The 84,490-nt window shown below is 38.8% G+C and carries 52 protein-coding genes and 1 riboswitch; of the genes, 39 read left to right on the plus strand and 13 right to left on the minus strand.

Features of this window, described 5'->3' with window-relative positions; all coding sequences use genetic code 11:
* Positions 1 to 616: 616 nt before the first annotated feature.
* The gene (locus tag AC13EX_RS04190; protein ID WP_482891674.1) at positions 617 to 1,570 is read right to left on the minus strand and encodes an amidohydrolase family protein; all 954 of its coding nucleotides are present in this window, start codon (positions 1,568 to 1,570) and stop codon (positions 617 to 619) included.
* A gap of 653 nt (positions 1,571 to 2,223) precedes the next feature.
* Between AC13EX_RS04190 and AC13EX_RS04195 the strand changes: the two genes are divergently transcribed.
* On the plus strand, positions 2,224 to 4,989 hold the full coding sequence (locus AC13EX_RS04195; protein WP_482891675.1) for an outer membrane beta-barrel protein: 2,766 nt from the start codon (positions 2,224 to 2,226) through the stop codon (positions 4,987 to 4,989).
* A gap of 98 nt (positions 4,990 to 5,087) precedes the next feature.
* On the opposite strand, the gene AC13EX_RS04200 is transcribed toward AC13EX_RS04195, so the two are convergent.
* Positions 5,088 to 6,236 (minus strand): DUF4221 family protein, encoded by a 1,149-nt coding sequence (locus AC13EX_RS04200; RefSeq protein ID WP_482891676.1) that lies wholly within the window; start codon positions 6,234 to 6,236, stop codon positions 5,088 to 5,090.
* Between the two features lie 533 nt (positions 6,237 to 6,769).
* Between AC13EX_RS04200 and AC13EX_RS04205 the strand changes: the two genes are divergently transcribed.
* Positions 6,770 to 7,480 carry a 3-keto-disaccharide hydrolase gene (locus tag AC13EX_RS04205; RefSeq protein ID WP_482891677.1) on the plus strand — a complete coding sequence of 237 codons (711 nt, stop codon included), beginning with the start codon at positions 6,770 to 6,772 and terminating at the stop codon, positions 7,478 to 7,480.
* A gap of 190 nt (positions 7,481 to 7,670) precedes the next feature.
* Here AC13EX_RS04205 and AC13EX_RS04210 read toward each other — a convergent pair whose 3' ends face one another.
* On the minus strand, positions 7,671 to 8,711 hold the full coding sequence (locus AC13EX_RS04210) for a carbon-nitrogen hydrolase family protein (RefSeq protein WP_048643235.1): 1,041 nt from the start codon (positions 8,709 to 8,711) through the stop codon (positions 7,671 to 7,673).
* A gap of 599 nt (positions 8,712 to 9,310) precedes the next feature.
* Here AC13EX_RS04210 and AC13EX_RS04215 point away from each other — a divergent pair.
* The 17 genes from AC13EX_RS04215 to AC13EX_RS04295 all read left to right on the plus strand — a co-directional run bounded on the left by AC13EX_RS04215 (position 9,311) and on the right by AC13EX_RS04295 (position 34,873).
* Entirely contained in the window at positions 9,311 to 10,327 is a 1,017-nt protein-coding gene (locus AC13EX_RS04215) for a hypothetical protein (protein ID WP_482891678.1), read from the plus strand.
* 11 nt (positions 10,328 to 10,338) lie between these two features.
* Positions 10,339 to 12,723, plus strand: coding sequence for a T9SS type A sorting domain-containing protein (locus AC13EX_RS04220; RefSeq protein ID WP_482891679.1), 2,385 nt, complete (start codon positions 10,339 to 10,341; stop codon positions 12,721 to 12,723).
* 6 nt (positions 12,724 to 12,729) lie between these two features.
* Complete coding sequence (locus AC13EX_RS04225) at positions 12,730 to 13,134, plus strand: hypothetical protein (RefSeq protein WP_339717864.1); 405 nt, start codon at positions 12,730 to 12,732, stop codon at positions 13,132 to 13,134.
* 1,025 nt (positions 13,135 to 14,159) lie between these two features.
* Positions 14,160 to 16,340 (plus strand): penicillin acylase family protein, encoded by a 2,181-nt coding sequence (locus AC13EX_RS04230; protein WP_482891680.1) that lies wholly within the window; start codon positions 14,160 to 14,162, stop codon positions 16,338 to 16,340.
* A 225-nt stretch (positions 16,341 to 16,565) separates the two neighbouring features.
* Positions 16,566 to 16,994, plus strand: a complete 429-nt coding sequence (locus AC13EX_RS04235; protein ID WP_482891681.1) for a hypothetical protein — start codon at positions 16,566 to 16,568, stop codon at positions 16,992 to 16,994.
* Entirely contained in the window at positions 16,982 to 18,259 is a 1,278-nt protein-coding gene (locus AC13EX_RS04240) for an N-acyl-D-amino-acid deacylase family protein (RefSeq protein WP_482891682.1), read from the plus strand. Before AC13EX_RS04235 ends, AC13EX_RS04240 begins: the two co-directional genes overlap by 13 nt.
* An 875-nt stretch (positions 18,260 to 19,134) precedes the next feature.
* Positions 19,135 to 22,389, plus strand: coding sequence for a SusC/RagA family TonB-linked outer membrane protein (locus AC13EX_RS04245; protein ID WP_482891683.1), 3,255 nt, complete (start codon positions 19,135 to 19,137; stop codon positions 22,387 to 22,389).
* A gap of 10 nt (positions 22,390 to 22,399) precedes the next feature.
* Positions 22,400 to 23,836, plus strand: coding sequence for a SusD/RagB family nutrient-binding outer membrane lipoprotein (locus AC13EX_RS04250; RefSeq protein WP_482891684.1), 1,437 nt, complete (start codon positions 22,400 to 22,402; stop codon positions 23,834 to 23,836).
* Positions 23,837 to 24,184: 348 nt separating this feature from the next.
* On the plus strand, positions 24,185 to 25,720 hold the full coding sequence (locus tag AC13EX_RS04255; RefSeq protein ID WP_482891685.1) for a sulfatase: 1,536 nt from the start codon (positions 24,185 to 24,187) through the stop codon (positions 25,718 to 25,720).
* A 45-nt stretch (positions 25,721 to 25,765) separates the two neighbouring features.
* Positions 25,766 to 26,683, plus strand: coding sequence for a hypothetical protein (locus AC13EX_RS04260; RefSeq protein ID WP_482891686.1), 918 nt, complete (start codon positions 25,766 to 25,768; stop codon positions 26,681 to 26,683).
* Positions 26,684 to 27,195: 512 nt separating this feature from the next.
* Positions 27,196 to 27,774 (plus strand): YceI family protein, encoded by a 579-nt coding sequence (locus AC13EX_RS04265; RefSeq protein ID WP_482891687.1) that lies wholly within the window; start codon positions 27,196 to 27,198, stop codon positions 27,772 to 27,774.
* A 19-nt stretch (positions 27,775 to 27,793) separates the two neighbouring features.
* A complete protein-coding gene (locus AC13EX_RS04270; protein ID WP_482891688.1) occupies positions 27,794 to 29,080 on the plus strand; it encodes a hypothetical protein in 1,287 nt (428 codons plus the stop codon).
* An 18-nt stretch (positions 29,081 to 29,098) separates the two neighbouring features.
* Positions 29,099 to 29,635, plus strand: a complete 537-nt coding sequence (locus AC13EX_RS04275; RefSeq protein WP_482891689.1) for a hypothetical protein — start codon at positions 29,099 to 29,101, stop codon at positions 29,633 to 29,635.
* A gap of 313 nt (positions 29,636 to 29,948) precedes the next feature.
* Positions 29,949 to 30,689, plus strand: a complete 741-nt coding sequence (locus tag AC13EX_RS04280) for a rhamnogalacturonan acetylesterase (RefSeq protein ID WP_482891690.1) — start codon at positions 29,949 to 29,951, stop codon at positions 30,687 to 30,689.
* Between the two features lie 93 nt (positions 30,690 to 30,782).
* The gene (locus tag AC13EX_RS04285; RefSeq protein ID WP_048643247.1) at positions 30,783 to 31,118 is read left to right on the plus strand and encodes a tRNA-binding protein; all 336 of its coding nucleotides are present in this window, start codon (positions 30,783 to 30,785) and stop codon (positions 31,116 to 31,118) included.
* 100 nt (positions 31,119 to 31,218) lie between these two features.
* On the plus strand, positions 31,219 to 32,280 hold the full coding sequence (locus tag AC13EX_RS04290; protein ID WP_482891691.1) for a glycoside hydrolase family protein: 1,062 nt from the start codon (positions 31,219 to 31,221) through the stop codon (positions 32,278 to 32,280).
* A 238-nt stretch (positions 32,281 to 32,518) separates the two neighbouring features.
* On the plus strand, positions 32,519 to 34,873 hold the full coding sequence (locus AC13EX_RS04295; protein ID WP_482891692.1) for a TonB-dependent receptor: 2,355 nt from the start codon (positions 32,519 to 32,521) through the stop codon (positions 34,871 to 34,873).
* Positions 34,874 to 34,984: 111 nt separating this feature from the next.
* On the opposite strand, the gene AC13EX_RS04300 is transcribed toward AC13EX_RS04295, so the two are convergent.
* Positions 34,985 to 36,181: a DUF6807 domain-containing protein gene (locus tag AC13EX_RS04300; protein WP_482891693.1), complete on the minus strand. Its 1,197-nt coding sequence runs from the start codon at positions 36,179 to 36,181 to the stop codon at positions 34,985 to 34,987.
* A gap of 271 nt (positions 36,182 to 36,452) precedes the next feature.
* Here AC13EX_RS04300 and AC13EX_RS04305 point away from each other — a divergent pair, with 271 nt between their 5' ends.
* The gene (locus AC13EX_RS04305) at positions 36,453 to 39,266 is read left to right on the plus strand and encodes a M16 family metallopeptidase (RefSeq protein WP_482891694.1); all 2,814 of its coding nucleotides are present in this window, start codon (positions 36,453 to 36,455) and stop codon (positions 39,264 to 39,266) included.
* A gap of 69 nt (positions 39,267 to 39,335) precedes the next feature.
* Positions 39,336 to 40,493 carry a sialidase family protein gene (locus AC13EX_RS04310; RefSeq protein WP_482891695.1) on the plus strand — a complete coding sequence of 386 codons (1,158 nt, stop codon included), beginning with the start codon at positions 39,336 to 39,338 and terminating at the stop codon, positions 40,491 to 40,493.
* A 153-nt stretch (positions 40,494 to 40,646) separates the two neighbouring features.
* Here AC13EX_RS04310 and AC13EX_RS04315 read toward each other — a convergent pair whose 3' ends face one another.
* Positions 40,647 to 41,732, minus strand: coding sequence for a lactonase family protein (locus AC13EX_RS04315; RefSeq protein ID WP_482891696.1), 1,086 nt, complete (start codon positions 41,730 to 41,732; stop codon positions 40,647 to 40,649).
* A 155-nt stretch (positions 41,733 to 41,887) separates the two neighbouring features.
* Positions 41,888 to 43,720, minus strand: a complete 1,833-nt coding sequence (locus tag AC13EX_RS04320; protein ID WP_482891697.1) for an alkaline phosphatase — start codon at positions 43,718 to 43,720, stop codon at positions 41,888 to 41,890.
* 264 nt (positions 43,721 to 43,984) lie between these two features.
* On the opposite strand from AC13EX_RS04320, the gene AC13EX_RS04325 reads away from it, so the two are divergent.
* The 5 genes from AC13EX_RS04325 to AC13EX_RS04345 all read left to right on the plus strand — a co-directional run bounded on the left by AC13EX_RS04325 (position 43,985) and on the right by AC13EX_RS04345 (position 49,401).
* On the plus strand, positions 43,985 to 44,263 hold the full coding sequence (locus tag AC13EX_RS04325; RefSeq protein WP_048643252.1) for a YtxH domain-containing protein: 279 nt from the start codon (positions 43,985 to 43,987) through the stop codon (positions 44,261 to 44,263).
* Between the two features lie 67 nt (positions 44,264 to 44,330).
* The gene (locus tag AC13EX_RS04330; RefSeq protein WP_048643253.1) at positions 44,331 to 45,053 is read left to right on the plus strand and encodes an SDR family oxidoreductase; all 723 of its coding nucleotides are present in this window, start codon (positions 44,331 to 44,333) and stop codon (positions 45,051 to 45,053) included.
* 401 nt (positions 45,054 to 45,454) lie between these two features.
* Positions 45,455 to 46,495 carry a Gfo/Idh/MocA family protein gene (locus AC13EX_RS04335; RefSeq protein WP_048643254.1) on the plus strand — a complete coding sequence of 347 codons (1,041 nt, stop codon included), beginning with the start codon at positions 45,455 to 45,457 and terminating at the stop codon, positions 46,493 to 46,495.
* Between the two features lie 16 nt (positions 46,496 to 46,511).
* Positions 46,512 to 47,855 (plus strand): Gfo/Idh/MocA family protein, encoded by a 1,344-nt coding sequence (locus AC13EX_RS04340; RefSeq protein ID WP_482891698.1) that lies wholly within the window; start codon positions 46,512 to 46,514, stop codon positions 47,853 to 47,855.
* A 79-nt stretch (positions 47,856 to 47,934) separates the two neighbouring features.
* Entirely contained in the window at positions 47,935 to 49,401 is a 1,467-nt protein-coding gene (locus AC13EX_RS04345; RefSeq protein WP_482891699.1) for a sodium:solute symporter family protein, read from the plus strand.
* Positions 49,402 to 49,532: 131 nt separating this feature from the next.
* Here the strand turns inward: AC13EX_RS04345 and AC13EX_RS04350 are convergent, their stop codons facing one another.
* Positions 49,533 to 50,372, minus strand: coding sequence for a sugar phosphate isomerase/epimerase family protein (locus AC13EX_RS04350; protein ID WP_482891700.1), 840 nt, complete (start codon positions 50,370 to 50,372; stop codon positions 49,533 to 49,535).
* A 205-nt stretch (positions 50,373 to 50,577) separates the two neighbouring features.
* On the opposite strand from AC13EX_RS04350, the gene AC13EX_RS04355 reads away from it, so the two are divergent.
* On the plus strand, positions 50,578 to 51,369 hold the full coding sequence (locus tag AC13EX_RS04355) for a glycerophosphodiester phosphodiesterase family protein (RefSeq protein WP_482891701.1): 792 nt from the start codon (positions 50,578 to 50,580) through the stop codon (positions 51,367 to 51,369).
* Here AC13EX_RS04355 and AC13EX_RS04360 read toward each other — a convergent pair.
* The 3 genes from AC13EX_RS04360 to AC13EX_RS04370 all read right to left on the minus strand — a co-directional run bounded on the left by AC13EX_RS04360 (position 51,366) and on the right by AC13EX_RS04370 (position 56,511).
* Positions 51,366 to 52,784 (minus strand): sulfatase, encoded by a 1,419-nt coding sequence (locus AC13EX_RS04360; RefSeq protein WP_482891702.1) that lies wholly within the window; start codon positions 52,782 to 52,784, stop codon positions 51,366 to 51,368. The genes AC13EX_RS04355 and AC13EX_RS04360 overlap by 4 nt on opposite strands.
* A gap of 803 nt (positions 52,785 to 53,587) precedes the next feature.
* Positions 53,588 to 54,814: an IS4 family transposase gene (locus AC13EX_RS04365; RefSeq protein WP_482891703.1), complete on the minus strand. Its 1,227-nt coding sequence runs from the start codon at positions 54,812 to 54,814 to the stop codon at positions 53,588 to 53,590.
* Between the two features lie 683 nt (positions 54,815 to 55,497).
* A complete protein-coding gene (locus AC13EX_RS04370) occupies positions 55,498 to 56,511 on the minus strand; it encodes a LacI family DNA-binding transcriptional regulator (RefSeq protein WP_339717258.1) in 1,014 nt (337 codons plus the stop codon).
* Positions 56,512 to 56,787: 276 nt separating this feature from the next.
* Between AC13EX_RS04370 and AC13EX_RS04375 the strand changes: the two genes are divergently transcribed.
* The 11 genes from AC13EX_RS04375 (at position 56,788) to AC13EX_RS04425 (ending at position 78,215) form a co-directional block, all read left to right on the plus strand.
* The gene (locus tag AC13EX_RS04375) at positions 56,788 to 59,838 is read left to right on the plus strand and encodes a SusC/RagA family TonB-linked outer membrane protein (RefSeq protein ID WP_482891704.1); all 3,051 of its coding nucleotides are present in this window, start codon (positions 56,788 to 56,790) and stop codon (positions 59,836 to 59,838) included.
* A 12-nt stretch (positions 59,839 to 59,850) separates the two neighbouring features.
* Positions 59,851 to 61,539 (plus strand): RagB/SusD family nutrient uptake outer membrane protein, encoded by a 1,689-nt coding sequence (locus AC13EX_RS04380; protein ID WP_482891705.1) that lies wholly within the window; start codon positions 59,851 to 59,853, stop codon positions 61,537 to 61,539.
* A 123-nt stretch (positions 61,540 to 61,662) separates the two neighbouring features.
* Positions 61,663 to 63,057, plus strand: coding sequence for a sulfatase family protein (locus tag AC13EX_RS04385; protein WP_482891706.1), 1,395 nt, complete (start codon positions 61,663 to 61,665; stop codon positions 63,055 to 63,057).
* Positions 63,058 to 63,083: 26 nt separating this feature from the next.
* On the plus strand, positions 63,084 to 65,573 hold the full coding sequence (locus tag AC13EX_RS04390) for a hypothetical protein (protein WP_482891707.1): 2,490 nt from the start codon (positions 63,084 to 63,086) through the stop codon (positions 65,571 to 65,573).
* A gap of 115 nt (positions 65,574 to 65,688) precedes the next feature.
* Positions 65,689 to 66,783: a hypothetical protein gene (locus AC13EX_RS04395; protein WP_482891708.1), complete on the plus strand. Its 1,095-nt coding sequence runs from the start codon at positions 65,689 to 65,691 to the stop codon at positions 66,781 to 66,783.
* A 31-nt stretch (positions 66,784 to 66,814) separates the two neighbouring features.
* A complete protein-coding gene (locus AC13EX_RS04400; RefSeq protein WP_482891709.1) occupies positions 66,815 to 68,644 on the plus strand; it encodes an FAD-dependent oxidoreductase in 1,830 nt (609 codons plus the stop codon).
* A gap of 14 nt (positions 68,645 to 68,658) precedes the next feature.
* Positions 68,659 to 70,095 (plus strand): sulfatase family protein, encoded by a 1,437-nt coding sequence (locus tag AC13EX_RS04405; protein WP_482891710.1) that lies wholly within the window; start codon positions 68,659 to 68,661, stop codon positions 70,093 to 70,095.
* Between the two features lie 76 nt (positions 70,096 to 70,171).
* The gene (locus AC13EX_RS04410) at positions 70,172 to 71,851 is read left to right on the plus strand and encodes a sodium:solute symporter family protein (protein ID WP_482891711.1); all 1,680 of its coding nucleotides are present in this window, start codon (positions 70,172 to 70,174) and stop codon (positions 71,849 to 71,851) included.
* Positions 71,852 to 71,873: 22 nt separating this feature from the next.
* Positions 71,874 to 74,153, plus strand: a complete 2,280-nt coding sequence (locus AC13EX_RS04415) for an FAD-dependent oxidoreductase (protein ID WP_482891712.1) — start codon at positions 71,874 to 71,876, stop codon at positions 74,151 to 74,153.
* A 5-nt stretch (positions 74,154 to 74,158) separates the two neighbouring features.
* Positions 74,159 to 76,474, plus strand: coding sequence for a discoidin domain-containing protein (locus AC13EX_RS04420; RefSeq protein WP_482891713.1), 2,316 nt, complete (start codon positions 74,159 to 74,161; stop codon positions 76,472 to 76,474).
* 508 nt (positions 76,475 to 76,982) lie between these two features.
* A complete protein-coding gene (locus AC13EX_RS04425; protein WP_482891714.1) occupies positions 76,983 to 78,215 on the plus strand; it encodes an alginate lyase family protein in 1,233 nt (410 codons plus the stop codon).
* 159 nt (positions 78,216 to 78,374) lie between these two features.
* Here the strand turns inward: AC13EX_RS04425 and AC13EX_RS04430 are convergent, their stop codons facing one another.
* From AC13EX_RS04430 to AC13EX_RS04440, 3 genes are read right to left on the minus strand one after another with little or no spacing between them, the layout of a single operon-like run.
* Positions 78,375 to 79,922 (minus strand): hypothetical protein, encoded by a 1,548-nt coding sequence (locus AC13EX_RS04430; RefSeq protein ID WP_482891715.1) that lies wholly within the window; start codon positions 79,920 to 79,922, stop codon positions 78,375 to 78,377.
* A 22-nt stretch (positions 79,923 to 79,944) separates the two neighbouring features.
* Entirely contained in the window at positions 79,945 to 81,099 is a 1,155-nt protein-coding gene (locus AC13EX_RS04435; RefSeq protein WP_482891716.1) for a DUF5074 domain-containing protein, read from the minus strand.
* 3 nt (positions 81,100 to 81,102) lie between these two features.
* The gene (locus tag AC13EX_RS04440; protein ID WP_482891717.1) at positions 81,103 to 83,151 is read right to left on the minus strand and encodes a TonB-dependent receptor; all 2,049 of its coding nucleotides are present in this window, start codon (positions 83,149 to 83,151) and stop codon (positions 81,103 to 81,105) included.
* A gap of 107 nt (positions 83,152 to 83,258) precedes the next feature.
* A riboswitch (cobalamin riboswitch) is annotated at positions 83,259 to 83,460 on the minus strand.
* A gap of 434 nt (positions 83,461 to 83,894) precedes the next feature.
* Between AC13EX_RS04440 and AC13EX_RS04445 the strand changes: the two genes are divergently transcribed.
* On the plus strand, positions 83,895 to 84,413 hold the full coding sequence (locus AC13EX_RS04445) for a hypothetical protein (protein WP_482891718.1): 519 nt from the start codon (positions 83,895 to 83,897) through the stop codon (positions 84,411 to 84,413).
* The last annotated feature ends 77 nt before the right edge of the window (positions 84,414 to 84,490 follow it).

Consider the following 84,490-nt stretch of genomic DNA (forward strand, 5'->3'; position numbering starts at 1 on the left):
ACTATTCCTTGGCAAGTTGCTCCTCAGCAGAGCTTGCCTCCGCTTTATCGTGGTACTGTAAGTTAAATGAAACTTCTTAGAAATTAAAACACTTACTATATTTGAAAAACAAAAGTGTCAACCATTTTCAGGACGAGACAATCAAGTTGTTTGGATATTTTAGCATAGCACCGCTATGGTGAAATTGAAAACAGCAACGAAGTGGCTGATTTTGAAGCGATTTCAGCACGTAATAGATTGTCTATTGCGTATATCGGGTTTAATTTATTGGCAATAATTAATAACTGCAATTACGGAGGGTTTTACCCTAATCTAGGCGTAATTCGCAATTACACCTTTCTATCATTTGGAATTCCATTACAAAAAGTAAATTATTCATATCGGTGGACTAGGGCATTGATTCTACTGACTTAAGCTCGGGTCAGTCACTGGTTGAAAGATGAGAGCTTATAAGCAAGGTTGGCACAGGCCGCTAAAATCACTTAGTGTTTAGAATACAAGAAGTTTCCCAAATGAAGAAGTAAATCAAGCATCATACCGCTGCCAGAAAATCCGGTTTAATCTGAAACCAGAAAGATTGAAGGACATTAAGTGTATACTATCGCTTTGAGTTGCATCAAGCCTTATTTGGGAATTTCCAGATTTTAAGTGCATTTTTTCCCATTAATAAGTCTTTGTCATGTTCCGTATAAAATAAGCAGTATTTGTCTACAAATTCCAATTCCTGGTCCATAGGCAATTCCCAACGTGGAAAGGGATAGCCTGTGCCCCAAATAAGTTGCTCTGGACCGAATCCTTCATAGATGGCCTTGTAAAAGGGTAAGGTATCCTTATAAGGGTACTTTTTGATTTCAGACATTTCATAGGGTTCAGAATTACTTATCCAAACCTGAGGGAAACGTTTCAATGCGAACATCTTCCTAAACTCTTCCCAACAGTTCGCAGCTTTCAAGTCTGGTTTTCCAGCATGATCAACTACGATTTTTACCCCAGGAAATCTTTCCGCCATGTCTTCCAACATTGGCATTTGATGGGGGAGAATGTAATAATTGAACACCACACCCAACTTTTCTGCTTCTTTCCATAATGGATAATGTTCAGGTGAATTCAGCCATGTTGATTTTGGGTCATAAATGGGACTAAACCGCATTCCCTGAAACCCATGTTCCTTTACCCAATATTTTAAATTTTCTACAATTTTAGGATCTTCGGGATTAAGTAAACCATGCGCTACAAAATGGTTTGGATAGGTTTTTAGGCAGTTGGCCATATAGGAATTGTCCCATCCATAGTAACGTGGATTGATCAATACACCATAGCGAAGCCCGAAGTCCGCCATTTGTTTGATCTGATTTTCTATAGGTGCCTCTATAGATACTTTTAAGTTGGGATTTTCAGGATGCTTAAAGGGGAATCGCTCATCAAAATTCCAGGTTTCTACGTGGGTATCGATGATTAAACGATTTTTTTGAGCTTTATTCAGATTTGGAGGCAATTGTGTTTCCTTAAATCCCAGGTTTCCCATTAATGGCAAAAGCGCTAGCTTTTTAATCAAATCCCTTCTTTGCATAGATGCTGGTGTCAATGTAAATCAATATGGAATTAAAGGACAATTTTACATAAATACAAAGAAATTGAAATAACACGTTTGTTTTTGTGCTGGTATTTATGAGGTAATTGTATATACAGTGTTTTTTTGTTGTTAAATTATCCTTTCCTCTTGTTTGGTTCCCTTTCTGAAAGCGAAAGTCCTTTACTTGAGATAAATTGTAATTCAATATTTATAGTTAATCAATCAGCATATGGAAACTAAGGCTTCGACTCCACTCAGCCACCGTTTCTTTTTTTCATCGGTTCCGATCTCCGATTAGGCATCGTTACTTTACTGCTAATGTTTCCAATCTCCTTTTAGGTGTGTTTTGCAATTACATGTTTTATCCAATGGAATTTGCAATTCTATTTCCGATTGATAAACGATAATTATTCTGAAACTAGGGTTTAATTCCGCTTCATTTAAACGATGGTTTGGAATGGTGTGTTCTTTAAAATTCAAAATTAACTATTGATATTAAGGGAAATTTTAACCTTAAAAGGATCATTTTCCGTTTAATCAATTACAATTTCATTTATATAAAATTAACTAAAAATTTTGTTGATTTTTATATATTTGTATACTAGCCTTTAGATTTAAATTTAGATTATTACAACTAATTCTAAGTTATTATGAATAAAATTGTATTATTTATTTTTATTCTTTTCTTCGTACATGGGAATTTAAAATCACAAAGTATCCTTAGGGGGATAGTGGAGAATAAAGAGACGAGTGAAACATTACCTGGTGCTTATGTTTTCGTGAAAAATTCAGCAGGGGACACTTTAGCCAATACTTTCACTGATGAAAAAGGCCAATTTCAATTTGCCAAACCTAAGTTACCATCCTTTATATTGACTATCAGCTTTATTGGATTTGAAGCTTTTGAAAAGGAAATAGCTACTCCGTCAGGTAGTGATTTAGGGACATTTGAGATGGTTGAAGAAGGTAGTTTATTGGAGACTTATGAGGTAGAAGCAGCTACCATGACTGGTGAGATGAAAGGGGATACCTTGTCCCTTAACGCTAGTGCATTTAAGACCAGGTCACAGGCAAGTGCCGGTGAATTGATTCGTAAAATGCCTGGTGTGGTCATGCGAGGAAACACCATAGAGGTGCAGGGAGAAACGGTAGGCCAAGTTTTGGTGGATGGTGAACCTTTCTTCGGAGATGACCCTGCCATGGCCATGCAAAACCTACCTGTAGAAATAATAGATAGAATCGAGTTTTTAGATCAAATTAGCGTTCAGGCACAATTAACAGGCTTTGACGACGGAGAAACAATCAAAACCATCAATATTATCACCAAGAAAGAAAAACGAGGCGGCGAATTCGGAAGGATGTTTGCCGGATATGGAACGGATGACAATTATTTGGTTGGTGGTAGTGTTAATTTCTTTAATGGGGCACAGCGACTTACCTTTTTGGGACTAAGCAATAATATCAATCAGCAAAACTTTTCTGCGGACGATCTTACAGGTGCTTTCGGAAGTGGAGAACAAAGAGGTGGAGGGCGTAGGAGAGGCGAAAGTAATCCTTTAACGACAGGTGAAAGACCTGGTGTTACCAATACCAATGCGATAGGAATTAATTTTACTGATAAATTTGATGAAGGGAAGGCGAAATTAACAGGGAGTTACTTTTTTAATGAGAGCACTAATTATTTAAACCGAAATTCCTCTCGGGAATATATTTTATCCAGCGATAGTCTCCAATTATACGATGAAGGAAGAAATGATGAAAACTATAATCAAAACCACCGGTTAGACCTAAGGCTGGATTATGATATATCAGAAAAGCACGCCATCATTTGGCGGCCTAGGTTAAGGTATGAAAAAGGGACATCTATAAGTAGGTTAAGTGCTGAAAACCTATTCAATTCAAACACTCCAATTAATGAGACACAAAACAATACCAATTCTAAAAATGAATCTTTTAGTTTTTTAAGTGATTTTATTTATCGTTATAAATTCAATAAAAAAGGGAGAACTTTATCGGCTCAATTTGATACTCGGTTAAATGAATCTCAAAGTGACGCTAGATTGGTTTCTGTAAATCGTGATTTTCAAACTTCTAATACAGATAGTCTTATACAGAACTCTTTAAATAATGCCAATTCATTTAACTATGAGTTTGAAATTGAATACACGGAACCAATAGGTGAGAATTCCCAACTTAGGTTGGAATACGAACTAGGAAATGACCTTGGTACAACCAATCGGGAGGTATCCCAAAGAGAAATGGAATCCCAGTTATTTGAGGTAGATTCCACCTTGACCAATAAATTCGAAAACTCCTATTTACAACATGAAGTAGGTTTAGGATACAGTTACAACAAGGATAAAATCAGAATCTATTCATCGTTTGACTATCAAGTTTCAATATTAGATAGTGATCGCCTGTTTCCGGGATTCCAAAACACCAATCGCACCTTTAAGAATTTTGTCCCTAGAATGGTCTTTATGTATGATTTGAATGAAAATACGAATATAAGACTGTATTATAGGGGAGACACCGATGCACCATCTGTAAGCCAATTGCAAGATGTAATCGACAACAGTAACCCTATTCAAATATCAATTGGAAATCCTGATTTGGAGCAAGAATATGAACATAGATTGTATACCAGGATTAGAAATGTTGACCCTGAAACTTCTAAATCCTTCTTTATGTATATGGGCGGGTCAGTGCGTTCAAACTATTTGGGAAATGCAACTTATATCGCATCACAAGATACACTCATTCAAGGGGATGTTTTGCTGAGGCAAGGTGGCCAATTAAGTAGACCCGAAAATTTAGATAAATACTGGGACTTAAGGAGTTATTTTTCCTTCGGATTTCCACTCAATTTTATGAAAAGTAACCTCGAGCTGAGCGGTAGGGTAAACTATAGCAACCAACCTGGTTTGATTAATGGACAAACCAATTACAATAAAAACCTAGGGATAGGTCCCGGGGTTGGAATAAGTAGCAATCTGGGGGAAGATATAGATTTCAATATTTCAACAAGAGGGAATTACAATATTGTTAGAAGTAGTTTGCAAGAAAACCAGAACAATAATTACTATACCCAAAGTACACGACTGGATTTATATTGGAATTTTGCTTGGGGGTTTTTTGTAAGTACCAATGTCAATAATCAATGGTATACCGGATTGGGTGAGGAATTTGACCAATCCGTTTGGTTGATGAATGCGGATTTAGGGTATAGGTTTCCACCTAATCAAAAGTTTGAATTGAAGGTAACGGTATTTGACCTACTCAATCAAAATACAAGCATTAATAGAAATGTTACAGATGTCTATATTGAGAATGAGCGAACTCAAGTCCTTCAACAGTTTTTTATGCTGTCATTAACTTATAATTTAAGAAGTTTTGGACAAGGAACAATGCCGTAGGTCCTGATTATTTTAATTTGCAATACCATCCCCCATGACCAACTTAATCCGCTGAACTCGACTCCGATCAGTCAATTTCTGTATCATGCGTTAGGCTTCTACTCTATGGTTAACTGAACAAAGGCCATTTCATCATCTATGTTTTCAAATATCCAGATCTTTCCATCTTTGACAAAGTGCTTTTTTGGTGGAGCATCCAGTTGAGGTACCAAGGATTCGGCCAGTATATTCATGTTTTCATCAAAAATATTCAGGTAAACATCCGTTCCGGTGGCAATGTATTGGCCATATTCGTCCTTATCTTCACCGAATTGTTGCTTAATGGAGAATCGATAAAATCGATTTTGGGCTTCATCCCAAACCAAATTTCCATAATTAAATTCCTTCATTGACTCTCTAACTACTTCTTCTCTTTGACCCGAAGAATATTCGACCTGTTTCGGAGGGGTATAATTTTTTCTACTTCCTAAAAGTGGAGTATCCCAGCTTTTTACATAGGTACTGTCTTTGTTTGTATCATAAATTACCGCCTCATTAAAAGAATTGTTCGTAAGTATTATATTACCATTTTTAGCTATGGTATGTACGGCCACTCCATAGCTTCCCATGGCCTGCCCATCCATTACAATATCTGTATTGTATTCCTGAAGTTTATCCATCTCCGGCAAGTCAGTTTTTTTAAATTTCTTGCCATTCAGATCAAAGTCTAAAATAAAATAGGTCCTGTCTTTCCATGATATAAACACACCCAATAGCCTACCAGGTTGCTTAAGATCCTCAAACAACATACTTGGATAGAAATCTGAACCAGCCAGATAATCTGCAGCTATTTTTTCAAGTTCAAGGTCTTTTACTTTTTTAGCATTTTGATCAAAAATAGAATAAAATTGATACGACCATATCAGTAACTGTTCCTCATGGTTTAGGCTGAACCTTGAAAAATAAGCAGGCGTGTCGTTTGGTCCTTCCTTTTCAAAGGGGATCAACTTTTCAAGTTTTAATTCATCTAGGTTGATACGTTCTGCTATTACATCTTTACGGTTAAAATTGATGAGGTAACTCTTGTCTGCAGAAAGGTCCGAAAGGAACAGCTTGTCTTGTAAATAAAGAATTTCATCTCCGGGATCTACATAAACGGTATCTAGGAAAAAGCTAAGCTGATCTGAGAATTCAATTTCTTTTTCGGTATTCTTACTGCAAGAGCTGAAGAAAAAGGCAAAGGCAATTCCAATACATAACAATCGCATAGTGAAAGGTTTTTGGTGGATGGGGTACGAAGATAAATAAATCAACCCAAACCGTCTAATTTAGTTGTGATTAGTTTTCGTTCGGAATGCCTAATAAATTATTGTGTAAAATAGTGTCTATAAGTTTATCTATTAATATTTATCCATAATCACAGAATAATTGTTTTTCATGGCTTTTCTAAAAGATGGTCTTGCTATTGTTGCTTTTTGTTGACCTAGCCAATATTGTATTCGTTTTGAAAATGCTAAAATTGTTTTTTTGGTCAGGCTTATCAGATTTTATTTTACCCTTCCCAAAAATGGATAGTAGCTATATTTGGGGATTATACCTTAATTAGACTTTTATGGTCATTTTTATTGATCCACGGAATTTAAAATTGACTTTGGTTACGTTTGGTAGCCAATTGACAGTATTTTGGTGATTTTAATGTATCTTCAGATTGAAAATCTCATCTTTTACGATGATAGCCTACTTTTAGAAGTATGGGCTGGCTTTTCATTCAGGAAAAAATGCGTTTAACTAATTAATAATTATGATAAAATTTTCCCTACAATACATTGGACTAATAGTATTTGTGTTTAGTTTGTTTTTATTGAGTGCTTGTAGCCAAAAAAGCCCACAGGAGGAAGTTATCTTATTCAATGGACAAGACCTTAACAATTGGAGTTCAGCAGATATGAGTTATTGGTCAGTATCAGATGGGGCTATTGTTGGCGGAGAAGGTAAAGATTCAATTATACACAATCAATTCATTTGGCACAAAGAAAAAGTAAAGGATTTTTATTTGAAAGTTCAGGTGAAAATGGTGCCAAATACCACCAATGCCGGCATTCAATTTCGGTCTCAAAAAATGGGAGAAGAAGCTTTAGGCTATCAGGCTGATATAGGTGAAGGCGTGTGGGGAAGGTTATACCATGAAAGTGGTAGGCAAAAATTACATTGGGAAGGAAAAGGTGAAGAAGCTGTTAAAAAGAACGATTGGAATACTTATGAAATTCTGGCCGTTGGTAATAATATCTGGACTGCCATCAATGGTACCCTATCTGTCGCTTACCAGGAACCCGATGGAGAACTAGAAGGATTTATAGCCTTACAAGTACATGCTGGCCCATCACAGCTTGTTAAATACAAATCTATAAAACTAATACACAATCCAGAGCTTAGAATAGGTGATTACAGCAAATCAGAACTAATGGAGGCCCTAGTAAAATCTAATGGTAGTCCTTATATGGGAGATAATTAACAGATCAGTGTATGGGAAGGTTAGATTTTAATCTCGATACCTGAATTTGGCTCCGGTATTCAGGCTTGACTTGAATATTAATGATAATTTTAGAATATTCCATATATTTATACTCAGAGTTAAATAATGAAAGAATAGGTTTTTAATAGCCCTTATCCCGCTATTTAGATTTGTTAACCTTCATTTATTTCTATGAATTCCGGGCTTTTATTTGGGCCATTTCAGCATCCAGTCTATGTTGATCATAGGTTTTTAGATCAAATTCTTTCAGGATATCCGCAACGACGATTTCTGGGGAAAGACTCTCAATTACCGACCACTCTTCTTCATGAAAATTGGTTATCCGAATTTTTCTTCCGTACTTTTTCTTGATTTGGTCAAAATGGCGCACAAAAGGCCATGTATGTAAAAATGCTTTTTCTAAATTCACAGGGGCGCAATACCAGTTTTTTTCCCAGAATCCTGTCTGTGCCAATTCATTGCCAGTGATGTCCCAAAGTTTGGCGCTACCTTTTCTTGTGCTTGTGGCAAGGATATACCGGTGTTGTAAGGCTTTTGCCTGAAGGCTTTGACCACCTCCATAGGCGGATGGCCAAAAAACCAATTCAGCTTCCTTGTCTTTCAGTCTTTGCCAACCATCTTCCCACATCACATCAAAGCAGATTTGTATGCCTACTTTCCCGAAATCCGTTTGGAATACCGGAGGATTAAGCGGCCCTGGAGTAAGCCCGTTATTAATTTCATTTTCAGTCAAGTGAATCTTTCGGTACTCTCCAACTCGAGAACCCTCTCTGTCCAATAAAACGGCTGAATTGTATACCTTTCCGCTCTCCTCTGTGTTAACTGCAACGACCACGTAGCAATTGTTCTTTTTGGCAAAAGAAGCCATATTATTTACAATGGCATTGGATAGGGCCAATTTCTCTGAGAGGCTATAATTTTTGGCAACATTTCCAGTGTGAAAAACCTCTGGTAGGCAAATAATATCGGGTTGGTACACTAATACTTTCTCCATCAATGCAAATATCCGATCAACCATCTCTTCTGCTGTATCTACAAATATTCCTTCCTGAGAAATTCCCGAAACCCATACCTCTCTAGGAAGTTTATTTTGTTCATTTGAAACCTGAAGAGGTTTGCTATTTACAGCCACTGCACCCAAGGATGAAAAACCAGAAGTCAATGCGGCTGTCTTGATAAATTTTCGGCGGGAATTGGTGTTTTTATCCATGGGAGTGGTGAAATGATTAAGTATAGAATCTCTGAATTTAGATTTTATTTATGAAATAGTAATTTACCAAACCTTTCCAAATCTTTATAAAAATGGTGGAAATTTTTTCTTTGATTTTCAAGCTTACCTTATTTTTTATTCAGGTGTATGTAAAGATTTTATACTGTTTTCGGTCCAAATTAACAAATAAGTAAGACTATGGCTTATTTGTTAATAGGCCTTTTAAAAGTTTTTTATGGATAAACGAATTAATGCCATAACACAATAGAAATTCTTATTTAGATTATGCAATAATGTGTTCCTGTAAAATTATGGAGAAGTAAATTTTGTAGGTAATAGAAACATTATAGTATGTTGTTTGTCTAAAGTTTAGTTTTTCTTTTTTGTAGAGTCGATTTGGTGAAGTCTTAAAAATACCCAATGTTTAATTACTCTGATATAGCTTTTATTTAAATGTTTTTAAATTCTTTTTTAAAAAAAGAGTTAAAATTCCAGTATAAAAATTATGTTTAAGAAAATTTATTTGTAAATCTAAATTTATTAATATAGATTTATGAATGTATTAATTTGTATTTCAGATACTATTAAACCATCTTCCTATGAAACGAAATATATTACTACTGATTTTGTTGATTGGTTTCCAGTCTTTTTCTTATTCTAAAATTATTCGTGTTAATAATATGGAAGAATCCATTCCGGGAGAGAATCTATATCCAAATTTGGAAGACGCGTATAAAAATTCTGTTTCTGGGGATACGATATATATAGAAGGATCTAATATTCCCTATGGAGATTTGAACATTGAGAAGAGACTAACTCTAATAGGTCAAGGATATTTTACGAATGAAAATTTAGGGATCTCTTCAAACAAGTTTGATACTACAGTAGGGAGGATAACTTTATCAAATGGATCTTCGGGTTCAAAAATTTATGGTTTAAAATTTAATCAAACTTCTTCATCTGGTGTTATTATTAACGTTAAGAATATAGAAATAGGAAATTGCTTTTTTCGTCGGGCGATAGAAGTTTATGAAAATAATATTGAAAACATAGTAATAACAAGAAATTATTTTAGTATAGATGGAGGTTTTCTGTATGTTGGAAAGGTTGACCCACCGCAAAATTTTATTTTTTCAAACAATATTGTAGTTGGTAATTTCTCTATTTTAGATAAAAGCTCAGGAACCATTACAAATAATGTGTTTAAGGGATCGATTTTTACCGTTGGAGAAAATGCCAACCTACAGATCCATAACAATGTATTTTTAGGTACGAAATTATCCGATTATTTGATGCCTGAAGAAGGGAGTAATATCAGTCATAACATTTCCGCAATTGCTCCATTTAGCGATGGTAATAATAACCAAATCAATGTAGTAGAAGCAGATGTTTTTATTACAGGAGACCATTCCTCTGATGGTAAATTCCAAATAAGAGAAGGAGGGCCGGCTGACGGCAAGGGGAAAGATGGCATTGATATAGGCCCATTTGGGGGTCCCAAGCCCTACAAATTATCCGGGCTTCCGGATATTCCAACCATTTATGATTTCAGTACTTCTGGCTTTGGGAATGCTGACGGCAAGTTGCCAATTACCATTAAGGTAAGAGCCAACTAAAAAATTAAATCATGAAGCTTCGCATCTATTTTACGATTATTTGCAGTTGGTTGGTTGTATTTAGCCTTCATTCTCAACAGGTCAGTCAGGGAGAATACTTTTTCAATGACTATGTTGATTTTGGTAAGGGAAAAAATTTCACCTTAAATCAAGGAGAAGCCAGTCTGGAAATTGATATTTCTGAACTTCCTGATGGGCTTAATGTGCTTTTTTCCAGAGTGAAGAGTAAGCAGGGTGTTTGGTCTCAGTTGACACGTTCTGTTTTTTATAAACATATAACTCCTGTGGTGAAGGAGATGGTAGCTTTGGAATATTTTATTGATGTATATAAAGATTTTGATAAAGGGACAATAATCAATCTGAATTCAGGGGAAGAAGAATATCTTTTAGATGTTGGAAGCTTGAATTCCGGTTTACATGTGCTTTTTGTAAGGGCGAAGGATAATTATGGAAATTGGACTCCCGTTAAAAAGAATGCGTTTTACATTGCTAACAATGAGATAGTTAATATTTTAGCTTTAAAATACCAATTTATTGGGGAGGAATTTAAAAGTGATACCTATACTTTTGATGATTTTGAACCTTCACCAGAGGTTCAGCTAGAGTCGAATGAGTTTCTGGCAAATGCTACAGGCTTAGAAGAAGGTAAAAGCTATAAAATTTTGGTTACAGCAATCAATGACAAAGGCCAAAGTAGCATGCGCTATACGGAGGAATTTGTTTTTGAGAAAGGGGTAGGCCTTACCCTCAGTGAAGTAAAAACTACGGAGACATCATGCTTTGGTGGGGATAATGGTACTGTATCTGTTACTGCATCTACCCAAAATGGAGATTTGGAATACAGTATAGATGGTGAAAATTTCCAATCTGAGAATATATTTGAAAACCTGGCTGCTGGTGAGTATACTTTGTTTATTAGAAGTACGGAAAATATATCAAATGTACTGGAAGAGACTTTTTCTATCACCTCTCCGGATGCCTTGTCTGCAAATATTGAGAACCTTTCACAACCCTCATGTACAGGGCTATCAGAAGGAAGCTTTTCAGTCTTGGTATCTGGAGGAACTGCTCCAATGGAGTACAAGTTATCCACTCAGAATGATTATAAGACGGGGAATGATTTCTCAGGCATTCTTCCAGGTAAATACATCGTCAATATTAGAGATGCAAATGGCTGTGAAATTAATACCGATGTAACATTGGTGGCTCAGGCGGAAAAACCGGAAATTCCAGTTATTGTAAAATCCAGTACTTCAGATGGGTTGTTTCTAAACTCCAGTAGTGAAGAAAACAACCAGTGGTTGAAAGATGGCATAGAGATTTCAGGTGCAACAGCGCAAAAACTAAAAATAGTAGAGTCTGGGTCTTATCAAGTGAGGGTAGGCGAAACAGGCTCATGTAGTTCTATTTCAGAAGCTTTTAAGGCAAACCCTATTCAGATTAATAAAATTGAAACCAAGCCAGTGAGTTGCTATGGAGGGAATGATGGACAAGTAGAGGTAGATGTAATATTTGAAGGAAGTGAATTGGAATACAGTATTGATAACGGGGACTTTGTAAATGAAAGTCTTTTAACCGGCCTTGCTGCTGGAGACTATTCACTATCCGTGAGGGCTACATCAGATCTAGATTATGTGGTCAAGCAATCCTTTACAATTGGTTCTCCCTCTGAAATGACTGCCAATATCAAAGAGGTCGTTCACCTGGTATGTGCAGGGGATGCTACAGGAAAGTTGAGCTTAGAAGTTTCAGGTGGTACTGCTCCATACTTATATAAACTTTCCGCTCAGGAGGGATACCAGGATGCGGCTATTTTTGAAAACTTGGAAGAAGGAGAATATTCCATAGCCATAAAAGATGCCAATGGTTGTGAAGTCTCACTTGTGGGCAATATAATTGCTCAAGGTGATCAACCAGAAATACCTACCATTACCATTGATGGGACAGATGGGATCTCTACCCAATTATTTCTTCAATCAAGTAGCAATGAAAATAATCAATGGCTTAAAAATGGTGAATGGATAGAAGGGGCAACTGATCCTACATTAGAGATCACTGCACCCGGGGCCTACGAAGTGATGGTAACTGGAGGCTCTGGCTGTACGGCCATTTCAGAAAGCCTCGTTATAACGTCTTCACCAGAGCTTCGAAACACCCAAATACGCTTTTACCCTAATCCTGTACAAAATATTGGACAGCTTGATTTTGCAAGAACAATTCAATTGGATCGGATTACAATCTTTAATGCAAACGGAGTAATAATTAAAACTATCTCCAGGCCAATTGGTCCTTCAAGTAATTATTATATTGACTTTAGTCAAATACCGAGAGGAGTTTATGTCGTTCAATTGGAAGCATTAGGGTTGTTCGAAAGGATTAGGATATATAAAAAATAAGTTTTTATGAAGATATATAGAACTTTGCTACTCACTTCTTTCTTATTTCTCATAGTATCCTGTGGAGGAGATGATGGAGAAGAGACTAAACCACCCAAGGTAGAACCATCAAAAGAAGAATTATTGGTGAAAAATTGGGAAGTTGTATCCGTTACTTCCAATGATATAGCTATTGAGCATTCTGGTTTTACAATTTCGTTCAAATCTGATGGGAAGTTTAGCTTTAATACACCTGGAATCTCAGGATTACCCCAATCTGGTACATGGGTTTTCAGTACTACTACTATTATAAAGCTTAATGGTACTGTTGAGATTCATGTTGGAGAATTAAAAACCAACAAATTTGTTTTTACATATAATAGCACTAATCATAAGGGTACAAATGTAGAAACTCGGTTTACAATGGAATAGAATTTTGTTTTATTTCCCTGGTTTTATATTAGTATAATCGATGCCCCATATAAGTTACTAATAATAAGAACATGTATACTGAATTCGGTTTATAATAAACCATTAATTCAAAAGGAAAAAAATAATGTTTTAATAATGAGTAATACAATAGGTATTCATATTTAAAATAAGATTGAAATGAGAAGAATTATCGCAGAACTAAATTTAAAGTAGTTTCAGAGTCAATTTTCATACTTTTCCTTATTTTCAGAATAAATATGACCACCATCGTCAATCTATTTAAAATTGATAAGTTTCACCTAAATACAGTTGATTGAAATAATGATTTCTATTGGAGGAATATACAAGTAAGAAGGAGTAAATAGTTCGTTAAGCGTGTAATTTGAAATGAGATTTTGTTATGCTAGTTAGCCTTTGGCTCAGCTCCACAACCAATAGAAAAACATTAAACCCGTATTATGTAATAGGATTTGTGATAGCCTGTCCCGTGTTTACGGGAAGTGTTGCAATCGAAAGAAAATCAGACTGTTTGGATATTTTAGCATAGCACCGCTATGGTGAAATTGAAAACAGCAACGAAGTGGCTGATTTTAAAGCGATTTCAGCACGTAATAGAATGTCTATTGCATATTTGGGGTTTAATTAGAATTTAAGTATAACTATTTTTTCAAAACTACCTTAAATTAGCTTTAAAGATTATTTTTGTACTGTCTCGATTTGTGTTTATGTGTGGTAGGTTTTCCTCTATTTACTTCAATGTTTCTTTTATTTTCATAGCATTTAAGCTTATCAGGGTTATACCTGCTTTGAGCATTGATAAGGCATTCTTTAATTTTTAGGTAATTATAAATGGTTTATATTGAGCCAGTCAACAAATCAAATCCGTTCAGCTTATGGTTAAAACTTTTGTATCAAAGCGCAATTTTGATTAATATTAAGTATACATGCAATGCCTATCGAGTAGCCATATTTTATAAGTCAAGTATGAGCTACCTGAGATTTTCTTCACAAACAAACCACCAAGCATGAAAAACCATTATTTAATTCCTTTTATGTTACTTTTTGTTTGGGCATGTAAGGATCCAGTAAACAATGAGTTGCGCCGCTGGGAAAAACGTGCAGAACAAGTGATCCTAATCAGGGATGATTATGGGATCCCCCATATTTATGCCAAAACAGATGCGGATGCGGTTTTCGGGATGCTTTATGCCCAGTGCGAAGATGATTTTCGACGGGTGGAAAGGAACTATATATGGGCAACAGGGCGGCTTGCTGAATTGGATGGTGAGGAGGCCTTGTACAGCGATCTTAGAGCGAACTTGTACATGACTGAAGCAGAAGCAAAGGCTGCTTATGAGGCAGCTCCACGTTGGTTGCAATTGCTATGTGACGGATTTGCAGATGGGGTTAACTATTATTTATACAGCCACCCGGAAGTAAAACCCAAAGTATTGACCCATTACGAGCCTTGGTTTCCCATGTATTTTAGTGAGGGATCTATAGGTGGAGATATTGAAAGAATTTCTACTGAACGGATTCGGAGCTTTTACGAGGAGCAAAAAGGACTTGCTTATTCGGAATTTGGGGATGGCTTGGTTTATCCCGATCCCTATGATGAACCTAAAGGATCGAATGGAATAGCCATTGCTCCTGAATTGAGTGCTTCGGGAAATGCACTTCTGCTGATCAATCCGCATACTTCTTTCTATTTTCGTCCTGAAATTCATGTGGTCAGTGAAGAAGGGCTGAATGCTTATGGTGCTGTTACTTGGGGTCAGTTTTTTGTCTATCAGGGTTTCAATGAAAAAACTGGCTGGATGCATACTTCTACCCATCTGGATTTTATGGATGAGTATATGGAAGAGGTGCGAGAAGTCGGAGATGGTATGGAGTATGCCTATGGAGACGAATGGAGGGCTGTAGAAGAAATCCCACTGACCTTGAAATTCACAAGCCCAGCAGGTTTACAGGAAAAAACATTTACCATGTACAGAACCCATCATGGTCCAATCACGCATCAATTGGATGACAAGTGGGTAGCCACAAAAATCAACTGGGATCCTGTCAATGCCTTGATTCAAAGTTTTACCCGAACCAAATTAGACGATTACACTGCTTTCAGGCAAATAATGGACATTCGAACCAATTCATCCAACAATACTGTTTTTGCAGATGCCTCTGGGAATATTGCCTATTTCCATGGAAATTTCATCCCTAAAAGAGACCCATCCTTTAATTTTTCCAGGCCTGTTGATGGCAGCGATCCCGCTACCGACTGGCAAGGTTTGCATGAAGTAGACGAAAGCATTGTTGTGCTGAACCCTGAGTCCGGCTGGATTCAAAACTGCAATTCAACGCCTTTTACGGCAGCAGGCCCTTACAGCCCCAAAAAAGAAGATTATCCCTATTACATGGCGCCAGATGCCGAAAACTATCGAGGAATTCATGCCGTGAATTTGCTTTCGGAGGTTGAGAATGTAACCTTGGAGGAATTGATAACCTTGGGATATGACCCTTATTTGCCTGCTTTTGAGCGATTGATCCCTATCCTCCTGAAGGCTTATGAAAGGGAGGAAAACCCAAGTGATAATTTAACAGCGGCCATTGCCGTTTTTAGGGATTGGGACTACCAGACCGGAGAGGAGTCTGTAGCCATGACCTTGGCTCATTTTTTCGGCATGTCCTTTAACAGAAACATTGGAAACTCAGATGCCTTGATTCCCTTTAATCAAGAGAATGGTAAAACCCTGAAATATGATGCTAGCGAAGTTATAGCTGCCATGGAAGCTGCCATTGTTCAGCTTGAAGAAGACTTTGGAACCTGGAACATCCCCTGGGGAGATGTTAACCGTTTTCAGCGCTTGAGTGGAGCCATTGATTTGCCTTATGATGACAATAAACCAAGCCTTCCAATAGGATTGGCTTCTGGTCGTTGGGGAGCATTGGCTTCATTTGGTGCCAAAGCAAAGGAAAACACCAAAAAGCTTTATGGATCTTCTGGCAACAGCTTTGTTGCAGCAGTTGAATTTGGAGATAAGGTAAGGGCAAAAAGTTTACTGGCTGGAGGTCAAAATGCAAATCCGAAATCTCTACATTTTGACGATCAGGCGGAAATGTATGCCTATGGGACCTTTAAAGAGGTCGCCTATTACCGGGAGGATGTGGAAAAAAAGGCTGAAGAAACCTATCGTCCGGGCAGAAGATAAGGCAAAAGTGTTCAAGTTTATAGGAAGGGTTGAACTTTAATGGTTTATATTGGTAACTAAAGGCTGAAAAACGTGTTTGCCTTATTCTAAAATAGGCAATTGGACTATTATTTTATTATGGAATCAATTCCCTTGAGGAAAAATCAGGACAGGCTAAGGCTTATTTTTTTCTTATATTTAGGAGCAGTAATTGGCCTTAAGTATTAGTTATTTAAACGCAAGAATATGAAACCACTTCTTTCGATTTTATTAATTACCATTATTTTAAATGGCTGTACATCTTCCGACACTGAGTCTTTCGATGTGCTAATCAAAAATGGTCAGATAGTGGATGGATCAGGGCAACCATCCTTTATTGGAGATGTAGGCATTAGAGGAGACACTATTTCAGCAATTGGTGATTTAGCAGCAGCAAAGGGCAAAATAGAAATTGATGCATCAGGCTTAGTTGTTGCTCCTGGTTTTATTAATATGCTAAGTTGGGCTGTAGATGCCCTTATTGAAGATGGTAAATCACAAAGTGATATTAGACAAGGGGTGACCTTGGAAGTGTTTGGAGAAGGGAGTTCGATGGGTCCATTGAATGAGGAAATGAAAAGGGAAGAGCAGGAAAGTCAGGGTGATATCAAATACCCAATCTCTTGGACTACTTAAGTGAATACCTGGATTTTATCGTTAGAAAAGGGGTTGCTCCCAACGTGGCCTCATTCGTAGGAGCTACAACCCTTAGGATTCACACGGTAGGATACGAAAACCGTGCCCCTAATAATAATGAAATGGAAACCATGAAGCGCTTGGTAAAAGAAGCCATGGAAGAAGGAGCGTTGGGCGTTGGCTCTTCTCTGATTTATGCCCCGGCATTTTATTCCACTACAGAGGAGTTAATAGCGCTTTGTAAAGTTGCTTCCGAATACGATGGAATGTACATTTCTCATTTGCGAAGTGAGGGAAATCAACTGTTGGAAAGTTTAGATGAGTTGATTCGTATCGCTGATGAGGCAAATATCAGAGCTGAGGTGTATCACCTGAAAATGGCCGGGAAAAACAATTGGAACAAATTTGATGCGGTGGTTTCAAAAATAGACTCCGCTAGAAATGCGGGCCTTTCTATAACCACAAATATGTATACTTATGCTGCCGGAGCCACCGGCTTAGATGCTTCCATGCCGCCTTGGGTTCAAGAAGGTGGCTATGACAAATGGGCCGAACGATTACAAGATCCAATAATTAGAGCCCAATTAAAGGAAGAAATGGTGACACCGACGAATGATTGGGAGAGTTTGATGATGGGGGTAGCATCATATGACGACATGCTCCTGATAGGTTTTAAAAACGATTCCTTAAAATACCTGACAGGTAAATCGCTAGCTGAAGTGGCAGCTATGAGGAACACGTCTCCTGTAGAAACGGCCATGGACTTGGTTATCCAGGATGGTAGTAGAGTTGGGACTGTATATTTCTTGATGTCTGAGGAAAATGTGAAAAAACAAATTCAACTTCCCTACATGAGCTTTGGATCTGATGCAGCTTCTTATGCTCCAGAGGGAGTATTTCTAAGGTCGAGTTCTCATCCTAGGGCATTCGGGAATTTCTCACGACTTCTTGGTAAATATGTTCGTGAAGAAAAGGTGATTTCTCTGGAGGAAGCCATATACAAACTCACAACTCTACCTGCTACGAATTTGAAAATTAAAAAGCGTGGAGCATTGAAAGAAGGCTTTTATGCTGATTTGGCAATATTTGATCCGAAAGAAATTCAAGATCATGCCACCTTTGATAAACCCATGCAATATTCAACTGGGATGGTTCACGTTTTTGTTAATGGTACCCAAGTGCTCAATAATGGGGTACATACAGGTGCTTTACCAGGTAGAATGGTTAAAGGTCCTGGGTATAAGGTTGACAAACATGTTCAATAATGCCTTTTCCTTTTCAGATAAAGCAAAATGGCTTTCTTTTTTAGATGTGAGGGTAAGAAACAACCATTTTAATATAAATAGTATTTATATATTTTTTATTTGAATTATAAGAATTGGGAAATTAAGGTTTGATGGAAAAAAAAACGCTGATTTTTCTATATTTGAAAATTTCAATGAATTTTCAAATATAGGTGTTATATCATTTGGGGTTTAATGTAAATAATTAAAAGTCAGTCACTTTATTGGTATTTTTTACTTTGAATTTCACTTTGTTATGTATTGTTCCTCAATTGAACTTTTTTCGAGATACCAAGCCATTATGGATCGATTCAAATCCTCCTTTACCAAACTTATAATATCAGCCATAAAGGACTTTAGTTACAAGGAGTCTTATTTTTTGGAGCTTGAGCACTAAATACCCTTATGTTGATATATATTAGTTTGCATTCATATGATTATAAGATAATTATACCTTTATTTATTGTGCCGATTGAGTTTTAATGATTAAGTTTATATAGAATCGGTAGCATTGTGATAAAGTCTAATTAAGAGTTTAAAATGCTGATTTTTAATAAATTAAACTGTAAAAATTTTTAAACTCTTTTTAGATTAAATTAAACAATATTTCAGCTTAAATGTTAATCGAAAGGAAACCTAACAGCTTTCGTTCAGATCTCTCTTTAATCAAAAAAAACAATAACTTTTTTTGCTATAAAAAAAGATAGCGCAGAATTTTCAAATTTATTTTAGTAAAACAGTAAAAAAATGATTTATGGAACTGTTTTTGTTGCTATTTATTGATGATTTATTTTTTATTGAAATTTGGTAATTCATATTAGTATTTATTAACTATTTATAATTTAAATGATAAAATTATGAAGAATATTTTACTGTGCTTTGTACTGGTATTCGGTACAATATTTTCTTTGGTTGCGCAAAGTAGGATGGTGTCGGGAAGAGTAACTTCCGATGAAGAACCGGATGGCATTCCGGGAGTGAATGTTCTGGTTAAAGGAACAATGCTGGGGTCAATTACAGATATTGATGGTAATTATTCTCTAAGTGTACCAGAAGGATCTAATGTTTTGGTTTTCAGTTTTGTGGGATTTGAAACCCAAGAAATAAATGTTGGAAACCGAAATACAGTCAATGTGGTTTTGCTTCAAGATGTTAATGAACTCTCTGAAGTAGTAATAACTGCTTTAGGTGTAGAAAGAAACAGAAATGAGTTGGCCTATTCTGCACAGGAGGTTGATGGAGATCTGATTACAAGAACCAGAAGCCCTGATTTTGTAAATTCCTTATCTGGAAAAGTAGCGGGACTTGACATTAGGAGTAATAATACAATGGGTGGTTCTACTAATGTGATCATGCGTGGCTATTCCTCAATCACGGGAAATAATCAAGCTTTGTTTGTCATAGATGGAGTGCCCATTAGTAACGCCAATAACAATACCAGTACCAGGGCTTACCAAGCGAATGAGAGTTTTGGAAATCAGCAAGAAGGTCGTGTAGGTACTGATTTTGGGAATGCTGCTGCGGATTTAAATCCAGATAATATAGAGTCGATTAACGTATTAAAAGGAGCTGCAGCCACAGCTTTGTATGGATCGCGTGCTGCCAATGGTGTAATTATGATTACCACCAAAAAAGGCAAGGAAAACAGCATGGATATTACCGTAAATACCGGTGTTGTATGGAGTAAAATTGATAAAAGCACTTTTGTAAGGTATCAAAAAGATTATGGTGCCGGTTATATTAATGCTTTCAGAACTTCTAAAGACCTTGGGAGCGGTGTAGGTCCAGTTGTTAGGTTTCAGGATGATGCCTCTTACGGTCCAGCATTTGACCCGAGTATTATGGTTTACCAGTGGGATGCCATTGATCCTTTTTCTCCAAATTATGGAAAAATGACTCCTTGGGTTGCAGCTGAAAATGATCCAAGTACATTTTACGAAACAGGTCTGAATTCGAATCAGAGTATCATGTTAAGTGGAGGTGGAAGCGATGCTACATTTAGTTTAGGTTATACTCGGAATGACACAAAGGGTAATTTACCTAACAGTTCCATAGATAAGGATCAATTTACTTTTAACGCTTCATATGATGCTACAGATCGGTTGACTGTTTCTGCTTCCGGAAACTATTCACGAACAGTAGGTATGGGAAGGTACGGAACCGGATACAATGGTAGGAATCCAAACCAACAGTTTAGACAATGGTGGCAAACTAATGTTGACATTAGGCAACAAGAAGAAGCTTATTGGAGAAATGAACAGAACATTACCTGGAACTGGAATAGTGATAACACCGGGCCGATATATTCAGACAATCTATACTGGTCAAGGTACCAAAACTATTCAAATGATAGCAGAGATAACTACTATGGATATGCTGCCGTCAATTATAAGGTTACGGATTGGTTCAGTGTTATGGGCCGTGCATCCTTCAACTCTACCTCAGACCTTCAGGAAGAGCGAGTAGCCATTGGGAGTGCAGATGTAAGTCAATACACCAGGTTTAATAGAGATTTCAATGAGTCAAACTTTGACTTATTGCTGAATTTCAATAAGGACATTTCCGAAGATTTAAGTTTTACAGGTTTAGTAGGTTCCAACATACGTAGGAGCAGAATGAGTTCTATAAGAGCCAGTACAAATGGTGGATTGGTTGTTCCGGGATTGTATGGATTATCCAATTCTCGAAATCCTATTCAACCTCCATTTGAAGAATCTGAGCAGATTGGTGTTGATGGTGTTTTTGCCAATGCCAATTTTGGATATAAAGAAACACTTTTTGTAGAGATTTCTGCACGCCAAGATAAATCCACTACCTTGCCGAAGGATAACAATACGTATTTCTATCCTGCTGCTGCAGCCAATTTGGTTTTTTCTAATTTGTTAGAACTTGACTGGTTGACTCATGCAAAAGTAAGGGCCAATTATGCTGAGGTAGGTAATGATGCTCCAGCTTTGAGTTTGTACGACGTGTATGATTCACAGACCGGATACGGATCTATTCCTATATTTTCTTTACCCCATACTAGGAATAACAATTCTCTACTGCCAGAAAGACAAAAAAGCTTAGAGGCAGGAGTTGAAGCTGATTTTTTCAGTAGCCTTTTTGGTTTTGATGTGACTTGGTACAAGTCAAATACAATCAATCAGATTTTGCCAGTAAATACCTCAGCAGCTAGTGGTTATACAAAAAGGTTTGTCAATGCTGGTGAAGTTCAAAACCAAGGTATTGAGGTGTCAGCCTTTGTAACACCTATACAAACACAGAATTTTTCATGGACAATGAACGTTAATTTTGCTCGCAATAGAAATGAAGTAATCAGTTTATTTGGAGAGGGCGAAAACAAGGTTTTAAATGTGCCAATTGCTTCTTTTCAAGGAGGAGTGTCTGTCAATGCCGCTGTTGGACAGCCTTACGGGATTATCCGAGGAAAAGATTTTATTTACACCAATGGGCAAAGAACAGTAAATGAAGATGGGTATTATTTGACTTCAGACAATTCTGACGAAATAATTGGAGACCCTAACCCAGATTGGATTGGAGGAATAAATAACTCACTTTCTTATAAAAATTTCTCACTAGGATTTTTAATTGATATTCGAAGTGGTGGGGATATCTTTTCATTAGATCAGTATTATGGTGAAGGAACAGGACTTTATCCTGTAACAGCCGCCGTAAATCAGAAAGGATTCCCATCAAGACTTCCTGTGGAAGATGGGGGAGGTGTTTTATTGCCAGGAGTTAAAGAAGATGGAACACCGAATGACATCTATGCAGAAAACCTCGATGGGGATGGTGTTACTCCCTTTGGCTATGCGGCCAATAATTATGGAGAGACACCTCGATCCCTTTATACTTTCGATGGAAGTTTTGTGAAGTTGAGAGAGGTTTCATTAAGTTACTCCCTTCCAGCCTCATTGATTCAGAGAATGGGTGTCTTTCAAAGTGTAGATTTGCAACTGATAGGCCGTAACTTATGGATAATACATAAAAACATGGAGTTTTCCGATCCGGAAGAAGGTTTGAGTTCCGGTAATGCAGGAAGAGGTTATCAGGGAGGTGCTTACCCTGCTTTAAAAAATTATGGTTTTAATGTACGGTTAAATTTCTAAACCAGATAAGATGAAAAAGATATTTATAAGTTTGTTCGCAGCGATGTTGATGACATCATGTGTAGATAATTTGGATGATTTTAATGTAGATCAAAAGCGGGCAACCAATGTTCCGCCTGAGACGCTTTTTACAGGTGCCGTTAAAGAACTTACGGATGTTATTACTACTCCTGATGTTAATGTCAATAATTATAGATTTTATGTGCAACATTGGACCACAACTCAATATTTAGATGAGCCTAGGTACAATATGACCACCCGCCTTATTCCTCAGAATGTGTGGCAGGCCCTATATAGGGATGTGTTGGCAGATTTAAAGGAATCTAAGAGGCTGATAGAAGCTGATGAATTGGCTGAAGAAAACAAGAAAAATAACCAATTGGCACAGATAGAAATAATGGAGGTGTATGCTTGGTCGGTGCTGGTGAATACTTTTGGAAATGTTCCTTACTCACAGGCATTGGATTCAGACAATTCTCTGCCTTCTTACGATGATGCAGCTACCATATACAATGATATTCTTACCCGTCTCGATGCAGCACTCAATCGGATCAAGACAGATTACAGTGGGTTTGAGGATGGGGACATCTTGTATAAGGGAAACATGGAAAATTGGATAAAATTTGGCAACTCCCTTAAATTAAAACTGGGGATGGTTATTGCTGATGTTAGTCCAGGACCTGCACAAAGTCTGGTGGAAGCCGCTGCGCCAAATGTTTTTACTAGCAATATGGACAATGGAGCATTCCCTTATCTTAATGCACCACCAAATAACAATCCCGTTTCTGAAGAGATTAACTCTTTATTTACTTCCAGACAAGATTATGTTGCAGCCAATACTTTAGTTGATGCAATGAATGAATTGAACGATCCCAGAAGATCTTTTTATTTTACTCAGGTAGATGGGGAGTTTAAGGGTGGAAAGTATGGATTTTCAAATTCATATTCTGATTTTTCAACCATCAATTCAATAATCACTGACCCGACCTTCGAGGCCTTGCTAATGGATTATTCAGAAGTGGAATTTCTTTTAGCTGAAGCAGTTGAAAGAGGCTTTAATGTGGGAGGAACAGCTGAAGAACATTATAACAATGGGGTCACTGCTTCTATAAGTTACTGGGGTGGAACAGCCGACGAAATAGCCGACTATCTTGCCCAGTCTGAGGTTAATTATTCAACAGCAACAGGAGATTGGCGTCAAAAAATAGGAAATCAGAAATGGATATCCCTATACAATAGAGGTTATGATGCATGGTTGGCATGGAGAAGATTGGATGCACCAAATCTGCAACCTCCGCTTATTGAAGGGGTGAGCAACTTGGTTATCCCTAAAAGAGTTATTTATCCTGTCAATGAACAAACCCTTAACGGTACTAATCGATCCGCAGCAGGACAAGCCATTGGTGGGGATGATGGCGCTACCTATTTGTGGTGGGATGTTAATTAAGAAATCAAAATCAAAAAGCAGTTCCAATTTGGAGTTGCTTTTTTTTTGAATATATACCTATTAAACCCGGATTATGTAATAGAATGTCTATTGCATATTTCGGGTTAAACACCTATTTAGCTAATGTTAACAACAGGGAATAGCTTGTTTTTTGTCAAGAAAAATTGATCTTCAAATTTGGTTCGGGATTTACTTAGCTAGATGGTGAGAAATTTCAATTGGTATTTTAGACTAAAAAATCTACTTTTATTTTTGAATAGGTATCAAAGTGATTTTTCTGGATTGAATATTATACCCGAAATAGGCAATAATCATTTTTATTAAATAATCCGAGTTAAACCCTAATAAATGACAACCATTAAGAATATTTTAAAAAACATCCATAAAAGTAACATGACTGTGGGGGTCGGAATGGCTATTTTTTTCTTTTTGAGCATTATTCCATGCAGTTTAATTGCCCAGCAACCCAATATTTTGGTCATCATTTCGGATGATCTTAACACCAATATTGGACCCTATATGGATACTGATAAACATACTCCCCATCTTGACAGACTTGCTTCTGAAGGAGTGAAATTTACCAAGGTTTACAGTCAGTTTCCACTTTGTGGGCCCTCCAGGGCTTCAATAATGAGTGGTCTCTATCCGGAAAGTAATGGTGTATTGGGAAACAATGATCAATTGGGTAGTTATAGGAAGGAAACACCATCCCTGGCCAATCATCCATCGATGGCAGGATTTTTTAGAGAAAGGGGGTATTACACCGCCAGAATTTCAAAGATTTTTCACATGGGAGTGCCAGGAGGTATAGAAAGAGGTGCTGCTGGTGGGGATGATCCAGATTCCTGGGATTATGCCTACAATGTGCTAGGTCCGGAAACATTAAGCCAAGGAAAATTGGAACTACTTTCCCCTAAAAACCATCATTATGGATCAAATTTTGCCCAAATGGTGATTCCTGATAGTCTAGAGGGAACACAGACTGATTATTTAGCAGCCAGCCAAGCCATAGCCGTTTTAGAGAATCGCGCTGGAAAAATCCCTGCTGGAGGGACCAATAAACAAAGGGTTAAAAAGGATGCACCGTTTTTCTTGGCAGTGGGGTTTGTTAGGCCACATGTACCATTGATTGCACCTGAAAGAAATTTCACTCCTTATCCAGTTAATGAGGTGGTTTTGCCAAAAGTAAATATTGGGGACAACGTTCCGCTGCAGGCTTTGAAAAGACAAAATGAAAGGATTTGGGGAATGGATGAGCTTCAGCAGCGTAAAACCATTAGTGCCTATATGGCCAGTGTTCAGTTTATGGATGAACAAGTGGGAAGATTGCTGGATGCCCTTGGTAGGTTGGACTTGAGAAAAGAAACGATAGTAATTTTTATGTCCGATCATGGTTACAATCTGGGTGAACATGATTGTTGGTCAAAGTCCAGTCTATGGGAGGGAAGCATTAGGGTTCCTGTCATCTTTTCTGTTCCTGGCAAGGAATATGAAAAAGCATACGGAGGCAGTTCTGAAAGTATAACGGAATTGCTGGACATTTATCCTACACTGGTGGATCTTACCGGATTATCATCAGAGAAACCAACTATCCTTCAGGGAACAAGTTTGCTGCCACAGTTAAAAGGTGAAAGTAAGGATATGGAAGAAAACATTGCCTACACCATTTACAATGATGGGGCCAGTTTGCGGACGGACAAATGGAGGTATACCAGGTGGGGAGACCTTGCATTGGGGAACAATGAAGAACTGTACGATCATTCTACTGATCCTGAAGAGAACCTTAATTTAGTAGGGAATAAAGACCATGTTGGTGTTTTGGAAAGGATGCGTAAGAAATTGGAGGAGACAAGAAATAAAGCTCAGAGCAGCTTAAATAAATAGGCAGTGATGGTTGTTGTTAAACGATTGCTAGACAATAATACTTTTATGAATAAGACAATTTTTTTGCTATTAATGTTGCTCCTATCCTTTACTGCCAATGCGCAAATAAACATGGCCGACTCAACAGTACAAGTGATTGGCTATTGGAGCATCGATGATACCCAATCCTATGAAGTATCACTTGAAAAATACAAAATTATAGATGGGGATACCTCTGCTCGAAATTTTATCAAGTACGAGGTTGATATCACCATTAAAGATTCTACCGCTGATAGTTACCTAATTGAATGGTTCTATAAAAACTATGAAATTGAAACGGACAATGAACTCCTCCAAAAGCTTTCAAAAATATCGGAAGATTTACCGGTAATTATCAAAACGGATGAATTTGGTGCAATACAAGAAGTGATTAATTGGGAAGAGGTCGGGAGTTATATGGAAAAGGCAATGGGTCTTATTCAAGTGGAATTTGGTCATTTCCCTAATTTTGATCAAACCATGGCTCAGTTTATGGGGGCGTATAAGAGTAAAGCAGCCATAGAAGGTAATGCCATTAAGGATGCTCTTCAGTTTTACACTTATCATGGTGGAGCATATACGCTCAATGAAGAAATCAATGGACAAATGCAACTGATGAACAATTTCGGAGGAGCTCCTTTTGATACCGAAGTGGAGGTTGTTTTAGATGAAATCGACGAGGAATCGGGATCCTCAATAATTAGAATGTTCCAGGAGGTTAATTCTGAGCAATTGACTAATGCTACTTACGATTTCTTGGAAACACTGACTGGTCTGAAAGGGAAATTGCCTGCAAGAGAAAACTTTCCAGCATTAACCAATAAAACCTGGACGGCATCTCGCATCCATGCCGCTACAGGCTGGACAACTTATAGTATAGAAACGAAAGAAGTTCATGCTGAAGGAACCACCAACGTGGAGGAAAGGATTATACAAATTAAATAACCTAGGAAAGTCCTAATTAGGATGTGTTTAGTTGATGCTATTAGCATTTCCTGATGCCAAACCGGTTTCTTCAAGTAATAGCTTGGGCATTACTTAAGCCGGGTTTAATTACAATTTTCCTTTATTCTTAAAAATGGATTTCTTAATTAATTTTTACGGGCAGCTTTTATTTATCGTTCTGATAAATAAAAATTCTTGATTGCTCATCTGGGTCAAAGCCCACTATTATATCCGTAGCAATCTATCTAATTCCTACACTGTAGTTTAGAAACTTTACACCTTTCAGCTCAATTATTTGCAGTGTAAGATCAGAAATGTTCTAAATCAAAATTTAGGCTGAGCAGAGTAGATGTTAATCAATTTTTCAAGGTTTGATTGACAAATTATATCATATAAGAAGATGATTTTAGTCATGATTAGCCCTGCTGGTATTGTTTACCTTTGACCTATCAAAACAAGCCAATAGCACAGTTTTGAACGGGTATTTTCAAATTAAGCTAAACCAAAACGTTATGTACAAACATTTAAAATTGACCCTGTTTTTCCTTCTTGTGCTTATCACTGTTCATGGTGTTCAAGTGTTTGCTCAGCAGACATATGCAGTAGCACCAAAGCCTGAAATGAAGGTCTCAGGTACTTCTACAATCCATGATTGGGACATGGTTTCAGAAGAGGCTAGCGGAAAAGCTTCGATCAGACTTTCTGCAGGAAAAGTAACAGCTATTCAATCGGTTGAGATTATCATGCCGGTTAAATCCCTCAAAAGTGGAAAGGGGCCAATGGACAAAAATGCCTACAATGCTTTGAAGGAAGCAGATCATCCTGAAATCACTTTTAAAATGCTGGAAGCCCACCAGGATGGAGGCAGCGATTGGAAGGTTTCTGGAAGACTACAAATAGCCGGTGAAACACAAACAGTTCCTTTTATGGTTCAATTTTCACGGGAAGGTGAGGGGATTTCACTTACAGGTTCTGCGGATGTGAAATTAACAGATTTTAAAGTTGATCCTCCCACCGCTGTTTTTGGAACCATTAAAACAGGTGATGAGATGACAATCAGCGTAAAAATGAAACTAAATCCAATTAATTAATATTTTAATTTTTGCTATCATGAAAAAGAGTATTTTATTCCTTACCGGAGCGATCTTATTTTCTTTAAGCAGTCTTGCACAGCAAAGAGACTTGCAGTTTTGGAGACCTTATGATCAAAGAGGAATCAACGTGTTTGAATCAGGTAAAGCTGATACTGTAGCCTTTGATGGGTTAAAAGTGAGAATAGGTGGGGCATTTACCCAGCAATTTCAGTCCATAAGTCATGAAAACTCGGCTAGCCCTGTTATGGACGGCAATGGAGTCAATGTAAACCAATTGATGGACATAGGTTCTGGGTTCAACTTGGCTACTGCTAACCTAAATATAGATGTTGCTTTGGCTGATGGGATTAGGTTGAATTTGATTACTTACCTATCCTCTAGACACCACCCTGAAACCTGGGTAAAAGGTGGGTACTTGCAGTTTGATAAACTTGCTTTCCTTAATAGTACAGCTTTTGATAAAATCATGGAAAAAGTGACCATCAAGGTGGGACATATGGAGGTAAATTATGGTGATTCCCATTTTAGAAGATCTGACAATGGCAATGCATTTTATAATCCATTTGTTGGAAACTATATAATGGATGCCTTCGCTACGGAAATTGGTGCTGAAGTTATTTATCAAAACAACGGTTTTATTGCTGTAGCATCCATGACTGGGGGGGAAATTCAAGGTGGAGTTACCAATCCGGACAAAAGAAAGCCATCTTTTATCGGAAAACTAGGCTATGATAAAACCTTAGACAATGAACTACGCCTAAGGTTGACAGGATCAGTTTATACAACTTCAGGTTCTGTAAATAACACCCTGTGGGCAGGAGATAGATCAGGTTCACGTTATTACCTTGTCATGTCCAATACATTGGCTTCTACTTCTTCCGATTTTAGAACAGGCCGCTTTAATCCCGGTATGCGAGACAATGTAACCGCAATTGTGTTGAACCCATTTATTTCGTATCGTGGTTTGGAGCTTTTTGGAAACTTTGAGCAATCAAAAGGTAAAGCGTCCAATGAAAGCGAAGACAGAACCTGGAATCAAGTAGGAGTTGACGCAGTTTACCGTTTTGGCGCCAGTGACAATTACTATTTGGCAGGCCGTTACAATAAGGTTGGTGGTGAAATGGTAAGTGGAATGGAACCAAACATTTCTCGTGTTCAAGTTGGTGGTGGTTGGTTTATTACCAAAAACATTCTAGCGAAATTGGAATATGTTAATCAAAATTATCAAGATTTTGCTGCAACAGATATCCTTAATGGAGGCTCTTTTAATGGATTCATGATTGAAGGAGTAATTGGTTTTTAATTAGTAATTTTTAATCTTATGCGTATCGCGTTTTTGCTTGGCTGTTGTTTTTTCTTATTTGGGTCTTATGAGAAAGAGGCCTTGATTATCAATCAAACAGAAATCATTGTGAAAGGAAAAACTACCTTTGGCAGTTTTGAATGTAGCTATGAACACCAAGGCAAGCGCGATACGCTACTTTTTGATAACAAGTCTACGGGCATTACTTCATTAGATTTTGAAATTCCAATTACAGCGTTTGGCTGTGGAAATTTTTTATTGAACAGCGATTTTAAGAAAACCCTCAAGGCTGAAGAATACCCTTTGTGTCTGGTTTCCGTAAATAATCTTCAAAGAGGTTCACAGACCATTGTTGGAGACATTTATTTGCAAATGGCGGGGAAAGAACTTTTTTTGGAAAGCGAAACTTTTTACAAATTGAAAGATAGATTACAGGGTACCCTACATCTTTCAACTGAGGAACTGGGCTTGGATGCCACAAGTCGCTTAGGCGGCCTTGTAAAAGTAGAAGAAACAATTGACTTGGAAATCAACCTGTATTTGGAGGGATCCTGATTGATATTGACTTTTATATAGGGCTATATTATAACAGTAACCGGGCGGATCCATCGATCAATTGAACCATTCAATATTCTCTTAACTATATAGTACTTTTTAGTATCAAACTTTCAAGTTCGATCAAATTTGCACTTAAGGCCAATATCCTTCCAGAATTTTGGTATTCTTTATACCTTAATGGCGAGCGGTTTTTATAAAAATCTTAACTTTACAAGGAGGCTATCAAATCAGTGTTTTGATTAGTCTTGTACAATTGCTAAATCCCTAATGGATTAGCAAATAACAATTAATAGACATACCCATCATTCCAATGAAAATAATTTCCCTGATACTTACTCTTTTTTGGTTGGCTTTACCTAATGAAGATTTTCGCGCCACCCATGTCTTTATGATTGGAGATTCTACCATGGCCAACAAACCTGAGCGTAGCCTTCCTGAATATGGTTGGGGACAGGTTTTAAATCATTTTTTCACCGATGCCATCGTTGTAGACAACCACGCAAAAAATGGAAGAAGCTCCAAAAGTTTTATTGACGAAGGATCTTGGGAAAAAGTGATTACCCGAGTGCAGAAAGGTGATTACGTGATCATACAATTCGGTCATAATGACCAGAAATCGGATACATCAAGATTTACCGGGCCTTTTGATACCTATCAAGATAACCTTAAAAGATTTATAAATGAAACCAAGGAAAAAGGGGGTATTCCCATTCTTTGTACTTCTATAGTCCGCAGGCTATTCAATGAGAATGGCACTTTGAGAGATTCCCATGGGGATTATTTGAAAGGGGTAAAGCAGGTAGCCAATGAAACAGGTGTGTATTTTATAGACATGGAGGCCAAAAGCAGGAAATTGGTAGAAGGTATGGGGCCGGAAAAATCAAAACAACTGTACTTATTTTTTGAATCTGGAATTTACCCACACCGGCCAGAAGGAAAGGAGGACAATACCCATTTGTCGCAACTAGGAGCCTTTACTATAGCTGGTCTGGCGGTAGAGGAAATGAAAGCATTAAACATACCTTTGGTTAAACAATTGGTGGAAAAGTAAGTCATTGGCCATCAAATGCACAAAAAATCAGTGATTGGCATAGTTCAGTACAAGCGTTATTGGTTTCACGACCACACTAATTGAGGCAAATAAATGGAAGAATTAACTTGGGATGACTTTATGAAGGTTGAAATGAGAGTAGGTACAATCCTCTCCGCGGAAACGTTCAAGGAAGCAAGAAACCCTGCTTATAAATTAACAATTGATTTTGGAGAACATGGTCTAAAGAAAACTTCTGCCCAAATTACAAAGCTATATAAACCAAATGATTTAATTGGCCGACAGGTGATTGCTGTAGTAAATTTCCCACCCAAGCAAATCGCAAATATCATGAGTGAATGTTTGATTCTAGGCGGGCTTGGTGAAAATAAGGAAGTAACTTTAATTCAACCGGACAGTGCCATCAAGAACGGAACCCGAATTGGATAAGCCCTTCAAAAAGGAACACTTGTATAAGAAAGTCTTATCTAGTACCCTCAATATCCTTTGCTTTCAAAAACCATTACATCAAAAAAAGAAATCATTAAGAATGAAAAACCTATTTTTATCAGTAGCCCTTGTGGGTAGTACTTTGTCTTTATCCTGTTGTAATCAAAAAGAAATAACCATTAAGAAAGAAGTTTCTCAGGAGGTTATGGAGCAAATTTTTGAAGAGGTAAAAACCCCATATAAACATGGTGTGGTTTTTCAGCATCCGGATACAAGTAAAATGATTGATTCACCAACCATCTTTCGACAAGATGAAGTTTGGTACATGACCTATATTGTTTTCGATGGTCAGGGATATGAGACTTGGTTGGCAGAAAGTAAGGATCTACTACAATGGGAGTCAAAAGGGAAGATAATGTCATTTACAGAAAATACCTGGGATGCTAATCAAAAAGCTGGCTATGTTTCGCTTGTCAATACGGAATGGGGAGGAGATTATAGTGTGGAAAAGTTTGAAAATCAATACTGGATGAGCTATTTGGGAGGTAATTCGACTGGTTATGAATCTGGAACACTGAAAATAGGTATGGCAAATACCACAGCATTAACAGCTACAGAAGAATGGAAAACAAATGATCGCCCTCTATTATCGCCAGAGGATGAGGATGTTCGTTGGTTTGAAAACAAAACAATATACAAAAGCCTGGTGATTCGGGACAATGAAAATCATACGGGACATCCTTTCGTCATGTATTACAATGCCAAAGGTGATACCGCCAACTATGAGAGTATAGGAATGGCTGTTTCTGATGACATGTTATCATGGAAACGCTTTGGTGAGGACCCTGTCATTACAAGAGGCAAAGGCATTTGTGGAGACGCTCAAATTGCAAAGTTCAATGATATTTATATCATGTTTTATTTTGGGGCCTTTTGGAAACCTGGTGCTTTTGAAAGGTTTGCCTGTTCTTACGATTTAATCAACTGGACCGACTGGGAAGGGGAAGACCTTATAGCTCCCTCAGAAGATTTTGACGAAAAGTATGCCCATAAGCCTTGGGTGATAAAATGGGATGGTGTGGTTTATCATTTTTACAATGCAGTGGGTAGCGAAGGTAGAGTAATTGCCTTGGCCACATCAAAAGACCTAAAAAATAACTGATTAATTAAGGTGAGATTATTCAGGAAATTTGATTGAGCTAAGCTTATTTAGTGAGATCGGACCCTGCTTTTAAGACATAACCACCATTCAAAGAGAATGCTATTTTTGCAATAGTAAAAGCATTATGAAAATGGCTTAGCTCAGACTTTGGGCTTTGTTCACTTTCTTTATTTTTTTATTATAACTAAGGGGGAATACGAATTCGGTTGTCATTAGATAAACAAAAGAAACTTATCTTATGAAAACTGGAGTATTTGGACTGTTTATCTTCGCCACTTTTTTGATAGTAAATGCAGTTTACGCTCAAAGCCCTAATCAAACGATAAGGGGGAGAGTTGTGGATACTGATAGTAAAAGTGCCATTCCTTTTGCTAATATCACGATTGACGATTCTAATCCATTAATTGGAGTAACCTCTGATATTGATGGAAATTTCAAAATTGAGAATGTAGCGGTAGGCCGCATTACCCTGGCAGTTTCTAGTTTGGGCTATGAAAGGGTAACCGTTCCAAATATTTTACTAATATCCGGTAAGGAGACTGTGTTAAACATAGAGATGAAGGAATCCTTTCAGCAATTGGATCAGGTGGAAATAAGGGCTTACAAAAGGGGGGAATCGACCAATGAGATGGCGATAAGTTCCACCAAACAACTCTCCATTGAAGAATCAAAACGGCATGCAGGTGCGATTAGTGATCCGGCAAGGCTTGTGTCTTCCTTTGCAGGGATAATCAATGAAGGATCTGGTAACAATGACATCATCGTGCGAGGAAATAACCCTCGTTTTATACAGTGGAGATTGGAAGACATTGAAATCCCTAACCCAAATCATTTTGCCATTGAGGGATTGACAGGAGGTCCTATCAATGCGCTGAACAGCCAAATGCTGGCCAATTCAGAATTTTATTCAGGTGCATTTGCCTCTCAATACGGGAATGCATTATCAGGTATTTTTGACATGAAACTCAGAAAAGGCAATGATGAAAAGCAGGAATATAGTTTCTCATTAGGCGTTTTGGGCTTGGACTTTACTGCAGAAGGCCCTATCAGTAAAAAGAACAAAAGCAGCTATTTGATAAACTACCGTTACTCCACACTTTCCTTGTTGGATGATATCGGCTTAGTGGACTTTGGTGGAGTGCCTAGGTATCAGGATTTAAGTTTTAAGTTCTATTTCCCAACTGAAAAAGCCGGAATCTTCACCTTGTTTGGATTAGGGGGAGCAAGTAAAATAGGTTTTGTCACCACGGACGAGGAAGACGAAGAAATCATCCTAGAAGATGGTTCCCAACACAGTCAATTGGCTGTTACAGGGCTCAAGCATTTTATCCCTTTGGGTAGCAATACCTACTTAAAATCGATTGTCTCTTACGGTTTTAACGGAAGTAAATTGATCGAAAAAAGGCCCTATGAAGAGGAAATATTAAAAGAATTTTATAACGCTGGGTTGAACAACCAAACGTCCCGGGTATTGTCCACATTACACCATAAAATTAATTCCAAACACAATTTTCAAGTAGGGCTAATGTATGCACATAGCAATTTTGATTTTGAAAATACCTATTTCAGCATTCCTGAAAACCAATATTTAAAAGGCCAGGAGAATAAAGGCGCTGCTGATTTTAGTGAGGGTTATTTCAGCTGGAAATGGAGGATTTCAGAATTGCTAACTGCGGTAAATGGGGTGCATGTTTCCAAAAGTAGCTTAAATGACAAGGTTTATCTGGAACCTAGGTTGGCTTTGAAATACCAATTGGATGAAACACAAAATATAAATGCCGCTTTTGGCTTACATAGTAAAATGGCATCTTTACCAAATCATTATGCGCTGGTGTATCAGCCCAATGGTAATTATGCTATGCCCAATAAACATTTGGAGTTGATGCAGGCTTCCCACTATGTCTTGGGCTATGAGAATCTATTGAATAGCAACTTGTTTTTAAAGGTTGAAGCCTACTACCAGCATTTGTATAACATCCCAGTAGAGGACAAAGTAGGGAGTCTCTATTCGTTAATCAATCAAGATGATTATTTTGTGGATAAAGCCATGGTGAATGAAGGGGAGGGAAAGAATACTGGTTTGGAAGTAACTTTGGAGCGGTATTTTAGCAATAAATATTATTTCTTGCTTACAACATCTCTCTATGATTCGAAGTACAAAGCAAAAGATGGAGACTGGAAAAACTCCAGATACAATGGGAATTATGTAGGTAACTTTCTGTTTGGAAAGGAATTTACTGTAGGGCGAAAAAACGCCAATGACAAAACCATAGGAATAAACTCAAGAGTTACCCTATTGGGGGGCAGAAGGTATACTTCTATTGATTTAGAAGAATCCATAAAACAAGAAAAGCAAGTGGAGAATGAAGGTCAATACCTGGGGAATAAGGCAAATGACGTATTCTACCTTAATATAGCAGTAAGTTACCGTGTAAATAAACAAAAGCTAAGCCATGAGCTCAAGTTGGATATTCAAAACCTGACCAACAACAATACAACGATTGATTATTTCTACAATAATGTGAAAAAAGAAATCGATGAAATTCCTCAGCTATCCATGTTTCCAGTAATGAGTTATACGGTCCATTTTTAACCTATTGCTAAAGCCTTTGGACAAATATTGAGTAACCCTAAAAGGTCTTTAATGCGTCCCCTTTGTTGCTGTTTATTGCGACAAAGGGGATAAATTTTTAGGTGATCTTTACTACTTCACCAACTTAGCCTTAACAGGAGATTTTAAACTCTTATCGATATTTTCAATGACCTCCTGATTGGCTTTTCCATTGGGTATATAATACCTGAATTTGCTCTTATAACTGGCACCTGGAGCAATATAGAACTCCCCACCCACCATAGGGGCATATACCCAATAAGGCATAGATGGGTGAACCCTGATAGCTTGTGGATACCTGAAATTGTCAGGAAATCCAAATACTGTGACACCAGCAGTTTTATTGTCAACTTGGCCAGAAGCAGTTACCCAAGATGCATGAGTATGATTGGCACTTTCATTCGTATGGCCCTCAGAGGTGAGAATTTTCCAAGTATTGGTAAAGTTGATGCTGTCTACATTGTTCCATTCTTTACTTCCTCTGAAACCCATTCCTCCATAATGGTATTCCAATATGAATAGCGTGTCGGTGCTGGTATTGGTTTGTTCCGAAAATAAATCAAATAGAAAATAGTCCTCTGTTGGATAAACCATAATTGTCCATTTTTCTCCAAGAACTTCCCCATCCTTAAGACTTAGATGACGCAATTGACTTTCTATAACTGCTGCACTCGCTCCTGCCTCAGCGGTATTCAAACTTACATGTTCCACCGTACCAGTTTCGGAATGTTGATTCCAGAAGTCTACTTTTTCACCTTTGAACTTTGTATTTACCCAAGCGTTGAAAATTGCGTGATGGTGGGTATGTCCTGCTGGAAATGCATCGGTTAGGATTTGCCCAGTCGGACTGTAAAGGGGATGAATCATGCCACTTCTCTTGTAATAGTCTGGCAAACCATTGGGAGGATTGGCTACTTCAGTTTGGTAAAAAAGTACTTGCTTGTCATCTGATAAAACCTCTACACCTTCGGATGTTTGATTAACTTTTACACTACCTTTTTCTGTAGCTGACGATTCTTTCAATTCAAATACAGCATTTGTCTCAGCGGACATATGGCCAATAAAAACCAACAAGTCACCGCTAGGTAGTACCTGAGCAGGATAACTTTTTTCATTCTCCTTATTTTCCAGTTGATAGTTGCCTTCAATATCCACATCTATAGGGATTACTAAAGGGTAATTTTGTCGCTCAATGCCATCCGCATTTAATTCAATATTTAAAATTGGGGAGGTAGAGCAGGAGGATAGCCAAATAAGGGTTAGTGGTAAGAGGAGTAATCGAAAAATCATATTTTCAGTTAAATACATGGAGATAGTTAGAAAAATAAATATCGTCAGGAATGGACATTTATCCAACTATTAATTGATGAGGTAAGTAATGATTTTTTATAAGGCGACAGGTTTTTATGGATATTCAGGTGATTTTTGCTTTATTTATAAGAATTTAAAAGCCGGATTATACAATGAAATATCCTGATCGATTTTAGGATGTTATCCCATTAGATAATAGATTGTCTATTGCATATTTCGCGTTATACTTTACAGAATATAATTAGTACAGATGAAAATTTTAAAGCGCTTTTTAGTTTTGTCATTATTGTTCCTTATCCATTCGGTAGGTTATTCTCAGGATAAGCTTGAAGAATTGGTACCTCTGGATGATAAGGTACACACAGGGCAATTGGAAAATGGGCTGAAATACTATATTCAATACAACCCAAAACCTGAAAATAAGCTAGAACTTCGCCTGGCCCTAAAAGCAGGGGCCATGCAGGAAAATGAGAATCAGTTAGGGCTGGCGCATTTTGTAGAACACATGGCTTTCAATGGATCTGAGCATTTTGAAAAAAATGAACTAATTAGCTACCTCCAATCAATAGGGGTTGCCTTTGGGAGTGACCTTAATGCCTATACAAGTTTTGATGAGACAGTGTACATGTTGCCAATTCCTACAGATGAGGAAGAAAAGCTGAACAATGGTTTTCAAGTGATGCGTGATTGGGCAGGAGGACTTCTGCTGAATGCTGAGGATATTGATGCGGAGCGGGGGATTGTAGTGGAGGAATGGAGAACCGGACAAGGTGTAAGCCAACGCTTGAGAGATGCTTACTTGCCTGTACTGCTTCATGAAAGTCGCTATGCAGAACGCATGCCCATAGGTAAAATGGATATTATTAGGAATGCAGCAGATTCGCTGGTCAGACAGTTTTACCAGGATTGGTACCGGCCAGACTTAATGGCGGTGGTGGCAGTAGGGGATGTGGCTCCTGATAAGGTAGAGAAAATGATCAAAGAATATTTTTCAGATTTGGAAAATCCTACCAATGCACCTGAGCGAGAATATTACAATGTCCCTGCCCACAAAGAAAACTTTGTAAAAATCATAACGGATGAGGAAGCACCTGGCATTCAGGTGCAACTTTATTACAAGCAGGAGGCCAGACCATCCAATAGTTACGAAGATTATAAAGGTAGAATCCTTAGAACTATGTTTGGTGGGATGATCACCCAAAGATTGGATGAGATCAGGCAAAAACCAGATGCTCCCTTTATTTTTGCTGGAGCCAGGTATGGTAACTTGGTGAAACCGCTTGATTTTTTCACCATATCAGGAGTAGTGGGTCCTGGGAAACTTACTGATGGCTTGGTGTCTTTCCTTACTGAAAACCAAAGGGTTGTGCAGCATGGTTTTACACAGGGAGAGCTAGAAAGAGTGAAGCGCTCATTGTTAAACAGTGCAGAAAAGTCCTATAAGGAAATGGATAAGGTAGAATCTAGAACCCTGGTGGGTAGGTATGTTTCCCATTTCCTGAACAGTAGTTTTGCTGATGGGCCGGAAAATAGACATCGTTTTTATCAGGAGATTATCCCAAAAATAACCCTTGAAGAAGTTAATGGTATAGCCAAAGAACTGATTAAGGAAGAAAACATTGTATTGATTGTAACTGCCCCAGAGAAGGACAAAGAAACACTTCCAAAAGAAGAAGCACTTTTGGCGGTTTTGGAAAATGCTAGTGCAATCCAAACAACTCCGTATAAAGAGGACTTGCTAAGAGAAGAGTTGATGCTTGCTAAACCAACTCCAGGGAAGGTAGTGGATGTTACTCGCAATGAGGCAGTGAATGTGACAACTGTGACATTAAGCAATGGGATGAAGGTGTATTTTAAGCCTACAGATTATAAAAACGATGAAATTATTTTCACTGCAAGTAGCGAAGGAGGAACTTCTCTATACTCTATGGAGGATCATTATAGTGCCAATTATGCAGGTACAGCTATTAATATCATGGGGATAGGTGATTTTTCACCCTCCCAATTAAAAAAAGTCTTGGCGGGAAAAAATGTTCAGGTTACGCCCAATATTAGCACTTATTCAGAGAGTATCTCAGGAGCTACAACGCCTGGTGATTTTGAAATGGCCCTACAACTTATCCACTTGTATTTTACTTCACCTAGGATGGACAAATCTCTTTGGGAGGTCTTTTTAGCGAATCAAAAAAACCAATTGGAGAGTGCCAGTGTCAATCCTGATTTTCAGTTCAATAAACGAGTCAATGAAATAATTAGCAATGGCAATCCACGTGGCAGAGGAATCTATACGGCTGATCAACTTGATTCCATAGACTTGAACCATAGCCTTAAAATTTACGAGGAAAGGTTTGCCAATGCTGCTGACTTTAACTTGCTATTTACAGGCAATATTGACTTGGAGAGTATGCTTCCTTTGGTAGCCCAATATTTAGGAAGTTTGCCTGGGGACCCTTCTGAAAAAGAAGACTTTATTGATTTGGGTTTGACCCCTCCTCAGGATAGAAAAGAAACCATTAAGGTGGGAGTGGATGATAAAAGTCAGGTGATTTTATATTTCAGCGGTGAAACAGCCTACAATTTGAAAAAATCACAGCAGCTTTCCTATCTTGGTGAAATTCTTACCATCAAATTAATTGAAACCCTAAGGGAAGAAATCGGCGGTGTATACGGTGTTGGGGCTAGAGGAAGTTTAAGCAGGGTTCCCGAAGAACGATTTAACTTTTCCATTTCATTTCCATGTGGGCCTGAGTCAGTCGATAAATTAAAAGCTGCTGTTTGGGAACAAATACAAAAAATACAAGAAGAAGGGCCAGATGAAGCTGATTTGGAGAAAGTTCGGGAGACAAAGCGGCTTGCCCTTGAAGAAAACATGAAACGGAATGGCTTCTGGCATGGCCAATTAAATGCTGCCATTAACGGCGATCTTCCATTAGATACCGTATTAGGCGCAGAGGATCGGGTATTAGGCGTAAGAGCCGACCAGGTAAAAGAAGCTGCCAATACCTATTTGCAAAAGCCATATCTTTTGGAAATCACCAGGTATCCCGCCAATTTCGAAGAGTAAAAAACAAGGTAATTATGCTTTAAACCACAATTAACAATTAACAATCAACAATTAACCATTATCCCCCCGATGATCAATTTTATAATCTATTTAATCTCTTTCTTTTTCACGGAAGCTACTTCCCCTAAAGACAATGTTCAAGTAAACCCTGTTTCAGAGCAAGTTTTATTTGTTGCAGGAGAAGGAGGTTACCATACTTACCGAATTCCCTCACTCATTGTAGCTGCAGATGGCTCTGTATTGGCATTTGTTGAGGGGAGAAAAACTGGAAGTTCGGACACTGGAGACATTGATGTTTTAATGAAAAAGTCAACAGATGGGGGACTTACCTGGTCCAAGCAGAAAGTAATATGGGACAAAGGAGAAACGGTGTGTGGAAACCCTAACCCTGTGTTGGATGAAACTACGGGAGAGATCCATTTATTACTCACTTGGAATAGAGGAGATGATCATGAAGGAGACATAATTACCAAGAAAAGCAAGGACACCCGTAGGGTATTTGTAATGAAATCCACTGATAATGGTGACAGTTGGACCGAACCATCAGACATTACCAAAACGACCAAGGATCCATCTTGGGGTTGGTATGCTACTGGGCCAGGTGTTGGGGTACAAATTAAGCATGGTCCCAATAAAGGTCGCTTGGTGATTCCGGCCAATCACAGTTATGACGATCCTAAGGGGAATGTAAGGGGAGGGCCTTATGAATACGGTTCCCATGTGATTTATAGTGATGATCATGGAGCTACTTGGGCACTTGGTGGAACCATCAAGCCTAAGATGAACGAAAGTCAGCTGATTGAAATGGCAGATGGCAAAGGAACACTATTAATGAACATGCGGTCTTATTTTGGTAAAAATAGGAGGGCTTTGTCTGTTAGCAATGACGGTGGTGTTTCTTGGTCTGATCCAGTGGAGGCAACTTCTTTAATTGAGCCGGTTTGCCAAGCAGCCTTTATAAGGTATTCCTGGCCAGATGATAAGGCCGAAGATTTGGTTTTATTTTCCAATCCGGCAAGCACTAAAAGAGAAAAAATGACCATCAAGCTAAGCAAGGATAGCGGTAAAACTTGGATTGCATCTAAGGTTTTGAACCAAGGCCCTTCCGCTTATTCGGCTTTGGCCGCTTTGCCCAATGGAGAAATTCTTTGCCTATATGAAAAAGGAGAAAAAAATCCTTATGAAAAGTTAGTGTTAGCACGTTTGTCTTTGGATAACCTGCAGTAAAATGGCATAAAGAACAAAACCACTTCCCGCTTATAGGCAGGGAGTGGTTTTATATTTTAACCTGTGGATTAAAAGAGGTTAATAAGTAACGTTTGGTTTGCAAACTTCCATTAATGCCTTTTTTTATGGCCTTGTGGAAATTAGTAAAACGCATTACTCAATAAACAATTGTTCGATAAATACTGGTCTTGGAATTTCGATATTTTTACCGGTCGCTTTAAGCATTCCAGTTGTGCTGTCTATATTAAAGATGGCTAGATTGTCTGTTTCCATATTGGCAACAAAAACAAAATCTCCTTTTTCATCTACTTTGAAATTCCTTGGATGTTTACCACCTGACGGAACATGTCCTTGTGTTTCTAGTAAGCCTGTGTTTTGGTCTACTTTGTAGACCACTAGATTGTCCTGTCCTCGGTTACTTGCATACAACCATTGGGCATCTTTAGAGAAATGGATGTCTGCTCCCGCATTGTAATCACTGTGAAGTTTGTCATTTAGCATGTTGATCCTACCAATGGGGCTTAGGTCGCCATTGGTCTCATCCAAGCTGTAAACACTTACTGTATTGCTCAATTCCTCTAAGGAATAAGCATAGGGAAGGCTAGGGTGGAATACAAAATGCCTGGGACCTGCACCTGGTGAGGTTTGAAAAATCACAGGATTCTCGTCAACAGTGCCATTGGTCTTATTAACCTTGTATTTTAATATCTGATCAATTCCTAAATCCGAAGCATATACCCATTGACCATCTTTTGATGGAATCATGGCATGCATATGGGCGGTTGTCTGGTTGGCATGAACACTTCTACCCGTATGCTGAATAAAAGAAGCCGCTTCACTTACCCCTCCATTTTCTAAGATTTTAAATGTTGATAAATTGCCTCCCTTATAATGAGACAGGAACACAACATTCCCTGTGGGGTCTACGCTAATATGGCAAGGGCTAGCACCTACAGAGGACACTTCATTGATTTTGGTAAGCTTGCCTGTATCTGGAGCAATGGAATAAGCGATTACCGTTCCTGCTTCATCCTTAGCATTTTTACCTTCCCTATAGGCAGCATATAAAAATTTCTTGTTAGGGTGCAAGGTCAAAAAGGTAGGGCTTTCTTTGTCATGGATCGTTTGGACAGTAGTGGTGGTCAGGTTTTCTCTGTCAAATTCCAATACATAAATGCCTTCACTATTGTTTTGGCTATAGGTACCGACGTAGATAATTTCTTTGGATGTCTGGGCCATAAGGGAGATTGGAGAACACATTAAAATAAATAACAATATGAAAGATATCTGCTTTACCTTTCTGGCAAAGAACAAGTTTCCAGTTTTATAAATCATAGCGGAATATAAGGCTAAATCATCAAAAGGTAATATTTAACGTAAGGGAAATCATAGTTTTACTTTAAATAGGGACTTAACACCTCATTGATTTTTTTAAATACATCTGAGTTTTCATAGATCCCACGAAAAAGATCAGATTGAGGTCCATAGGCAAAAATGGGTACCATGATGGCGGTATGGTCTTCAGTAGAGAATTCAAGCTCAACCTTATGGTCTTTTATATTTCCTTGAGGCAAAGTGATTCCACCTGTTTCATGATCGGCTGTGATAATTACCAATGTTCTCCCATTCTGGTCAGCAAATCGGAGCGCTTCAGCTATGGCCTGATCAAAATCTATTCCTTCCTCTATTACAGTCTGGCTGTCGTTGATATGTCCTCCTGAATCGATAAAAGCGCCTTCTACCATAAGGAAAAAAGGCTTGTTTTTGGTCGCTAAAAACTGAAGACTGGCCTTGGTAGCTTCACTCAGGTAACCTTCTCTACCATTCATAACTTTAGGCAATTCGTCTGCTGAAGCAAAAAATCCAGCTCTATCTGAATTGCTTTTTGCCAGTTCTTCTAATGAACTGGTTAAATGAAAACCTTCTTTCCTGAGATTTAAGGTTTCATCCTTTTCAAACTTTGTGAAATCGTTTCTTCCAGCTCCTATAAATAGATTCAAAGGGCTTTTGGACAGGTCACTGGCAATTTCCTTGGTCATGTCCCTTTCTGTTCTGTGTGCGTAGAATGCTGCTGGGGTAGCTCCCGTCAAATTGTCTGTGGTGACTATGCCTGTGACAAAACCATGGCTACTTAATACCTCCGGTAAATTTTTTGCAGGACTTCCATCAGGAAGTGCTCCCACACTTCTGTTCTTTACTTTACTTCCAGAAGCCAAAGCCGTACCTGCTGCAGCCGAATCTGTAGTGAAATCATCTTTAGATTGGGTTTTGAGCAGTCCAATATTTTTGAGCTGCGTTAGGGTTAACTCATTGCCATTGCCATACATGGCGGCGGATATTTGGGCCAGTCCATTTCCATCACCTATTAAAAGGATTACATTGTCTACAGGGCCTTTGATTCCATCCTTTTCAAAGGTTGGTTTGTAGATCTTGCTAAGGTTTGGAGTTTGATAATAGCGGTCATTTAAATTGCTTAAATAGGCATTGGCCGCGTAAGGGTGATCGGTATTGATGAAATCTACTCCTAATTCACTCAAAGCCTTCCAAGATGTTTTGCTATCTGGCGTAGCCCAAAAACGGAACGGTTTTCCTAAACCGTGAACAAGTTTAAGAACAGCCTTAATCTTTTCGATGTCTTCGTCTACGAGTCTACCTTTTCCATTCCACTGTGAAAAATTTTTGAAGCTTAAACTGAAAAGCTCAATTTTTTCCAATGGTAGGTTGGAAGTCTCTTTTATACTTTGATAGTCAAAAAATATAGGAAAAGGGTATTTAACATATTCTTCTACCTTTGGTCGGTTTCCGGAAATAACAATTTTAACAAAGGGATTTTCCTGATCTTCCCAAAGAGCACCATACGGACTTATGGTCTCAACCACTTTTTCTAATGTGGAATAAGCCTCTGTTTTAATGTCAACAAGAAGAATAATTGGTTTTTGTGTTCCTATGCCAAGATTTTTGGCTTTTAGCATAGGGTCTAAATATAGGGAGCTTAGCGTATGGCCTTCTTTTATACTCTCTTTCTCATGTGCCACATATAAATTGCCATTCTGAAGAATTACATCTGCTTCTATGGATGCCGCTTCGTTGGCATATGCTTCCCAAAAAGGAGCCTTTTGAAGGTAATCATTGTGGCTATGGATTTTTACTTCCTGCCCAAAGCTTACAAGTGGAATTAATAATATTATCAAATAGCCGATGAAGGCCAAAATAGCAGCTTTTTTCATATTTGAATGCAATTAATAGGTATGAGGTATAATAGTATGCTAATTTAAAGTTAATGAATGGTAATCGGGATGGAAATTGGCTTTATTTTGCTTCAGGCAAAGTATTTGAGATAAAGAAATCGTGAAACTGGTTTTTTTTATTTAAAAGAATGTTTTTTTTAAATAAATCGCCACTTTGGTATAAAACTTGTATTGTATTACCCAATAACATTCTTTCAAAAGATGTTAAGCTTTTAAAATTTAAACCAATATTAAAAAGACATTATGAAATCAGCGAAAATAATTTTAGGGACATTAGCAGGAGTTGCAATAGGGGTACAAATTGGATTGTTGATTGCGCCTGAAAAAGGAAAAACAACTCGCAAAAAACTTTCTCAAAAAGGTGAGGGTTATTTGAAAGAAATTAACGGACAATTTGATCATATCGTAAAAGGAATGAACGAAAAATTGGATAAAATGAACAAAAATATTGCCTCTGTAGCTGAAGAAACAAGAGCAAAAGGAAAAAATTTAATCGCAGAAGCAAAAGAGAAAACCAAGTAAAATATTTTTTTGTTACAAAGGCCAATGAATATCATTGGCCTTTTTTTTTATAAAAATAAATCACGTTATGAATTTAGAAAATACAACGGCCTTTATCACGGGCGGAAACACTGGAATTGGATTTGGAATTGCTCAAGCTCTTGTAGCGGAAGGGGTGAATGTAGCTATTACAAGCAGGTCCCTTGATAGAGCGCAGGAAGCCGCAGATAAAATTCAAAAATTAGACAAATCCAAAGGGAAAATCATGGCTTTGGAGTTGGATGTAAAGGATTTTGAAGCGCAGAAAGCGGCAGTAGCTAAAGTTGTTAAGGAATGGGGTAAATTGGACTATTTTGTAGCCAATGCTGGTGTTGGTCATTTTGCGCCCATTCAGGACTTAAGTGTTGAGCAATGGCAGGACACCATTGATACCAATTTAACAGGTGTTTTCTATGGCATTAAAGCCTCTGTAGATGCTTTGAAGGAAACAAAAGGTTTCTTCTTGACGATTTCAAGTTTGGCAGGTACAAATTTCTTTGCAAATGGGTCTGCTTACAATGCCAGTAAATTTGGGGTTACCGGATTTACCCAGGCTGTGATGTTGGATTTAAGGCAGGAAGGAATTCGTGTGAGTACCATTATGCCTGGTTCTGTAGCTACGGGATTTAACGACCACAAGGTGGACGATAGTGATGCCTGGAAAATTCAAAAAGAAGACATTGGAGAAATAGTCGTAGGTTTGTTTAAGCTCGATGCCCGAACTTTACCTAGTAAAATTGAGGTAAGACCTTCTCAAACACCGAAGAAATAGTTCTTCAAATCTTTCGAAAGTTCACATCCTTTTAAGAGCTATGGGGAAGTAAAAACTTTGAAAGAAATTATCATATTTACTTGTGAAAAAAACCGGCTAACTTTCTTAAATAGCCGGTTTTTTATTGGAATTCACTTTTTTTCTGTTCCGTTCATGAAATAATGCTGAATATTTAATGATTAAATATTGTGTGTTAATGTGTTGTAAAACAGTGTTTTAATGTCTAAGTTTAAATGCTTGAATGGGGTGTGGTCAATTCAAATAGCCATTAATATGCATTTCATGTAAAATCGATCCTGACTTTTTTAAAATTTTTAGTAAATTGTTTGATTAGATTTTATAGTTCTAGTTTAAAATCGAAAAATAAGTCAATATTATATTTTAAGTATTACATACAATTTATGGACACATTGATTAAACGAAGAGATTTTATGGGAAAAGCTGCAATAGCCGGACTTGGTCTAGGGTTGGCAACGTCTACCCTTTCATTTGGCTCCCCATCCATCAAAAAAAACAAGCGGGTAGGGATTATTGGCTTGGATACTTCACATAGCATTGCGTTTGCTAAAGCTTTTAATGCTGCAGATGCAGCAGCGGACTTGGGTGGTTATAAGGTCGTAGCTGCTTATCCTCATGGTAGTAAGGATATTGCAACATCTGTTGACAGGATTCCTGGTTATATTGAGGATGTTAAAAAGCTTGGTGTTGAAATAGTGGACTCTATAGCTTCCCTTCTTGACAAAGTGGATGTAGTTTTATTGGAAACAAATGATGGTAGACTGCACTTAGAGCAAGCATTGGAAGTTTTCAAGTCAGGTAAAACAGTATTTATTGACAAGCCGATAGCTGCTTCTTTGCCCGATGCAATTGCTATATTTGCTGCTGCCAAAAAATACAGTGTACCGGTTTTTTCCAGTAGTTCTTTAAGATACATGGAAAATGTGATAGCCGTAAATAACGGTGAAATTGGTGAGGTATTTGGTGCTGATGCATTTAGTCCTGCAAAATATGAAGTTACCCACCCAGATCTTTTTTGGTATGGTATCCATGGTGTGGAAACACTTTATGCTATAATGGGAGCTGGTTGTGAAACTGTTCAAAGAACCTACACTGAAGGCGCTGATGTAGTAGTCGGAACCTGGGAAGGTGGTAAAATAGGAACCTTTAGAGGAACTAGATCTGGTAAAGGTGGATATGGTGGAAAAGCTTTCGGTGAGAAAGGAATTTTAGATATGGGTGGCTACGGTGGCTATAGACCATTATTGGTAGAAATCGCCAAATTCTTTGACACAGGCGTTTCACCAGTTAGTGAAGAGGAAACCATTGAGATCTTCGCTTTTATGCAGGCTGCTGACGAAAGTAAGAAAATGAATGGACAAGCTGTTTCTCTTGAGGCTGTTTTAGCCAAAGGAAAAAGAGATGCCTTAAAAATTAAAATTTAAATAATTACCTTTTAATATGAAAAATAGTAGAAGAACTTTTGTGAAAAAGGCCATTGCTGGAGCAACCTTCGCGACAGTAGGAGGAATGTTACCTGGTATGACAGCTAAAAGCTACGGAAAGATCATTGGTGCCAATGACCGTATCAATGTAGCAAGTATGGGAGTAGTAAGTAGGGGACATGCTGTTGGAACCAACTTCGCTAGCCAAAAGCAGTGCGATGTAATTTATAGCTGTGATGTTGATATAAGGGCAGCTGAAAAATTCGCTGGATCTATTAATGAAATTCAAGGAAGAAGACCAAAGATCGAAAAGGATTTAAGAAAAGTTCTTGAAGACAAAGATGTAGATGCATTGGTAGTAACCGCTCCTGATCACTGGCATGCACCAGCAGCTATTTTAGGTTTGAAAGCTGGCAAGCACGTATATGTAGAGAAACCATGTGCGCACAATCCTCATGAAGGAGAATTGCTAATGGCAGCTCAAAAGAAATACAATAAAGTCGTTCAGGTAGGTAACCAAAGACGTTCTTGGCCTAATGTAATCAAAGGTATAGAAGAACTTCACAATGGGGTTATCGGAAGACCTTATATGGCAAAAACTTGGTACGCTAACAACAGAGCGCCCATCGGTAACGGTAAGCAAGTTCCAGTTCCTGAATGGTTGGACTTCGAATTATGGCAGGGACCAGCTCCAAGAGAAGCTTATAGAGACAATTTAATCCATTATAACTGGCATTGGTTCTGGAACTGGGGAACTGGTGAAGCCTTGAACAATGGTACTCATATGGTGGATCTTGCGCGTTGGGGATTACAAGTAGAATACCCTAACAAAGTAAACTCCTCTGGTGGAAGATATAGGTACGATGACGATTGGCAAACTCCTGATACGCAAGTTATCAATATGGAGTTTGACAATAAATCCATGATTACCTGGGAAGGTAGAAGCTGTAATGGAAAGCAAATTGAAAAAGGCAGTGTAGGTACATTGTTTTATGGCGAAGATGGAAGTCTTTTGATAGAAGGTGGAAATTCCTACAAGATTTTCAACCTTAAAAATGAATTGGTTAAAGAAGTAACAAACGACATGGTTATAGATCCTACCAATAGGTCTAATCCTGCCCAAACTTTGGATGCTTTGCATATCCAAAACTTCTTTGATGGTATTACGGATGGCATAGAGGTAAGATCTGAAATTGTAGGTGCTCACCAAAGTACTTTGCTATTGCAGTTGGGTAATATCTCTCAGCGTATTGGAAGAACCTTACATGTAGATTCTTCTAATGGTAACATAAAATACGATCCAAAAGCAATGGAGCTTTGGAAAAGGGAGTATGAACCAGGATGGGAGCCAACAGTTTAATACTGGTATTTTATCTTAATTTTAAGGCCAAGCCAAAATGGTTTGGCCTTTTTTCAATTAATCACCTAAATTAGCTTACATGGAATTAAGTACCATTGACCTGATCGTAATCGGGGTATTCTTTTTAATGATGCTGGTCATAGGCGTATGGTCCTATTTTAGAAACAATAGCGCTGAGGATTATTTCGTAGCAGGTGGCAAGCTTCCTTGGTGGCTGTCGGGAATATCTCATCATGTATCAGGCTATAGCGGCGCAGTATTTGTCGCTTATGCAGGATTAGCCTATACTCATGGGTTTTCTTTATACATATGGTGGGCACTAGGCATTGGTTTGTCCGTTGTCATTTCAGCAAAAATTTTCCCAGTATACTGGGTGCGTTTAAGAAAGCGCTTTAAAATCCAGTCTCCTTTAGAATTTCTTGTTACCCGCTATAATCTGGCTACCCAGCAATTGATGGCATGGAGTGGGGTAATTCTTAAGTTATTTGATATTGGTGCTAAATGGGCAGCAATAGCTATACTATTGAATGTATTTACCGGGATATCACTTACCTATGGTATATTGATCTCTGGAGGTATATCTCTGCTTTACATTACCTTTGGAGGCTTATGGGCAGTGATAATTACCGATTTTGCCCAGTTTATCGTTCAAATCATTGCAGGTCTTGTGATGTTTTATGTGGTTATAGAGAAACTAGGTGGAATAGAAAGCGTGTTCACCGTTTGGGATCAGTTACCGGAAGGAAATGGCGATGCTTTTAATGATCCTTATACCGTTGGGTTTGCACTCCTTTTCTTGTTTATCAACTTCCTGTCTTACAATGGAGGTCAATGGAATTTAGCTACCAGATACATCTCTTCACCCTCAGAACAAGAAGCTACAAAAGCGGCGAGATTATCAGGTATTTTATACATCATCTGGCCATTGATATTGTTCTTCCCAATGTGGGCGGCCCCTGTTATTTTACCTGACTTGGAGGATCCAACACAGTCTTACGGGATATTGACCATGGAGTTGCTGCCTGTAGGCTTAATAGGTCTGGTTATCGCCTCCCTCTTTGCCAATACCATGTCTATGACTTCTTCTGATATTAACACAATATCAGCTGTAATTACCAGAGACATTTTACCTGCGCTAAATAAAAAATTCAGGGATGGTAAAACCTCTTTATTGACAGCAAGAATTACCACATTCCTATTTACCCTTGGAACCATCCTCATCGCCCTTCAATTTGAAAAATTTGGTGGAGTTTTAGGACTAATCATTAGCTGGTTTGGTGCCTTGGTAGGTCCTATTGCTGTACCTATGTTATTTGGCCTTATTCCTTGGTTTAAATCTTGTGGTCCTAAAGCCGCTATTGGATCAATTCTGGTTGGACTTGGGGCTTTTGTTATTACCAAAAATGTAGATGTCGGAAGTCTGGCACTTGAAATAGGTTTGCCGGTAATTTGCTCTACGATTACTTATATACTGATTGGCTTTATTGAGCGAGACAATGTGCCTGAAAAGGTAAAGCAAATGCTTGAAGATGTTTCTCACGAGTAAAAACAAAAGTTTAGGCTATTAATAAAAAAGGGACCACTTTAACAAAGTGGTCCCTTTTTTTATAGCTGATTTGTTATCATTGAAACGGGGCGCCCAAAGGATAATTCCGATCAAGACAAAGCATTTAATACCTACAACTGAGCAGCTACACGCTTAAAATAGGCAATGCTTTCTTCTACATCAGGAAGGTTATTCTCCCAATTGTGTTCGTATTCTGCAGAAAATGCTCCTTCAAATCCTTGCCTATGCAATTCATGAATGACTCCAGCTACATTGCTGTTGCCTGTTCCCCATGGCAAATCATGAGCATCTCTAACACCAAATTTGTTTAAATCTTTTATATGAAGGCTGATAACTCTTCCTTCCAATTGTTTAAGGCAATCTACAGGATTGAGGCCTGATCTTACCCAGTGGCCAATATCTGCACATACACCCATTAATTCTGATCTTCCTTCTAGCATTCTGGAAGCAACCTCTGGATGCCAATAATAAGAAGGTACTGGATGGTTGTGTAAAGCAAGTTTGATTTGGTATTCCTCACAAAGCTTTTCAATTTGGTCAAATTGATTGGGCTTTGCCTCTGATGTGAGTATTCCTATTCCCAATTCTTTGGCAAAATCAAATAATTTGGGTAAGTCCTCATCGCTGGCATTGACTACCCCATAGCCTACAGCTTCGATATCATATTTTTTTAATAGGGCTTTGATTTTTGCTTTTCCATCAGCAGTTATGCTTTTAAAATCAGTAGTTTCATTGCCGGATTTACTTATTTTCTGACCAGGGTACATTTCTACATATTTCACCCCAATACTATTCAATTTTTCAAGGGTTTCTTCAAGAGAAAAAAGCCTAAAAGTGTAGGCTTGACTGCCTACTTTCCATCCTTTTGGCATCCCATCCTGAGCATGAATATGGAAGGAGAGCATAAGAAATAGGGAAAATAAGCCTAATTTGAATGATTTATTATTCATAAGAGATAGGTTTGGTTTGTTTTTGAATATTATTTACCAAAATTACTTGATTTTAGTGAGAGAATGAAATAAATATTAGTGACGAACAATACCTTCCTCATGATAAGAATTAATAAATTATTAATTTAAAGTGAATCAGGCGGTAAGCACTTGCTTTGTATATTTGATCAGAAAAGTGATTTTATTTAAATAATCTAATTGCCCGATGAGAAGGAGTCTGATATTCCTATTTGTATTAATGAATTTACTCTGTCATCAATTGTCTGCTCTGAGCCAAACATTGAAGAACGACAATAATTTTGAGTTGATTGCCCATAGAGGTGGAGTAGTAAACAGCCAAAGCCCTGAAAACAGTTTGAAAGCTTTAGAGGAGGCAATCAATAAAGGCTATTATATGGTTGAAGTGGATGTGCGATTAACCAAAGATGGAACATTGATCACACACCACGATAAAAACTTTACCCGATATTATGGGGAGGATAAGTTCGTAACAGCAATGACCTGGGAGGAGATTCAGGGACTAACAGGTGATTTGGGACAAAAAGTCTTGAAGTTAGAAACTGTCTTGGCTCATTGTGAAGGAAAAATTCAAGTGATGATAGACAACAAAATCCAAGGATTTGAAAAAGAAGCTTTCGATGAAATCATCAACTTGCTTGATCGGTATGGATTAAGGGGCAAAGCTTTAATGATCGGTACTGAGGCTTCTACGGAATATTTTACCGGAAAGATCAAATTAAGCTGCTCTATAGATCAATTGAAAGAGAATGTTAAAAGAAAGGATTTTAATCCCAATAACTATTACCTGTTTTCCAGTGCGATCCCTTCAGCAGATTTTAATTGGGCCAAGGAACACTCATTTATGGTGGTGGGCGCTGTGAATACATGGGCCTATGCGCACAAGAAGAAGGAAACTCCAGAAGAAACCATAGAAAAGCTTAAACAAGTGGGAGTTACCTTTTTTCAAATTGATTCAATATATGAAACCTTTTTTTAATTGGTTATCTTTTTGGCTATAAAATCAGGGTTTAAAGTTTCAGGTATGGGAGCATGTGTACTTTCCCTCCAATTTTCGAGTAAAGTTAACAGTTCCTTGGCTTTGTCCGGCTTTTTATTCACGAGGTTATTGCTTTCGGAAATGTCTTCCTTTAGGTTATAAAGTTCTAAATTACCGTTTTCAAAATATTGGATGAGTTTCCAGTTTCCATACCGAATGGAAGAACCTGGTCGTGTTCTGAATACCGGATCCTGACTCTCCGCATTGCCACCTTCAAGGTAAATGGGGAAATGCCAAAAAAACGGCCTTTTGGGAAGATTTTTGCCAGCGGTCAACAAGGGGAGTAAGCTAATTCCATCCAAATTTTTATTTTCTGGTTTATCAATACCTGCCAATTCCAGAAGGGTTGGAAAGATGTCAAGGTTGGTAATCGGCACCTCGGATACCTGTCGGGGACGTATCCTGCCAGGCCAAACCACAAATGCAGGAATTCTAATCCCCCCTTCATAATAAGAACCTTTTCCTGCCCTCAAGGGTCTTTGTTTGGTAACTTTATAAAGGCCACCATTGTCGGTAACGAAAAAGATAAAGGTGTTTTCAAACAACTTTTTTTCCTGCAATAAATCAATTAGGCGACCAATATTCCGGTCTAAATTCTCCACCATGGTAGCATATTTAGCATCGCTTTGACCGTTTGAAGGTGATTTACCAAGGTACTTCTCCAGCAGGTCAGCTACCGGTTGGATAGGGGTATGTACGGCGTAAGGTGAATAATTGAGAAAAAAAGGTTGTTTTTGATTGTTGGCTATAAAATCCAGTGTTTTGTCCATTACGAGGTCTGTCAGGTAATCATCGCTTGTAGACTGAATACTTGGTACATTTTTGTAAGGCGGATAATAGCTACCAGGATTCCCTGCATCAGAGCCTCCAATATTAACATCAAATCCTCTGGTCAAGGGATCCTTGCTGATGTGCCATTTTCCCGAATGGCAAGTGATGTAACCATTTTGTTGCAGTAATTCTGAGAATAATAGGTGATGGTCAGCAATGGTTGGATTATTGACAGTTGGAACAAGCTTTCGGTTTTCAGATTTCCCTCTATCGGAATTGGCTACTGTATACACGCCATGGCGGGGCGTGTTCTCACCACTCATCATACAAGTCCTGCTAGGAGCACAATTGGCCGCTGCAGCATAGGCTTGATTGAATACCATCCCTTTCGAAGCCAAAAGGTCCAGGTTGGGGGTTTCATAGAATTGACTGCCCATAAAACCTGTATCTCTCCATCCCATGTCATCTACGTTGATCAAGATTATATTTGGAAGGGTATTTTTAGATGCTGCTTCTCTTTGATAGCCAAAAATATTTAGTGAAATGAATAGCAAAAAGAAGGATAGGGTTAATTCTTTATTCATTTGGATGTTTTTATTGAATGGTTTAAATTTAACAAAATTTTATTTTTTATGGTGAATACTAATCTTTATAAATTAATTAGGCAATGTGTTTAGAAAGGATTTTAGGGTAGTTGGAAATGAATTTCACGCAGAGCCGCGAAGTCGCAGAGAATTTTTTTTGACCTTTAGCTACAATAAAATCCTAAAATAACCAACCCAAGGCATAAGTATTCAAAATAAGTACCCAAACACCTTAGCGTCTTGGCGCCTTAGCGAGAGATTGATTTCACGCAGAGCCGCAAAGTCGCAAAGAATTTTTTTGACCTTTAACTACAATAAAACCCTAAAATGACAGACCAAAGACACGAGTATTCAAAATAAGTATCCCCAACACCTTTGCGTCTTAGCACCTTAGCGAGAAATTAATTTCACGCAGAGCCACAAAGTCACAAAGAAATTATTTTGACTAAAGTTAAAACGGAATACTAAAACCCTAGACTAACTGATCAAACTCACAAATATTCAAAATAAGTACCCTAAAACCTTAGCGCCTTAGCGAGAATAATTTTCCCTTTGCGCCTCAGCGCCTTAGCGAGCAAACAAAAATGAACGCATCAGTTTTTTGGTAAGAATTTCACGCAGAGCCGCGAAGTCGCAAAGAATTTTTTTGTCCTTAGTTAAAAAGAACTCCCTAAAATTCTATACTAACTGGTTAAAAGCATAAGTATTCAAAATTACTGTCGTCCGACTAAACTACAAAATTTAAAATAAAGTCTTCCTACTGAATTTTGGAGGACTTTATTTATGGTTTTCAAAAAGTACCCCTACCCTGAGAACATCAATTCAGTTTGGATATTATTGAGGTTTTTTTGAAATATGCTTTTAAAGTAAGCCTCGGAGTAAACCAAAAACTTTTCAAGGCTGACATAAGAGCATAAATTTTTCGCTGCCACCATCACCATTGTGGAAAAATCCTCAGCCTCCTTAATCTTCTTATGGAGGACTGTAAACAGCAGATTGGTTATCAACGCCACCCATATCTGGATTTTGATCCCGTTCTCACTGTCCGACAAAAAATATTTAAGCTTAAAGTTTTGCTTAATCTGCTTAAAAAGTACTTCTATGACCCATCTATTCTTATAAAGTAGGGCTATGGTCAGGGCATTGTGCCCCATTAGATTAGTGATAAACTCCAGCCTCTCACCGCTTTCTGGGTCAAGATAACCTACCAGTCTAGCCTCAACTGTCCGAGAAACACCCTTCTCCCTGTAATTCAGTGAGATAAGCTGGTCTGTTAGGATATCTTTGGCATGGGAACAGTCAAAATCCCGGACCACTCCATACCGAGCATTGTCCTTTTTGCGGGTCACAAAATACCTGTTCGAGCTACCCCACTTTTCAAAGCATGAGTAGCGATTATACCCCTTATCGAATACCGCTATTCCATGTTCTGGAAGCTCCATAACTTTTAGAAACATGTTTTCATTGGTGGCTGCCGAACGGATGCAGATATAATTGGGAACCCCTTCTGCTAGGTTCATCTTGGCAAATACTTTGGCACCTCCTTTTTTCTTTCCATTTAGAGGGTTCCGTCCAGCTCCCTTGAGTATCTCCTTAAAAAGTGTGATGGTTGTGGAGTCAAAGACTTCCACCCGACCGAGATCCACTTCTCCGCCTACATCAAGCCAGTTGCCCTGTAGGGTTGTTTTATAATGGCCGTAAAGTCTTGAATACAGCACTTCAAAAACCTTACAGTCCCGTTTACGGTTTGCATCAGAAAGTGTACTCTTTGCCGGCAACTGCTTGATCCCAAAGGGTATCAGCTTTTTGGCAATAAGGGAAATATTCTTACAGACTTCCCTGAGGCTACTGTTTCTAGTCAAAACGGCATAGAACATGCAGATAAAGTGATCTATCGATTTCAACTTCTTGTAATACCGATCGGAGTTTTCCTGTTCCACAACTTGGTTAAAAATATCTTTTGGAATCATGGATAAAAGCTGGGCTATAATAGCGTGTCCAGACAGAAATTTATTCTTATCTTGCTTCATATTGTTATTTCTTGGTCGAAACAACAATATAAAAAAGATGGGACAGCTCTAAAAGGCTTCCCATCTTTAATTTTGTACTATTCCTAGATTAAATTATTTAACCTATTTTTGTACTCGGACGACAGTAATTCAAAATAAGTACCCAAACCACCTTTGCGTCTTAGCGCCTTAGCGAGCAAATAAATAGGAATGGATTCGTTTTATGGAATGAATTTCACGCAGAGCCGCAAAGCCGCAGAGAATTTTTTTGTTCTTAGTTAAAAAAAACTCCCTAAAAACCTATATTAACTGGTTAAAAGCATAAGTATTCAAAATAAGTATCCCAACACCTTTGCGCCTTAGCGAGAGATTGATTTCACGCAGAGCCGCAAAGTCGCAAAGAATTTTTTTTTACTCTTTAAATATAATGAAACCTTAAAATAACTGATCAAAGGCTCATATATTCAGAATATTTTTCATTTCCTTCTTAGCGTCTCTGCGCCTTATCGAGCAAATAAATAGGAATGCATTCGTTTTCTGAAAAGAATTGTTCGCAAAGTCGCGAAGTCGTAAAGGATTTATTTTTGTCCCCAAACTACAATAAAACCTTAAACTAACTGATCAAACGCACAAGTATTCAAAATATTTTTCATTTCCTTCTTCGCGTCTTAGCGAGAAAAAGAAATTCAACGTAAATGCATTACTCACGTACTCTCCCTAATAATAATTTCTGGTTTTATTATTTCAGTTCGAATATCGCATGACTCCCCCGAAAGTCCGATCTCCTCCAAAATGATTTGGGCTGCCAATTCTCCCATTTCAAAAGAGGGTTGAGCCATAGTAGTGATGGCAGGGCTGATAAAGCGACTGGTTTCATCGTCTCCAAAACCTGCAACAGATAGCTGTTCTGGAATCTTTATGCCAAGGTTATGGGCAGCATGTATGGTGCCAATCGCCAGAATATCGGCAAAACACAGAATTCCATCTGGTTTAACTGTCATATTCCATAGTTTTTCCAATGCCTGCCCCGCCTGCTCAAATCTAAAATCTTCAACTTCTACCACATAATCCTTCCTAAAAGGTATTCCTGCCTCTTTCAATGCTTCCTGATAACCTGTTAACCTATCCCTACAAACCATTAAAGAAATTGGACCACAGATATAAGCAATATTGCTTCTTCCTTTATCGATTAAATGTTTGGTGATGGTATAAGCACCATTTTTATCATCAGTACTCACCTTAGATGCCTTCATGTTCTTGCAAGTTCTTTCCAACATTACTACTGGAATACCTCTTTCAATCACTTGCTGAACATGTAAAAAGTCCTTGGTCTCTTTGGAGAAAGCAATTATTATCCCGTCCACTCTGCTGTTGGCCAGTGTTTCTACGATCTCGACTTCCTTGTTAAATAATTCTCCTGACTGAAAAATCATCACTTTATAACCCTCTTTGTAGGCAATGTTCTCAATTCCAGAAATGGAATTGGACCAAAAATACCTGTTAATGGTAGGGACCACCACACCTATAATCTTAGATTTTTTACTACTAAGGCTGCTTGCCAAGAGGTTTGGATGGTAATCCATTTCTTTGGCCATCTCCAGAACTGCCATTTTGGTTTCTTTCTTTATTTCAGTGGAACCTCTTAATGCCCGTGAAACCGTGGCGATGGAGACATTTAATTTTTCGGCTATATCTTTTATGGTAATGGGTTTCGACATGTGATTTTGGGTTTGACTGAAATAAACAAGGGTGTAAAACTAATGAATTAATTTTATTATTTCTGGATAAAAGTCAATTTAGTATTTTTTAATAAAAGTAAGCTTTTATTGCTTAATTTCTAAATGATAACGTTTTCGAAAACGTTTACAATATAAAAAATTAAAAATGGTTGAAATATCTATTATAATGATTGAAAAATATATGTAGTTTAGAATTTAATTTTGGCTTTTCTAAGCCATGATACTTTGGAATTTTAACTTATAAATAAACCCAAAATGACAAGAAAACTACTTTTATTCCTATGCCTGGCTTTATTGCTGGGTTTTGGGGATTCTTTTGGACAATCGGTGCAGGTAAAAGGTACTGTTACCGATGATTCAGATTTACCCATACCCGGGGTAAGTATCCTAGCCAAGGGAACTAATCAAGGAACTGTGACAGACATCGATGGTAATTACCAACTGACTGTACCAAGTGCACAATCGGTGTTGGTTTTCTCTTTTCTTGGATTTAAAAATCAGGAAATTACCGTGGGAAACCAGGACAAGATTGATGTTAAGCTTGAATCAGACATTTCTGATCTTGGAGAAGTAGTCGTAGTAGGCTATGGAACCCAAAAGAAATCGGATCTTACTGGGGCAGTGGCTACCATAGGAGGGAGAGATTTGGCCAATAGGAGAACAGCAAATGTTTCTCAGGCTTTACAAGGTCAGGTCTCAGGTGTGATGGTTACCCGAAACAACTCTGCTCCTGGTTCTTCAGCAAGTATTAGAATTCGAGGTATTACCACGATAGGGGATAGTAACCCTCTTATTATTATGGATGGTGTACCGGTTAGCAGCATTGACCATATTAACCCCAATGACATTGAAAATATATCAGTATTAAAGGACGCAGCTTCTGCCTCCATTTATGGTTCTAGGGCTGCTGCAGGCGTTATTTTGGTGACTACCAAAAGGGCTAAAAAGGGAGAGTTGAGTTTGAATTACAATTTTGAGTATGGCACAGAAGTACCTACCAGAATACCGGAATATGTGAATGTAACCCGGTATATGGAGATGGTTAATGAATTGCGATGGAATGATAATGGAAATGATGGCAATGAATATCCTTTGTATCCAAAAGACATGGTGGACAACTATATGGATCTGAATGCATCCAATCCAGATTTGTATCCTAATACCGATTGGGTAGGGCTTATCTTGAAAAAAAATGCACCAAGACAACGTCATTCTTTAGATATCTCAGGAGGTACAGATGCCATCCGGACCAAGGCTTCTTTTGTTTATGATAAATTTGACGCTTTGTATGAGGGAAGAACTTTCGAAAGATTTACAGCAAGAGTTAATACTGATGGAAATATTACTGACAAACTCGGTTTTACAGCAGATATTTTTCTAAGAAGAGAAATTTTGAATCAACCCAGCATGGATCCGATTTATATGATGAATATATCGGCACCTGTTTATGCTGCAGAGTGGCAAGACGGTAGGGTTGCTGAAGGGAAAACAGGGGCCAATATTTACGGTCAGTTGAAATATGGAGGCTCCCGCCAAAATTGGGAAAATCAGGTGGGAGGCCGCCTAGGTTTGAATTATGAAATTATCGAAGGGTTGAAAATATCCGCCATTGCTTCTCCAAACTTTCGTTTTGACAAGGGGAAAAACTTCCAGAAAAAAGTGAGCTATACTGCATGGGATGATCCTACTGTGACACTAGGCAACCTGCAATGGGCCAATTCTACTTATTTAGGTGAGAGCAGAAATGACAGTCACCAACTGACAACTCAATTGCTACTCAATTATGACAAAGTTTTCGGAAAGCATACCCTAAACTTATTAGCCGGAAATGAAAGTTTTCAGTCTTTTAATGAAAACCTTTCTGCCTCCAGAGATCAGTTTTTATTGGACAATTATCCCTACCTTAATTTAGGGCCACTTGAGTTTAGAGGGAATGGAGGAAGTGCTTATGAAAATGCCTATAACTCTTGGTTTGGACGTTTTTCCTATAATTACGATAGTAAATATTTCCTTCAAGGAAATTTAAGGTACGATGCCTCTTCACGTTTTGCTAGAGATTACCGTTGGGGTTCTTTTCCATCCTTTTCAGCTGGTTGGGTATTGTCTGAAGAAGATTTCTTAAAGACCAATGAGGCCATTTCTTTCCTTAAAATTAGAGGTTCCTATGGTACCCTTGGTAACGAACGAATTGGAAACTATCCTTACCAGTCTACTATAGGTTTTAGTAATGTACTGTTCCATCAAGGATCCAATGTAGTTTCATCTCAGTCATCAGCACAATGGCAATACGCTATCCCAAATATCTCTTGGGAAAAAACCACTTCTTATAATATAGGTGTGGATGCAAATTTTCTTAATTATCGATTGAGAGTTTCTGGTGAATATTTCAACAAAACCACCAGAGACATGTTATTGCCTTTGGAAATTCCAGATTATATAGGTTTTGACAACCCTGACCAAAATACAGGTAAAATGAATACCAAAGGTTGGGAATTAGATCTTGGCTGGGCGGACGATATCAATGAACTTGGCTATAGCGTAAGTTTCAATCTTTCGGATTTCAGATCCGTAATGGGGGATCTGGGTGGTATTCAGTTCTTAGGAAGCCAGGTAAGAAAACAAGGATCAGAGTTTGACGAATGGTACGGTTATGTATCTCAAGGTTTATTCCAAACCCAAGAGGAAGTAGACAATTCTCCAGTAATGAATGCCAATGTAAGACCTGGTGATGTGAAATACTTAGACATTAGTGGTCCAAATGGTGAGCCTGATGGTAAAATTTCTCCTGAGTATGACAGAACCTTATTGGGAGGCAGTATGCCAAGGTTTATGTATGGCGGCAATATCCAATTGGATTTCAGAAATTTTGATTTCGGACTAGTTATCCAAGGGGTAGGTAAACAGAATAGCCGTTTATCAGGATTAATGGTGGAGCCTATCGTAGAAAACTGGGGGTCTGTACCTCAAATACTTGATGGAAATTATTGGAGCACTTACAATACGCCTACAGAAAATGAAAATGTTGGCTACCCCAGGCTAACCCGTAATAGCCAGTCAAATAATTATGCCATGTCTGATTTCTGGATGATCAATGGGGGGTATTTCAGGTTGAAAAACATTTCCCTAGGATATACTCTACCTAGCAGTATGGCTGAAAGGTTAGGAATGCAAAATATCAGAGTTTATGGTAATGCATCCGATCTTCTGACCATAGACAACTACCCACAAGGATGGGACCCGGAGGTTTCTACTACAGGTTATCCGATTACCTCTTCTTTCCTAATGGGCGTTTCTGTTCAATTTTAAACCAACTTTACCATGAAATTAAAATCAATACTATATTCCGCATTTTTGGTAGGAATGGTTGGCTGTGCTGATCTGGACTTAAATCCCCTATCGGAAGGTTCAAGTGAAGCCTGGTATTCCAATGCCACAGAAGTTGAAATGTCTGTCAATGATATATTTAGAAGTGTTTTCTGGCAAGGCTATGATGATGCCTGGACGGATGACTTTACCAATAGGGAAGCCTTGACACCTGTGACCAATGCCACCATTAATGGTGAGTGGGGAACTTTAAACACCGTTTGGGCCAATACATATAAAGTTATAGCTCGGTCCAATACATTATTGTTAAACATGGACAAAATTCAAGGTACAGTTCCTCAAGCTACCATTGATAAATACATGGGTAACGCACATTTTGTAAGGGCTGCTAAATACGGGGAGCTAGTCTTTTACTTTGGAGATGTCATATACTCTACAGATATCTTAAGTTTGGAAGAGGCTTTTACCATGGGCCGAACAGACAAGAATACTATAAAAGAAGCTGTTTATCAGGACTTTGATGTCGCAGCAAGTTTGCTTCCTGAATCCTATGGTTCATCTGAAAATAAACTGGCAACCAAAGGAGCCGCTTATGCAATGAAAGCAAGGTTTGCTATTCAAATGGGGGATTTTGCCATTGCAAGAGATGCGGCAAAAGCCTGTATGGACTTGGGAGTCCATGAATTGTATCCCAATTATGAGGAACTGTTTCTAACAAGTACAAGAAATCCAAGTGAAGTGATTTTTGCCATGCCAAGGTCCAGATCATTGAATGTTACCTGGAATGTTAGAAATTACCTACCTAGAAATGTTGGAGGCTGGGGTGGAGCTTTTGCACCTTCTTGGGATCTATTGCATGCTTACCTTTGTACAGATGGTTTGCCAATAGATGAATCACCATTATATGATCCCAAAAATCCTTTTGAAAATAGGGACCCAAGGTGTGCTGCTACAATAGTTCCTTTTCAATCAAGGCATTTGAATTTCACCTATCAACCGCACCCAGATACTACACAGGTAATGAATTTCAATACCGGAAGCTATCAAACCAATAATGATACTCGATCGGTAGCTGCTTTTGCTTCATTCAATGGTTTGCTTCGGAAGAAAGGTGTGGATGAAGACTGGTTATTGAATTATCAGGCAGAAAATGATGAAATTCTAATGCGTTATGCAGATGTATTGCTAATGTATGCAGAAGCAAAAATTGAATTGGGAGAAATAGATGGAAGTGTTCATGAGGCAATGAATTCTGTGAGAGCTAGGGCTTATGGCGTAGCTGTAGAGCAGGTGACTGAATACCCTGCAATTACCAGTAGCGATCAGGCTGAATTAAGAACTATATTAAGGACAGAACGGAGAATGGAATTTGGTTTTGAAGGGGTCAGGTATAGTGACATTATTCGGTGGAAAATTGCTGAAAAAGTACTTAACAGAGATGTTTATGGCATGTTGGATGTAGCGGAATTGAAAGAAAAAGTCATAGATCAGGATCTTTGGTTTTTTCCTATGACTCCAGAAATAGACGAAGATGGGGTAGCTGATCTTTCGCCAATGTACGAGGCAGGCCTTGTAAAACGTTTGGCCATCAGACAATTTGAGGCACCAAAGCAATACCTTTGGCCAATCCCTTCGAAGGAGATTTTAATCAATAGCAATCTGGACCAAAATCCTGGATATTAAATTGTTTTCAAAGGAAATACAATGATTTCCGGTCGGGTTGACTAAAATTTACCCGGCCGGATCTTTTATATGGGGTGATTTCATTAGACTTGTAATTGCTGGAGATTGGATTAATACCTATTTATGAAAAAATATAAACTGTTGTTATTTATAGGAGGGTTGGTTTTTCTGCCTTTTTTGATTGGGGCTAAGTCAGGAGACTATGAGAATAAACCAAACATCATCTTTATCTATACAGATGACTTACGATACGACGGGGTAGGATTTAATGGTAATCCCCAAGCATTAACCCCAATGTTGGATCGAATGGCTAAAAAAAGCCTTAGGTTCCATCAGGCAAATGTGGTTTTCTCCCTTTGTAGCCCTAGTAGAGCTTCACTGCTGACTGGTAGGTATGGCAGTGCAATTGGGGTATTGGAACTTGGAAGTGACCTCAATGGAAATGAATTGTCAATTGCACAGTACCTGAAGGAGGCAGGCTACCATACAGGGATGTCAGGTAAATGGCATATTGGCAAAACACCAGTGGCAGCAGGCTTTGACTTTTCTGTTTTTTTTAGAAGCAATGGTACTTATTATGGAAGAACCATTAATGATGAGGGAAATGTATTGAAAGTAGAGAAACATTGTGATCTTTATTGTGTAGAAAGATCCATCGACTTTATAAATGATGCAGCAAAAAAAGACGAACCCTTTTTCCTTTTTCACAATACCCAATTGCCCCATATGAATGGTGAATTAATTTGGGATGCAAGACAAGAGACCAAAGACAGGTTTAATGTAGCTGCCATGCCAGTGCCTGAAAGCCATCTAGATGACCTATCAAACAAGCCGGGATACCTTAGGTCTGTACGAAATCTTAGTCAGGCAAAAGTATATGGCTACCCAGATAAAAAGGCCATTCAGGAACATACAAGAGATTATTATGCAGTCATTACCGAAATGGATGAGTATCTTGGCCTACTATTTAAAACAATTGAAGACCTAGGTTTAAAGGAAAATACTTACGTATTTTTCATGAGTGACAATGGCTGGATGCTGGGGGAACATGGTTTTACTAGCAAGGTTTTACCTTATCGACCTTCTACTAAAGTTCCATTATTTGTAATGGGACCGAACCTTGAACCTACAGACCTGGATCATTTGGTTCTTAATATTGACATGGCACCAACCCTACTTGATATGGCAGGAATTACCTTGCCAGACAATCTACATGGTAGAAGCATTTGGCCATTGATGAATGGAGATCAGATGGATTGGAGAAAGGCTTTCGTTTATGAAGGCCTTGGGACCTATGGTGGGGCATTGCCTAACTTATCAGTAATCAACCAAGATTTTCGTTATATTGAAACCTTTGAAAATAGCCGTTTGGAAAAGGTCGTTTTTCGAGAATTTTATGATCAGAAAACGGATCCACTTGAATTGATTAATTTAATAGGGTCGGAAAAAGTAATGTCAAAGGTCAGCGAAGCACAAAAATTAATTAGCGAACATAGAAAAACAGTACTACAACAATAAACTTTACCCAGACTTGAGAAATTGATATGTTAAAAAGTAATTTTCTTTACCTGTTAATGCTTATATTCCTGGTGACCTCAGCTTGTCAACCTAAGGAATCGGCTACCATAACAACCTATCCATCTATTAGTGGCATTTACCCCCATTTGGCCTATTATAACAATGAAGGAGAATGCGGAACAGGTGCCGTGGTGCCTTGGGCAGATAAATTGTGGGTGATCACTTATGGACCTCATCTACCCTTGGGTTCCTCTGATAAACTCTATGAGATCGATCAAGACCTAAACATGCAAATCAGGCCTGAAAGTATTGGTGGCACCCCGGCCAATAGGATGATTCACAAAGAAAGTGAACAATTGTTTATAGGCCCCTATGCCATCGGTAAAAACGGTGAAGTAAGGACAATTCCTTATACAGATATGCCTGGAAGACATACAGGAAATGCCAGACATTTGACAGATCCCGCCAATAAGATTTATTATGCCAGCATGGAAGAAGGGTTTTATGAGGTAAATGTGCATGATTTGTCTGTAAAACAATTCTATGAGGATGGAAATATTCGCAGAAAGAAAAAAGACGACACAGATACCAATCCAGCAGGTAGCTTACTGAAAGGTGCCCACGGGAAAGGGTATTATTCAGGACAAGGTGTTACAGTATATTCCAACAATGGAGAGTCAGGAAGTAAAGCATTGGAGCAGTTTGATATAGAATCGGGTTCACTCTCTGAGTGGGATGGAGAAGAATGGAAACTTGTCCGCAGAAACCAGTTTGTAGAAGTAACAGGACCGGGTGGGATCTATGGCAATGCCAATCCGGAGACAGATCCAATATGGGCGACAGGATGGGACCATAAGTCGGTTATCCTTGCTTCCAGAGATGCGGAAAAAGGTTGGTCATTTTATCGCCTTCCCAAAGCCAGTCACAGTTATGATGGCGCACATGGTTGGAATACTGAATGGCCTAGAATCAGAAACGTAGGAAAAGAAGGTGAGCCGGACTATCTAATGACCATGCATGGTATGTTTTGGAAGTTTCCTGAAAGTTTTAAAGAAGGAAGTACCGCAGGAATTAGACCAAGATCTGCTTATTTGAAAGTAGTAGGAGACTTTACCCGTTGGAATGATGGTTTGGTGTTTGGTACAGATGATTCTGCCAACAAGGAATTTTTGAATAAAAGAAGTGCCAAAGGAAATATTCAAGGTCCAGGACAATCCAATTCCAATTTATGGTTTGGTAGTATGGATCTGCCTGATGAATTGGGACCCAATACTGCCAATGGTGCATTATGGCTCAATGAAGAAGTGACCGCAAAGGTTGCCTCCGATCCCATGCTTTTTGCCGGTTGGAATAACAGAAACCTTTGGATAAAAAATGAAGGTAAATCCGATGTGATTTTTACTATTGAAATTGATGCCAAAGGGGATGGCAATTGGAAAACCACGGACGAGGTGGAAGTGAAAGCAGGAGAGAGTACAAGAAAGTATTTTGATCAAAACACAAGTGGTGAATGGATTCGATTAACTGCCAATCAAAATACCATAGCTACTGCCCACATCGCTTTTGCCAATCCTGAAACCAGGAAGGCAATGCAAACTGGTATTTTTGAAGGAGTCAATACCATTGAGCAAAATGATTTTACAGGTGGCTTCTTGTATGGTTTGGGAGATGATAGGAGAAAGTTAGGCTTGGTAGCCAAGTCTTATAAAGAAGGGAAACCTACAGACCTGGGTTATTATGAAATGGACGATAAATTCCAATTGGTAAAAGTGGAGGACCCCACTACACAGCAGTTTATCAATGACAATTTTCAGATTCCTAAAAATGTATTTGAAGTGGATGAAGCTTCAGTGCTGGTAATTGATGACAAGGGCAGAAGGTGGCGTTTACCAAAAGGCAACGAGCGCTATACTGAGCCTTCCTTGGCAGGTAACCTACGTATCTGTAGAGAAGTAGCTACCGAAAGAGATTTGTTCAATTGCCACGGTACCTTCTATGAATTGCCTGCCGAAAATGCAGACGGATATGCCAAAATTAGACCTGTTGCTTCCCATCAGTTGAAAATCAATGATTATGCTTCTTACAGGGGAATGCTATTGTTAACAGGTGTTGACCCTGAAGCAGCGGCATCGAATGAACACATTGTTGTTTCTGATGATGGCGAAGTAGCTGTTTGGACAGGAGCAATAGACGATTTATGGCAATTAGGGAAACCTGTGGGTAAAGGCGGTCCTTGGGCCAATTCAGCAATCAAAGCTGGCGTGCCATCTGATCCTTACTTGTTTGCTTTTTATGACAAACGATCTCTTGAAATTAGCCATGATGCGGCTGATGACGTAACGTTTAAAATTCAAATGGAGCCAATAGGTCATGGACCATGGATGGATTGGAAAGAAATAACTGTGCCTGCAGGTAAAAAGCATGTAGAGTATTTTCCAGAGGGAATAGAAGCAAGATGGGTCCGTTTGGAGGGCAATCAAAATTGTAAGGCTACTGCTCAATTTACCTATGAGTAAGACACATTCTTCTAAGTAAAAGGAAAAAGTAGTAAAATGACCGAATTTGAATTAATTTCAAGGGAATAAGGATCACAAGAAGTTAAATAGGCTTTGACGATTGAAATAAATAGTAATGATTGAATATTATTCAAGGTGTCTGACCTTTGGTCTAATAGGAGTGTTTCTCCTTATGAGTATTGCGGGATTCCAAGGCAATGTCAAACTGGGAGATAGGGTTTTGGTCAAGAGCCTTGAGACGGATTCTTTGCGCTATGAGATGTTTCTCTTGAAAGATGACAGTGGACAACCAGAGGGGTACATGGCAGAAATCTTTACTCCAGTTTGTCATACCAACGAGTGCTACCCGGTTTATGTGAACTTTTATTGGGACTTGCTGGGCAATTATCAAAGGTATGACGTTCCAGAAGGTGAATTACTGACCAAATTGGATCATGTTCCTTTTGATGTTGCTGATCATAACAAATTACAGGAAATCCTAAGCAATGAAAGATCCCTATTAAAGGATTATAAAATTGAAGAGCTGGTAGGAGGTACCCAAACCGCAGGAGTCAATGGAGTGGATGCAGTGACGGGAGCGACCCTTAAAACCATAAAAAATGAAGTGATTTATGGTGCGGTATACTCTTGTTACACCTTGTGGCATTTGGCACATGGGGAAATGGCAGCTATTGCAAAGGCTTATACCACTGAAAATTATTCTGGAGATCAATTGCTTAAATTTCTGGAAAGTGGACATTACCCTTACCAGTATTGGGCCATTGAAAAGGTGTTGGCTAAAGGCCTACAAAAAGATGAAAAAATAGCTGCTGCAATGTTACAAATTTTGCAAAGCGATAATATTTTCTTAGCAAGGCATTTAATAAAAGTCCTTCCAATTGAAGTCCTTTCTTCACAGGAAAGACAACTGCAGCTTTGGGAGACAATGGAAAGTAGTCAATACAGGTTGCAGATGGACCTTCTTGACAAATTGAAAACATTGGCTTTGTATCCTGAAATTCAAAACAAATTGTTAAGCAGTTTGAATAATGCCAATCCAGCCCAGCAAAGGAAAATATTGGAGGTTCTGCAAAAACAAACAAACCTGCATAAAACCCAACAGTTTCAAGCCTTGGAATACCTAGAGGAAGGGAAATGGGTAGAGGAAATGACTGAATTGCTTAAAAAACAGGATAAACTGGACGGAAAAATTAAAAAAACAATAGACTAAAATTGAAAACATAAAATAAATGAACCCGAAAATGAAACGAATACTATGGACCTTTGGCCTCCTGCTGGCCTTTACCCAAATCAATTTATTACAAGCCCAAAATAGGGTTTTGGTGGAAGCAGAATCATTTGATAACACAGGAGGATGGGTCATTGACCAGCAATCCTTCGATGTATTGTACAGCTCTTACTTGATGGCCCATGGTATGGGACGCGTGGTGGAAGATGCCAGTACCAAGGTGAATTTTCAAAAAGGTGGTACCTACCACATGTGGGTAAGAACAAAAGATTGGGCACCTTACCCTACTGGGCCAGGTGCCTTTAAATTGACGGTCAATGATACCGAAATTGACCAGGTTTTTGGGCAGAGCGGAATATTGGATTGGGACTGGTACTATGCCGGGTCTGTTGAGATGAAGCAAGGAGAGAATTCCCTTACCGCCAAGGATCTTTCAGGATTCAATGGAAGATTCGATGCCATTTATTTCTCCACCTCAAAAACAGATAAACCTACCAATGACAACCAAAAACTCTTGACCCTACGCAAGGAATTGTTGGGTTTAACAGATGGACCTGAAGAGGTAGGGAAATTTGACTTGGTAGTAGTGGGTGGTGGCATTGCAGGTACTACTGCTGCCATATCTGCCGCCAGAATGGGATTAAAAGTAGCGTTAATACAAAACAGGCCAGTATTGGGGGGAAACAATAGCTCTGAAATCAGGGTGCACCTGATGGGGAGAGTAGATGTGAATCACTACCCTAAATTAGGACGAATTGTTAGAGAATTGGACAATGGGGATCCAGGCAACGGAAATCCTGACGAAAAAAGGTATGGAGATGACAGAAAGCTTGAAATTGTAAGGGCTGAGCCAAATATCTCACTTCACCTCAATACCCATGTGTATGAAGTAGAAATGGATGGGAATAGCATCAAGGCGGTGATAGGTCGTGACATTGCAACCAACCAAGAATACCGTTTTGAAAGTACCTATTTCTCTGATTGTACAGGAGATGGAACATTGGGATTCCTAGCAGGTGCAGAATACCGAATGGGTCGTGAAAGTAAGGAAGAAACCGGAGAATCGCTTGCTGCTGATACAGCGGATGATTTTACTTTAGGAACCTCTAATTTATGGGCTTCCCTTGAAAAGGATTATCCTTCTGATTTCCCAGAAACCCCTTGGGCACTACAGTTCTCGGATGAGTACCATATAGATGAGCATAAAGCCGATTGGCAGTGGGAGACAGGCTTTGGCAACTTCAATACCATTTATGAAGCAGAACAAATCAGGGACCATAACCTTCGTGCAATTTACGGTAACTGGTCTTATCTGAAAAAAGAGAAAGCCGAGAAGTACAAAAATAATGAATTGGCCTGGGTTTCTTATATTGGAGGAAAAAGAGAGTCAAGAAGGTTGATGGGAGACCATGTTTTGACACAAATGGATATTCAAGACGGGGTGATGTATCCTGATGGAAGTGTAACTGCTACCTGGACCATTGACCTTCATTTTCCTGATGCCAAAAACTCCAAATACTTCGAGGGAGAGGAATTCTTTGCTGCCACCAAACACATTAGGGTGAAGCCTTATACCATTCCTTACCGTTGCTTGTATTCTCGTAATATTGACAATTTGTACATGGCAGGAAGAAACATAAGCACTACCCATGTAGCATTTGGCAGTACGCGAGTGATGCGAACTTGTGGCATGATGGGAGAAGCCGTAGGTTATGCTGCATATGTGGCTAAAAGAAACAACGCCAGTCCAAGGGAGGTTTATACCCGTCATTTGGACGAATATATGGGCATTATACAATCACCTTTGAACATTTACAACTACCCAACATTGCCAAATAAATAAAGGCAATTTCAAAGATGAATTATTTTAAAATACCAATCCTTTTATCGTTGTTGCTGTTGCTGGGAGCAATTGAGGTTTCTGCAGATACCAGTCCTCCAAACTTTGTGTTTATCCTGACGGATGATATATCTGCAGAGGATCTCAGTATCTATGGAAATCAATCTATTGATACGCCTAACCTGCAAAGGCTGGCGATGATGGGGTTGGTATTTGACAATGCCTATTTGACCACAAGTTCCTGCTCACCTAGCAGGATTTCCATGATTACCGGACGGTATCCACACAATACCGGAGCACCTGAGATTCATGTGGAACTGCCAAGCAGTCAAAAAACCTTTGTACAAGAATTAAAGAAAGCCGGGTATCATACGGTTTTATCAGGTAAGAACCATATGGCCCCTCCCAATCAATTGGGGTTTTTAGAATATTCAGACAGCAAACCTGCCGGAAGCGAAAATTGGCTGTCCCATTTGCAAAACAGACCCAAAAACCAACCATTTTTTTTCTGGTTGGCTTCTCATGATGCCCACAGGGATTGGCAGGTCAATGACAAGGCACGTACTTATCTTCCCACTCAGGTGGATGTACAACCCTATATGTACGACGGGCCACTTACCCGCGAAGACCTCACAGGATATTATCATGAAATCAGCCGATTAGATCATTATGTAGGTGTGGTTTTGGATGAATTGGAGGCACAAGGTATTTTGGACAATACTTACCTCATCTTTCTAACTGACAATGGCAGGCCTTTTCCCCGAAGTAAAACCTACTTGTATAAAAATGGTATACAGACACCTTTGGTAATTGCCGGACCTAAAGTCAATAAAGGCAGAACCAACTCCCTTGTAAGTGCCATAGATGTATCTGCTACGATTCTGGAACTTGCCGGATTAAGCATTCCTGAAACCATTCAGGGAGTAAGTTTCTCCAAGGTACTTCAAGACCATAAGGTCATTATTCGCGAAGTAGCCTTTGCTGAACGTAACTGGCACCGGTATAGCATGCATGAAAGGATGGTGCGGATGGGAGATTGGATTTACATAAGAAACAATTGGCCAAATAAGAGAAACCTATCCGGTGAGTCAGATCCACATGCCTTTCCAGCCGCTAAAGAATTGTGGAATAAGCATGAAAAGGACCAATTAACCCCTGCACAATCACTGATTACTTTATTGCCCCAACCCGCCGAAGAACTCTATCATACCAGAAATGATCCACATAATCTTAATAATGTGCTCTATGCCCCTGAAAACAGGGAGGTGCTGAATCAAATGAGGCTTTTACTTACGACTTGGACCAACCAAACAGGGGATAATATCCCAAATAACCCAACACCACATAAAGCCACAATGCATGGTAAGTTACTGGAATGGGAACGGAGGGAAATGCCAGGAGATGCCACAAATGCTTCTAAGATTAATCACCCTGGCCCCATATTAATGAACTGAGAATACAGTTTAAAGTATCAGAATTTCGGTTACCTTTAGCCTTCTACAGTTTATCTTAAGCCTTTTTATTATTGTTATGCATCAAATAGACTACCTAACCATCTTTGTTTTCACCCTAATTATTCTTGGAGCAGGACTGTCCTTTGGGAAGCAAGGAGGGGATATGAAATCCTTTTTCGCCGCCGGAGGAGCAGTTCCTTGGTCCATCAGTGGCCTATCACTTTTTATGAGCTTTTTCTCCGCAGGTACCTTTGTAGTTTGGGGTTCCATTGCTTATGAATGGGGCTGGGTAGCCATCACCATACAGATGGCCATGTGTATCAGTGGGTTTATAATTGGTAAATACCTTGCTCCTAAATGGAAGCAAACCCAGTCGATCACTGTCGCAGCTTACCTTACCGATAGGTTTGGTAAAAAGATCCAACAGTACTATACCTTTATTTTTCTGGTGCTATCTCTAGGCTATACTGGAGCTTTTCTTTACCCTGTAGCCAAGATCCTAAATGTGGTGACGGGTTTTGATATCTACTATGCCATCTTGCTCTTAGGGGGCATGATTATGATCTATACAGCCGTTGGAGGGCTTTGGGCAGTTATCGTCACAGATGTGCTCCAATTTGTGATCCTTACTGCAGCAGTCTTGATTGTATTACCCCTTTCTCTGGAGAAGGTAGGAGGCATAAATCAATTTATAGCCGAAGCGCCGGAAACGTTTTTTAAAATTTTTAATGGAGAATATACCTTTTGGTTTATACTGGCCTTCGTAGGTTACAACACCATTTTTATTGGAGGAAACTGGGCTTATGTACAGCGTTATACCTCCGTGAAGGATACAGCCTCAGCGAAGAAGGTTGGCTATCTCTTTGGTATATTGTACCTGATAAGTCCTTTGATTTGGATGTTACCTCCTATGATCTACCGGGTGCTTGACCCAAGTTTGGTAGGTTTGGAAACCGAGGGTGCCTACCTGAGGATGTGCATGAGTGTCCTACCTGTGGGCATGCTTGGCCTGATGTTGGGAGGGATGATCTTTGCCACGGCCAGTTCTGTGAATACTTCCCTCAACCTGGCAGCAGCGGTTTTAACAAATGATGTCTACCAACCTCTTTATCCTAAAGCAAGCCATAAGACCCTAATGAAAGTAGCAAGACTTGCAACCTTGCTATTTGGGCTGGGTACCATTGGAGTAGCTTTTATGGTGCCATTGGCAGGAGGAATTGTTGAAGTGGTCTTGAGTATAGGGGCGGTAACTGGAGGTGCCTTGTATGCCCCGGCTATTTGGGGATTGTTTTCTAAAAGACAGACGGGTAATTCCATTCTAGTAGTTACTAGTGTAAGTTTGGTGATCAACGTGTTTTTTAAATTCGTGTCACCAACCTTGCTGTCCTTTTCACTGGGTCGAAGCAGTGAAATGATTGTTGGCGTCTTTTTACCCATAGTCCTGTTGGCTATTTACGAGCTGTACGCTAAAAATAAAAACATTGAAAGTGCCCAATACCAGCGGTATGCGCTTAAAGCCCAACCAACACAAGATGAATTGACTGAAAGTTTAACATCAGGTCAAAATCAAAATACTTATGGTTATAAGGTAATGGGTTGGGCATTTATCAGTATTGCTTTATTGTTTTTTGCCCTTGGTTTGTGGGGAGGAGGAGGTGGAGTTTACCTCTTCATTATGGGATTATTAATCCTTGCTTTGGGAATCTATGCTGTGCGTTATGCAAGCAATAAGGCCAAAGCGCAGGTTCTAAAATAAAACGTGAATTCAGTATATTTTAATGATTAAAGAAAATTTTACTAAGGAAAAGCGGTCTTTAAAAATCGAATCGATTACTTCAGATCTGGTAATAGTAGGTGGAGGACTTGCAGGAACTTGTTGCGCCATTACGGCAGCAAGAGAGGGCCTCAATGTTGTATTGGTGCAAGACAGGCCCGTTCTCGGAGGCAATGGTTCTTCAGAAGTGAGGCTATGGATCTTGGGTGCAACCTCCCATATGGGCAATAACAATCGATGGGCCAGGGAAGGCGGCGTAGTGGATGAGATCTTGTTGGAAAACCTCTATAGGAACCCAGAGGGGAATCCATTGATATTGGATACCATTCTCATCGAGAAAGTTACGGAACTACCAAATATCCGTTTGCTTTTGAATACGGCCATGTACGATTTGGAAAAGAAAAGCCCGGATGAAATAGATCATGTGTTGGCATTTTGTAGTCAAAACTCAATTCAATACAAACTCAAGGCCCCCTTATTTGTGGACGGATCAGGAGATGGCATTATGAGCTTTATGGCTGGGGCAGCTTTTCGCATGGGTGCTGAATCCGCGGATGAATTTGATGAAGCCTTTGCACCGGATCACCAATATGGAGAGCTGTTGGGACACAGTCTTTACTTCTACAGCAAAGACACAGGCAAGCCTGTTCGGTTTGTTCCTCCAAGTTATGCCAATACGGAAATCTCCCAATTGCCAAGGTTTAAATCTTTCAATTTGAAAGACCATGGCTGTAGACTTTGGTGGGTAGAATATGGGGGAAGAAAAGATACAGTTCATGAATCGGAAACGATTAAGTGGGAACTGTGGCGGGTGATCTATGGCATCTGGAATCACCTGAAAAATTCAGGGGAAAACCCTGAAGTGGCCAATCATACATTAGAATGGGTAGGGACAATTCCAGGCAAAAGAGAAAGCCGAAGATTTGAAGGAGACTATATTTTATCTCAAAAAGATTTGGTGGAACAACGCAGTTTTGACGATGCAGTTTCCTTTGGTGGATGGGCCCTTGACCTTCATCCTGCGGATGGTGTTTATGGTGAAAAACCTGGCTGTACACAGTGGCATACCAAGGGTGTTTATCAGATCCCTTACCGTACCATGTACAGCAAAAATATTAACAATCTTTTCCTGACCGGAAGGATAATTAGTGCCAGTCATGTGGCCTTTGGATCGAGCCGTGTAATGGCCACTTGTGCCCACAATGCACAGGCTGTAGCCATGGCGGCAGTGCTCTGTAAAGAGCATCAAATTTTACCTTCAGAAATCCTAAAGGAGGGTAGGATAGAAGCTTTAAAAGATGCCTTGGTTTTACAAGGACAATACATCCCAAATCATGTGCTTCGATTGAAAGAAGATTTGGCTCAGGACGCGAAAATTTCTGCCTCATCTACCATGCGATTGTCGGGCTTGGCCTTTGATGGTCCTTGGAAATCCCTGACCTTTGCAGCTGCACAAATGTTACCCCTTGTGCCCGGTAAATTACCAGCCATGAAATTTCAGTTTAAGGCTACCGAAAACACAAAAATAGTGGTGTCGCTGTTGAAAAGTGAGAAGAAAGGCAATTTCAGTCCGGAAATCATTTTGGCCCAAAAGGAGTTAGAATTAACTTTAGGTGAACAATATTTAACAATTGATTTACAGATTAATATAGAAAAAACAGAATATTATTTTGTGGCCTTTTCAGCCAATGAAAAGGTGTCCATCAGGAGCAGTCAAACAAGGGCTACAGGTCTGTTGTCAGTCTTTCAAAAATTCAATAAAGCAGTGGCTACTTCTAGTAGACAGGAACCTCCTAAAGGTATTGGTATTGAGGAATTTGACTTTTGGTTGCCTGAAAGAAGGCCAGAAGGGCACAACCTGGCATTTGAGTTTACAGAAGCTATTGACCCGTATTCAACAAATTTCTTAGTGAATGGAATTTTCCGACCCAAAGTGGGTACAAATGCTTGGGCAGCAGCCTTAGATGATACCGAACCTACCATTGAGATGGTTTGGGATAAAGTTCAGAATATTAATAGTTTAAGTGTGTATTTCGATACTGATTTTGACCATGCCCTGGAGTCTACCTTGATGGGACATCCTGAATCGGAAATACCTTTTTGTGTAAAAGACATTCAATTGACTGACGGTAGTGGGAAAGTCTTGGCTGAAATACAGGACAACCACCAAACGGTAGTAACAATTAAATTTAAAACCTCGGTACAAACGGACAAGCTGCTGCTTACCTTTAAGCAACAAAATGTGCATGTTCCGGTGGCCATATTTGGAATAATATGTTTGTAAATTTTATGAGTAAATTTGGAATTTTATCCCCAAAATATTGGGGAATTGTAGCACTCTTATTGCTTGGGATTTCACCAGTGCTTGCCCAAAAAAACTTGTCCTTTTCGGCCACTGCAAGTAGCAGTTCATCGCAGGAAAATCATGCTGAAAAATTGTCCATTGATGGAGACCTTCAGACTCATTGGAGCAGCTTGTCTGAGGATAAAAATGCCTGGTTGGTTTTGCGTTTTCCGGGAGCTACGGAAGTTATAAAAGTGGAAATAAATTTCGCTCCAACCGCTGTTCCCAATGAGACAATATACCTGCAATATTTACTAAATGGAGATTGGAAAACTTTCCATAAGGTGGAAAATAATAGGGCAAAAAAAATAGAAATTCAACTGAAAAAACCTCAGCTAATTGACCGAGTTCGGCTGGCTGCTCAGGATCAAAAAGCGATGGAAATAAGTGAAGTGCTTTTGCTTGGCCAACAATATTCGGATGAAAGTGGCTTGGAAAACAAACCCATTCTTGTCAATCAAAGTGGTTACAATCTATACCGAAGCAAACGTTTTACTGCTCCCGGAATTTCTGATGAAACCCCTTTTTCTATTGTAAATGTCAAAACTGGAAAGGCCCAATTCTCAGGAAAAGTTAAAGGAGAGAAAGGAGATTTTTCAGCTTTCAACCCGCTAACTGAAGATGAGTTTTTGGTCCGAGTTAAGGAACTCGAATCCTTTCCATTTAGGATCGGACCTAATTGGATGGAGAGAGTTACCTATCGAAACATGATCGATTTTATGTTGGGCGCGAGGCATTATACAGGTACGGTTAAAGATATTCGGCGCATCAGTTTTGCCTGGAGGGATGGGGATTTTTTCAATTGGTCCATGCAAAGTTTAGTGGCCATGTACCTGAGCAATCCGGAAGCATACGAGCGCATGGAAAGAAAAGGACAATATGTTTCCAACGAGAGCTTTGCTGACAATTACAAAGGACTTTGGGGAAAGTTGGAACCTTTTGCACCGGAAACACCAGATATCATCCAGCTCATCCATTGGGATGCAGATGTGAAAATTAGCCAAAAACTGGATCATGAAATGCAAAAGGCAGAGTTAGCACATTTCTTATATGCCTGGCCTTATTTAAAGCAATGGCTACCGCAACAAAACTTCGATATTGTTTACCAATATGTGAAAGACAATTGGGAAAAAGAGACTGTTTCTGAGCACTCCCTTTCACAGTACAATTTAAGTAAGGAGCACGATTTACTTTCCTTGAAGACCCAATTGGGAACGACAAAAGGGGAGATGCCTCCAGGGTTTTCTGTCATTCCAAATTTGATGCTGTATGAAGTCGCCTTACGGGAAGGTGATGCAGCTGCTGAGAAATTCTTTGTGGCCGCTTATAGACAGTTGGATTGGATGATTAATAATTTGGATTGGTCAGATCCCCTGACCACCAAAGGGCAAAGGATGTCCGAGCACATGACCATGCGGGCCTTTGCTTATTTTTACCAGCAATTTCCAGAAAGGGCACCTGAAGGTATTACTGAAAAAGTCAAGGAATGGGCACAGTTGATGTTGGACCGTTCAGACAATCTATGGGATTTCAGAAAATACAGTGTCGAAGAATGGACGCCTCCCGGCTGGAATGAAACCGGAAATATTTTAGGATTCCCTGCAGCAGTTTTTGCAGCAAATGGAATTTTGGAGGATAAGACTTTAATTAATGATTTGGAAATGTTGGCTTGGTCTCATTTTGAGAATTCCTTTGGACGCAATCCAACAGGTAGACAGTTTTCTTACAAAGGGCCTGAAGAAGTAGAGGGCGTAGACCTGGGCTGGTACAGCAGGCATAGAGGAGGGATAGGTTTATTGGATGAGGTCCAGTTTGTATTTGATGGCTCTCCAAAATCTTTCCACTATCCCAATTTCCCCGAGGCAGGGGATTTGGGTTGGACAGAAGGCTGGGTACAGTTCAATACTGCATTTAATTTGAGTATGGCCTATATGGCCAATTACTACACGGATATTGCACTGGAGAAAAAAGGTAAAGGAAAATACATTGTTGCCCTCACTGCCCCACTTAATTTTGATTATAAGACCATAGAAAGCGTTTCGCTCAAAATTTCCAATCAATCTGGAGACAGCATGATGGTCCAACTAAAGGAAGATCAACCATTAGGGGTAAAATTAATAGGCGGAATTGAATTTACTGGAGATGCCATTCTTTTCGAAAACCAGAAGCTACCGTTTGGAAAGGAAGATACCCTTACCCTTAGTTATGGTTATGGGTTTTTTCAGCGGAGCCTGGTTTTGTCGGTTGCAGATTTTAACTAAATCCGAGATAATACATAGCGCTTTCCATACCCTTTGGACAGATTCGGTAATGAAATTGGGCCAGGTTCTACCAGCCGAATTTCATTATTTCAGCTAATTCTGTGAAGCTTAACATTGCTTTTAACCCGGATTATGTAATAGGCTTTCTCCGTCCTGACAATTGTCAGGGGTGAAGCCTGTCCCGTGTTTACGGGAAGTGTTGCAATCGCAAGACAATCGGTCGTGTTTGGAGATTTTAGCATAGCACCGCTATGGTGTTGAAAACAGCAACGAAGTGGCTGATTTTGAAGCGATTTCAGCATGTAATAGAATGTCTATTGCATATTTCGGGTTTAAGTAGCTTTTGAGAGTGTAATTTTTGTATTCAGGGGAGAAGGTCCTGGTAAAAACGATGAAAGCAGTATGATTTTGGCGGTATTGTTGTATTTTTTCTTCAACAATGCTGACAAAATCTCTCCCATTCTGATTAGTTTTAAAACTTTAAACAATAAAACCCGAAATCTCCAAAATGAGCTTTAACCTAAAAATTCGAATTGCCCTTAATGTTTTCCTTTTTATTGGCTTGATCTCCCCAAGCTTACTTTGGGCACAGCAGGATGGCTTTATTCTTTTGGAAGGTACTGTAAAGGAAAAAGCCAGAGAGAATATAGATACTAATTCTCCTCAAAAAACACCTGAATTAAAGGCATTGATTATGGCAGCTGAGGAGGCCTTAAGTAGCGGTCCATTTTCAGTCATACATAAAAAGCAATTGCCTCCAAGTGGAGATATCCATGATTACACCAGTATGGGGCCTTATTGGTGGCCTGATCCCGAAAAAGAGGATGGACTACCCTATATCAGGAGAGATGGAGAAATTAATCCTGAGTACTTTGATTATAAGGATAAAGAGGAGATGGGTAAATTACTCAATTCCTTAAAAGTGTTAAGTCAGGCATTTTATTTTACTGGCAATGAAAAATATGCTGCTCAAGCTATCCATTTAGCGAATGCTTGGTTTTTAGATCCCGATACCAAAATGAATCCCAACCTAAATTTTGCCCAGCGGATTCCCGGAAGAACGGAAGGAAGGGGAATAGGTATTATTGATACCAGAAAGATGGCAGAATTACCGGATCAATTTAGGATGCTCTCAAGTTCCACCCATTGGAATACCTCATTTGAGGAAGGTATGAAATTTTGGCTGACGAAATATGTATCATGGCTTGTAAATAGCAAACACGGTAAGGATGAAGCCGTACATGGCAATAACCATACAACTTGGTATTTTGCTCAAATTATTCCCTTGACTTTGTATTTGGGACAGACAGATAGAGCAGATAGTTTGGCAAAAGCTGGGCTTCCTTTGATAATGGAAGAAATGATTGAGAAGGATGGAAGCCAACCTGCAGAGTTGGCAAGAACTCGTTCCTGGGATTATAGTAGCATGAACCTGTTGGCGATTATGTATTATGCCATGGCATGTGAAAAAGTAGGTATAGATCTCTGGAATAGGGAGAGTGAAAAAGGAGGAAGCATACAGAAGGCTTTGGACTTTTTAAATGCCTATACAGGCAAAAAGCTAGAATGGCCCTATGAGCAAATAAAAGAAAGGGATTTGTCGAGAATAAAGGAGCAGCTTAATATTGCTGCTTACAAGTACCTAGACAAAAGTTATAAAAAAGACGCTGATCAAATGATTAGCCTGAACCCTGAGTTTAGCTATTGGGATCTGGTAAGTTTTAAGCAGATTCGGAAATAGGAAATTTGAATGGAGATTGGTTAATTCTATTCCATCGGATTTCCATTGCTATAACTTGACTAACAATACTTATATCGGGGTCTGATCCCCATTTAATTTAGCTCAAAAAAAAGGAGGTTGCCCCAAAATCGAGACAACCTCCTTGATAATTGATCATTATTACAAATTAAGGTCGGTGATGCCTGAGACTTCAGTTGACACTTCACCAAGCCATCCTCCTGCGGCAAGTGTTCCGTTATAAACTTTTATAAAATCTACCCCGTGGAGCTTAACAGCATTGCCTTCACTGTCATGTGCCCAGCTGATGTCAATTTGAGCAGCTTCATTGTTATTAGACTGATTGTCTGCATAACCCCAATCAAAAGAAGGGTTTGTCCAGAATGTTCCTGTGCCTGATTGGTCAAAGATTTTTGTTGGAAGTAGGGTTCCTGTGAAAGAAATACTATCCGCTTCCCATCCTGGAAAATAGCTTTGACTATTAAATGAATTCTTTGGTACAAATCCTGATTGTCCCTGATTGTCCTTCCATGAGATGTAGTTTTGTTCATTTGGATTGGTTGGCTCCGATTCAGGTCGGTAGTAAGTGACTTCGTAGTTTTTGATCGCTTCAGGGTTGCTGTGTTCCGAACCATAGATCTCATACCATTCGTCATCTGGTAGCCCATTTCTGTTCACATCCTCAGACACCATGATGATGCCCGGTTCCGCCCAACTGCTATAGGCATTGCCTTTTACCAAAAAGTCATTGCCTTCACCATTGACGATCGTATGGTCAAAGCCCATAGTAACATAACCTCCAAAACTTCCCAAGCTGATCAATGAGTTGTGAGTTAGGGCCTTTTCGGCAGTTTTCAATACGCTATCCGCAGGTATGCCTTCTGACCAAATAGGAAGCTTGTTGATTTGCTGACCAGGGGCTGGCTTAAATTCAAATAACCTTGTTAGGTTATTCGTGTACACTGCATCATTAATGGTAATGGTAACTTGTTCAGTTCTTACGCCAAATTCATTTTTGGCCTTGAGCTGTAATAGATGTTCTCCAGCTTTTGCAAAAACATAAGTAAGGTCTTTCGTATTTGCTAGTACCTTGCCGTCGTAAAGCCACTCATAACTGGCATCTGCATCGAGTTTTACCACCGCTTCTACCTTAAACCAGCTCATTTTGTCAAATACGAATCCTCCCTCAGGAAAATTGAATGAGATCACTGGTGCTGAAGCATCAAAATTGATCGTTCTGCCATCAGCGAAAACAAAAGACAATTGTCCCGAAATTTGAGCTAAAGCAATAATATTTGATCCTTCCTTTGCTAGCTGATTTTGAGCTGAAATTCCCAGATCTACATCATCAATAACCCAGTTACCACCTTCTCCAATGCCTATTTCTGGCATGCTATCAGGATATTCTCCGGCTGCTTTCCCAGAGTCTTGGTTGTCAATCCACCAATTTCCATTATCGCCGATTTCAATGAATGAAGGCGAATCATTGACACTCATAATAGTTCCATCACTTAATTCTATGCTGTAGGAACCACTATTGTCTTCGTAATTTTTAATGTACAATCGATTATTAAGGGCATCCAATAAACTCTCATATTGAGCCATTTGTTCTTTAAGGCTGTCAACATCTTTTCGTAAATCCTCAAGATCATCTTTTAGACAGGATGTTAATAGGGTGATAAATAGGAGGCCTGGTAATAGTTTTTTCATCTGTTTAGATTTTAGTTAATAGTTAGTATTTATTTGGGTTTTTGAATACAAATGCGATTTGGGCTGGAATGTCACCAGTTACTTGTTCGAAAAGCAGTGAATCAGCTTTGAGGTTGTAGCCATATAGCTTGCCGGGAGATACATAGTCTCCGGCATCTGTGATGTAAATGTTTCCAGAGTATGGATCTACTGCCAGACCATAAGGCATTTTGATCTTGTCTACTAATTCTTGGGAAATAAAGGGCTGGGAGAGGAGTTCCCTGGTTTGAGTGTTGATCATCGCATAGTCAACCTTAAAATCTCCCAAAGAATAGTCAAATGCTGAACCGATCACATAAGCAGTATCTCCACTGATAGTAAGGTTGGAACAAGGGATGTCAAACTTGTCAATTACTTGGTCTAATTGGGTGTCTATGACAAATAGGTTGGAAGGGGTATTGTAATAATCACCCCTTGAGCTGACATAAATATTCCCTTTTCCATCTGCCTTCACTCGGTGCAGGTTAATGCCAACTTCTATTCTTTTGATGACCTTATATGAATCCAGATCAATGACTGAAATGGTGCTTTCATACTGGGGAGGACTATAGCCTCCAGAATTAGCAATGTATAGTTTACCATTGGAAACAGCCATTTCCTCAGGTTGCCTACCGACCTCTATTTTACTAATTAAATCAAAATTGATTGAGTCATATATGGCTATGAATCCGTTTGGCTTATCATTTCCCAAGGAAACCTCCCCATCATAGGCACTCACATAGACAAATCCCCCATCAAAAGTTACATAGCGGCAATTCTTCACTTCTAAAACGGCTATACGTTCTGTAGTCTCAGCATCCATCACTTCCACTTTATTGGAGGCATTGATTACAGCATAAAGTTTGGATCCATATAGGCCTAAATCATTACCTACATCTCCTAAGCCAAGGGTTGAGCTTGGGTTTGCTGTGCCATATAGATTCCTGGTATATAGCCCTGTTTGGTAATCGTAATAATCCAATGAAGCCTTGTTCATATTCATATTTCCTTCGTTAAGCAGATAAAATCCGGCAATATAGGAGGCTTCTTGCTCAGGTAGCTTGTCCTCGTCAGGTAAGGGAATGAAATCATCTTCCCTACAACTCGATAGAGTAGATAGAATAAGTAGGAATAAGAGGTAGTAAAATGCGTATTTCATAATTTAATAGGAGATATTGAATTTTAGTCGATAGTTTCTTCCGGGCATTGGAAAGTTTAAAACCACATCGTAATACTGGTTAAACAGGTTGTTTGTCTCCAAACCCATAGCGTATTGATACTTGCCAAAACGATTTTTATAGGTTAATCCCAGGTCGCTGGTGTACCAGGGTTGGACATAGTTGACAGGTAAATTTGCTTTTTGGCTATAGCGTTCACCGGTATAGATGAAGCTGAAATTGGCTTGCCAGTTCTGATAGCTGGCTGATGAGGTAATTGTTCCACTATGAACTGGCGTATTAGGGATCTGGTCTCCATACACTGTGCTGGAGGACGTAATATCTATTGCCTTCTGGAAGGTGTAACCCATTCCTATTTCGAGTGATACGTTTGCTATTTCTTTAATGCCACGTAGTTTGGTTTCAAGTCCTTTAACTTCTACCTCACCCAAGTTCATCATTGTCCACCGAAAGAGATTGGCAGATGGCATGGCCACAATTTTGTCTTTAACTTGGTTGTAATACCCGTCTACTTGAATGGTAAAAGCTTCTAAAATATGGTTGGGTTTGGCCCGCCAGGTGGCTCCTATATTGTATTGGGTTGTGAATTCTGGTCGTAAAAAGGTGTTTCCTACGAAAGTGTAATAGAGGTCATTGAAGGTAGGCATCCGAAAAGACTCCTTGTAAAAGGCCCTAATGCGGAAATTCTCATTTAAGGTAAAAGGCTGATAGGAAACTGATATTACAGGGTTGAAAACTTGTTGGTCGCTTCCTTTTTGGTAAAACTTTACTTGATCATTTACATAAGCAGCTAAAAGGTTTGCTTGTATTTCTAATCTGTCTCGATGAATGGCGCTGGATAGGGCGAAGTAATAAGAAGATCTGCTAGGATAAGTGAATCGGTATAGGTTGGCATCCAGAGTATTGAAGGAATAGTCTGCCGCGAGGGATACATCCCACCAAGCGTTTAGCATGTATTGATTGACTACAGAGGTGTAGAATTCCTTTTGATAATATCGATTGTCCAGAGCTCCTTCAATCGTTTGATAATTAGGGTCTATGTAGCGATTGTAATCACTGCTGTACTTCATATTGACCATCAGTTCATGTTTGTCAAAAAATGACGTGTGCAACATGCCCTGGACAAAGAAATTTTTGTCCCAAAGACGCTGATAATGACTGAATATATTGGCCACAACAGCTCCAGGAAGTCCCCGCTCTGATTCGAAATAATAGCCTTTCAGAGATGCTTTACCTCCTGATTTGAAAGCCTGATGTAAAGTGATTTCAGCCCTGAAGGATTCAATATCACCGTTTAGTCGGGTAGCAGTGGTGTCGTAGCCATTCTCTTTTCGGTACCGGTATTTATATTTCCCATTGGCGGTAATGTATTCTGTATTGAAAGCCAGAGAAAGCCCTTCATTAATCCGGCGCTGATAAAGCAGGGATGGGTTGATCAAGCCAAAGGATCCTGTTTTGAATGAGATTTTAGCATGCTCTTGTTCTTCCTTTTCTAACACTGGGATTTTGCTCTGCATGAAGAGCGTGTTGGAGGCAAAGAAACCTAGAGCAGGCTGGAATATATTTGACTTTTGACCATTGAAAAGCTCCAAAGCCTCAATATTGTCCAAGGAGAATTTACCCAGATCTACCTGCCCATTTTGAGCATTTTTGATGACTACTCCATCGTAGAAAACACTGGTGTGGGCACTACCCATGCTTCGGACGTTGATGGTTTTCAGTCCGCCAATTCCTCCATAATCCTTTAACTGAACTCCTGAGAAATACCTGATGGCATCAGCTACGGAAAAACTATTTAATTCCTCTAGGTCCTTACCTCTAATTGCCTGTACGGGCATTGGAGAGTGCAAACGGGATTGGTATTTTTCAGATTGGACAGTTACTCCCTCAATATCGTAAACCACGGTTGTGTCCCTTGGCTGCGGATAATTTTGGCCATACTTCTCCTGTGCTTGGCATAGGCAAGCAAAAAAGAGTAAAGCGCACAAAAGAAGAATCGCCTCCTGCTTAGGAAGCCACTTGTAAATGATCATTAAAACTATTTGTCTAAAGGCAAATAGCTTTCAACGAAACCAACTGAAATCAAAATCTTGCGTTGCAAGACGAATTTTGTTTTCAAGCTTCAATCCCCGAAAGCTTTCAATTAAATATCGTATTGGCAAGTATTCTGACTTACTCACTATTTTCCGACCTTCCCCTCTGATTATACAGAAAGTGATCATTAAAATTTGGAAATAGCTTAATGAGATTACAGCTGCGGGACAGTTCCGGATTCACACCGGATTCCAATTTAATTTCTCTAGGACAATATCCATGAGGAAACCATTACGGCGGCGAAGATAGTATTCTATTTTCGATAAAAAAATTTCTTTTTAGACTAAAAAAGCTACTATTGATACAGGTCCTTAGTTAATGGTTCAATTATACAGTCGGGTAAGGTATGAAGTAGGTTTGCTGGGAGGCTTTTAAGTTTCCCTGCAATGAACCTCTTTTTTTAAGCAATTTGTACTTTGTACTAATGCTTTGTGTTAATTGTTAGACCTTTTAAATGGGGGTTTGGATTATTTTTCATAGCTTATAGGCTAAAAATTCACGAAAGGCGTTATTATAAGGTGAAAAAGTAACTTTAACAGGCTTCTTAGTTCTACATTTTAGGTATAAATGTAGGATTGAAAACCTAGTTAGGGGTATAGGTCTGAGATGCTTTAGTCTAGAGAATTAGTTTGTTTTAATGAGAAATTGATAACGTTTATTGTATTGATTAGAATGTTTTTATATGCCTATACTTGATTTTAAGACAATTTTTTTTAGTTATATTATAGTTAATATAGTTAATATAATATTAATTGTTTCTTTATATTTTCAGGTAAAAAAACGGTTTCCTGGTATTTCTTTAGTATTGCTTAGTTTTTCAATGCTTACAATTGGAAATATTTCAATATTCTTGCGAGGTAATATTCCTGATTGGCTATCTATACCTGTGGCCAATACCTTAATCGTTTCTTCTACTGTTGTGTTATTAATTGGATTAGAGAAATTTGTTAAGTTAAAAGGACCCCAAATTCAAAATTATTTATTGATACTTGTTTTTTTTCTTGGACACATTTATTTCGCTTTTTTTTATCCCGATTTATACATTAGAAAAATAAATTTTGCATTGGCTTTTGTGCTAATAAGTTTTCAAGTAGCTTATTTAATGTTAATAAGGACTCCGGTAGCTATGCGAGGGGTTACCAATGCTATTAAGTTAAGCCTTTTAGCTTACTATTTGGGTTTCAAAATTGAATGTTTTTGATTTTCTGGCTCGGTTGCCTGTCGGTTTACCAGTTTAGGGGCATACCTTTCCCTTCACTTGGAACAGGTACCTAATTT

The sequence above is a fragment of the Cyclobacterium sp. L-R genome (genome assembly GCF_056859355.1).

Excerpts from the sequence above, each read along its gene's own strand:
- AC13EX_RS04425 (WP_482891714.1), top strand. The coding sequence starts at position 76,983 with ATGAGCTTTAACCTAAAAATTCGAATTGCCCTTAATGTTTTCCTTTTT.
- AC13EX_RS04420 (WP_482891713.1), top strand. The coding sequence starts at position 74,159 with ATGAGTAAATTTGGAATTTTATCCCCAAAATATTGGGGAATTGTAGCA.
- AC13EX_RS04325 (WP_048643252.1), top strand. The coding sequence starts at position 43,985 with ATGAAATCAGCGAAAATAATTTTAGGGACATTAGCAGGAGTTGCAATA.
- AC13EX_RS04260 (WP_482891686.1), top strand. The coding sequence starts at position 25,766 with ATGAATAAGACAATTTTTTTGCTATTAATGTTGCTCCTATCCTTTACT.
- AC13EX_RS04305 (WP_482891694.1), top strand. The coding sequence starts at position 36,453 with ATGAAAATTTTAAAGCGCTTTTTAGTTTTGTCATTATTGTTCCTTATC.
- AC13EX_RS04385 (WP_482891706.1), top strand. The coding sequence starts at position 61,663 with ATGAAAAAATATAAACTGTTGTTATTTATAGGAGGGTTGGTTTTTCTG.
- AC13EX_RS04405 (WP_482891710.1), top strand. The coding sequence starts at position 68,659 with ATGAATTATTTTAAAATACCAATCCTTTTATCGTTGTTGCTGTTGCTG.
- AC13EX_RS04250 (WP_482891684.1), top strand. The coding sequence starts at position 22,400 with ATGAAAAAGATATTTATAAGTTTGTTCGCAGCGATGTTGATGACATCA.
- AC13EX_RS04205 (WP_482891677.1), top strand. The coding sequence starts at position 6,770 with ATGATAAAATTTTCCCTACAATACATTGGACTAATAGTATTTGTGTTT.
- AC13EX_RS04270 (WP_482891688.1), top strand. The coding sequence starts at position 27,794 with ATGAAAAAGAGTATTTTATTCCTTACCGGAGCGATCTTATTTTCTTTA.
- AC13EX_RS04355 (WP_482891701.1), top strand. The coding sequence starts at position 50,578 with ATGAGAAGGAGTCTGATATTCCTATTTGTATTAATGAATTTACTCTGT.
- AC13EX_RS04200 (WP_482891676.1), bottom strand. The coding sequence starts at position 6,236 with ATGCGATTGTTATGTATTGGAATTGCCTTTGCCTTTTTCTTCAGCTCT.
- AC13EX_RS04365 (WP_482891703.1), bottom strand. The coding sequence starts at position 54,814 with ATGAAGCAAGATAAGAATAAATTTCTGTCTGGACACGCTATTATAGCC.
- AC13EX_RS04295 (WP_482891692.1), top strand. The coding sequence starts at position 32,519 with ATGAAAACTGGAGTATTTGGACTGTTTATCTTCGCCACTTTTTTGATA.
- AC13EX_RS04345 (WP_482891699.1), top strand. The coding sequence starts at position 47,935 with ATGGAATTAAGTACCATTGACCTGATCGTAATCGGGGTATTCTTTTTA.
- AC13EX_RS04300 (WP_482891693.1), bottom strand. The coding sequence starts at position 36,181 with ATGATTTTTCGATTACTCCTCTTACCACTAACCCTTATTTGGCTATCC.
- AC13EX_RS04400 (WP_482891709.1), top strand. The coding sequence starts at position 66,815 with ATGAAACGAATACTATGGACCTTTGGCCTCCTGCTGGCCTTTACCCAA.
- AC13EX_RS04350 (WP_482891700.1), bottom strand. The coding sequence starts at position 50,372 with ATGAATAATAAATCATTCAAATTAGGCTTATTTTCCCTATTTCTTATG.
- AC13EX_RS04310 (WP_482891695.1), top strand. The coding sequence starts at position 39,336 with ATGATCAATTTTATAATCTATTTAATCTCTTTCTTTTTCACGGAAGCT.
- AC13EX_RS04225 (WP_339717864.1), top strand. The coding sequence starts at position 12,730 with ATGAAGATATATAGAACTTTGCTACTCACTTCTTTCTTATTTCTCATA.
- AC13EX_RS04330 (WP_048643253.1), top strand. The coding sequence starts at position 44,331 with ATGAATTTAGAAAATACAACGGCCTTTATCACGGGCGGAAACACTGGA.
- AC13EX_RS04255 (WP_482891685.1), top strand. The coding sequence starts at position 24,185 with ATGACAACCATTAAGAATATTTTAAAAAACATCCATAAAAGTAACATG.
- AC13EX_RS04280 (WP_482891690.1), top strand. The coding sequence starts at position 29,949 with ATGAAAATAATTTCCCTGATACTTACTCTTTTTTGGTTGGCTTTACCT.
- AC13EX_RS04245 (WP_482891683.1), top strand. The coding sequence starts at position 19,135 with ATGAAGAATATTTTACTGTGCTTTGTACTGGTATTCGGTACAATATTT.
- AC13EX_RS04210 (WP_048643235.1), bottom strand. The coding sequence starts at position 8,711 with ATGGATAAAAACACCAATTCCCGCCGAAAATTTATCAAGACAGCCGCA.
- AC13EX_RS04375 (WP_482891704.1), top strand. The coding sequence starts at position 56,788 with ATGACAAGAAAACTACTTTTATTCCTATGCCTGGCTTTATTGCTGGGT.
- AC13EX_RS04430 (WP_482891715.1), bottom strand. The coding sequence starts at position 79,922 with ATGAAAAAACTATTACCAGGCCTCCTATTTATCACCCTATTAACATCC.
- AC13EX_RS04320 (WP_482891697.1), bottom strand. The coding sequence starts at position 43,720 with ATGAAAAAAGCTGCTATTTTGGCCTTCATCGGCTATTTGATAATATTA.
- AC13EX_RS04275 (WP_482891689.1), top strand. The coding sequence starts at position 29,099 with ATGCGTATCGCGTTTTTGCTTGGCTGTTGTTTTTTCTTATTTGGGTCT.
- AC13EX_RS04230 (WP_482891680.1), top strand. The coding sequence starts at position 14,160 with ATGAAAAACCATTATTTAATTCCTTTTATGTTACTTTTTGTTTGGGCA.
- AC13EX_RS04370 (WP_339717258.1), bottom strand. The coding sequence starts at position 56,511 with ATGTCGAAACCCATTACCATAAAAGATATAGCCGAAAAATTAAATGTC.
- AC13EX_RS04415 (WP_482891712.1), top strand. The coding sequence starts at position 71,874 with ATGATTAAAGAAAATTTTACTAAGGAAAAGCGGTCTTTAAAAATCGAA.
- AC13EX_RS04380 (WP_482891705.1), top strand. The coding sequence starts at position 59,851 with ATGAAATTAAAATCAATACTATATTCCGCATTTTTGGTAGGAATGGTT.
- AC13EX_RS04340 (WP_482891698.1), top strand. The coding sequence starts at position 46,512 with ATGAAAAATAGTAGAAGAACTTTTGTGAAAAAGGCCATTGCTGGAGCA.
- AC13EX_RS04445 (WP_482891718.1), top strand. The coding sequence starts at position 83,895 with ATGCCTATACTTGATTTTAAGACAATTTTTTTTAGTTATATTATAGTT.
- AC13EX_RS04190 (WP_482891674.1), bottom strand. The coding sequence starts at position 1,570 with ATGCAAAGAAGGGATTTGATTAAAAAGCTAGCGCTTTTGCCATTAATG.
- AC13EX_RS04335 (WP_048643254.1), top strand. The coding sequence starts at position 45,455 with ATGGACACATTGATTAAACGAAGAGATTTTATGGGAAAAGCTGCAATA.
- AC13EX_RS04315 (WP_482891696.1), bottom strand. The coding sequence starts at position 41,732 with ATGGCCCAGACATCCAAAGAAATTATCTACGTCGGTACCTATAGCCAA.
- AC13EX_RS04395 (WP_482891708.1), top strand. The coding sequence starts at position 65,689 with ATGATTGAATATTATTCAAGGTGTCTGACCTTTGGTCTAATAGGAGTG.
- AC13EX_RS04360 (WP_482891702.1), bottom strand. The coding sequence starts at position 52,784 with ATGAATAAAGAATTAACCCTATCCTTCTTTTTGCTATTCATTTCACTA.
- AC13EX_RS04390 (WP_482891707.1), top strand. The coding sequence starts at position 63,084 with ATGTTAAAAAGTAATTTTCTTTACCTGTTAATGCTTATATTCCTGGTG.
- AC13EX_RS04410 (WP_482891711.1), top strand. The coding sequence starts at position 70,172 with ATGCATCAAATAGACTACCTAACCATCTTTGTTTTCACCCTAATTATT.
- AC13EX_RS04195 (WP_482891675.1), top strand. The coding sequence starts at position 2,224 with ATGAATAAAATTGTATTATTTATTTTTATTCTTTTCTTCGTACATGGG.
- AC13EX_RS04215 (WP_482891678.1), top strand. The coding sequence starts at position 9,311 with ATGAAACGAAATATATTACTACTGATTTTGTTGATTGGTTTCCAGTCT.
- AC13EX_RS04220 (WP_482891679.1), top strand. The coding sequence starts at position 10,339 with ATGAAGCTTCGCATCTATTTTACGATTATTTGCAGTTGGTTGGTTGTA.
- AC13EX_RS04265 (WP_482891687.1), top strand. The coding sequence starts at position 27,196 with ATGTACAAACATTTAAAATTGACCCTGTTTTTCCTTCTTGTGCTTATC.
- AC13EX_RS04235 (WP_482891681.1), top strand. The coding sequence starts at position 16,566 with ATGAAACCACTTCTTTCGATTTTATTAATTACCATTATTTTAAATGGC.
- AC13EX_RS04290 (WP_482891691.1), top strand. The coding sequence starts at position 31,219 with ATGAAAAACCTATTTTTATCAGTAGCCCTTGTGGGTAGTACTTTGTCT.
- AC13EX_RS04440 (WP_482891717.1), bottom strand. The coding sequence starts at position 83,151 with ATGATCATTTACAAGTGGCTTCCTAAGCAGGAGGCGATTCTTCTTTTG.
- AC13EX_RS04435 (WP_482891716.1), bottom strand. The coding sequence starts at position 81,099 with ATGAAATACGCATTTTACTACCTCTTATTCCTACTTATTCTATCTACT.
- AC13EX_RS04285 (WP_048643247.1), top strand. The coding sequence starts at position 30,783 with ATGGAAGAATTAACTTGGGATGACTTTATGAAGGTTGAAATGAGAGTA.